The 113,059-nt window shown below is 65.4% G+C and carries 109 protein-coding genes and 8 pseudogenes; 58 read left to right on the forward strand and 59 right to left on the reverse strand.

All coding sequences use genetic code 11. The features are described 5' to 3' along the window. Window positions 1–93 precede the first annotated feature (93 nt). From NG701_RS15495 to NG701_RS15505, 3 genes are all read left to right on the forward strand, one after another. Complete coding sequence (locus tag NG701_RS15495) at window positions 94–867, forward strand: CoA transferase (protein WP_308292608.1); 774 nt, start codon at window positions 94–96, stop codon at window positions 865–867. A gap of 44 nt (window positions 868–911) precedes the next feature. Continuing rightward, window positions 912–1,412 carry a GNAT family N-acetyltransferase gene (locus tag NG701_RS15500; RefSeq protein WP_252568696.1) on the forward strand — a complete coding sequence of 167 codons (501 nt, stop codon included), beginning with the start codon at window positions 912–914 and terminating at the stop codon, window positions 1,410–1,412. A 79-nt stretch (window positions 1,413–1,491) separates the two neighbouring features. Then, window positions 1,492–2,781 (forward strand): alpha/beta fold hydrolase, encoded by a 1,290-nt coding sequence (locus NG701_RS15505; RefSeq protein ID WP_252568697.1) that lies wholly within the window; start codon window positions 1,492–1,494, stop codon window positions 2,779–2,781. On the opposite strand, the gene NG701_RS15510 is transcribed toward NG701_RS15505, so the two are convergent. From NG701_RS15510 to coaE, 4 genes are all read right to left on the reverse strand, one after another. Beyond that, on the reverse strand, window positions 2,767–4,188 hold the full coding sequence (locus NG701_RS15510) for an MFS transporter (protein ID WP_252568698.1): 1,422 nt from the start codon (window positions 4,186–4,188) through the stop codon (window positions 2,767–2,769). The two genes, NG701_RS15505 and NG701_RS15510, sit on opposite strands and share 15 nt — an antisense overlap. A 120-nt stretch (window positions 4,189–4,308) precedes the next feature. Then, a complete protein-coding gene (locus NG701_RS15515; RefSeq protein WP_252568699.1) occupies window positions 4,309–5,337 on the reverse strand; it encodes a TerC family protein in 1,029 nt (342 codons plus the stop codon). A 228-nt stretch (window positions 5,338–5,565) separates the two neighbouring features. Continuing rightward, a complete protein-coding gene (gene uvrB, locus NG701_RS15520) occupies window positions 5,566–7,665 on the reverse strand; it encodes an excinuclease ABC subunit UvrB (protein ID WP_252568700.1) in 2,100 nt (699 codons plus the stop codon). An 80-nt stretch (window positions 7,666–7,745) separates the two neighbouring features. Next, the gene (gene coaE / locus NG701_RS15525) at window positions 7,746–8,960 is read right to left on the reverse strand and encodes a dephospho-CoA kinase (RefSeq protein WP_252568701.1); all 1,215 of its coding nucleotides are present in this window, start codon (window positions 8,958–8,960) and stop codon (window positions 7,746–7,748) included. 94 nt (window positions 8,961–9,054) lie between these two features. Here coaE and NG701_RS15530 point away from each other — a divergent pair, with 94 nt between their 5' ends. Together NG701_RS15530 and NG701_RS15535 are read left to right on the forward strand one after the other, a co-directional pair. Next, on the forward strand, window positions 9,055–9,744 hold the full coding sequence (locus NG701_RS15530) for an IMPACT family protein (protein ID WP_252568702.1): 690 nt from the start codon (window positions 9,055–9,057) through the stop codon (window positions 9,742–9,744). Beyond that, the gene (locus tag NG701_RS15535; protein ID WP_252568703.1) at window positions 9,728–10,252 is read left to right on the forward strand and encodes a GNAT family N-acetyltransferase; all 525 of its coding nucleotides are present in this window, start codon (window positions 9,728–9,730) and stop codon (window positions 10,250–10,252) included. The genes NG701_RS15530 and NG701_RS15535 overlap by 17 nt, the downstream gene beginning before the upstream one ends. 139 nt (window positions 10,253–10,391) lie before the next feature. Here NG701_RS15535 and rpsA read toward each other — a convergent pair whose 3' ends face one another. The 4 genes from rpsA to polA form a co-directional block, all read right to left on the reverse strand. Beyond that, window positions 10,392–11,870 (reverse strand): 30S ribosomal protein S1, encoded by a 1,479-nt coding sequence (rpsA, locus tag NG701_RS15540; RefSeq protein ID WP_056339708.1) that lies wholly within the window; start codon window positions 11,868–11,870, stop codon window positions 10,392–10,394. A 235-nt stretch (window positions 11,871–12,105) separates the two neighbouring features. After that, window positions 12,106–13,395: a GNAT family N-acetyltransferase gene (locus NG701_RS15545; RefSeq protein WP_252569428.1), complete on the reverse strand. Its 1,290-nt coding sequence runs from the start codon at window positions 13,393–13,395 to the stop codon at window positions 12,106–12,108. Between the two features lie 78 nt (window positions 13,396–13,473). After that, window positions 13,474–13,890: a GyrI-like domain-containing protein gene (locus NG701_RS15550; RefSeq protein ID WP_252568704.1), complete on the reverse strand. Its 417-nt coding sequence runs from the start codon at window positions 13,888–13,890 to the stop codon at window positions 13,474–13,476. Between the two features lie 28 nt (window positions 13,891–13,918). Beyond that, the gene (gene polA / locus NG701_RS15555; protein ID WP_252569431.1) at window positions 13,919–16,561 is read right to left on the reverse strand and encodes a DNA polymerase I; all 2,643 of its coding nucleotides are present in this window, start codon (window positions 16,559–16,561) and stop codon (window positions 13,919–13,921) included. A 193-nt stretch (window positions 16,562–16,754) separates the two neighbouring features. Between polA and NG701_RS15560 the strand changes: the two genes are divergently transcribed. Further along, window positions 16,755–17,228: a hotdog fold thioesterase gene (locus NG701_RS15560; protein ID WP_252568705.1), complete on the forward strand. Its 474-nt coding sequence runs from the start codon at window positions 16,755–16,757 to the stop codon at window positions 17,226–17,228. A 22-nt stretch (window positions 17,229–17,250) separates the two neighbouring features. On the opposite strand, the gene NG701_RS15565 is transcribed toward NG701_RS15560, so the two are convergent. From NG701_RS15565 to NG701_RS15590, 6 genes are all read right to left on the reverse strand, one after another. Next, the gene (locus tag NG701_RS15565) at window positions 17,251–17,808 is read right to left on the reverse strand and encodes a dihydrofolate reductase family protein (RefSeq protein ID WP_252568706.1); all 558 of its coding nucleotides are present in this window, start codon (window positions 17,806–17,808) and stop codon (window positions 17,251–17,253) included. A 39-nt stretch (window positions 17,809–17,847) separates the two neighbouring features. After that, the gene (locus tag NG701_RS15570) at window positions 17,848–18,069 is read right to left on the reverse strand and encodes a hypothetical protein (protein ID WP_058932545.1); all 222 of its coding nucleotides are present in this window, start codon (window positions 18,067–18,069) and stop codon (window positions 17,848–17,850) included. Next, window positions 18,066–19,283 carry an inorganic phosphate transporter gene (locus NG701_RS15575; protein ID WP_252568707.1) on the reverse strand — a complete coding sequence of 406 codons (1,218 nt, stop codon included), beginning with the start codon at window positions 19,281–19,283 and terminating at the stop codon, window positions 18,066–18,068. The genes NG701_RS15570 and NG701_RS15575 overlap by 4 nt, the downstream gene beginning before the upstream one ends. Before the next feature lie 152 nt (window positions 19,284–19,435). After that, window positions 19,436–19,945 carry an HAD domain-containing protein gene (locus NG701_RS15580; RefSeq protein ID WP_252568708.1) on the reverse strand — a complete coding sequence of 170 codons (510 nt, stop codon included), beginning with the start codon at window positions 19,943–19,945 and terminating at the stop codon, window positions 19,436–19,438. Between the two features lie 119 nt (window positions 19,946–20,064). Next, window positions 20,065–21,315 (reverse strand): FAD-dependent oxidoreductase, encoded by a 1,251-nt coding sequence (locus NG701_RS15585; RefSeq protein ID WP_252568709.1) that lies wholly within the window; start codon window positions 21,313–21,315, stop codon window positions 20,065–20,067. After that, window positions 21,308–22,606 (reverse strand): MFS transporter, encoded by a 1,299-nt coding sequence (locus NG701_RS15590; RefSeq protein ID WP_252568710.1) that lies wholly within the window; start codon window positions 22,604–22,606, stop codon window positions 21,308–21,310. Before NG701_RS15590 ends, NG701_RS15585 begins: the two co-directional genes overlap by 8 nt. 48 nt (window positions 22,607–22,654) lie before the next feature. Between NG701_RS15590 and NG701_RS15595 the strand changes: the two genes are divergently transcribed. The 4 genes from NG701_RS15595 (at window position 22,655) to NG701_RS15610 (ending at window position 26,287) form a co-directional block, all read left to right on the forward strand. Further along, entirely contained in the window at window positions 22,655–23,452 is a 798-nt protein-coding gene (locus NG701_RS15595) for an IclR family transcriptional regulator (protein WP_252568711.1), read from the forward strand. Window positions 23,453–23,574: 122 nt separating this feature from the next. Next, a complete protein-coding gene (locus NG701_RS15600; protein ID WP_252568712.1) occupies window positions 23,575–24,711 on the forward strand; it encodes a cupin domain-containing protein in 1,137 nt (378 codons plus the stop codon). Then, window positions 24,711–25,535, forward strand: a complete 825-nt coding sequence (locus NG701_RS15605; RefSeq protein ID WP_252568713.1) for a fumarylacetoacetate hydrolase family protein — start codon at window positions 24,711–24,713, stop codon at window positions 25,533–25,535. Before NG701_RS15600 ends, NG701_RS15605 begins: the two co-directional genes overlap by 1 nt. Then, complete coding sequence (locus NG701_RS15610) at window positions 25,535–26,287, forward strand: maleylpyruvate isomerase family mycothiol-dependent enzyme (RefSeq protein ID WP_252568714.1); 753 nt, start codon at window positions 25,535–25,537, stop codon at window positions 26,285–26,287. Before NG701_RS15605 ends, NG701_RS15610 begins: the two co-directional genes overlap by 1 nt. Window positions 26,288–26,400: 113 nt before the next feature. On the opposite strand, the gene NG701_RS15615 is transcribed toward NG701_RS15610, so the two are convergent. From NG701_RS15615 to NG701_RS15625, 3 genes are all read right to left on the reverse strand, one after another. Beyond that, entirely contained in the window at window positions 26,401–26,832 is a 432-nt protein-coding gene (locus NG701_RS15615) for a VOC family protein (RefSeq protein WP_252568715.1), read from the reverse strand. A gap of 111 nt (window positions 26,833–26,943) precedes the next feature. Continuing rightward, on the reverse strand, window positions 26,944–27,663 hold the full coding sequence (locus NG701_RS15620) for a response regulator (RefSeq protein WP_252568716.1): 720 nt from the start codon (window positions 27,661–27,663) through the stop codon (window positions 26,944–26,946). After that, entirely contained in the window at window positions 27,660–29,612 is a 1,953-nt protein-coding gene (locus tag NG701_RS15625) for a DUF4118 domain-containing protein (protein ID WP_252568717.1), read from the reverse strand. Before NG701_RS15625 ends, NG701_RS15620 begins: the two co-directional genes overlap by 4 nt. A 178-nt stretch (window positions 29,613–29,790) precedes the next feature. Between NG701_RS15625 and NG701_RS15630 the strand changes: the two genes are divergently transcribed. After that, window positions 29,791–31,764 (forward strand): APC family permease, encoded by a 1,974-nt coding sequence (locus NG701_RS15630; RefSeq protein ID WP_252568718.1) that lies wholly within the window; start codon window positions 29,791–29,793, stop codon window positions 31,762–31,764. Between the two features lie 20 nt (window positions 31,765–31,784). Here the strand turns inward: NG701_RS15630 and NG701_RS15635 are convergent, their stop codons facing one another. Further along, complete coding sequence (locus NG701_RS15635; RefSeq protein WP_252568719.1) at window positions 31,785–32,540, reverse strand: ZIP family metal transporter; 756 nt, start codon at window positions 32,538–32,540, stop codon at window positions 31,785–31,787. Between the two features lie 142 nt (window positions 32,541–32,682). Between NG701_RS15635 and NG701_RS15640 the strand changes: the two genes are divergently transcribed. Continuing rightward, the gene (locus tag NG701_RS15640) at window positions 32,683–33,303 is read left to right on the forward strand and encodes an L-threonylcarbamoyladenylate synthase (protein WP_252568720.1); all 621 of its coding nucleotides are present in this window, start codon (window positions 32,683–32,685) and stop codon (window positions 33,301–33,303) included. A gap of 17 nt (window positions 33,304–33,320) precedes the next feature. Here NG701_RS15640 and ligD (NG701_RS15645) read toward each other — a convergent pair whose 3' ends face one another. Further along, a complete protein-coding gene (gene ligD, locus NG701_RS15645; RefSeq protein WP_252568721.1) occupies window positions 33,321–34,343 on the reverse strand; it encodes a non-homologous end-joining DNA ligase in 1,023 nt (340 codons plus the stop codon). 79 nt (window positions 34,344–34,422) lie between these two features. On the opposite strand from ligD (NG701_RS15645), the gene NG701_RS15650 reads away from it, so the two are divergent. After that, window positions 34,423–35,100, forward strand: a complete 678-nt coding sequence (locus NG701_RS15650; RefSeq protein WP_252568722.1) for an alpha/beta hydrolase family protein — start codon at window positions 34,423–34,425, stop codon at window positions 35,098–35,100. A gap of 27 nt (window positions 35,101–35,127) precedes the next feature. Here NG701_RS15650 and NG701_RS15655 read toward each other — a convergent pair whose 3' ends face one another. Together NG701_RS15655 and hrpB are read right to left on the reverse strand one after the other, a co-directional pair. Further along, window positions 35,128–35,271 (reverse strand): hypothetical protein, encoded by a 144-nt coding sequence (locus NG701_RS15655; RefSeq protein ID WP_252569485.1) that lies wholly within the window; start codon window positions 35,269–35,271, stop codon window positions 35,128–35,130. A gap of 162 nt (window positions 35,272–35,433) precedes the next feature. Then, complete coding sequence (gene hrpB / locus NG701_RS15660) at window positions 35,434–38,214, reverse strand: ATP-dependent helicase HrpB (protein WP_252568723.1); 2,781 nt, start codon at window positions 38,212–38,214, stop codon at window positions 35,434–35,436. A 94-nt stretch (window positions 38,215–38,308) separates the two neighbouring features. Here hrpB and NG701_RS15665 point away from each other — a divergent pair, with 94 nt between their 5' ends. Then, the gene (locus tag NG701_RS15665) at window positions 38,309–38,569 is read left to right on the forward strand and encodes a hypothetical protein (RefSeq protein ID WP_252568724.1); all 261 of its coding nucleotides are present in this window, start codon (window positions 38,309–38,311) and stop codon (window positions 38,567–38,569) included. 43 nt (window positions 38,570–38,612) lie between these two features. On the opposite strand, the gene NG701_RS15670 is transcribed toward NG701_RS15665, so the two are convergent. From NG701_RS15670 to NG701_RS15680, 3 genes are all read right to left on the reverse strand, one after another. Then, complete coding sequence (locus NG701_RS15670) at window positions 38,613–40,466, reverse strand: gamma-glutamyltransferase family protein (RefSeq protein WP_252568725.1); 1,854 nt, start codon at window positions 40,464–40,466, stop codon at window positions 38,613–38,615. A gap of 103 nt (window positions 40,467–40,569) precedes the next feature. Then, window positions 40,570–41,826: an MFS transporter gene (locus NG701_RS15675; RefSeq protein ID WP_252568726.1), complete on the reverse strand. Its 1,257-nt coding sequence runs from the start codon at window positions 41,824–41,826 to the stop codon at window positions 40,570–40,572. Between the two features lie 10 nt (window positions 41,827–41,836). Further along, window positions 41,837–43,996 (reverse strand): elongation factor G-like protein EF-G2, encoded by a 2,160-nt coding sequence (locus tag NG701_RS15680; RefSeq protein ID WP_252568727.1) that lies wholly within the window; start codon window positions 43,994–43,996, stop codon window positions 41,837–41,839. Between the two features lie 162 nt (window positions 43,997–44,158). Between NG701_RS15680 and NG701_RS15685 the strand changes: the two genes are divergently transcribed. Beyond that, window positions 44,159–44,737, forward strand: coding sequence for a hypothetical protein (locus NG701_RS15685; protein WP_252568728.1), 579 nt, complete (start codon window positions 44,159–44,161; stop codon window positions 44,735–44,737). 150 nt (window positions 44,738–44,887) lie between these two features. Next, window positions 44,888–46,312, forward strand: a pseudogene (locus tag NG701_RS15690) (HNH endonuclease signature motif containing protein). Window positions 46,313–46,509: 197 nt separating this feature from the next. On the opposite strand, the gene NG701_RS15695 reads toward NG701_RS15690, so the two are convergent. Further along, complete coding sequence (locus NG701_RS15695) at window positions 46,510–47,445, reverse strand: 5'-3' exonuclease (RefSeq protein ID WP_252568729.1); 936 nt, start codon at window positions 47,443–47,445, stop codon at window positions 46,510–46,512. Between the two features lie 353 nt (window positions 47,446–47,798). On the opposite strand from NG701_RS15695, the gene NG701_RS15700 reads away from it, so the two are divergent. Together NG701_RS15700 and NG701_RS15705 are read left to right on the forward strand one after the other, a co-directional pair. Beyond that, the gene (locus NG701_RS15700) at window positions 47,799–48,614 is read left to right on the forward strand and encodes an alpha/beta fold hydrolase (protein WP_252568730.1); all 816 of its coding nucleotides are present in this window, start codon (window positions 47,799–47,801) and stop codon (window positions 48,612–48,614) included. Window positions 48,615–48,677: 63 nt separating this feature from the next. Beyond that, window positions 48,678–49,262: a histidine phosphatase family protein gene (locus NG701_RS15705; protein ID WP_104061379.1), complete on the forward strand. Its 585-nt coding sequence runs from the start codon at window positions 48,678–48,680 to the stop codon at window positions 49,260–49,262. 5 nt (window positions 49,263–49,267) lie between these two features. Here the strand turns inward: NG701_RS15705 and NG701_RS15710 are convergent, their stop codons facing one another. Next, the gene (locus NG701_RS15710) at window positions 49,268–49,573 is read right to left on the reverse strand and encodes a putative quinol monooxygenase (RefSeq protein WP_252568731.1); all 306 of its coding nucleotides are present in this window, start codon (window positions 49,571–49,573) and stop codon (window positions 49,268–49,270) included. A gap of 123 nt (window positions 49,574–49,696) precedes the next feature. Between NG701_RS15710 and NG701_RS15715 the strand changes: the two genes are divergently transcribed. The 3 genes from NG701_RS15715 to NG701_RS21415 all read left to right on the forward strand — a co-directional run bounded on the left by NG701_RS15715 (window position 49,697) and on the right by NG701_RS21415 (window position 52,121). Continuing rightward, window positions 49,697–50,266 carry a dihydrofolate reductase family protein gene (locus tag NG701_RS15715; RefSeq protein WP_252568732.1) on the forward strand — a complete coding sequence of 190 codons (570 nt, stop codon included), beginning with the start codon at window positions 49,697–49,699 and terminating at the stop codon, window positions 50,264–50,266. Window positions 50,267–50,556: 290 nt separating this feature from the next. Then, complete coding sequence (rsgA, locus tag NG701_RS15720) at window positions 50,557–51,753, forward strand: ribosome small subunit-dependent GTPase A (protein ID WP_252568733.1); 1,197 nt, start codon at window positions 50,557–50,559, stop codon at window positions 51,751–51,753. 155 nt (window positions 51,754–51,908) lie between these two features. Continuing rightward, entirely contained in the window at window positions 51,909–52,121 is a 213-nt protein-coding gene (locus tag NG701_RS21415; RefSeq protein ID WP_374208700.1) for a hypothetical protein, read from the forward strand. Here the strand turns inward: NG701_RS21415 and NG701_RS15725 are convergent. Beyond that, window positions 52,026–52,976, reverse strand: a pseudogene (locus NG701_RS15725) (ribulokinase); the annotation flags it as partial. The gene NG701_RS21415 and the pseudogene NG701_RS15725 sit on opposite strands and share 96 nt — an antisense overlap. Window positions 52,977–53,165: 189 nt before the next feature. On the opposite strand from NG701_RS15725, the pseudogene NG701_RS21420 reads away from it, so the two are divergent. Beyond that, window positions 53,166–53,672 (forward strand): annotated as a pseudogene (locus tag NG701_RS21420) (fumarylacetoacetate hydrolase family protein); the annotation flags it as partial. Window positions 53,673–53,759: 87 nt separating this feature from the next. Here the strand turns inward: NG701_RS21420 and NG701_RS21425 are convergent. Further along, window positions 53,760–53,906: pseudogene (locus NG701_RS21425) on the reverse strand (hypothetical protein); the annotation flags it as partial. Between NG701_RS21425 and NG701_RS21430 the strand changes: the two are divergent. From NG701_RS21430 to NG701_RS15755, 6 genes and pseudogenes are all read left to right on the forward strand, one after another. Next, a pseudogene (locus tag NG701_RS21430) lies at window positions 53,835–54,695 on the forward strand (fumarylacetoacetate hydrolase family protein); the annotation flags it as partial. The pseudogenes NG701_RS21425 and NG701_RS21430 overlap by 72 nt on opposite strands. Further along, complete coding sequence (locus NG701_RS15735; RefSeq protein WP_252568735.1) at window positions 54,688–55,380, forward strand: GntR family transcriptional regulator; 693 nt, start codon at window positions 54,688–54,690, stop codon at window positions 55,378–55,380. The pseudogene NG701_RS21430 and the gene NG701_RS15735, both read left to right, overlap by 8 nt. Window positions 55,381–55,416: 36 nt before the next feature. Continuing rightward, the gene (hpaE, locus tag NG701_RS15740; protein ID WP_252568736.1) at window positions 55,417–56,931 is read left to right on the forward strand and encodes a 5-carboxymethyl-2-hydroxymuconate semialdehyde dehydrogenase; all 1,515 of its coding nucleotides are present in this window, start codon (window positions 55,417–55,419) and stop codon (window positions 56,929–56,931) included. A gap of 74 nt (window positions 56,932–57,005) precedes the next feature. Further along, on the forward strand, window positions 57,006–58,091 hold the full coding sequence (gene hpaD, locus NG701_RS15745; RefSeq protein ID WP_252568737.1) for a 3,4-dihydroxyphenylacetate 2,3-dioxygenase: 1,086 nt from the start codon (window positions 57,006–57,008) through the stop codon (window positions 58,089–58,091). A 2-nt stretch (window positions 58,092–58,093) separates the two neighbouring features. After that, window positions 58,094–58,879 (forward strand): 2-oxo-hept-4-ene-1,7-dioate hydratase, encoded by a 786-nt coding sequence (hpaH, locus tag NG701_RS15750; RefSeq protein ID WP_252568738.1) that lies wholly within the window; start codon window positions 58,094–58,096, stop codon window positions 58,877–58,879. Beyond that, complete coding sequence (locus NG701_RS15755) at window positions 58,864–59,697, forward strand: HpcH/HpaI aldolase family protein (RefSeq protein ID WP_252568739.1); 834 nt, start codon at window positions 58,864–58,866, stop codon at window positions 59,695–59,697. Before hpaH ends, NG701_RS15755 begins: the two co-directional genes overlap by 16 nt. Window positions 59,698–59,764: 67 nt before the next feature. On the opposite strand, the gene NG701_RS15760 is transcribed toward NG701_RS15755, so the two are convergent. The 6 genes from NG701_RS15760 to NG701_RS15785 form a co-directional block, all read right to left on the reverse strand. Further along, window positions 59,765–60,142 carry a cupin domain-containing protein gene (locus NG701_RS15760; RefSeq protein ID WP_252568740.1) on the reverse strand — a complete coding sequence of 126 codons (378 nt, stop codon included), beginning with the start codon at window positions 60,140–60,142 and terminating at the stop codon, window positions 59,765–59,767. 31 nt (window positions 60,143–60,173) lie between these two features. Then, window positions 60,174–60,722 (reverse strand): SRPBCC family protein, encoded by a 549-nt coding sequence (locus NG701_RS15765; RefSeq protein WP_252568741.1) that lies wholly within the window; start codon window positions 60,720–60,722, stop codon window positions 60,174–60,176. Window positions 60,723–60,808: 86 nt separating this feature from the next. Continuing rightward, complete coding sequence (locus NG701_RS15770) at window positions 60,809–62,458, reverse strand: response regulator transcription factor (protein ID WP_252568742.1); 1,650 nt, start codon at window positions 62,456–62,458, stop codon at window positions 60,809–60,811. Between the two features lie 153 nt (window positions 62,459–62,611). Beyond that, complete coding sequence (locus NG701_RS15775) at window positions 62,612–63,247, reverse strand: dihydrofolate reductase family protein (protein ID WP_252568743.1); 636 nt, start codon at window positions 63,245–63,247, stop codon at window positions 62,612–62,614. A gap of 198 nt (window positions 63,248–63,445) precedes the next feature. Continuing rightward, on the reverse strand, window positions 63,446–64,030 hold the full coding sequence (locus NG701_RS15780) for an adenylate kinase (protein ID WP_252569434.1): 585 nt from the start codon (window positions 64,028–64,030) through the stop codon (window positions 63,446–63,448). Window positions 64,031–64,342: 312 nt separating this feature from the next. Next, window positions 64,343–64,780 (reverse strand): flavin reductase family protein, encoded by a 438-nt coding sequence (locus NG701_RS15785; RefSeq protein WP_374208701.1) that lies wholly within the window; start codon window positions 64,778–64,780, stop codon window positions 64,343–64,345. A gap of 6 nt (window positions 64,781–64,786) precedes the next feature. Between NG701_RS15785 and NG701_RS15790 the strand changes: the two genes are divergently transcribed. Beyond that, a complete protein-coding gene (locus NG701_RS15790) occupies window positions 64,787–65,188 on the forward strand; it encodes a RidA family protein (RefSeq protein ID WP_252568744.1) in 402 nt (133 codons plus the stop codon). Here the strand turns inward: NG701_RS15790 and NG701_RS15795 are convergent. Then, a complete protein-coding gene (locus NG701_RS15795) occupies window positions 65,178–65,408 on the reverse strand; it encodes a hypothetical protein (RefSeq protein ID WP_252568745.1) in 231 nt (76 codons plus the stop codon). The genes NG701_RS15790 and NG701_RS15795 overlap by 11 nt on opposite strands. 50 nt (window positions 65,409–65,458) lie before the next feature. Between NG701_RS15795 and NG701_RS15800 the strand changes: the two are divergent. The 4 genes and pseudogenes from NG701_RS15800 to NG701_RS21435 form a co-directional block, all read left to right on the forward strand. Continuing rightward, window positions 65,459–66,022: pseudogene (locus NG701_RS15800) on the forward strand (DUF4386 domain-containing protein); the annotation flags it as partial. Between the two features lie 106 nt (window positions 66,023–66,128). Then, window positions 66,129–67,373 (forward strand): non-homologous end-joining DNA ligase, encoded by a 1,245-nt coding sequence (ligD, locus tag NG701_RS15805; protein WP_252568747.1) that lies wholly within the window; start codon window positions 66,129–66,131, stop codon window positions 67,371–67,373. Between the two features lie 174 nt (window positions 67,374–67,547). After that, complete coding sequence (locus NG701_RS15810; RefSeq protein ID WP_252568748.1) at window positions 67,548–67,766, forward strand: three-helix bundle dimerization domain-containing protein; 219 nt, start codon at window positions 67,548–67,550, stop codon at window positions 67,764–67,766. A 1,397-nt stretch (window positions 67,767–69,163) separates the two neighbouring features. Beyond that, complete coding sequence (locus NG701_RS21435; protein WP_374208702.1) at window positions 69,164–69,559, forward strand: carboxypeptidase-like regulatory domain-containing protein; 396 nt, start codon at window positions 69,164–69,166, stop codon at window positions 69,557–69,559. A 432-nt stretch (window positions 69,560–69,991) separates the two neighbouring features. On the opposite strand, the pseudogene NG701_RS15815 reads toward NG701_RS21435, so the two are convergent. Next, window positions 69,992–70,537, reverse strand: a pseudogene (locus NG701_RS15815) (transposase); the annotation flags it as partial. Window positions 70,538–70,593: 56 nt separating this feature from the next. Here NG701_RS15815 and NG701_RS15820 point away from each other — a divergent pair. The 4 genes from NG701_RS15820 to NG701_RS15835 all read left to right on the forward strand — a co-directional run bounded on the left by NG701_RS15820 (window position 70,594) and on the right by NG701_RS15835 (window position 73,822). Beyond that, a complete protein-coding gene (locus tag NG701_RS15820; RefSeq protein ID WP_252568749.1) occupies window positions 70,594–71,178 on the forward strand; it encodes a hypothetical protein in 585 nt (194 codons plus the stop codon). A 360-nt stretch (window positions 71,179–71,538) separates the two neighbouring features. Next, entirely contained in the window at window positions 71,539–72,384 is an 846-nt protein-coding gene (locus tag NG701_RS15825) for a metallophosphoesterase family protein (RefSeq protein ID WP_252568750.1), read from the forward strand. 517 nt (window positions 72,385–72,901) lie between these two features. Continuing rightward, complete coding sequence (locus NG701_RS15830) at window positions 72,902–73,528, forward strand: DUF222 domain-containing protein (protein ID WP_252568751.1); 627 nt, start codon at window positions 72,902–72,904, stop codon at window positions 73,526–73,528. A 144-nt stretch (window positions 73,529–73,672) separates the two neighbouring features. Continuing rightward, window positions 73,673–73,822: a hypothetical protein gene (locus NG701_RS15835; RefSeq protein WP_252568752.1), complete on the forward strand. Its 150-nt coding sequence runs from the start codon at window positions 73,673–73,675 to the stop codon at window positions 73,820–73,822. Here NG701_RS15835 and NG701_RS15840 read toward each other — a convergent pair. The 11 genes from NG701_RS15840 to NG701_RS15890 form a co-directional block, all read right to left on the reverse strand. Then, the gene (locus tag NG701_RS15840; protein ID WP_252568753.1) at window positions 73,819–74,499 is read right to left on the reverse strand and encodes an SDR family oxidoreductase; all 681 of its coding nucleotides are present in this window, start codon (window positions 74,497–74,499) and stop codon (window positions 73,819–73,821) included. The two genes, NG701_RS15835 and NG701_RS15840, sit on opposite strands and share 4 nt — an antisense overlap. Further along, window positions 74,499–76,004, reverse strand: a complete 1,506-nt coding sequence (locus NG701_RS15845) for an NAD-dependent succinate-semialdehyde dehydrogenase (RefSeq protein WP_252568754.1) — start codon at window positions 76,002–76,004, stop codon at window positions 74,499–74,501. The genes NG701_RS15840 and NG701_RS15845 overlap by 1 nt, the downstream gene beginning before the upstream one ends. Beyond that, window positions 76,005–77,192 (reverse strand): iron-containing alcohol dehydrogenase family protein, encoded by a 1,188-nt coding sequence (locus NG701_RS15850; RefSeq protein ID WP_252568755.1) that lies wholly within the window; start codon window positions 77,190–77,192, stop codon window positions 76,005–76,007. It abuts the gene before it with no gap. 1 nt (window position 77,193) lies between these two features. Then, window positions 77,194–78,177 carry an NAD(P)-dependent oxidoreductase gene (locus NG701_RS15855; protein WP_252568756.1) on the reverse strand — a complete coding sequence of 328 codons (984 nt, stop codon included), beginning with the start codon at window positions 78,175–78,177 and terminating at the stop codon, window positions 77,194–77,196. A gap of 23 nt (window positions 78,178–78,200) precedes the next feature. Then, window positions 78,201–79,721 (reverse strand): aldehyde dehydrogenase, encoded by a 1,521-nt coding sequence (locus tag NG701_RS15860; protein ID WP_252568757.1) that lies wholly within the window; start codon window positions 79,719–79,721, stop codon window positions 78,201–78,203. A 10-nt stretch (window positions 79,722–79,731) separates the two neighbouring features. After that, window positions 79,732–80,835 (reverse strand): mandelate racemase/muconate lactonizing enzyme family protein, encoded by a 1,104-nt coding sequence (locus NG701_RS15865; RefSeq protein WP_252568758.1) that lies wholly within the window; start codon window positions 80,833–80,835, stop codon window positions 79,732–79,734. A gap of 5 nt (window positions 80,836–80,840) precedes the next feature. Then, entirely contained in the window at window positions 80,841–81,404 is a 564-nt protein-coding gene (gene fae, locus NG701_RS15870) for a formaldehyde-activating enzyme (RefSeq protein WP_252568759.1), read from the reverse strand. A gap of 2 nt (window positions 81,405–81,406) precedes the next feature. Beyond that, window positions 81,407–82,342, reverse strand: coding sequence for a glycine betaine ABC transporter substrate-binding protein (locus tag NG701_RS15875; protein WP_252568760.1), 936 nt, complete (start codon window positions 82,340–82,342; stop codon window positions 81,407–81,409). Between the two features lie 82 nt (window positions 82,343–82,424). Further along, entirely contained in the window at window positions 82,425–83,210 is a 786-nt protein-coding gene (locus tag NG701_RS15880) for an ABC transporter permease (RefSeq protein ID WP_252568761.1), read from the reverse strand. Beyond that, window positions 83,207–84,301 (reverse strand): ABC transporter ATP-binding protein, encoded by a 1,095-nt coding sequence (locus NG701_RS15885; RefSeq protein WP_252568762.1) that lies wholly within the window; start codon window positions 84,299–84,301, stop codon window positions 83,207–83,209. The genes NG701_RS15880 and NG701_RS15885 overlap by 4 nt, the downstream gene beginning before the upstream one ends. Then, a complete protein-coding gene (locus tag NG701_RS15890) occupies window positions 84,294–84,959 on the reverse strand; it encodes an ABC transporter permease (protein WP_252568763.1) in 666 nt (221 codons plus the stop codon). The genes NG701_RS15885 and NG701_RS15890 overlap by 8 nt, the downstream gene beginning before the upstream one ends. Window positions 84,960–85,099: 140 nt before the next feature. Between NG701_RS15890 and NG701_RS15895 the strand changes: the two genes are divergently transcribed. Next, window positions 85,100–86,035, forward strand: a complete 936-nt coding sequence (locus NG701_RS15895) for an IclR family transcriptional regulator (RefSeq protein ID WP_252568764.1) — start codon at window positions 85,100–85,102, stop codon at window positions 86,033–86,035. A 93-nt stretch (window positions 86,036–86,128) separates the two neighbouring features. Here the strand turns inward: NG701_RS15895 and NG701_RS15900 are convergent. Next, window positions 86,129–86,308 (reverse strand): annotated as a pseudogene (locus tag NG701_RS15900) (substrate-binding domain-containing protein); the annotation flags it as partial. A gap of 125 nt (window positions 86,309–86,433) precedes the next feature. Here NG701_RS15900 and NG701_RS15905 point away from each other — a divergent pair. The 14 genes from NG701_RS15905 (at window position 86,434) to NG701_RS15960 (ending at window position 97,287) form a co-directional block, all read left to right on the forward strand. Beyond that, entirely contained in the window at window positions 86,434–86,580 is a 147-nt protein-coding gene (locus NG701_RS15905; protein WP_252568765.1) for a hypothetical protein, read from the forward strand. Between the two features lie 684 nt (window positions 86,581–87,264). Beyond that, the gene (bioB, locus tag NG701_RS15910; RefSeq protein ID WP_252568766.1) at window positions 87,265–88,290 is read left to right on the forward strand and encodes a biotin synthase BioB; all 1,026 of its coding nucleotides are present in this window, start codon (window positions 87,265–87,267) and stop codon (window positions 88,288–88,290) included. Further along, entirely contained in the window at window positions 88,287–88,544 is a 258-nt protein-coding gene (gene bsaP, locus NG701_RS15915) for a biotin synthase auxiliary protein BsaP (protein ID WP_252568767.1), read from the forward strand. The genes bioB and bsaP overlap by 4 nt, the downstream gene beginning before the upstream one ends. Continuing rightward, window positions 88,514–89,902 carry an adenosylmethionine--8-amino-7-oxononanoate transaminase gene (locus NG701_RS15920; RefSeq protein ID WP_252568768.1) on the forward strand — a complete coding sequence of 463 codons (1,389 nt, stop codon included), beginning with the start codon at window positions 88,514–88,516 and terminating at the stop codon, window positions 89,900–89,902. Before bsaP ends, NG701_RS15920 begins: the two co-directional genes overlap by 31 nt. An 8-nt stretch (window positions 89,903–89,910) precedes the next feature. After that, window positions 89,911–91,068: an 8-amino-7-oxononanoate synthase gene (locus NG701_RS15925; protein WP_252569437.1), complete on the forward strand. Its 1,158-nt coding sequence runs from the start codon at window positions 89,911–89,913 to the stop codon at window positions 91,066–91,068. Then, the gene (gene bioD / locus NG701_RS15930) at window positions 91,065–91,742 is read left to right on the forward strand and encodes a dethiobiotin synthase (RefSeq protein WP_252568769.1); all 678 of its coding nucleotides are present in this window, start codon (window positions 91,065–91,067) and stop codon (window positions 91,740–91,742) included. The genes NG701_RS15925 and bioD overlap by 4 nt, the downstream gene beginning before the upstream one ends. After that, window positions 91,739–92,968 carry a cytochrome P450 family protein gene (locus tag NG701_RS15935; protein WP_308292609.1) on the forward strand — a complete coding sequence of 410 codons (1,230 nt, stop codon included), beginning with the start codon at window positions 91,739–91,741 and terminating at the stop codon, window positions 92,966–92,968. Before bioD ends, NG701_RS15935 begins: the two co-directional genes overlap by 4 nt. 302 nt (window positions 92,969–93,270) lie before the next feature. After that, window positions 93,271–93,627 carry a hypothetical protein gene (locus NG701_RS15940; RefSeq protein WP_252568770.1) on the forward strand — a complete coding sequence of 119 codons (357 nt, stop codon included), beginning with the start codon at window positions 93,271–93,273 and terminating at the stop codon, window positions 93,625–93,627. A 191-nt stretch (window positions 93,628–93,818) separates the two neighbouring features. Beyond that, the gene (locus NG701_RS15945; protein ID WP_252568771.1) at window positions 93,819–94,046 is read left to right on the forward strand and encodes a hypothetical protein; all 228 of its coding nucleotides are present in this window, start codon (window positions 93,819–93,821) and stop codon (window positions 94,044–94,046) included. A 183-nt stretch (window positions 94,047–94,229) separates the two neighbouring features. Further along, entirely contained in the window at window positions 94,230–94,661 is a 432-nt protein-coding gene (locus NG701_RS15950) for a DUF309 domain-containing protein (protein ID WP_252569443.1), read from the forward strand. 224 nt (window positions 94,662–94,885) lie between these two features. Beyond that, entirely contained in the window at window positions 94,886–95,128 is a 243-nt protein-coding gene (locus NG701_RS21185) for a DUF1206 domain-containing protein (protein WP_308292610.1), read from the forward strand. Continuing rightward, window positions 95,092–95,541, forward strand: coding sequence for a DUF1206 domain-containing protein (locus tag NG701_RS21190; protein WP_445260474.1), 450 nt, complete (start codon window positions 95,092–95,094; stop codon window positions 95,539–95,541). Before NG701_RS21185 ends, NG701_RS21190 begins: the two co-directional genes overlap by 37 nt. Continuing rightward, the gene (locus NG701_RS21195) at window positions 95,526–95,651 is read left to right on the forward strand and encodes a DUF1206 domain-containing protein (RefSeq protein WP_308292612.1); all 126 of its coding nucleotides are present in this window, start codon (window positions 95,526–95,528) and stop codon (window positions 95,649–95,651) included. Before NG701_RS21190 ends, NG701_RS21195 begins: the two co-directional genes overlap by 16 nt. 397 nt (window positions 95,652–96,048) lie before the next feature. Next, a complete protein-coding gene (locus NG701_RS15960; RefSeq protein ID WP_252568772.1) occupies window positions 96,049–97,287 on the forward strand; it encodes an IS110 family RNA-guided transposase in 1,239 nt (412 codons plus the stop codon). 103 nt (window positions 97,288–97,390) lie between these two features. Here the strand turns inward: NG701_RS15960 and NG701_RS15965 are convergent, their stop codons facing one another. The 4 genes from NG701_RS15965 to NG701_RS15980 form a co-directional block, all read right to left on the reverse strand. Continuing rightward, a complete protein-coding gene (locus NG701_RS15965) occupies window positions 97,391–97,759 on the reverse strand; it encodes a type II toxin-antitoxin system death-on-curing family toxin (RefSeq protein WP_252568773.1) in 369 nt (122 codons plus the stop codon). After that, window positions 97,756–97,962: a ribbon-helix-helix protein, CopG family gene (locus tag NG701_RS15970; RefSeq protein ID WP_252568774.1), complete on the reverse strand. Its 207-nt coding sequence runs from the start codon at window positions 97,960–97,962 to the stop codon at window positions 97,756–97,758. The genes NG701_RS15965 and NG701_RS15970 overlap by 4 nt, the downstream gene beginning before the upstream one ends. Before the next feature lie 671 nt (window positions 97,963–98,633). Beyond that, the gene (locus NG701_RS15975) at window positions 98,634–99,821 is read right to left on the reverse strand and encodes a 4-hydroxybenzoate 3-monooxygenase (RefSeq protein WP_252568775.1); all 1,188 of its coding nucleotides are present in this window, start codon (window positions 99,819–99,821) and stop codon (window positions 98,634–98,636) included. Between the two features lie 114 nt (window positions 99,822–99,935). Further along, on the reverse strand, window positions 99,936–100,676 hold the full coding sequence (locus NG701_RS15980) for an IclR family transcriptional regulator (protein WP_252568776.1): 741 nt from the start codon (window positions 100,674–100,676) through the stop codon (window positions 99,936–99,938). A 535-nt stretch (window positions 100,677–101,211) separates the two neighbouring features. Between NG701_RS15980 and NG701_RS15985 the strand changes: the two genes are divergently transcribed. Beyond that, window positions 101,212–101,502, forward strand: coding sequence for a S24/S26 family peptidase (locus NG701_RS15985; RefSeq protein WP_252568777.1), 291 nt, complete (start codon window positions 101,212–101,214; stop codon window positions 101,500–101,502). A 28-nt stretch (window positions 101,503–101,530) separates the two neighbouring features. Here the strand turns inward: NG701_RS15985 and NG701_RS15990 are convergent, their stop codons facing one another. The 3 genes from NG701_RS15990 to NG701_RS16000 form a co-directional block, all read right to left on the reverse strand. Then, window positions 101,531–102,409, reverse strand: a complete 879-nt coding sequence (locus tag NG701_RS15990; RefSeq protein ID WP_252568778.1) for an amidohydrolase family protein — start codon at window positions 102,407–102,409, stop codon at window positions 101,531–101,533. A 121-nt stretch (window positions 102,410–102,530) separates the two neighbouring features. Beyond that, window positions 102,531–103,340 carry an IclR family transcriptional regulator gene (locus NG701_RS15995; protein ID WP_252568779.1) on the reverse strand — a complete coding sequence of 270 codons (810 nt, stop codon included), beginning with the start codon at window positions 103,338–103,340 and terminating at the stop codon, window positions 102,531–102,533. After that, window positions 103,333–104,133 carry an IclR family transcriptional regulator gene (locus NG701_RS16000; protein ID WP_252568780.1) on the reverse strand — a complete coding sequence of 267 codons (801 nt, stop codon included), beginning with the start codon at window positions 104,131–104,133 and terminating at the stop codon, window positions 103,333–103,335. The genes NG701_RS15995 and NG701_RS16000 overlap by 8 nt, the downstream gene beginning before the upstream one ends. A gap of 145 nt (window positions 104,134–104,278) precedes the next feature. Between NG701_RS16000 and NG701_RS16005 the strand changes: the two genes are divergently transcribed. From NG701_RS16005 to NG701_RS16015, 3 genes are all read left to right on the forward strand, one after another. Next, window positions 104,279–104,899 (forward strand): branched-chain amino acid ABC transporter permease, encoded by a 621-nt coding sequence (locus NG701_RS16005; protein ID WP_252568781.1) that lies wholly within the window; start codon window positions 104,279–104,281, stop codon window positions 104,897–104,899. Between the two features lie 2 nt (window positions 104,900–104,901). Beyond that, window positions 104,902–105,945 carry a branched-chain amino acid ABC transporter permease gene (locus NG701_RS16010; protein ID WP_252568782.1) on the forward strand — a complete coding sequence of 348 codons (1,044 nt, stop codon included), beginning with the start codon at window positions 104,902–104,904 and terminating at the stop codon, window positions 105,943–105,945. Between the two features lie 182 nt (window positions 105,946–106,127). Beyond that, the gene (locus tag NG701_RS16015) at window positions 106,128–106,706 is read left to right on the forward strand and encodes an adenylate kinase (RefSeq protein WP_252568783.1); all 579 of its coding nucleotides are present in this window, start codon (window positions 106,128–106,130) and stop codon (window positions 106,704–106,706) included. A 636-nt stretch (window positions 106,707–107,342) separates the two neighbouring features. On the opposite strand, the gene NG701_RS16020 is transcribed toward NG701_RS16015, so the two are convergent. From NG701_RS16020 to NG701_RS16035, 4 genes are all read right to left on the reverse strand, one after another. After that, window positions 107,343–107,648, reverse strand: a complete 306-nt coding sequence (locus tag NG701_RS16020; RefSeq protein WP_252568784.1) for a helix-turn-helix domain-containing protein — start codon at window positions 107,646–107,648, stop codon at window positions 107,343–107,345. Beyond that, window positions 107,648–108,001, reverse strand: coding sequence for a type II toxin-antitoxin system RelE/ParE family toxin (locus tag NG701_RS16025; RefSeq protein WP_252568785.1), 354 nt, complete (start codon window positions 107,999–108,001; stop codon window positions 107,648–107,650). Before NG701_RS16025 ends, NG701_RS16020 begins: the two co-directional genes overlap by 1 nt. Before the next feature lie 148 nt (window positions 108,002–108,149). Then, window positions 108,150–108,356, reverse strand: coding sequence for a hypothetical protein (locus NG701_RS16030; protein WP_252568786.1), 207 nt, complete (start codon window positions 108,354–108,356; stop codon window positions 108,150–108,152). A gap of 141 nt (window positions 108,357–108,497) precedes the next feature. Next, window positions 108,498–110,924 (reverse strand): DEAD/DEAH box helicase, encoded by a 2,427-nt coding sequence (locus NG701_RS16035; RefSeq protein WP_252568787.1) that lies wholly within the window; start codon window positions 110,922–110,924, stop codon window positions 108,498–108,500. Window positions 110,925–111,174: 250 nt separating this feature from the next. On the opposite strand from NG701_RS16035, the gene NG701_RS16040 reads away from it, so the two are divergent. Next, the gene (locus NG701_RS16040) at window positions 111,175–111,672 is read left to right on the forward strand and encodes a hypothetical protein (protein ID WP_252568788.1); all 498 of its coding nucleotides are present in this window, start codon (window positions 111,175–111,177) and stop codon (window positions 111,670–111,672) included. Next, window positions 111,651–112,373, forward strand: coding sequence for a nucleotidyl transferase AbiEii/AbiGii toxin family protein (locus tag NG701_RS16045; RefSeq protein ID WP_252568789.1), 723 nt, complete (start codon window positions 111,651–111,653; stop codon window positions 112,371–112,373). Before NG701_RS16040 ends, NG701_RS16045 begins: the two co-directional genes overlap by 22 nt. Window positions 112,374–113,059: the final 686 nt, after the last annotated feature.

Raw genomic sequence — 113,059 nt, forward strand, 5'->3', positions numbered from 1 at the left:
CACTCAAGGGGCAGCGAGGCCCGGCACCCCAGCACGCCCTTCGCCCGCACAACGAGCCGAAACCGAATTCAGCTCATCCGCCCAGGCGGATCGGTGGATCAAGGCTTAGCCGGGCTAAAGGTGCTGGACCTGACCCGCGTCATTGCCGGCCCCACGGCCACACGCCTCCTGGGCGCCCTGGGCGCGGACGTCCTGCGCATCGACCCGCCCCAGCTTCCGGAGCTGAGCGATGTGTTCATTGACTCGGGCTTTAACAAGCGCAGTGCCGAGGCGGACCTCCGGGATCCTGCCGCTATGGAAGCGGTCAGGCGCCTCATTGGGTCTGCCGATGTGGTGGTCACGGGTTACCGCGACGGCGGGCTGGACCGTTTCGGACTGGCGCCCGAAGCGCTGTTGCATGCCCGGCCCGACCTCGTCATAGTCGCCCTCAGTGCCTGGGGCAGCGGCGGCCCTTGGAACGGACGGCGCGGTTTCGACAGCCTGGTACAGGCCGCTTGCGGCATTGCCGAACGGTATGGCCGCACGACTGATGACGGGTGGCAGCCGGGGGCGCTTCCAGTGCAGGCACTGGATCATGCCACCGGTTATGGCCTGGCGGCGGCAGCACTTGCCTTGCTGGCCGAACGGCTCCGAAGCGGACGAGGCGGAGCGGCCCGGCTTTCGTTGGCCCGCACCGCTGAAGAATTGTTCCGGCTGCCCGCGGTGGCCGGTCACGGTGGTTCGCTGCCTGACCCGGACTTCCGCGTGATGGACAGCCCCTACGGCCGCCTGCGATATGTTGGGCCGCCCATCATGGCGGACGGCGTGCCCTTGGAATACAGCAACGGGCCCGTCCGCTACGGGACATCGCAGCTTCGCTGGCAATAGGGATCCTGGCAGTAGGGATCACGGCCCGCTAGTAAACTCGGACCATGAGTGCAATCCGCCCCGCCACCCGGCAAGACGTCCCCCCCATTCTGCAGATGATCCACGAACTGGCCATCTACGAGAAGGAACCGGACGCGGTCCGCAACACACCGGAAATGCTGGCTGAGGTCCTGTTCGGCGCGAACCCGCGCGTGTTTGCCACGATGGCTGAGAACAGCGCAGGCGAGGTCCAGGGATTCGCTCTCTGGTTCCTGAACTACTCCACCTGGGAAGGCGTCCACGGCATCTACCTTGAAGACCTCTACGTCAGCCCGCACGCCCGCGGCGAAGGTCACGGCAAGGCGCTCCTGCAGCACCTGGCCGCCACCGCCGTCGAGAGAGGCTACGCCCGGGTTGAGTGGAGCGTCCTGGACTGGAACGAACCGTCCATCAACTTCTACCGCAGCCTCGGCGCCCGTCCCCTGGATGGCTGGTCCACGTTCCGGCTGACCGGCGACGCGCTGGAGAGCTTTGGCACCAGAACGGCAGCTTCCATCCGTGGCTGAGCGGGACGCTTCCTCTCAAACGACGCAAACGCGGACCCCTGTCCCGCATTTTGTTAAGGCCCGGCACGAATTCCGGGGCATGCGCACCGCTGAGCACTACTTCACCGTTCCCTTGGACCACTTCGCTCCAGGGAGCGGCGACGACCCCGAGACCATCACAGTCTTCGCACGTGAGTACGTCTCGTCGGCCCACACCGGGGCTGAAGCCGAACAGCTTCCCTGGCTGCTATTCCTCCAGGGCGGGCCGGGCGGCCGCGGCAACAGGCTGACTTCGCTGAGCGGCTGGAGCAAGGCTGCGGCCCGGGAATTCCGGATCCTGATGCTGGACCAGCGCGGCACCGGGCTTTCGACCCCCGTTGACCGGAACACGCTGCCGGCGCGTGGAACGGCCGTGGCACAGGCTGCGTACCTTGAGCATTTCCGTGCGGATTCCATCGTCGCCGACGCGGAGCTCATCCGTGCGGCGCTCGGCTCCGGCCCCTGGAGCATCTACGGCCAAAGCTACGGCGGATTCTGCGCGCTGACGTACCTGTCCTTTGCCCCGGACGGGCTGAAGGAAGCTCTCATCACGGGCGGACTTGCGCCGCTCGCCGGCCATCCCGACGACGTCTACCGCGCCACGTTCGCGCGGGTTGCGGCCCGCAACACTGAGTACTTCAGCTGGTATCCGGAGGACCGCCGGACAGTGAACGCGATCGCATCGCACCTTCGGCAGTCCGAGGAGTTCCTTCCCGACGGCGGCCGGCTCACGGCGGAACGGTTCCAGATGGTGGGCTCCTTCCTGGGCGGAAACACGCGCGTGGACGGCCTGCACTACCTGCTGGAGGACGCCTTCACCGAGACCCCACAAGGGACCAGGCTCTCCGATGCCTTCCTGGAGCAGGTCCAGGGCATCGTGTCCCGCCTGGCGAACCCGCTGTACGCCCTGCTGCATGAGTCCATCTACGGGCAGGGACAGGCGACCGGCTGGGCTGCCTGGCGAGTACTGGACGAAAATCCGGCATTCCGCCCGGATGCAGAGCCGCTGCTGCTGACCGGCGAGATGGTGTACCCGTGGTACTTCGAGCAGGATGCCGCATTGGCGCCGCTGCAGCAGGTCGCGCAACTGCTGGCCGCCAAGACCGACTGGAAGCCGCTCTATGACCACACGCAACTGGCCGCGAACGGAGTGCCGGTTGCCGCCGCGGTTTACCGGGACGATATTTACGTGGACCGCGATCTGTCCCTGGAAACGGCGGCTGCCGTGCGCGGACTCCAGGCATGGGAGACACCCGACTTCCACCATGACGGCATAGCCGACGACGGCGAGGCCATTTTCGGGCGGCTGCTGGGTATGGTGCGCTCGGTTGCCGGCTCAGCCGGCAGCTGAGCCGGCCGCCGGGCTGCGGCGGCGCGCCACCAGGGCAACGACGGCGGCGGTCAGGACAGCAGCCCCCACCAGTCCGCCTGCCATGTTGAGCCCCAGGTAGCCGGCCCAGCTGAGGATCAGTCCGGAGGTGGCCCCGCCCACCGCACCTGCGGCGCCCATCAGCATGTCCGACACACCTTGGACCACCACACGGGACTCCTGGCTAACGCTCTCCGCCAGCAGCGTGGACCCGGAAATGGTGGCCGCAGACCAGCCCATGCCCAGCAGGACAAGTCCCACGGCCACCGCGACGGTGGACGTCTGGCCAAACCCTGCGACGGCGACGGCAGCGATCAGCGTGGCGAAGCCGATCATGATGGTCTCAGTCCTGCCTGCCTTGTCCGTCAGCCAGCCCATGACCGGCGACAACGCGAACATGCCTGCGATATGCAGGGAGATGGTGAAGCCGATGATCACCAGGACATCGCCGGAGGCGGCGTGGCCGGCATGGGAAGCACCCGGTCCGGCCACGAGTTCCTGCAAATGCAGCGGGGTCATGGACATCACGCCCACCATCACGGCGTGCGCTCCGACGACGGCGGCAAGCGCCAGCCAGGAAGCCCTGGACTGGCGGATTGCCCGCAGCCCGCGGACAAGTGAGCCCCCGCCTGCGTTGCGGGTGGTGGGGCCTTGCTGGTCGGCCGTACGTGGTGGCGTGCCCTGCATTTTCCCGCCAGCTGGCTGGGCGTCGAGATCCAGCGCAGCGGGTTCCTGAGTGGCAAGATCCCGGGCGGCGATTTCCCGCGCGAGCAGGAGCGGGTCCGGCCTGAGGCCAGCGAAAAGCAGCACAATGGCCAGCAGGAGTCCGGCTGCGGAGATCACGAACGGTCCGGCGACGGGCGGCAGGCCGAGTGCCAGGCCCACCACGGTGCCGGGCTGGATCAGGTTGGGTCCGGCCACGGCGCCGACCGTCACAGCCCACACCACGGCGGAAAGCGCCCTGCCGCGGTGTTCAGCATCCGCAAGGTCGACGGCGGCGAAGCGTGCCTGCAGGCTGGCCGCGGTACCCACCCCGATGCCCAACGCCCCCAGCACCAGGAGGACGAACAAGCCGGACACCACCGACAGCACTATCAGAACTGTGCCGGCCAGGGCGGCGGAAAGCCCCGTGACCTGCCCGGCCCGACGGCCCCGCCGGTCCGCCAGCGAAGCAAGGGGCAGCGCTGTCAGCGCGGCCCCCAATGTCATAACCGTGGCCACGGCACCCGCCCACACGCTGGAACCGGAAAGTTCCACGGCCAGGATGGAACCAATCGAAACCGTGGCTCCGGTGCCGATGCCACCGAAAACCTGGGCCGCGCTCAGCAGCACCACGGTGCGCCGTTGCACCTGGCGCACTCCTCTTTCCGTGATCAGTGTGCGGGCCATGGTCCGAGCATAGTCCTGGGCGGCCAGGTCCTACAGGGGCAGATTAAGCCACTGATCCCGGCCGCCGTGCGGCCGGGATCAGTGGAAATGCATGATGCGTCAACAAAACGCGGAGACAGCCTACTCGGCTTCGCTGAGGCTCTTCTTGGCGTCTTCCTCGAGGCGGGGGTCCAGGTGGGCCGTCTTTGCCTTGGAGCTCAGGAGGCTGGCAATCACGGCAACGACGATGGTGCCCACGATGACGGCCAGGGAGACGAATGTCGGAATCTCGGGGGCCCACTCGATGTGGTTGCCGCCGTTGATGAACGGCAGTTCGTTCACGTGCATGGCGTGGAGCACCAGCTTCACACCGATGAACGCCAGGATGAAGGACAGCGCGTGCTTCAGGTAGATCAGGCGGTTCATCAGGCCACCCAGCAGGAAATAGAGCTGGCGCAGGCCCATCAGGGCGAACAGGTTGGCGGTGAAGACAATGAACGGGCTCTGCGTCAGGCCGAAGATCGCGGGAATCGAGTCCACTGCGAACAGGAGGTCGGTCAGGCCGATGGTGATGAACACGATCAGCATGGGTGTGAAGACCTTCTTGCCGTCCACCGTGGTGCGCAGCTTGCCGCCGTCGAACTTCTCCGACATGGGGATGACCTTGCGGATCCGGGCGATGAGCGGGTTTTCCTTGTCCTCTTCGTCCTCGCCTTCGTCCTGGGCCTGCTTCCAGGCGGTCCAGAGCAGGAACGCGCCAAAGATGTAGAACACCCAGCTGAACTGCTCGATCACGATGGCGCCGAGGAGGATGAAGATGCCGCGCAGGATCAGGGCGATGATGATGCCCACCATCAGGACTTCCTGCTGGTACTTACGGGGCACGGAGAATCGGGCCATGATGATGATGAAGACAAACAGGTTGTCGATGCTGAGGCTGTATTCAGTGACCCAGCCGGCCACGAACTGGCCGCCGAATTCGGCGCCGGTAAAGAAGAACATGGCCCCGGCGAACAGCAGGGCCAGGGAGACGTAGAACGCAACCCACAGGCCGGCTTCCTTCATGGAAGGCTCGTGGGGGCGACGGACGACCAGTAGAAGGTCAATGAGGAGGATCAGGCCAAGGACGACAAGTGAGCCGACCTCGAACCACACTGGTAATTCGGGCACAGGTTAGCCTTTCGCAGGGTACAGAGAAATGGTGTAAGTCTCTCCGGCCAGCCTGTGCACTTGGTGCTGACATGGCGGCCCGCTACGCCCGGCCAGGCAACTGTGCCTGGCGTGTTGACGATCGTAGCGCTCGGGATACTCCCCTACGTGACGTTAACTGTACAGTAGGCGTCGCGACATGCGGAAACATGCCCCGACTGCCACGTCCCTTTGGCGCCCGGGGGTGGACTAGGCGTGGCCGGCCGACTGCATCTGGCGGAGCTCCTTCTTAAGGTCACTGACCTCGTCCCGGATCCGCGCGGCCACCTCGAACTGGAGTTCGGCGGCAGCGCCGTGCATCTGTTCGGTCAGTTGTTCGATGAGGCCCACGAGGTCTTCGGCCGGTGCCGCGGCGAGGCCGTCCTTGCGGAGCTGTGCCGAGCCCTTTGCCGCAGACTTGCCACGTTTGGCGCCCTTGGCCAGCCGGTTGTTGTTGAGCAGCTCCTGGGTGTCGGCGTCTTCCTTGGCCAGCTGGTCGGTAATGTCCGCAATCTTCTTCCGCAGCGGCTGCGGATCGATGCCCCGTTCCGTGTTGTAGGCAACCTGGATGGCGCGGCGCCGGTTGGTCTCGTCGATAGCCTTGGCCATGGAGTCGGTGATGCGGTCCGCGTACATGTGGACCTCGCCGGACACGTTGCGGGCAGCACGGCCGATGGTCTGGATCAGCGAAGTCGCCGAGCGCAGGAAGCCTTCCTTGTCCGCGTCCAGGATGCTCACCAGGGAGACCTCGGGCAGGTCCAGGCCTTCGCGAAGCAGGTTGATGCCCACCAGGACGTCGAAGACACCCATCCGGAGTTCCCGGAGCAGTTCAACGCGTCGGAGGGTGTCCACGTCCGAGTGCAGGTATTCGACCTTGATGCCGTGGCCCAGCAGGTAGTCGGTGAGGTCCTCCGCCATTCGCTTGGTCAGGGTGGTGACCAGGACGCGTTCGTTCTTTGCCGTGCGGGTCTTGATCTCGCCGAGGAGGTCATCGATCTGGCCCTTGGTGGGCTTGACCACAACCTCAGGGTCGATCAGTCCGGTGGGCCGGATGATCTGCTGCACAAAACCGTCAGCCTTGCCGAGTTCGTACTTGCCGGGAGTGGCCGACAGGTAGACCGTCTGGCCCACGCGTTGGAGGAATTCGTCCCATTTCAGGGGTCGGTTGTCCATGGCCGACGGCAGGCGGAAGCCGAAGTCCACGAGGTTCCGCTTGCGGGACATGTCGCCCTCGTACATGGCGCCGATCTGCGGCACGGTGACATGGGATTCGTCGATCACCAGCAGGAAGTCGTCCGGGAAGTAGTCGATGAGGCAGTGCGGAGCGGTCCCGCGGGCACGGCCGTCGATGTGCGACGAGTAGTTTTCGATGCCGTTACAGAAGCCCATCTGCTGCATCATTTCGAGGTCGTAGGTGGTGCGCATCCGGAGCCGCTGGGCTTCCACCAGCTTGTTCTGGCCTTCCAGGACGGCCAGGCGTTCGGCGAGTTCGTCCTCGATCCGCTTGATGGCCCGGGCCATCCGCTCGGGCCCGGCCACATAGTGCGAGGCCGGGAAGACGTACATTTCCTCTTCGTCCCGGATCAGCTCGCCAGTCAGCGGATGGAGAGTGTGGATGTTCTCAATCTCGTCTCCGAAGAATTCGATGCGGATGGCGAGTTCCTCGTACATCGGGATGATTTCCACGGTGTCGCCGCGGACCCGGAACGTGCCGCGGTGGAAGTCCATGTCGTTGCGCGCGTATTGCATGGATACGAATTTCCGGAGCAGGTCGTCGCGGTTCATCTGCGCCCCTTTGCGGAGCGTGACCATGCCGGCAATGTACTCTTCCGGCGTGCCCAGGCCGTAGATGCAGGATACCGTGGCCACCACAATAACGTCCCGGCGGGTCAGCAGCGCATTGGTGGCGGAGTGGCGGAGCCGTTCCACTTCCTCGTTGATGGACGAGTCCTTCTCAATGAAGGTGTCCGTCTGCGCTACGTAGGCCTCAGGTTGGTAGTAGTCGTAGTAAGAAACGAAGTACTCCACCGCGTTGTTGGGCAGGAGTTCACGGAATTCGTTGGCGAGTTGGGCGGCCAGGGTCTTGTTCTGCACCATGACCAACGTGGGCCGCTGGACCTGTTCGATGAGCCACGCCGTGGTGGCGCTCTTGCCGGTACCGGTGGCGCCCAGCAGGACAACGTCCTTTTCGCCGTTCCTGATCCGCTCCGTGAGTTCGGTGATGGCGGCAGGCTGGTCGCCGGCCGGCTGGAACTCGCTGATGACTTCAAACGGAGCGACGACTCGGTTGATCTCCTGGGCAAGGCTCATGCATCTAATCTACAACCGGGGACCGACAGTGGAAGCCGGATCAGTTACCGGCGAACATCACCCGAAACGGGCGGACAGGATCAGGACGCGTACGACGGCGGCACCCAGCCCGTGCGCGCGGCCCAACCGTCCATACGCGGCCAGGCGACGTCCGTGAACCACGGCTCCTTCGCCTCCGCATAGGCGTGGGTACCTCTACTGCCGGCAAACTGTTCGGTCAACGCGCGTTTATGGTCTTCATACAAGGCGGCGGCTTCCGGGTCGTTCCTGAGCCAGTCGCGGAAGAGCAGCGCGTAGCGCCAGCCGGACGATCCGGCCGCCCGTACGTGCACGTTGGCGGGGCGTCCGGGGTCCGCGTTGGCGTGGAAGCGTTTTTGCCACTGCGCCGGGTCCGGATCCGTCGGTTTCGGAGCGTCGAAGCCAACCCCCTGCACGGCCGGGAAGCCAGCAGCGGCCAGCAGCGGTGCGATCCGGTCCGCGGCGTTGAGATCGGACACCGTGACCTGGAGGTCGATGACGTCCTTGGCTGCCAGGCCAGGCACGGCTGTGGAGCCGATATGGTCCACAGCCAGGATGTCGTCCGGTGCTGCGGCCGTGATTCGGGCGCCAAGCCGTGCAGCCTGGACCGCCCAATCCTGCTGCGGCACCGACAAGACTGCCATGCCTGCCCTGACCGCCCTGACGCTGCGCCGGAGGTTGCGCGCGAACGGCACCAGTCGTTCGGCCCAGAGCCGGTCCACCTGCGCCGTCACGTCCGCCAGTGATCCGGAGTTGTCCAGCACGACGTCGGCAGCGGCCAGCCGCGCCTCGCGCGAGGCCTGGGCAGCCATGCGTGACCGGGCATCCTCGGCCGTCATGCCGCGGTGTTCGAGCATCCGGGCGATCCTGACGTCATCGGGCGCGTCCACCACAAGGACAAGATGGAAGCCGCTCCCCTGGCCCGTCTCCACGAGCAGTGGAATGTCCTGGACCACAATGGCGCCGCCCGGGGCTGTGGCGATGATCCTGTCCGCGGCGGCCCGGACCAGCGGGTGCACAATGCCGTTCAGCACGGCCAGCTGCGAGGGATTGCCGAACACCACGGAACCCAGCCTGGCCCGATCCAGCCGGCCGCCGCCGTCGAGCATGTCCGCTCCAAAGGCTTCAACCACGCTGGCCAGCCCCGGCGTTCCCGGTTCAACGACGTCCCGAGCCAGCGCATCCGCGTCCACCAGCACCGCGCCGAGCTCCGCCAGGCGTGCGGCGACCACTGACTTCCCTGAGGCGATGCCGCCCGTCAAACCGATCTTCAGCATCCCACCACCCTAATCCCCACCGCCTCCCTGACTTCGCTGCGCTCAGCCAGGGAACCCTGGCGGCGTGGGCCCATGCTCGCACTAGACTTGGGCGGTGCAAGAGCAAGACAGCAGGGCCACCGCCTACACCACGCTCGCGTTGGGGCCGGAGTTCCGGCACGAGATCGAGATCAAACGCTCCAGGTTCATCACGGTGCTGCGCCGCGCGGACAATGAGGACACCGCGCGGGATCTGGTGGCCGCCCTGCGCCGCGAGTTCCACGATGCCCGCCACCACTGCTCGGCGTTCGTCCTTGGGCCGGACCGGGACATCCACCGCTCCAATGACGACGGCGAGCCCTCCGGCACGGCCGGCATCCCCATGCTGGAAGCCATCATCAAGAGGGAAACAGCGCCGGGCCTGACGGACCTCAGCGACGTCAGTGCCGTCGTCGTCCGCTACTTCGGCGGTATCCTGCTGGGTGCCGGCGGTCTGGTGCGTGCGTATTCCGAGTCGGTTTCCGCGGCCCTGGAACGGGCCCCGCTGGTCCGCCGGAGCCGGCTGCGGATCTGCTCAGCATCGGTGCCGCACGCCGCTGCGGGACGGCTGGAGAACGATCTTCGGGCGGCCGGTTTTGTGATGGCTGAAACCAGCTACGTCGCGCAGGACACGATCCTGCGCCTGGCCGTGCCCGACGATGCTGAAGAAATCACTGCCGCCACCGAACGCGTGTTATCGCTCACCGCCGGGAGAACCGTGCTCACGCCGGCCGGAACGGAGTGGCTCGATGTCCCGCTGCCCTGAAGTCCGTCTGGCAGACGTCGACGACCCTATGCTGGAGCGGCTGCTGGAGCTGGCGCAGCTGGATGCGTCCGCGGATGACGTCACACCGCCGCTGGGCAACGGGACGGGCTGGAATGCGGAACGCGTCGACTGGTTCCGCGCCTACCACCGGTCTGCAGCCGCGGGACTGGAGGGACCGGCCGCGGAAAAGAGCTGGGCAGTGCTCTGCGACGGCAGCCCGGCCGGCGCGATCAGGCTCAAGCTGACGGACGAGGAAACGGCGCAACACGAAACAGCTGAGACGGGCATCTGGCTGGGCCGGCGCTACCGCGGCCACGGTGTCGGCGGCGCCGCGTTGCGGCTGGTGCTGGCGGAAGCCCGCCGCGCCGGACTGCACCAGGTCGTGGCCAACACCACGGCAGCCAACATCGGCGCGCAGCGGCTCCTCACCGCCGTAGGCGCGGTCCTGACGCACGACGACGGCGGCGTGGTGAGTGCCGTCGTCGTACTCTCAACTAACTCGCAGTAGACGCACCGAAACCCTCGTTTGGGAGCATTAAGTGCTGGTCAGATGGCCGGCCAACCACGGATGGCGCATTAAGCACAGCGGGCCCCCGCATTTGCAGGGGCCCGCTGTGCTGGCCCGGGAAGCCCCGGGCCGGTGGCAATTAGTTGCCGGTCAGCTTCTCGCGCAAAGCTGCAAGAGCCTCGTCCGAAGCAAGGGTACCGGCCCCGGCGTTGGACTCGGCAGCAGGCTCGGAGGAGTAGCTGGTGGTGCCGGAATCGCTGTCACCGGACGTTGCAGCTGCAGCGTCGTCGGCAGCGTGCTGGGCAACCTGCTTCTTGTGTGCTTCCCAGCGGGTCTGGGCGTCAGCGTACTGCTGCTCCCAGACGGCGCGCTGGTTCTCGTAGCCTTCAAGCCACTCGTTGGACTCCGGGTCGAAGCCCTCCGGGTACTTGTAGTTGCCCTCTTCGTCGTACTCAGCGGACATGCCGTAGAGAGCCGGATCGAATTCGGTGGACTCGGCGTCAACGCCCTCGTTAGCCTGCTTGAGGGAGAGGGAGATACGGCGGCGCTCGAGGTCGATGTCGATGACCTTGACGAACAGCTCGTCACCAACGGAGACAACCTGCTCAGCCAGCTCCACGTGGCGGACTGCCAGTTCGGAGATGTGCACGAGGCCTTCGATGCCGTCTTCGACACGTACGAACGCACCGAACGGAACGAGCTTGGTGACCTTACCCGGAACAACCTGCCCGAGGGCGTGGGTGCGGGCGAAGGTCTGCCACGGATCTTCCTGCGTAGCCTTGAGCGACAGGGAAACACGCTCGCGGTCCAGGTCGACTTCGAGAACCTCGACGGTGACTTCCTGGCCAACTTCGACAACCTCGGACGGGTGGTCGATGTGCTTCCAGGACAGCTCGGAAACGTGAACGAGGCCGTCTACGCCGCCCAGGTCCACGAAGGCACCGAAGTTGACGATGGAGGAAACAACGCCGGGACGGACCTGGCCCTTTTCCAGCTTGTTGAGGAACGTGGAGCGGACCTCGGACTGGGTCTGCTCGAGCCATGCACGGCGGGACAGCACAACGTTGTTGCGGTTCTTGTCCAGCTCGATGATTTTGGCTTCGATCTTCTGACCGATGTACGGAGCGAGGTCGCGCACACGGCGCATCTCGACGAGGGATGCGGGCAGGAAGCCGCGCAGACCGATGTCGAGGATAAGACCACCCTTGACAACCTCGATGACGGTACCGGTGACAACACCGTCTTCTTCCTTGACCTTCTCGATGTCGCCCCAGGCGCGCTCGTACTGAGCCCGCTTCTTGGAGAGGATCAGGCGGCCTTCTTTGTCTTCCTTGGTGAGCACCAGGGCTTCGACGAGATCGCCAACGGAGACAACGTCTCCGGGATCAACATCGTGCTTGATGGACAGCTCGCGGGAGGGGATGACACCTTCGGTCTTGTAACCGATGTCGAGCAGAACTTCATCGCGGTCGACCTTGACGACGGTACCTTCGACGAGGTCTCCGTCGTTGAAGTACTTGATGGTGGCGTCGACTGCTGCGAGGAAGTCCTCAGCGGTACCGATGTCGTTAATGGCGACTACGGGGGTACCGGGCTTCTCGGTGGAGGTGATGGTCATGTAGTAGGGGCTCCGTTGTGGATAGTTAGTCGGTCAGGCAAACCGCCGCGCCCGCGTTATGGAACGCAGGCGCAGGTGTTCGGGCGATCGCAGGGATCTTCCGGGTCATCCTGATTTGTGGATTTTAGAAACGTGCACGTAGTACGCGCCCACTTATTCTAGTCGCAGCGGCCAACAGGGGTCAAAGCGCATGGCAACGACCGGCCCTGGCCAAGCGCGCCTGCAATGCCGGGGCTCAGAAGTGCGTGAGGCAGTGCGTGGCGCGTTCCACCGCGAACATCCCGCGTGCCCGGAGCGCCGCACCCTGGGTGTGTTCACGGATCCGGCCCGCCGCCCTCAGCGTCACAGGGCTGACGGCGCCGAGGTAGATGGATGACAGCGCGGAGACATCCAGCGTCAGGTTAGGATCCTGCGCAGCTTCCAGACGCACGACGGCGGCCTCGCCGCCGCTGACTTCCACGGCAAACGTTCCAGCCGTGAGGCCAAGCGGGTCCTGCACCTCGAGCACCAGCCTGCCGTCAACCGGGTAGTGCCGGGCTTCCAGCGCCTGGCCCACGTCCAGGATGCGGAGCCAGAGCATGTCCCGGCTGTCTGAGGAGTCGATGCAGCGGGGATCGGCCAGTGCCCAGGTGAGCGGGTCATCCAGCGGCGCTTCCTCCCACGTGATGCGTTCAACCAGGTCGATGGCGGCCAGGAACTGCCAGAGCTCCAGGTAGGCCTCGTGAGTAGCCGCCACGAGGTCCACCACGTGCATGGTGTAGGGCTCGGTGTCCCAGCCGAGGAATTTGTAGGAGACGTAGCCGTCCACGGTGCCGTCGGGGCTGTAGTGCAGGGCCACCTTGACGGCAGGGTCTTCTTTGCCCTCGCGGCCCAAGGACCCAGAGGCCAGTTGGCGGTACCAGTCCTGGCGGCCGATCGATCCCGGCGTCAGGCGGTGCACGCGGTCGAAGACTTCCGGCGCCAGGTCCAGCAGCACACGGGGGTCCGCGATGTCCACGGTACCGACGGCATGGTGGTTGAGCCGGAACCGGGCGGTGGTGTCCACTTTCACGGTCCGTTCGAAGCTGGCCACACCGTAGCCAAAGCGCCCATAGATGGAGCCTTCTGACGCAGTCAGGGCTGCCATTGCCAGGCCATCGTCCTTCGCCATGGCCAGGTCCTCGGACATCATCCGGCGCAGCAGGCCGCGCCGCCGATGTGAGGTCCGGACCGTCACGGCTGTGACCAGTTGCGTCTCCAGCAGCCGGCCGAAGCCGATGTTGAGTGTTTTGCGCAGGGTGCCGAAGGTTGCCACCGGTACCTCTGCGGGGAGCGACCCAGGCGCGACTTCCCGCGTCTGGTAGGCGCCGGTGAAGATCCGCCGGTCAGCTGCGTAGGTCTCCAAGGACTTGGCAACATGCTCCGGTGTCCGCGTGGATTCGTGGAAGCCAAAGGCCACCGCCTTCACCCATGATTCGGCGTCGGGATAACCCGCCTCGCCCTTGGATGCCGCTGGGAAGCGCCGGATTTCATAGTCATCACTCAGTTCAGCCACACCGGCGAGCCTAACCAATGAATCCGGGGCCTGGCCAGCAGCAACACGCCCGCGTCGGCGGGAAATGGCTCAGAGCCGCCGCACGGGTTGGCGGAGGATGGTTTTGAGCTTTTCCGGTGCCACCCAGCGGGCGTCGCTGAGGTAGATCTCTTGGTGCAGGCCGGCAAATCCGAGGCCGTTGGCCGGCATGTATTCATTGTGCAGGCGGCGCAGCGTGGGGGCCTCGTCGTCAGGATCGGATGCTGTCCACAGGCCCTCCAGCGGCCCGACGACGTAGTCCCGGCCCGCGTGCTTGCTGGCGAACTTGACGGCGTAGGACACCGAATACAGAGCCTCGAGGGCGGCGGTGTAGGCGGGGGCCGTCCCTGGATTACCTTGCCCGTCCAGCATCAGGTAGTTCAGTGGAGGGACTGAGACCACCTCGAAGTCCCGGGCCCGGGGCGCGTACAGATCCTTGAACTGTTTCTTGACCTCGTACTTGTCCATCGCGCCCCGCCCCTCCGTTCCCAGCAGCCTAATGGCCGGCGTCGTACCAGCTGGGGCCCACGCCGATCTGGACATCCAGCGGGACGCTGAGGTCCGCGGCGGAGCCCATCTGCTCGGTGACGAGCTTCTCCACCGCTTCCCGCTCGCCGGCGGCGACTTCAAGGACCAGTTCGTCATGGACCTGCAGGAGCATGCGCGACTTGAGGCCCTGCGCCGCCAGTTCAGCGTGTACGCCCAGCATGGCGCGTTTGATGATGTCTGCGGCCGATCCCTGGATGGGTGAGTTCAGTGCGATGCGCTCCGCGTTTTCGCGCAGCTGCCGGTCCGTGCTGGTGAGATCCGGCAGGTACCGGCGGCGCCCCTCGATGGTGGCCGTGTAGCCGTCCACCCGGGCCTGGTCCACCACGCCGCGGAGGTAGTCGCGGACGGCGCCGAACCTGTCAAAGTAGTCCTTCATCAGCGTGCGGGCCTCGTCCACGGAAATTTCCAGCTGCTTGGACAGGCCGAACGAGGTCAGGCCATAGGCGAGGCCGTAGGACATGGCCTTGACCTTGGAGCGCATGGCGCTGGTGACTTCTTCGGTGGGCACGTGGAAGATGTTCGAGCCCACAAACCGGTGGAGGTCCTCACCGTCCTGGTAGGCCTGGATCAGGCCCGCGTCGCCCGAAAGGTGCGCCATGATCCGCATTTCGATCTGTGAGTAGTCCGCGGACAGCAGGCACTCATAGCCGTCACTGACCACAAAAATGCCGCGGACACGCCGGCCTTCCTCGCTACGGATGGGGATGTTCTGCAGGTTGGGGTTGTTGGAGGAGATGCGGCCCGTCGCTGCCACGTTCTGCGCATAGGTGGTGTGGATCCGGCCGTCTTCGGTCACGGACTTCTTGAGCGACTCCAGCATCTGGCGCAGCTTCGAGGACTCCCGGTGCGCCATCAGCTGGACCAGGAATTCGTGCCCGGTCTTTTCGAGCAGGTTCTTCAGCGAGGCGGCATCGGTGGTGTAGCCAGACTTGATCTTCTTGGTTTTCGGCAGCTGGAGTTCGTCAAAGAGCACTGCCTGCAGCTGTTTGGGCGAGCCGAGATTGACCTCGTGGCCGATCGCAGCGAAGGCAAGTTCCTGGGCGTTGTCGATCACCTTGGCCAGATCGGCGATCTGCTCGTCCATGCGCGGCAGGTCGATGGCGATGCCCGCGGTTTCCATGTCGGCCAGCACGCGGCTGACGGGCAGCTCAAGGGTGGTCAGCAGGTCCCCGGCCTTGCGTTCGGTGAGTTCTGATTCGAAGTGCCGGCTCAGGGCCTGGACCACGGCCGCCACTTGGACCAGAGCACCGGCAGCGGCGGCGTCGTCGCCGTCGAACGCCAGCTCCAGCTGGCCCGCCTTGGAGGTCTCCGCCGAGACACTGACGTTGAGGTGGTGCTGGGCCAACTCAGCGAGTTCATAGGTGCGGCGGTCCGGCTGGATGAGGTATCCGGAAATTGACGTGTCATCCACCACGCCTTCCAGTCCCAGGCCACGGCTGGAGAGAGCCTTCAGCGCAGCCTTGTAGCCATGCATGACCTTCGGGCTGTTTTCATCGCGCAGCCAGTCCGCGAGGACGTTTTCGGCCGCGGCATCCTGCGCGGCGAGGTCGATATAGACGGCGGCATCGTCACGGACGATGGCCAGTGCGGCGGCGTCTTCGCCGATCCGCCCGGGCACCAGGTCGACGGCGACTGCCGACGTCTTGCCAGCGCCCGCCGCCAGGAAGGCACCCAGCTCGGCTGCCCCGGCGGGAGTCACGAAGTCCGGAGCGGCGATGCTTTCGCGCTCCGCAGATTCCACTTCTTCGCTGCCGTACAGGGCAAAGAGCCGGGTACGGATGGTCTTGAATTCAAGTTCGTCGAACAAAGACTCCAGCGCGGCTTCGTCCGGCCGCGGTTCCGCGAGATCGTCCAGGGTGAGGGGAAGTTCGAGATCCGTGTGGAGCCTGTTCAGGCGTCGGTTGCGTTTGACGTCCTCCACGTTTTCCCTGAGGGCATCGCCAACCTTGCCGCCGATCGCATCCAGGTGCTCGAGGACGCCCTCAAGACCGCCGTAGAGGTTGATCCACTTTGCCGCGGTTTTCGGGCCCACGCCCGGAACGCCCGGAAGATTGTCCGCTGTCTCCCCCACCAACGCGGCAAGATCCGAATACTGCGCGGGCGTCACAAAATACTTCTCCTGGATGGCTGCCGCGTCCATCCGGGGAATGTCGCTGACACCCTTCCGCGGGTATAGCACAAAGACGTTGTCCGTGATCAGCTGGAAGGCGTCACGGTCGCCCGAGACGAGCAGCACCTCAAAACCCGCCTCTTCCCCCATGGCGGCGAGGGTTGCCAGGATGTCATCGGCCTCATAGCCGGGCAGCTTGATGGTCTTGATACCCCAGGCGCCCATGACCTTGTCGATAAGGTCGATCTGGCCGCTCATCTCACGGGGTGTTTCGTTGCGTCCACCCTTGTACTCGCTGTACTCCGCTTTGCGGTGCGTGGTGTCATCCGAGACGTCGAAAGCGACACAAATGTGGGTGGGCTTCTGTTCCTTGATCAGGTTGATGAGCATGGACGTGAAGCCGTGGATGGCGTTGGTGTGCTGTCCGTTGGCGGTGGAGAACTTGTCCGCCGGCAAGGCGAAAAACGCGCGGAACGCCATCGAGTGGCCGTCCAGCACCAGAAGCCGCGGCTGGCCGGTGATGGGAACCACCGGGGCTTCCGTGGCGGAAACCTGGCCTCCGACCGGCGGGACGTTGATGTCCTGCAAGGCAGCATCAGCGTCAAGCACTGCAGTCTCGGACGGGAAGGGGGCCGGTTTGGTAGTTTCACTCACAGGTGTCAGCCTAGTTCCCATGATGGACAATTTCACGCCCGGGCCCTTCACTGAGGAATTGGTCACAGCAGGCATCCCGGCGCACCTCCACGACTGGCTCGGCCGCCTGGGCGTCGGTGCCCTGGTGGTGAAGATGGGGATCCACTTCCTGGAGATGAGCCCGGAACGAACGGTGGCCACCATGCCGGTGGAAGGGAACACCCAGGTGGCGGGCATCCTGCACGGCGGCGCCCATGTGGTGCTGGCCGAAACCCTGGGATCCTTCGCCGCCGGGATGCACGCCGGCGCCGGCAGGCATGCCCTCGGCATCGAAGTGAGCGCCACACACCACCGTGCAATCGCCGCGGGCACCGTGACAGGTACGTGCACCGCGATCCATCTGGGCCGGACACTGACAACGCACGAAATCGTGATTACCGACGAAAAAGGCCGCCGCCTCTCCACCGCACGCATCACCAACATGCTGCGGGACAACGAGCCCACGGAGGCCTAAGCGCCTCAGGCGGTTCAGCTCCCTAGCGGGCCGGATCCGGGGATGTGAGGGTGTAGCGCAACTCCACGATCCCCCGCCCCATGGTGCGGGACGCCGTCAACTCAAGTGGCGTCGTCGGGCCTTCCAATGGGAGCAGCCGCTTCCCCTCGCCCAGGACCACGGGGATGACCGACAGGATGATTTCGTCCAGCAGTCCGGCATCGGCGAATTGCGCTGCGAGGTTGCCGCCGCCCACCACCCAGACGTTCTTCTCACCGGCGTGGTCCTTGAAGTCCTGAATGAACTCCTGGACGGGACCGCGGACGAACGTGATGTCAGTGCCGGCCGGAGCAACGTGCTCGTGCCGGGTGAACACATAACAGGGCGTGGAAGGGTATGGCCAGTTGCCGGGTTCGTGCTCCATCAGCCAGGAGAACGTCTCGCCGCCCATCACGATGCAGCCGACGCCGGCCATGAAGGTTTCGTAGCTTTCCTTCCCGCCCTCGAAGCCATCGAACTCGAGAAGCCAGGCGAGGTCATCCTTGGTGGTCGCGATGAACCCGTCGATGGAGGCCGCGACAAAATACTGGATCCTTGACATGGAACCAGAGTAGCGCTGCGGTGTGGACGGGCTGAAGGGCTACTTGCTGAAGTACGGAATGATCAGGTAAAGCCCGAACAGGACAGCCACGCCGCAGAGGCCAAAGCAGGTGTAGGCGAAGTAGCGCTTGGTGCGGGGTGAGGCCTGCCGGGCGTCACCGGCGATGGCCGTCAGCCGCACGCCCAATGAATACAGGACCACAACGGTCACCGCGGACACCAGGGTAGCGCCGGCCACTGTCAAGAGTTCCAACCACTTCATCGCTGAACATCCTTGTGCTGGTTCGCCTTGGCGCGCGCCCGGGCGAATGCTTTCTTCTTGGCAAAGCGGACGGCCTGGCCCGCTTCTTCGACTTCCACTGCATTGTGGTGGCCCACCGCCGACTTGCGGGAGTAGGCGAACATAAACAGCACCGCGGCGGTGCCGGCGACGGCGGCAATCACCACACCCACCACGCCGGTCTTCACCAGCAGCGCGGTCAGCGCGCCCACAACGCCGGCGGCTGGAAGTGTGAACAGCCAGCCCAAGGCGATCTTGCCCACCATGTTCCAGCGCACCGTCGTGCCCTTACGGCCCATGCCGGACCCGATGACGGAGCCGGACGCCACCTGGGTAGTGGAAAGGGCGAAGCCCAGGTGGGAGGAGGCGAGGATGGCAGAGGCGGTGCTGGTCTCGGCTGCGAATCCCTGGGCAGGCTTGACCTCTGTGAGCCCGGAACCCATGGTCCGGATGATGCGCCAGCCACCTGCGTAGGTGCCGACGGCGATGGCCAGGGCGCATGCCGCTATGACCCAGAACTGCGGGCCCGACCCCGGGGACTGGGTACCAGCCGAAATCAGCACCAGGGTGATGATGCCCATGGTCTTCTGTGCATCGTTGGTTCCGTGGGCCAGCGCCACGAGGCTGGACGTGAAGATCTGGCCGGTGCGGAACCCGCCCCGCTTCTGTGTCAGCTTGCTGCCGGTTTCAGGATCGTGCCGCGACGTCAGGGCATACGCGAGCCGCGTGCAAAGGTACGCCACCAGGCCGGCAATCAGCGGGGCGAAGATGGCGGGCAGGATGACCTTCTGGAGCAGCGTTTCCAGATTCACGGAATTGAATCCGATACCTGCGATTGCTGCGCCGATCAGCCCGCCGAAGAGCGCATGCGATGAGCTGGACGGCAGGCCTTTGAGCCACGTGATCATGTTCCAGAGAATGGCACCCATGAGGCCGGCGAAAATGATGTCCGGGGTGATCTGGACACCGTCCGAGCCTTCCCGGATGATGCCGCCGGAGACTGTTTTGGCCACTTCCGTAGAGAGGAAGGCACCTACCAGGTTCAGGATTGCCGCGAGAGTCACCGCGGTCTTCGGTTTGATGGCACCGGTGGCGATGGGCGTAGCCATCGCATTGGCGGTGTCATGGAATCCATTTGTGAAGTCGAAAAATAGTGCCAGTCCGATGACCAGCGCCACCATAAAGGTGATATCCACCTGTTGCCCAATCTGCAGAGTCGACGTTCAGCAGTTCCATTACCCGCCGTGCCCTGCAACGTATTATTCACCTGTAGTTCATGTGAAATGACCTGTGGTGTTAACAGAACCTGCGTGAAACCCTATCGATCGTATGCGTCCATGGCATCAGGTCAAAACAGCTGCTCCGTGACAAACCCTCCGACGGCGGCCAGCTCGGCTGGAGAGATTCCCCGGCGTGGATCGGGCGACACCGTGAGGATGCGTGGGCCCAGAAATCCGGCCCACGCCAGTGCTTGCTGTTCATAGCGGAGCTGGTCGTCAATCCAAACGATGCCATCCGGGGTGTTGGCCGCCAGGTCCTCCTGGAGGGCGGCAAGCTTCCACCAGCCCTCCCCCGTTCCGGCACCATCCGCGGTCAGGCAGGGCCAGTGGCCGCCTGCAAGTCCGATGGCAGGGCATAAGTATTCCGCGGCCATGTCCTCCCAGCTGGTGAGCCACACGCACCGGACTCCCGGCAGCCGGGAAAGCCGGTTCAGCCCGTCAACCAGCTGGCCCGCATATGCCACCTCAAGCACGCCGGCGTTCGCAAGTATCCAGCCGGAACCCCATGGCGTCTTGCCCGTCGCTCCGAACGGGCAAACGACGCCGTCGACGTCCAGGTACAGGGTGACGTTCCGCACTGCCGCTCCGGTCAGGCCGGCAGGCCCGGAACGGCCCTTAAATGATCGAGGGGCTGCACGCATCAATGGTCGCACTGCGCCCAGCCCCTCCTCAAGGACTCGCCGATAAGGAGTGTGTCCTAGGCAGAGAACGCCTTGGCCGGGGCGGCTTCAGGGCGGGCGGGGCTTCCGTGCTGGTCGTGGCCGTAGAGCCAGTCGTTGTACTGGAAGTTGTTGTCCGTCCGGCTCTTGAACAGCAGATTCCGGAGCGTGCGGGCCAGGCCGGAGACGTGCCACGACTCGCCCCAGACACGGGCATTCCGCTGGACCCGGGCCGTGCGGCCGGCACGGATTGTGTTGAATTCCTTGATGGCACCATCCCAGGCTGCGGGGTTGACGCCGTCCGCGGTGAAGACGGTGCCGTTGGTGACGTCCTGCAGCACGGCCGCGTCTTCGAGGGCCTGGCAGGCGCCCTGGGCCAGGTACTGGAGCATGGGGTGCGCGGCGTCACCCATAAGGACCATCCGGCCGGCCACCCAGTTTTCGATCGGGTCACGGTCGTACATGGGCCAGCGCATGGCGGTGCCAAGATTCTTCAGTGCATCCTGCACTGCCGGAATGCAGTCCTTGTAAGCCGCTTCGAGTTCATCCACACCGCCATACTGCTCTTCGCCGCGTTCGAAGGAGGGGGACTTGAACACCGCGACGGTGTTCAGCAGCTCACCCTTGCGCAGCGGGTACTGCACCAGGTGGCAGTCCGGTCCAAGGTAGACGATGACGTCTTCAAGGTCGGCTTTGGGCGTGTTTTCGGTGATCGGCACGGTACCGCGGTACGCCACGTAGGCCGAGGAAACCGGCTCGTCGTTGGCAACGAGGGGGCGCAGGGTGGACTTGAGTCCATCGGCGCCGATGATGGCGTCCGCCTCATAGTCAACGCCGGCGGCGGTGTGCGCAATGCCGCGGCCGTTCACGGTTTCCACACTCTCCACCATGACGTCGTTGACGAGTTTGACGCCCGCCGCCTCACAGCCGTCGAGCAGGACCCGGTGCAGGTCGCTGCGGTGGATCACGACGTAGGGAGCGCCATAGCGTTCCTCGAATTCGCCGCCGAGCGTCTGCCTGGTGAGCTCCTCGCCGGTCACTGCGTCGCGGAACACGAGGTGCTTGGGGCGGACGCCGATTTCGAGGGCCTTCTCCAGCAGGCCCCAACGCTTCAGTACGCGTGAGGCGTTGGGGGCCATCTGCAGGCCCGCGCCCACTTCGCCGAACTCAGGAGCACGCTCCACGAGGGTCACCTCGGCGCCGTTCTCCCGCAGCGCGAGGGCCCCGGCCAGGCCGGCCATTCCACCGCCGATAACGAGGACTTCGGTGGACGATTTCAGGTCAGACATTGCTGTCTCCTTCAGAGATCTTGGTAGTGGAATTGATCTTGGCGGAAATGGCTGCCAGCAGGACGGCTGCCACGGCTGCCGCACCGGCGAAAGCCAGGAAGTTGGAGTTGACGCCGAGCCCGGCAGCCAGCAGCAGCCCGCCCACCTGCGGTGCCGCGACGGCGCCTATGCGGCCGACGCCGAGGGCCCAGCCAAGGGCCGTTCCGCGCAGGTGCGCAGGGTAGTGGCTGGCCACTGCAGCAATGATGAGGCACTGCGTGCCGTGGGTTCCCACGCCGGCCAGGACCAGCATGAGGTAGACGACGGCGACGGGCGGGCCGGTAACCAGCACAAGCAGCGCGGCGGCAGCGACGCCGGCGGCAGCGATCGCCGTCGGGATCGGGCCGAACCGGGTCCCGGCCCAGGCGGTGATGACGGATCCCGCTACGGCACCCACGTTCAGGGCGAGGGCGAAAGTCAATGCTGAGCCGAGGTTGTAACCGGCCAGCTGCATCAGGTTGGGCAGCCACGTGCCGAGGCCGTACCAGGCGAACAGGGTCACCAGGGTGGCGAATGCGTAGAGCAGGCTCATGCCGAGGAACGGCGCCCGGAGCAGTGACCCGAAACCGGCGGGTTCCCGGGTTACTGCAGCGTCGGAGGACGCGGACGGTGCCAGGGTTTCAGGGAGGTAGCGGAGTCCCAGCGGAATGACCACGATCACGGCCAACACGGCGACCAGGAACATCGCCGGCCAGCCGAAGGCGGGAATCAGCGGGATCCCTACCAGCGCGGCGATGGAGCCGCCGATCGGTACGCCAGACATCATGAGCGTGGCCACCGTTGGACGCCACTTTGTGGGGACCAGTTCTGCCACGAGCGCGTTGGCTGAGGGGACGAGGCCACCCAGGCCGATGCCCGCCAACAGGCGGAGGGCACCGAAGACGACGGCGTTGGGGGAAAACGCGCACAGGATGGTGAAGACGGAGAAAAGAATGGCGCAGCCGATGATGGTCCGGCGGCGACCCCACGTGTCCGACATCCGACCCGCGAAGATGGCGCCTATCATCATGCCAACGAACGCCATCGAGCCGACGGTCCCAGCTGTGGCCTTCGTCAGCCCCCAGCCTGTGTCGTTGATAAGGGACGACTGCACCGTGCCGTAAACAATGAGGTCGTAGCCGTCAAAGACCACCAGGAGCCAGCAGACCAGCACAGCCATGGCGGACTGCTTCGAGAACCGCGATGCGCCAGAGGAGAAAAGGCCGGCGCCGCCTGTGATGCCCGGCGCCGCGGCAGTAGGTGTGTGATTCATCCCACCACTGTCAGCCACCTCACACGGCCTCGCCTATATAATTCTGCCATGCAGAACATACCGGTCCAGCGAAAACCTACCTACCCCATCGAGGCGGTGGACAACGCCCTGCTGTTGCTGCAGCTCCTGCGCGACGGGGGCAGCCTGAGGCTCAAGGATGCCGCCAACGAACTGGGCGTGGCTCCTTCCACCGCCCATCGGCTCCTGGCCATGCTGGTATACCGGGGCTTCGCGGTCCAGGACGAGTCCCGCCGTTATGTTCCCGGGCCGGCCATGGGTGCAGGCCCCGCCCGCGTGAGTTGGTCGCGCCTGCTGCGGGAAGTGGCCAGGCCGCATATGGAGATGTTGTGTTCGCGGGTCAACGAAACGGTCAACCTGATGATCCGCGTGGGCACGAAGGTCAGGTTCCTGGACACCGTCGAGAGCACCAGCGCCCTGCGCGTTGGCGACCGCCAAGGAACAGTCCTGCCGGCCCACAAGGCCTCGGGCGGCAAGGCGATGCTGGCGGAACTTGAACCCGCCATGGTTGACCAGTTGTTCCGCAGCAGCAACGCGGAGATCGGCGGCGACAATATCGCCGACGCCGAGTACCCGGCCTTCTTGCGGGAACTTCAAACCATCCGCGGCAACGGATTCGCCGCCAACTTCGAAGGCACCGAGGAAGGCATCAGCGCCCTGGGGCTGGCCCTGCACAACCGCGCCGGCGACGTCGTCGGGGCATTGAGCGTAGCCACCCCGGTTGCAAGGTTCCGGCGACTCTTTGACGCAGGACTGGTGGGCGTCATGCTGGAGACCCGGCGCCAGCTCGAAATCGACATTGCCGCCAACCCTTTCAACAGGGACTGATCCAACAGACCAGGCCCTTGCCCGGTAATTCTGCTAGGCAGAATATGTTGGAGGTCACATACTCCGCTCCCTAGAGTCGTTCGTACGCCCAAACGCTCATCGCACCATCAAGGAGGCCCTCCATGTCCGTCAGCGCCGAGAATCTTACGCATGCTTCTGTTGCCGCCGGCCAGGTTGTTCCGGAGCCGTCGCCGGAGGAGGCTGCGCAGCTTGCGGAGTTGTACCGGGATTTCGATAAGGAGAACCTGATTCCGTTGTGGACGGAGATCGGGGATCTGATGCCGATGGTTCCGTCGCCGAAGGCGGTGCCGCATGTGTGGCGCTGGAGCGACCTGTACCCGCTGGCCGCACGTGCCGGTGACCTGGTCCCGGTCGGGCGGGGCGGGGAACGCCGCGCGATCGCGTTGTCGAACCCGGGCCTTGCCGGGACCCCGTACGCGACCCCGACGTTGTGGGCTGCGATCCAGTACCTGGGCGCCCGCGAGACTGCCCCGGAGCACCGCCACTCCCAAAACGCGTTCCGGTTCGTGGTCGAGGGCGAAGGCGTGTGGACGGTGGTGAACGGGGATCCGGTGGCGATGCGCCGCGGTGATTTCCTACTGACACCGGGCTGGAACTTCCACGGCCACCACAACGACACCGACTCCCCGATGGCCTGGATCGATGGGCTGGATATCCCGTTTGTGCATTACGCGGACGCCGGGTTCTTCGAGTTCGGCACCGAACGCGTCACCGACGAAGCGACCCCGGAGATTTCCCGGTCCGAGCGGCTCTGGGCCCACCCCGGCCTCCGCCCGCTCTCGGGTCTCCAGGACACGGTCAACTCCCCCATCGCGGCGTACCGGTGGGAACACACCGACGCCGCCCTGGCAGAACAGCTACTCCTGGAGGACGAGGGCCATCCGGCCACCGTGTCCCAGGGCCACGCCGCGGTCCGGTACTCGAACCCGACCACCGGCGGGGACGTGATGCCCACCATCCGGGCCGAGTTCCACCGCCTCCGGGCCGGCGCCGCCACCGAGCCCTTGCGCGAAGTCGGGTCCAGTGTCTGGCAGGTCTTCGAAGGCTCCGGCACCGCGGTCCTGAACGGCGAGGCCAAGTCTCTGGCCAAGGGCGACCTGTTCGTCGTCCCGTCCTGGACCGAATGGTCCCTGACCGCCGACGAGGCTGCAGAGTTTGATCTGTTCCGCTTCAGCGACGCCCCCATCTTTGAACGCCTGAACTTCAACCGCACCTACACCGAAGGACGCACCAAGTAATGAGACTCCTCACCCTCCGCACTTCTGAAGGCACGACGGCGGTGCGCCAGGACGGCGACACCCTCACCGAGATCGACGGATTCACCGACGTCGGGACCCTCCTGAAGGACCCCTCCTGGGAGGCCATCGCCAAAGCCGCCAACGGCGCCACCCACCCCCTGGAGGGCGCGGACCTCGCCCCGGTGGTTCCCGCCCCCGGCAAGATCATCTGCGTGGGCCACAACTACCGCAACCACATCAAGGAAATGGGCCGGGAAGTCCCCGAATACCCCACCCTGTTCGCCAAGTACGCCGAATCCCTGATCGGGCCAAATGATGACCTGGCCCTCCCGCAGGAATCCGACACCGTGGACTGGGAAGCCGAACTCGCCGTCGTCATCGGCAAGACCGGCCGCCGCATCGCCGAGGCCGACGCCAAGGACCACATCGCCGGGTACGCCGTGCTCAACGACGTGTCCATGCGCGACTACCAGTTCCGCACCATCCAGTGGCTCCAGGGCAAAACGTGGGAGAAGTCCACCCCGTTCGGACCCGCCCTGGTCACGCAGGACGAATTCACCGCCGGCCCGCTGATGACCAGCGCCGTGGACGGGGAAATCCAGCAGCAGACCCCCACCAGCGACCTGGTGTTCACGCCCGAATTCCTGGTCTCCTACATCTCCGCGATCATCACCCTGAACCCGGGCGATGTGATCGCCACCGGCACCCCGGGCGGGGTGGGCCACGCGCAGGAACCCAAGCGGTACCTGCAGGAAGGCCAACTCCTGGTCACCACCATCGAGGGCCTGGGCCAGCTGAAGAACCGCGTGGTCAAGGAATCCTGATGGTCGCACGCCACGACCAAACCACCGACCCGCGCCTGCAGGAACAACTCCTGCAGGCGCGGCGGGGCACCGCCTTTTTCGCCCGTAAGCTCAACGAGTTGGCAGACGCGGAACTGGACGGCGGCTCGCTGCTGCCGGGATGGACCCGCCGGCACTTGGTGGCACATGTCGGATACAACGCCCGCGCCATCGCACGGCTCATCGAATGGGCCGCAACAGGGGTGGAAACACCGATGTATCCCTCCCCGGAGGCCCGCAACCACGAAATCAGCTTCGGGGCCACGCTCTCCCCGATCGCGCTGCGGCACCTCTTTGACCACTCCGCAGTGCACCTGAACGTCGAATGGCGCGACCTGCCCGCCGATGCCTGGCACCACAAAGTTAAGACCGCCCAAGGGCGGATCGTTCCGGCTGAGGAAACGGTGTGGATGCGCACCCGCGAAGTCTGGATGCACGCCGTGGACCTGGACAACGGTGCCACCTTTAGTGACATCCCGGCACCCGTTCTGGAAAGACTGCTCGAGGACATCACCGGTGCCTGGAAAACCCGGGGCACTGATGCCGGGCTGCTCGTCAAAGTCACGGGCACGGAGCTAACGTTCGGCGACACCAGCGCCGCCAACCCGACGGTCATCTCCGGGCCCCTGCCCGCCGTCGTCGAATGGGCCACCGGACGCGGCACCCACGCCGTCACCGCAACACGAAACGGGGCACCACTGGACGAAACGCCCACAGCCCCCAAATGGATCTGAGCCTGTGACCTTCGGGCAGCCGAAAAGCACTGCAAATAGTCAGGATAACGGAACAGCGGCGGGATAACCCGCCGCTGTTCCGTCGTTCTATGTCCAGTTTTAATGAGTGGAGCCTATGTCGCGGGAGCGGCCTGGGGGTTGTTGACGTTGACGAGCCAGGCAGTACCGAACCGGTCGGTGCACATGCCGAAGATGTCGCCCCAGGGCGCCGGTTCGAGCGGAACGGTGACAGTGCCGCCGTCGGCGGACAGCTTGTCCCAGTAGCCGCGCAGTTCAGCCTCGTCGTCGCCGCTGAGCGAAACCGAAATGGAGCTGCCGGTCGCGAGGTCCATGCCGTTCGGCGTGTCAGCCCCCATAAGGACCAGGCCGTTGCTGGCCGTCAGCATGCCGTGCATGATCTTGTCGGCTTCCGCCGGATCTTCGCTGGCGTGGAACTCCCCGAAAGTGCTGAGGGCCAGGTCGCCGCCGAAGACGGACTGGTAGAAGGTCATGGCCTCCCGGGCGTTCTTGCGGAAGCCAAGGTAGGGGTTGAGCGTCGTTGGCATGGCCAGTTCTCCTTGTGGTGCGGAACTGAAACGGATTCGGAACAGTCAACATCCTGCCGCACTTCCAGCCGGGTTCATAGGGTTCACGGCACCCTGATTTCCCCGCAGGATTCAGGGTATAAAACGGTACCCCACACCAGGTTCGGTGAGCAGGTGGCGGGGCTTTGCGGGATCGGCCTCCAGCTTCCGCCGCAGCTGGGCCATGTACACGCGCAGGTAGTTGGCTTCCGTCTCGTAGGCCGGTCCCCAGACGTCCAGCAGCAGCTGCTGCTGGGTCACCAACCGCGAAGGGTTCCGGACCAGCAGTTCCAGGATGTTCCATTCGGTCGGCGTCAGCCGGACAACGTCCCCGTCCCTCGTGACCTGCCGCTTGGCCAAGTCCACGGTGAAGGAGGATGCGGCCACCGTGGGTGCCGACGCCGGATCCGGAACGCGGCGCAGGAGCGCACGCAGGCGGGCCAACAGCTCGTCCAGTCCGAACGGCTTGGTGATGTAATCGTCCGCACCGGCGTCCAGGGCGTCGACTTTGTCCGACGAGCCGTGGCGTGCGGACAGCACCAGCACCGGCAGGGTGCTCCACCGGCGGAGTTCCCGCAGGACTTCCGCTCCGTCCAGGTCCGGCAGTCCGAGGTCCAGGATCATCACGTCCGGCGGACGGTGGGAAGCGGCAAGCAAGGCGGTGCCGCCGTCGGCCGCTGACTCCACGGCGTAACCGTGGGCCTGGAGCGTGATCCGGAGTGCCTTCAGCAGGTGGGGATCGTCGTCGACAACCAGCACACTGGTCCGGCGGCTTCCTTGAATGCCGGAAGAACCAGCCTGGTCCGAATTCACGTGGCCTCCTGACGCGGCTGGCCGGCCGCGTGGCGCGCGCCCGGCGAGCCGGTGGAAAGGGCCAGCCTGATCACCATTGTCAGGCCGCCGCCGGGAGTTTCCTGTCCAGTCAGCGTGCCGCCCATGGCCCTGACGAACCCGTCGGCGACGGCCAGGCCCAGTCCCACTCCGGTGGCCTGGGGCCGGTCGTGGAGCCGCTGGAACGGCTGGAACATCTCAAGCACCTTCCCGGCGGGTACACCGGCGCCGTGATCGATGATCCGCAGTTCGCCGGACGGATAGCCATCCAGCGTGGCTGCCCCCATGCCGTCGGAAGTGCCGGTGATGGTGATCCCCGAACCCGGCGCGTATTTGACGGCGTTTTCCACAATGTTCGCGATCACGCGGTCCAGCAGCACCGGATCGGCTTCCACTGTGGGCATGTTGGCGGGCAGCTCCACCCGGACTGTACCGCCCGGGAGCCCGCGCAGGGCCGGGGCAACGACCTCGCTCCACCGCACGGGTCCCAGCAGCGGCCGGACGGAATCGGCGGTGATCCTTGACATGTCCAAGAGGTTTCCCACCAACTGGTCCAGCCGGTCCGTGCATTCGTCAATGGTTTCGAGCAGCTCCCGTTCTTCCGCGGGCGTATAGGTGACGGACCGCTGCAGCAAGCCACCGGCGGCGAGCTTGATCCCCGCCAGGGGCGTCCGCAGGTCGTGGGACACCGCCCGCAGGATCGCCGTGCGCATGGAGTTCCCTTCGGCCAGCCGCAGCACCTCGCGCCGGCTGACGGCCAGCTGGCGGCGTTCCAGGTGGGCTTTCACGTGGACCGCAAACGCACCCAGCAACCGGCTTTCCACTGCCGGCACCTCCCGGCCGAACAGCACCAGCCGGGTGTCGGCGTCGACCGGTTCCGCGGTGCTGCCCGGCAGTCCGGTGACGCCATGCTCCCACCCGGCGGTATCCCCCGCGCCGGCCACGAGCGACCAGATCCTGCCGTCCGCGCCGCGCACTCCGGAGGGTCCCGACGTCGGACCGGAACCTTGCGTTGTGCCCTCCCGGCTGCTGTATACACCGGCACCGGTGGCACCAAAAACGTCCAGGGCCTCCGCCAGGATCCCGTCCAGGGTGTCCTCCGAACGGGAGGCGCCCAGGGCGAGGTCGCCCAGCGTCGCCGCCTCCGCCTGCGCGCGGGCAGCCTCCTTGGACCGGCGGGCAGACCCGTCCACCACCCCGGCGACTGCCACTGACACCCCCACAAAAACGGCCAGGGACAGGAGGTCCTGGGGATCACTGATCGCCAGGTCCCCCAGGGGCGGCGTGGAAAAGTAGTTCACCAGCACGCTGCTCCACAGCGCGCCGACCACGGCAGGCCACAACCCGCCCACCAGCGCCACGGCAACGGCGCCGGCAAGCTGGATCAGGACGGCGGTGGCAACGCTGTGGTCGAAGGCTGCCAGCAGCAGCTGCAGCAGGGCGGGCAGGGCTGCTGCGAGCGCAAAGCCAATGGCAACCCTGGTGCGGCCCAGGTCAGGCCGCCGGCGTGGTGCGTTCCGCTGGGGCGGGAAGCGGGGAACTACCTGGACATCAACGTCGCCCGCACCGCGGACCACCCGGGCTTCCACGGTGCCGCCGGTGAACAACCCTGCCAGCACACCAGCAAGGGGTCCGCGGCGGGACTGCCCCACAACAATATGGGTGGCACTGGACTTGCGGGCGTAATCCAGCAGGGCCCGGGCCGGATCCGTCGCGGAGACGGTGTGGTAGGTCCCGCCCAGGTCATTGACCAGCCGCCGCTGTGCCTCCAAAACCTGGGGAGACTCGCCCGCGGTACCCCCCGTAGCGCGGACGTGGACGGCCACCAGCTCGCCGCCGTCGGTCCTTTCGAGAATCCTGGCGGCGCGCCGGATGAGCAGTTCTGCGTCATCGCTGCCGTTGAGGCCAATGACTATCCGTTCCCGTGCCATGCCGCCATTCTCCCACCCGGATCCCCACGTCCTGTGCGGGCCTTTCCCGGGGTTGGTGGCTTTGGTCATAAGGACGTTAAGGATGCGTCAAGATCCGCCCGAATCCGGCTCCAAGGCGAGTGGGCAGTACTAGATTCGGCTGTGCCCGCGGTGCTGTGCCGCAGACTGAAAGGCTTGCGTGACCACCATGAGCAGACCCCCTGCCGATCCCTCGGCACTCCGTGCGACGCGGAAGGCGGCCCTCGGCAGTTGGCTGCTGCATGGATTGGAGGATGCCAAGGGCACCCATCAGGGGCCGGGCGGGCTCGCGGACGAACAAAAGAAGCACCACTGGTGGCAGGTGATGTGCCTCACCGGCGTGGACTACTTCTCCACGCTGGGCTACCAGCCGGCCATCGCGGCGCTCGCGGCCGGTGCCATCTCCACCTTGGCAACGCTTGTCCTGGTGGCCGTGACTCTGTTCGGCGCTCTCCCCGTCTACCGCCGGGTTGCCGGCGAGAGCCACCGCGGCGAAGGGTCCATTGCCATGCTGGAACGGCTGCTTCCCAAGTGGCGGGGCAAGCTCCTGGTGCTGGTGCTGCTGGGTTTCGCGGCCACCGACTTCATGATCACCGTGACGCTGTCCGCCGCCGACGCCACGGCACACCTGATCGAGAATCCATTTGCACCGGAGGCACTGCACGGCCAGGAGGTGGCCGTAACGCTGGTCCTGCTTGCCATGCTCGCTGCCGTCTTCCTGCGCGGGTTCAAGGAGGCCATCGGCGTCGCCGTTGTGCTGGTGGTCCTGTACCTGGGGCTCAACGTGGTGGTCATCGCGAGGTCGCTGGCGGAGGCAGCAGCCCATCCGGTGGCTGTCGGTGACTGGTGGCAGACTCTTAACACATCCCACGGGAATCCGCTGATGGCGGTGGCCATCGCCCTGCTGGTCTTCCCCAAGCTGGCGCTGGGGCTGTCCGGCTTTGAAACCGGTGTGGCGGTGATGCCGCAGGTCCGCGGCGGCGCGGGCGATACCCAGGAGAACCCGGCCGGGCGGATCCAGGGGACCCGGCGGATGCTGACCACCGCCGCCCTGATCATGAGTTCCTTCCTCGTGACCAGCAGCTTCACCACGGTTGTCCTGATCCCCGAGGCTGAGTTCCTGCCGGGCGGGGAAGCCAACGGCAGGGCGCTGGCTTTCCTGGCGCACGAATACCTCGGGCCGGGCTTCGGCACGGTGTATGACGTGAGCACCATCGCCATCCTGTGGTTCGCCGGTGCGTCCGCTATGGCCGGCCTGCTGAACTTTGTCCCCCGGTACCTGCCGCGGTACGGCATGGCCCCTGCGTGGGCTAAAGCAGTCCGGCCGCTCGTGCTTGTCTTCACGCTGATCGGGTTCCTGATCACCTGGCTGTTTGAGGCCGACGTCGATGCCCAGGGCGGGGCGTACGCCACCGGCGTCCTGGTGCTGATGACCTCGGCGGCAGTAGCCGTGACGCTCTCGGCCCGCCGGCTTCAGCAGCGTAAGCGCACCATCGGCTTTGGCATCATCACGGTGCTGTTTGTCTGCACGACGGTCACCAATATCTTTGAACGTCCCGAAGGTATCCGGATTGCCGGCTTCTTCATCCTGGGGATCATCAGCATCTCGCTGCTCTCGAGGGTGCTGCGATCCTTCGAACTGCACGCCACGCACGTCCGGCTGGACACCCAGGCCCTGGAGTTCATGGCGGAGAATCTGACCGGGCCCATCGGGATCATCGCCCATGAACCGCTTCGCCAGTCGGCGGACGCTTACCGGCAGAAGCTGGCGTCCGCCACCGAAGCAAGCCACTTCCCCTCTGATTACCGGCCCCTGTTCCTGGAAGTGACAGTGGATGACTCCTCCGACTTTGAGTCGGCCCTGGAAGTACGCGGCGTGGTGCGGCACGGGTTCGCCGTCCTGGAAGTGCACGGACCGGGCGTCCCCAACACCATCGCCTCGGTGCTCCTGCACATCCGCGATGTGACCGGGCTGATGCCGCACGTCTACTTCCGCTGGACCGAAGGAAATCCTGCCTTGAATCTCCTGAAGTTCCTGGTGCTGGGCGAAGGCGAGATCGCCCCCGTGACTCGCGAGATCCTCCGCGAAGCCGAACCGGATGTCACCAAGCGGCCGTGGGTGCACGTGGGCTGACCGTTGACGACGGCGGGAGATCACCCTCCGAGCTGGTGGACTGTGAAGGCCGTCAGGAACCCGACGGATGCGGTCAGTCCGGTGAGGTTGTGGTGCTCTTCGAACGCCTCGGGGATCATGGTGTCGGCGAGCATCGCCAGGATCCCGCCCGCCGCGATCGCGGTAATGAAGGCGATGACGGCGTCCGGAGCGTTCTCCAGCGCCACGTACCCGAGCAGTGAGGCGAACCCGCACATGACGGCTATGCCTCCCCACACCCCAAAGATGTAGCCGGTACTGCGGCCTGCCTTTTTCATCCCGGCAGTTCCGGAAAGACCCTCGGGAACATTGGAAATGAAGACAGCCACAAGCATGGCCGGACTGACCGATCCCGCGGTGACGAGTCCGACGCCGAGCACTATCGACTCCGGGATCCCGTCGAGAAGGGCGCCGAAGGCGATGGCCGTGCCGCTGCCCGGGCTGTCCTGCTCCGACGGTTGCTGGCCGCCCGAGCGTTTGCGGTGCTTAGCGCCGGCACGTGACAGGAGCATGTTCGCTCCGACGTAGACCACGGAGCCGGCCAGGAATCCGGTCACGGTGGGCCACAGGCCGCCTCCCTCAACCGCCTCACTGACGAGCTCGAACGCCAGCGCCGAAATCAGCACGCCCGCCCCAAAGGACATGATCGAGGAGACTAGTTTGGACGGAATGGCCCATTTCCACGACGCGGCGGCCCCCAGCACCAGGGCGGCACCGGCCAAGGTTCCCCACATCAACGCCTGAAGCCACACCGGCATGCTGCCACCTTTCGTTCGCCCCGCACAGGACTCACGCTGCTTACTTAACCCATAGGCCCTGAACCTATCCTCTCTCGGCGTTGCACGCACGGCGCCGTGCCTGTCTACTGGCCAGGGCGCCAATTGTCGTAGGCTCAGGAGCATGGCCAGATACTTTGATGTTCATCCCCAGGATCCCCAGCCCCGCGCGATCATGCAGGCCGTGAAGATCGTGCTCGACGGTGGGCTGATCGCCTACCCCACGGACTCCTGCTACGCCCTCGGGGCCCAGCTGGGCAACAAGGATGCGCTGGACCGGATCCGGAATATCCGCAAGCTCGACGACAAGCACCACTTCACGCTGGTGTGCAAGGACTTCGCCCAGCTGGGCCAGTTCGTGAACATCGGCAACGACGTCTTCCGCGCCATCAAAGCCGTCACGCCCGGCAGCTACACGTTTATCCTGCCTGCCACCAAGGAAGTGCCGCGCCGGCTGCTGCACCCGAAGAAAAAGACCGTGGGCGTGCGGATCCCGGACAACCGGGTGGTCCAGGCGCTGCTGGCCGAGCTTGGCGAACCGCTGCTCTCCAGCACCCTGCTGCTCCCGGACGAAGAAGACCCGCTGACGCAGGGCTGGGAAATCAAGGAACGGCTCGAGCACGAGGTGGACGCGGTCATCGATTCCGGCGACTGCGGGGCAGAGCCCACCACGGTGATCGACTATTCCAGCGGAGTGGCGGAAGTGGTGCGTCGCGGCACCGGTGACCCGTCCCGGTTCGAGTAGCCCGGGCGCGAACGGACTCAGTCCTGTTTGCGGGCCCGGCTCGGCTGCACCCGCGGGGGCTCACCAGGCATTTTCGGGTAGTCCGGCGGGAACGGCAGTTCGCCGAGCCCGGCCTTGAGGTCCCGCTCCCACCACTCCAACAGCACGTCAATGGTGCCCGGATGCGCCTTCATGTCTGCCCATGGATCACCCGCGGTCCTGAGCCGGTCGGGGACCGTCAGGATGGTGAAGTCCTTGGGATCCGCGCTGCCCAGTTCGTCCCAGCTGATGGGGCAGGAGACCGGCGCATGGGCCAGCGCGCGGGGGCTGTACGCGCCGGCGATGGTTCGGTCCCGGTTCGCCTGGTTGAAGTCCAGGAACACCTTCACGCCGCGTTCCTCCTTCCACCAGGCCGTGGTGACCTTGTCCGGCATCCGCCGCTCCAGCTCGCGGGCCGCGGCGATCACCGCGTGGCGCACGTCCAGGAATTCGTGGCTGGGCTCGATGGGAGCGTAGACGTGCAGGCCGCGGTTCCCCGATGTCTTGATGAACGTGTCCAGCCCGGCCTCCGCCAGCACCTCCTTCAGCGCCAGGGCGGCCGGGACGGCGTCGTCGAAGTCTGTGCCCGGCTGCGGGTCAAGGTCGATGCGCAGCTGGTCCGGGTTATCGGTGTTTGCTGTGTGTGACGGCCACGGGTGGAACACCACCGTATTCATCTGCACCGCCCATACGGCCGCGGCGGGTTCGTCCAGGACCAGCATGGGGTGCGAGCGTGCGCTCGGAAACGTCACATTCACTGAGCGGATGAAGTCAGGTGTTCCCTTGGGCGGGTTTTTGGAGAAGAACTGGTCCCCCTCGACGTTTTCGGAGAACCTCTGCAGTGCCACCGGCCGGTCACCGTTCGCGGCGATGAACGCCTCCCCCACATCCACCATGTAGCGTGCGAGGTCCAGCTTGGTCAGGCCGAGTTCCGGCCAGAGCACCCTGCTGGGGCTGGAAACGCGCATCTCGCGCTCGCCGTGCGGCCCCGGGACAGTGAGGGTGGTCTGTTCGCTCGCCATGGGGACAACCTACCCTGCGCCGCGCGTGGCGTCAGCACGTCGGCGCCCAGGGCTGCCGGTGATCCGGCATCATGGACCTATGGCCGTAGCTGAATCCCCTGTCACCTTTCCCGTCGGCGACGTTGAGGTCTCCGGCGTTTATGCCCGCCCGGACAGCCCCTTCGCCACGCTGGTGCTGGCGCATGGGGCCGGGGCGGGTATGGAGCACCCGTTCATGAGCGGTTTCACCCGTGGACTGAACGACGACGGCGTTGCCACCTTGCGCTTTAACTTCCCCTACCGCGAGGCCGGCAGGAAATTCCCGGACCGGCCGCCGGCAGCCATCGCCGCCTGGCGCGCCGTCATGGACGAAGCCGCGCGCCAGGCCCAAGCCCACGGTGATACCGGACCGGTGTGGGCTGCCGGCAAATCGTTCGGCGGCCGGATGGCTTCCATGGCCGTTGCCGACGGAATGGACACTGCCGGACTCGTCTACCTCGGCTACCCCCTCCACCCGCCCGGCAAGCCGGAAAAGCTCCGCGACGAGCACCTCTACGGGCTCACGCTCCCCATGCTGTTCCTGCAGGGCACCCGCGACACCTTCGCGACGCCGGATCTGCTGGAGGGTGTGGTCTCCCGGATCGGCCCGTCAGCTGTCCTTGACTGGATCGACGGCGGCGACCATTCCTTCGCCGTCGCAGGCAAGAAGCGCGACGCCGCAGAGATCGGAGCGTCGCTGGCGCCGAAGGTGGCCGAGTTCATGCGGAGCCGCGGCTGACCCATCCGGCCAGCCGTAACGGCCCGGCTACGCAGCGTCCTCGTGCCACCAGCCTTCCCAGGCGGTGGAGGTCAGCCGGCCGGTGGGGAAATCGGTCTTCCCGATCCCGCCGTTGTGCGGGCGGCTGCCCTCTCCGCGGCCGGCGTCAAAGAGGAAGTTCAGGCTACTCAAAAGCAACATTATTGTGTCCCTTCGTGTGGTGGTCTGGACCACGTTGTCCAAGTAGGAACGAGCCTAACTGCACGATGTTTCAGCGCGTCGACGCAACGTTTCGGCGACGTATCGGACATCTCACCTGTGCAACCAGCAAAAGAAGCCCCCGCCGGGCCGGTACTACATGCGGGCTTTGGTCCGTGCAGTCGGCTGTGCTGTCCAGGGATCCTCCGGCCAGGGATGCCTGGGGTAGCGGCCACGCATCTCGGACCGCACTTGTGCATAGGGCCCGGACCAGAACGACGCCAGGTCATCCGTCACGGCGAGGGGCCGCCTCGCGGGTGACAGCAGGTGGAAGAGGACAGGAACCCTGCCGTCCACCAGCCGTGGGGTCTCAGCCCAGCCAAAGCACTCCTGCAGCTTGACAGCAACAACCGGCCGGCCGCCGTCGTCCGCGCGTGGCTGCCGAGGCGCTTCCTGCCCGGCTCCTGCCTGGTCCGTCGCGGCACCATCTGACCCGGCACCGCCTGACGCCGCTTTGTCCGAAACCTCGGGGTAGTCGATCCGCACCATTGATCCGCTCGGTACTTTCAGTGCCTCCGGTGCCAGCTCCGCCAGGCGGACCGCCTCCGGCCAGGGCAGCAGCCGCCGCAAAGGGTCGGTGAGGTCGATGCTGTTGGTGGCGGCGCCGCCGGCCAGCGCTTCGAGCTCGGGTCCCAGCCAGGAGTCCAGCCGGGCCAGCAGAGCCGGTTCGGAAACGTCGGGCCACGGCTCGCCCAGTTCGCGGCGCAGCAGGGCGAGGCGGCAGCGCAACGCGTCAGCCGCCGTCGACCATCCGATGGTTCCCAGCCCCTCCTTGGCGAGGGCGCGGGCCACAGCGGCGCGGCCGTCCTCGGCAGAGGGGCGGACGGGGGTGGAGGACAGGCTGATGGCACCCAGCCGGCGTTCCCGCCTGGCCTTCACCCGGCCCTGGCCGAACTGCGCTTCCACCGTGTCGGTCAGGAGGTGACCGGCGGCCGCCTCGGCGGTGTCTGCGCTCAGCGGCGCGGCGGAGCGGATCACCGCGCCGGTGCCGGCAGCGTCCCGGCCGGCGGCGCGTGAAACTTCCGCCACGGCCAGCCACTCATGCCCGGTAAGCGGACTGCCCGCCGGCAATCCCGCACGAGTGCCGGACGACAGCAAGTACCGTGCCGGACCATCGCCCGGGACGCGCCGGCCCACGCGGTCCGGGAACGCCAGCGCGACGACGACGCCCACCGCCTCCGCAGCAGTCACCGGCTCGGTGCTGACGAGGGAGGCGATGGCGGACGGGCCGACAGCGGCGCCCTCCTTCCGCGCGATGGTCTCCAGCCTGCGGACGTCCTCCGCCCAGCGCCTGGCGGCGGGATCCTTTCCGGTGCGCAGGACGGTCAGGAGCCGCGTGAGGTCGGCCCCCGGGGCCCGCTGGTCCCCGGCTACGAGTGCCACCGCTTCCGCTGCGGCGCGGTGACCTACGGCCGCTGCGCCGTCGAGCAGTGCGCGGGCCAGCCGCGGATCGGCCGGGACCCTTGCCAGCGTCCGCCCCAGCGCAGTGGCGTGTCCGTCCCGCCCCACGGCTCCTAGTTCGCGCAGGACTTCAACAGCCTCGCCCATGGCTGCCGCGGGAGGCGCATCCGAAAGCGCAAGCCCGGCGCCGCCCGGTGATCCCCAGCAGGCCAGGACCAGGGCCGCACCGGTCAGGTCCGCGACAACGATCTCGGGCGTCACATGCGCCGGCGCGGCACCATAAGTTCTCTGGTCGTAGCAGCGCACCACACGGCCCGGGCCCTGCCGCGCGGCGCGGCCTGCCCGCTGTTCGGCTGAGGCCCGGGAGCAGGAAACAGTGACCAGCCCGGACATGCCGCGGCTGGCATCGCGGCGGGGTTCGCGGGTCAGCCCGGAATCGATCACCAGCCGCACGCCGGGGACGGTCAGGGAAGATTCGGCCAGGTCCGTGGACACGATGATCCGTGCCGGGCCGCCAGGCCGACGCCCGGAAACTGCCTGGTCCTGCTCGGCTGGGCTGACCTGGCCGTGGAGCTCCAGCACGTCGGTTCCCGGGGCCGTCCGGCCGCGGAGGCGGGCAGCCACATAGGAGACCTCCCAGGCTCCCGGGACAAACACCAGCGCGTCGGTGCCCGCGTCCTGTGCCACAGCGGCGGTGTGGGCTTGCGCGGCTGTATCGGCCACGTGGTCCAGGAATCCGCGCGTGACCCCACGGTCGTCCAGCCGTGGCACGGCGGCGGGTACCCACTCCACTGCCAAGGGGTACAGCGCTGAGGGGCAGTCGACGACGGGAGCCGGCCCGCCGCCGTCGTCCGCTGTCCCTGCGTTCCCGGCTGCGCCCCCGATCAGGGCGGCGAAGCGGGGCGCGTCCAGCGTGGCGGACATGGCCACCACGGTGAGGTCGCCGCGCAGCTGCCGCACTTCGGTGAGCATCCCCAGTAGCAGATCGGTCTCGAGGCCGCGCTCGTGGACCTCGTCCAGGATGACCGCGCCGGTGCTCTCGAGACCGGGGTCATCAAGCAGGCGCCGCAGCAGGATGCCTGGCGTGACAAACTCCACCAGGGTGGCGGGCCCGGCCTGGCGTTCACCGCGGACGGTGTACCCCACGCGGTCTCCGATCCGGCTGCTGTCCAGGGCGGCCAGTCGCCGGGCGGCTGCGCGGGCGGCAACCCGCCTGGGCTGGGTGACCACCACGCGCCGGGCCTCCGTGGTGCGTCCCGTCAGGTTGGCGAGCAGCGGCGGGACAAGCGTCGTTTTACCGGTGCCGGGCGGTGCCTGCACCACTGCCGTACCCGCCGCACCGCCAGCGAGCAGCACAGAGGCCAACTCCCCGAGCGATGCGGCAAAGGCCAGACCCGTGCCGATGGCCGCCAGATCAAAGGTAGCGGCGCCAGGGGTGCCGGCAGGGACGGCGGCGGAGTTGGTTGGCGATGTCACCCCTCCATTGTCGCCGCAATCCCCCACCGCAGTCAGCGCAGGTGCAGTGGGATAGGTCAGACTGGAGGTCGTCGACCATGAAAGCAGGACTCCCTTGATCAACCTCCAGCAGGACTCCGAAGGTTTCATCCGCATGAAGAGGCACTTTCCCGCCACTGCCACAGTGACTGTCACGTTCAGCGACGGCTCCCAGGAGGAATTCTCCGGCCGTCGGCTCAACGAGCTCTACGACGACGCCCTGGCGGTGTTCCGCGCCCAGAACCAGCTTGATGCCAAGGGTTTTTCCCGTGGCCCGCAGAAAAAGGTGCAGACCAGCATCGAGTTTGTGCCCGTACGGCCCCGGATGGGGCAGTAACCCGGCCCACCCCGGCCATCCGGCTCACCCGCGGCACCCCGTCTCACCGCGACGGTTTGACCACCATCGCGGAACCGCCACCGCGCCGCAGGGGCTCGGCAACTGCGGTCATGCTTTTGCCGGGTCCAAACTCGATGGCTGTCGCGGCGCCGATCTCTGCAGCCGACGTGAAGGCGTCACCTGCGGGTACCAGTTTGTGTTTGTATGGCGCCAGAGCGTCTCCATAGGCCTTGATGAAGTCCGGCTCGGCCGTGACATTGGCGGTGTTGCGCTGGGACGCACGCGGGGCCGCGAGCGAGTCCAAAATGCTCATACCCAGGTCCACCCTGTTGAGGATGGTCTGCAGCACCGTAGTGATAATGGTCGATCCGCCGGGCGAACCGAGCGCCAGGAACGGCTTCTCGTCCTTAAGGATGATGGTGGGCGACATCGAGGACCGTGGGCGCTTGCCCGGCTCGATCCGGTTCGGGTCCTCCGGATTGGTCGACGTATAAGAGAAGTCGGTGAGCTCGTTGTTGAGCAGGAACCCGCGGCCGGGAACCACGATGCCGGAACCGCCGGTCTGCTCGATGGTGAGGGTGTACTCCACGACGTTCCCCCACTTGTCAGCGACCGTGAGGTTGGTGGTTGAGATGTTTTCGGTGTCCTTCTCGTCTGCGGCTGCCGCAGGTGCAACCGGGCACACGCCGTTGTAGTCTGACACGTCCCCGGCCTGTACCGGCTTGATTGCCGCCGTCGCGGGATCGATTTCGCACGCCCGCTCCTTGCCAAACACCGGGTCAGTGAGGGCTTCGGTGGGGACGTCGATAAATGCCGGGTCCCCGAGGTACTTACCGCGGTCTGCGAAGGCGAGCGCGCTGGCCTCGAGGTAGTGGTGCAACGCAGCTGGTTTTGCCGTGGGCGACAAGTCAAACGGTTCCAGGATGTTCAGCGCTTCGCCCACGGTGGTCCCGCCACTGCTGGAGGGCGCCATGCCGTAGACGTCATAACCGCGGTACTCCACATGTGTGGGTTCCTGGTCCAGTGTCCGGTATGCGGCGAGATCCGCCGTCGTCAGGTAGCCCGGAAGGGCTGGAATGCTGGTGGGCGGGACAGTCACAGGAGGCACCCAGGCGGGGTCTTTCGGCGGGTCCTTGACAGTTGCCGCGATCTCCGTCGCGAGCTGTCCGCCGTAGAAGGCATCCGTTCCCTCCTTCGCGAGGAGCCGGTACGTCTTGGCGAGGTCCTTGCTGTGGAAAATACTGCCGACGGCGGGAGCGTCGCCGCCGGGCAGGAAGAGACTCGCTGTGGCGGGGAAGGCCGAGAACCGGACTTTGTTGTCGAGTGTCTGCTGGCGGAAAGTTTCGTCAACCACGAAGCCGCGGTTGGCCACCTTGATGGCAGGCTCGAGGGCCTCGTCAAGGTCCAGCGTGCCCCAGCGCTCCAGCGCCCGTTCCCACGTCGCCGGTGTTCCGGGGACGCCCACGGAGACGCCGCTCGAGACGAGCTCTGCGAACGGGTATACGACACCGGTGGCCGGATTCACGAACGCAGTGGTCGGCATCGTTGCCGGAGCCGTTTCCCGGCCATCGATGGTTCCCACTTTGCCAGTCTCCGCGTCGTAGAACACGAAGTATCCGCCTCCGCCGACGCCGGCGCTGTACGGCTCGGTCACACCCAGGGTCGCGGCCGCGGCCACGGCGGCATCCGCCGCATTGCCGCCGTCGCGCAGGACCTCGATAGCCGCAGCGGACGCCTCCGGGTCAACGGTGCTCACCGCTCCGCCGTAGCCGGTCGCCATCGCCTCCTTCTTGATTTCCCGGGGATCAGCAAACGCGGGACCGGTCACCGCCCCACCCGTCACGCTCAAGGCCAGAACAGCCGTTACAGCAGCTAATTGACGTCGCACACTAGGCATGATCTCTCCCAAGTCGGGGTGTTGCGCAGGGTGGGTTTGCGCCACGATACTCCGCCCTGTTGGGACTCTCAAGGCTCAACCTTTTTGTGCCGAGGCCATGGCTTCAGGCCGGCGTGCCGGCTTCGGTGGTTGCTGTGTCGGCCGGCGAGCGCCGCCGCCGGCTCGCCAGCAGGAACGGCACGGCGAACAGCTCGATCACACCGCTGATGGCCAGCGACAACGGATAGCCGTATAGGTCCGCGGCCCGGCCCATCAGCGGCTGCACCACAATTCCGCCGCTGGATCCCATGAGGGAATCGAAACTGAGCACCGTTGCCCGCTGCTTTGAGGCGATCATGTCGTTCAGATAGGCCTGCCGCACCGGGGTGCCCGCCGCGGAGACCAGAGCCCAGAGCACCAGCAGCAGCAGGGCCACCCAAAACACGCGTGTGATGCCGAGCGCCACCAGGATCAGCGCGCCCATGCTGCTGCTCACCACCAGCACAGTGGTGCGTCTGCGGACCCGGCGCCGGACAGTTGGTGCCAACCAGCCGCCCAGGATCTGCGCTCCCGCCATAACGGCCGCCGCGAGTCCGGCGACGGAGTAGGCCCGCGGGTCCCCGAAGAGCTCCAGCAGGTACGGTTGCAGCGCGTAGAACACATAGAACCCGATGCCGGCACTGAACGGGGCGGAAAGCATTACGTACCGTACGGGCGGGTTCTTGAGGCCACTCTCAATGGAGGCCGTCAGCACTGCCCGGGTCGCTTTGAGCGGATGCGGGGAGCGTTCCGGAGTGAATCCAACATCACGCATCAGCAAGAAGGCCACACTGAACATCGCCACGAGCACTCCGACGCGCACCAGGAACGGCACGCCCAGGTCAGTAACCTGGGCGATCACGCCGCCGGCCGCCGAACCCACCAGCATCGCGAAGCCCGACACCATCTGTCCCCGTCCGAAGACGGTCTCCAGGTCCCCGTAATAACCCGAAAAATGCAGCGCATCGACGAGCCACGCCTCCACTGCCCCGGAGAAGAACGTGAAGCCCAGGCCCAACAGGACCGACACCACCGCCCAGGCCCAGAACGGCGCGGATATCTGCCAGAGCAGATAGTACAGGTAGGTGGAGACAGCCAGGGTGACGGTGCCGAGCAGGAATGAAACGCGGCGCCCCCAACTGTCCGCGATGACCCCGGTGGGTACTTCGAATAGGACCATGCCGGCTGTGAAGAAGGCGTTGGCCGCGAATGCTTCAAGGTTGCTCAGCCCGGCGTCCAACAGGAAGAGCGTATTGATTCCCCAGATGAAGGAGGCCGCAAGGGTATTGCCCAGCGTCAGGGTGAGGTAGATGCGTTGGATCCTCCGCGCGGCAGCGTTCATAGGCTGGCTTTCATGAGCTGCTGGGCACCGGGTCATGCCGGAGGTACCGGCGCCGGAACCGCCCGGTCCCGGCAGTCAGCGCCCGCAGCTCCACGGCGTACTTCAGTAGTTCTTGGTCAGGGACTTCAGCGCTGATTTCGGTCAGTTCACTACCGGACGTGGCCGTGCCGGTTAGCCTGCCGCGGCGTGCCGAGAGGTCACTCATCACGGCCCCCACGTGCGCCTCGGACACTGTGATGCTGACCGCGGAAACCGGCTCGAGCAGCTGGATGCGACCGGCTGCGGCAGCCTCCCGGAGCGCCAGGGCCCCCGCCGCCTGGAAGGCGGCGTCGGAAGAGTCAACGCTGTGGGCCTTGCCGCCCACCAGCGTGACGCGGAGGTCCACTACGGGGAACCCGGCAGCCAGGCCTTTCTGCATCTGCGCGCGCACCCCTTTCTCCACGGAGGAGATGAACGTTCCGGGGATCACCCCGCCCACCGTTTTGTCGACGAATTCGAACCCGCCGCCACGGTCCAGCGGCTCCACGTCGATGTCGCAGACGGCATACTGCCCGTGGCCGCCGGACTGTTTGACGTGCCGGCCGTGTCCCGTTGCCGGGGCGGCGAACGTTTCCCGCAGTGGCGTCGCTACGTCAATGGTGTGCAGCTTCACGCCCTGGTCGCGCAGCCTGTCCAGCACCACCTCGGCATGGGCCTCCCCCATGCACCAGAGGATCAGCTGGTGTGTTTCCGCGTTCCGCTCAACACGCAGCGTGGGATCGCCGGCTGCCACCTTCGCCAGACTCCGGGCCAGCGCGTCCTCGTCACTGCGCGAGTCCGCCTCGACGGCCACCGGCATCAGCGGCTCCGGCATCTCCCAGGTAGCCAGCAGGAGCGGCTGGTCCTTCGCCGAAATGGTGTCCCCCGTTTCGGCGCTTCCGAGTTTCGCCACCGCGCAGATGTCACCGGCCACGCAGTGCGCGACAGGACGCAGGTTGGGGCCCAGCGGAGAATACAGGTGGGTGACGCGCTCGTCGGTGTCATGGTCCTGATGGCCGCGGTCCGCGAGCCCGTGCCCGCCGACGTGCACGGGAGTATCAGCACGCAAAGTACCTGAAAATACACGCGTCAGGCAGACCCTCCCCAGGAACGGATCAATGGTGGTGCGGACCACCTCAGCCGCCAGCGGCCCGTCCGGGTCACAGGCCAGGGCCGCCGCTGGAGCGCCCGCCAGATCAGTCACCTCCGGGAGGCCGCCCTCCGCCGGCGACGGGAAGCCCCGGGTCAGGACTTCCAACAGTTCCGCCGTGCCGAGTCCGGTGACAGCCGAGGCTGGCACCACCGGGAAAAAGGAACCGCGGGCGACGGCGGTTTCCAGGTCCGCGATGAGGCCATCGGTATCGATGTCCTCACCACCCAGATAGCGGTCCATCAGGTTCTCGTCCTCGCTCTCGGCGATGATCCCTTCGATGAGCCGGCCCCGGGCGGCTTCCGACGCCGCGCGCTCACCGGCGTCAACGTCCCGGGAACCTGCGGCCGCCTCCCCGGCGGAGTAGTCAGAGACTGTGCCCGTCAGTAGTCCCAGCAGCCCGCTGGTTTCGCCGCCGGACCGGACCGGGACGTACAACGGCAGCACCGCGTCGCCGAACGCCTGCTGGCAGGCGGCCAGGACGCCGTCGTAATCTGCCCGGGGGTGGTCCACGCGGGTGATGACCACAGCCCGCGGCATCCCGAGGCCTTCGCATTCGCCCCAGAGCGCCGTAGTGGTGGCGTCGATGCCGTCAACGGCGGAGACAACAAAGAGGGCGGCGTCCGCAGCCCGGAGCCCCGCCCGAAGTTCGCCGATAAAGTCCGGATATCCCGGAGTATCCAGCAGGTTCACCTTGATCCCGTCGACGAGCAGCGGAACCAGGGACAGCGTGACCGACCGTTGCTGCCGCACTGCCGAAGGGTCGGAATCGCTGACGGTGGTGCCCTCCGCGATGGAGCCTTTGCGTGAAATCATGCCGTGGGCGGCCAGCATTGCTTCGATCAGCAGGGTCTTCCCGGCGCCCGAATGCCCCACGAGCGCCACGTTGCGCACTTGTTCCGGATCTGTTGCCGCGATGCCGTGCGGAGCATCAGCCCGGCGCACCTCCGGCCCTCCCCGCCCCGGTGTCCGTGCTGCGTCCTTTGCGGCTTTCACTGACATGGGAACCTCCTGGCGTCTTTGCCATGCACCGGGCCGAATCGTGTTCTCTGATTCGACACCCTGGCGGGCGCAAGGGCAAGAGCACGCGCCGGGACGAGGTGGCCGCAGCGGAGGATAATGGCAGCCAGAGCCCACGAGTCCGTGCCACTGTGAGGGGGTCCCATGCAGCCGGTTCCGCGCATCACAGTGGAGGTTCCCGTCCTCACGGTTGGTGCGGGCCCGTCCGACTACGAGGCGCTGGCCAGCTATGTCAATGCCCTGCGCAGGCCGCAGGGGCTGCACCTGACGCTGCTGCATATCGGCATCCTGGCGGATTTTGCGCAGGACGTCGCGGACTGGACCAAGGGGATCACCTCGGCCGGTGAAGCCGTCCGGCGCACGACGGGCTGGTTGCGGGGCCTGCCCGTTCTGGACGGGTTTGCGGGCACCTCGGAACAAGTGATCGTGCTGGGTGGCGGCGGCATCTCCGGACTCGAAGTGGACGTGCCCGATCGCGTGCGCGACTACCAGGTGTCCCTGGTGCAGGGCCTGCATGATCTCCTGGACCGGCTCCTCGTGGACAATGTGGACGATTTCATCCTCAGCTCACCGGCGCTGGGCTACCGGTACCCGCACTGGGTGCCCCATGTCGCCGTCGGCCGTCCCCAGTCGCGGGATCACCGGCCGCGGACGATTGCCCCGGTGACCCTCGTCTTTGGCCCGTCGCGGATAAGGAACGGACGGTTCCTCACGGCTGACTGAGCAGCCAACGCGTCAGAGCGCGGCACCGTTCCGGGCCGCACGCTGTGCGAACTGACACTTGCGGCCCCGCGCGAAAAACTTTCCCAAAGTATTTCTCGTCACTGGCTAGAGGGGACCTTAAATGTCAGTGGCTCGCAAGATGATGTGAGTATGAAGGGGACAACCGCAGTGGAGGCGTTCAAGGCCATCAAGGCTTCTGTCGCTGCGCTTGCTCTGGTGATCCCTGGCGCAGATCCTACGGGTCAAGGGGAACCGGATCCGCTGCGGCATCAGTCTGACGGCTGGCTGGACACGCTCGCGGAGGCTACCCGGCTGCAAGCTGCCACGGCTGCCCTGGTAGTCCACGCCGCCGCCGGGTTCGCTGACACTACGCGGGCGGTGGCCTCCCCGAATGCGCAGCCACAGGGCCTCATCGCGCAGGACATGGCCGTGGTCTCCGAGGTCGCGTGCGTCCTGACGGTCAGCGAACGGACGGCCGGTGCGCTTCTGTCCGAGGCCCACGAACTGACAACCACCCTCCCGCTGACGCTGGCCGCCCTGCAGGACGGGAGCATTTCGTGGCAGCACGCCCGGGCCATGGTCGACGAAACCGCGAACTTGGACCCCGCCAGGGAACTCGTGCCGTCCCGGTTCCGGCACAAAGCCCGGACCTGGCGCGAACGCCACCACCCAGACAGCATCGAAAAACGCCACACCAAAAGCGCCCTGGACCGCCGGCTGGAGTTCGCCCCGGACCGGGACGGCATGGCCTGGCTGAGCGCGTACCTCCCGCGGACCAGGCGGCCGGGATCTGGGACCGCACCACCACCGCGGCCCGCGCCCTCCAAGGACCCCATGAGGACCGGAACCTGAGCCAAATCCGCCGACGTGGCCGCCAAGTGGCTCCTTGGCGGCACTGCGGAGCACGTGCCGTCACCGTCGGCGCAGGTGCTCGTGACCGTGCCGGTGTTCGCCCTCATGGGCCTCACCGACGAACCCGCAATGCTCGATGGGTACGGCCCCATCCCGGCGTCGATGGCCAGCCGTCTGATGGCCGAAAGTTCCTCGTCGTTCCACCGTGTCTTGACTGATCCCCGCGACGGGGCGCCGCTGGAGATCGGACGGACCAGCTACCGCATCCCCGTCAGCATGCGGCAATGGCTCCGTCTGCGGGACGGGAAATGCCCGTTCCCCGGCTGCAGCAACCAGTCTCTGGACAATGAGGCCGACCACCTCCTCGCCCGGGCCGACGGCGGCACCACCGGCATCATTAACCTCGGGCAGCCATGCCCCAAGCACCACAGGCTGAAACACGCCAGCGGCTGGACACCCACTGGGGCGACCACCGACAAGCCACCCGGCTGGATTTCACCGACAGGCCGTCAGTACGCCAGCGAACAACAGGACTGGGAACCACACGATTGGCCACCCGAAATCCTGAACCAACTATGCCACCGGGAAGTTGGTCCTGCCCTGCCTGAAGACTCCCTGCCTGGCGAACCGCTTGAAGGTCTGCGCCCGGTAGATCCCATGCCGGAGTGCGTCTGGCTGCAGTGGCCGCTCGACGATCCTGACCCCGGACGAGCTCTCACCTGACCTGTTCCCACCTGACGAGCTGGAACCATGTCTCGGCGTGTCCATGCCTGAAGATCCCCTTCCGGCTTGGATCCGGCAACAGACACCAGTCGACGAGCCATGACCGGAGTGGGGCGTCCCTCAGCTGGTCTAGTTCCTCCGGGACTCGGCTGCCCGTGCAGACCGGACGACCCAGTCGGCATATGCTGCATTGACCGTTATTGCTGGTCAAGCGCGACGAGCAGCCGTTTGACCGAGCCTCCAAGGTTCCATTCGACGGCGAGACGCTCCAGTTCGGCGCGCGATTCGCCGTTTACGGGGTGCAGCTGTGCTCCCGCTTCCTCGAGGGTGGGAAGCTTGAGGTCGCGCACAATTTTCACTACGGTTGGCGCGACTGCCAGGTAGTCCGCGGCCGCGGCGAGCTTTGACCGCACGGACGCGGATACCCCGCCTCCCGCGTCGGCGGCTGCAGCGAGCAGGTTCTCCAGTGTGCCGTACTCGCCCAGGAGCGACGCGGCGGTCTTCTCGCCGATGCCGGCAACGCCTGGCAGCCCGTCGGAGGCGTCGCCGCGAAGGGTCGCGTAATCGGCATACTGTTCGGGCAGCACGCGGTACTTCCCGACGACGACGGCGTCCGTCACGACTTCGAGGTTCCTCATGCCCCGCGCGGTGTAGATCACCCGGACCTGACGGTCATCGTTGACGGTCTGGAAAAGATCACGGTCGCCGGTGACCACATCCACGGGGAGGTCTGCGTGGCTGGCATAGGTCCCGACGACGTCATCGGCCTCGTGTTCCGCGGCCCCCACGATGGCGATGCCGGCGAGTTCGAGCACGCGGCGGATCATCGGAAGCTGCGCCTCGAGCCCGTCCGGGACGACCTCGACGTCGGGGGCATTTAGCACAAGTTCGGCAACCCGGTGCGACTTGTAGGTCGGGATGAGGTCCACGCGCCACTGCGGACGCCAGTCGTCGTCCCAGCAGGCAATCAGATGCGTGGCCCCGTAATCCGTGGTGAGGCGGGCGATCATGTCCAGGAGGCCGCGAACCGCGTTCACTGGCGTTCTGTCAGCGCGGCGGATCGTGTCCGGCAAGCCATAAAAAGCACGAAAGTACAGGGTCGCAGTATCAAGCAGCATCAGGCGGTGTGGCATACCTGATCCTGACACGGAAGCAGCTGCCGGGCTACGAGCATTTACCAGCGACAGAACGCTCCCATGGGGTTAGGATGCCTCTATCGGTTCAAGCAGCGGACCAAACTTCTGTGTTTGTGAGGTTTCCCCTTGGCCGAAGATGCACCCGTAAAGACCGCACCCCGCGTGCCCTTGAAACAGGCTTCTGGCCGGCACGCCCCGCTACGTCATCACGACGACGACCGGAACGGCCCCGCCGCAGCGGCTGACCCGAAAGCTGCTCCCAACGCCTATGGCTTCGACCCGGAGCAGTGGCCCGGCCCGTGAGCCCGGGTGGTGTCCTGCGATGAGCGCGCGAACTCCAGGCTGACGACATGCCCCACCTCAGCGTCAACGGTGTTGATCTCTACTACGAAGAGAGCGGCCAAGGGACACCAATACTGGGCGTGCACGGAACACCCAGTTCGGCAGTGATGTGGGCGGACGCCGCAACCGAACTCGCCCGGCATGGCCGCTGCATCATCTATGACCGCCGGGGTTTCCACCGCAGTGCCCCGCCGCGGCCGTTCGCGACCTTGGACCTGGTGGATCATGTCGATGACGCAGCGGCAGTCCTGGCGGCGCTCCGTGCCGGGCCGGCAATCGTGATCGGCCGCAGCACAGGAGGCCTGATCGCCGTCGAACTTGCCCGCCGTTTCCCGGACAAAGTCAAAGCCCTGGTCCTCCTGGAAGCGGCGTTGTTCACCATCGCTCCGGATGCGGACGCCTGGGCCCGCGGCCTGCGCCGCCATGTGCTCGAGAGCACGAACGGTCAGCCCGGGCTTGCCGCCGAGATTGTAATCCGGGAAGCCCTTGGGGACGCGACATGGGAGTCGTTTCCTCCCGGGCTCAAACAGATGTTTGCCGGCACGAGCCACGCTGTCCTGGCCGAAATCAACGGCCACGGCCTGGATCTCAGCGACGATGCATTGGAACTGAACGAGGAGCAACTCGCCGGGATCCGCCGGCCCGCCCTGATCGTCTCCGCCGAGGACTCCCCCGAGGCCTGCCGGTCCGTGAACGCAAGGTTGTCGGGTGCGTTGCCCTATACCCATACGGTTCTGGTCCCGGGCGGGCATCTCATTGATCCCGCCCATCCGGCTGTCCTGGACTTCATCGACCGCAACGCCGGACCGGACCCTTGGGCCTAGAAAGGTTGCCTTGATCCTCGCGGCCGCCCGGACCGGGCCCGCCGTCAGGGCAGAATAGACAGCATGACCCTTACGACCTTCGCACTGATCCGCCATGGCCAGACAGACTGGAATGCGCAGCGTCGGCTCCAGGGAGCCACCGACATTCCGCTGAACGACGTCGGCCGCGGCCAGGCGCGCGACGCCGTCGATGTCCTGTCAGACTACGAGTGGGATGCGATCGTGTCCTCGCCCCTTAGCCGTGCCGCGGAAACCGCCAGCGTGATTGCGGACGGGCTGGGGCTGAGCGTTACGCGGCACATTCCGGCGCTCGCCGAACGCAGCTTCGGACCGGCAGAGGGGTTGCAGGCCGGCCCCGAGCTGGAGGCCCTGCGCATACCCGGTGGTTACCGCGGCGCCGAAAGCGAGGAAGACGCGGCTGCGCGCGGGTTGGGTGCACTGGAAGCACTGGCCGAAGAATTCCCCGCCCGCCGCGTCCTTGTGGTCGCCCACGGCACACTCCTCCGGGTGAGCCTTAACCGCGCCATCGGCCGCACACTGCACAGGATCGACAACGCGGTGCTGAACCTGGCCCACTATCATGCCACCGAGGGCTGGCACCTCGAATACTTCAACGGTGAGCGCGTAGTGGCTGCAGCCCAGGGCTGATAAGCCTAGGCGTCCGCCGTCACCTCGAACGTTTGGATGGTCCTGCGCTCCAGCCGCGGAATGATCTGTGCAGCCCCGATCCGCTCGATGTGTTCATATTCGCGGTGGGCGGCAAAACCCGCGGCATCCGTGTAGCGCTCCAGGATCACGATCTGCGCGGGGTCCTCCACGCCTTGGAAGAACTCGTAGGAAATGTTGGCCTCCTCCGTACGCGTGGCTGCGGCCATCTCGCCCAGCAGGCCCAGGACCGTTTCCGTTTCTTCCGGTTTCACCTGGTAGCGGACTACCACCTGGAAGTACGTCTCTGACATATCGGCATTCCTCGCTCTGGAAGTATGGGCTGCTCCACTCTATTGCTTGCCGCACGGACCGATGAGCCGCCACCACAAGGGCGTAAGCCAGAGTTGCCGGCCGGCACTGCGGTGGTCTTGACCGTGACATCGGCGCTGGATAGCGTCGCGACCATGGGCACTATCTTTGGCGGCATGGCGGTCAGCCTCGATGGCTACATCCGTTCAGAGGGCGGGGACCTGTCATGGCTGAACGATGCCATGGCCAAGAATGAGGATTACGGATTCGAGGCAACTGAGCGCAGAACCGGAGCCTATGTCATGGGTGCCAATACCTACCGGGAAATGGCGGCAATGGGCGGCCGGGGCTCCGCGGTTCCCACGTATGTTCTCTCCCACGATGAAACTCTGGCCACGGGAAGGAAGACGCACCTGTACTCCGGCGATTTGCGCGATCTTGTCGCCCGGATAAAGTCCGCCATCCCTGAGGAGAAGGACATTTGCGTGTTCGGCGGCGGTCAGCTCATCACTGAATTCATCGAGTTGGGTCTGCTGGACGAACTGGGCGTCGCCGTCGTGCCGGTCATCCTCGGCGGCGGAGTTCCCTTCTTCGGCAGGATCAGCGAATGGAAAAAGCTTGCGCTCCGGGAGTGCCGCTCCTTTCCGTCCGGCATCGTGCTGCTGGACTATCAACTGACCGGCCCCACCGGCTAACGGGAACCGGCACGGCCGAACCAAGCGGAAACATCCCCATTTCAATGTAACCCCGGGCGGCTAAACTTAGAGCCGAGCGTCCGTGAGAGCATCCGGACATCTGGAGAGAAACGGAGGTGTTTTTGATGACTGCTATAGCCGCGCGCCCAGAGCGCCCCGCACACATCAAACCAATCACCACCGTCTCCAGCATCCGCACGGCGTAAGCGCGCAACACACCAACGGGCAGGCCTAATGGCCGCAGGGCTGCGCTGATTCCGGAGTCTGGAGACCTCTCCCAAGGACTCACATTGAACAATTCCTCAGGCACACGCCTGGACAGCTACTCCCCATCAACCTTCGATTCAGCCCCCGGCCCCGAAGTGCCCACAAGGTACGGCTACTCCCCCGCCATGGCGGCGTATTTTGACGCGCACCAACCCGTACACCGACACCATACCCGCCACCCAGCGAACCAACACAGCGAGCGCGGACGGGTGGTGCGCGTGGACCGCAACCTCGTCCTCACAGCCGTCGGCCGCGAACTTCTCCACCTGCCGTACCCGCTCGACGTCGGCGTTCCGGTCACCGGCGACTGGGTCTGGATCGGGCCCAACCGCGCGGGTGGCCGCCAGATCACGGGGATCCTCCCGCGCCGGTCTGAGCTCAGCCGGAAGCGCGCCTTTGAAGATTCCTCGGAGGCGCAGGTCCTGGCCGCGAACATGGATGTGGTGGGTGTGGTGGTCCCAGTGGACCGGCCGCTCACGCACAACCGCCTGGAACGCACGCTCGTGGCAGCCTGGGATTCCGGCGCGGTTCCGTTGGTGATCATCACCAAATCCGATCTTGCGGACATAGCGGACGACGTCGTCGGGAAGGTCATCCTGCAGGCGGCGGGCGTGGACGTGGTCACCACGTCAGCAGAGAACGGCGACGGGATCGATGCGCTGCTGGCGCACTTGCCGCCGCACGGCACGCTGGTCCTCCTCGGCCCCTCGGGCGCCGGCAAGTCCACGCTCATCAACGCCTTGGCGGGCCGCGAGGTCCAGCACACCGGCGAGGTCCGCTCCGGCGACTTCAAAGGCAAGCACACCACCACGTCGCGCGAACTCGTGCCGTTGCCGAACGGAGCCGTCCTCATGGACACTCCGGGCGTCCGGGGATTCGGCCTGTTCGACGCCGATGACGGCATGGTGGAGATGTTCGGGGACGTGGAGGAACTGGCCAGCCGCTGCCGGTTCGCTGACTGCGCCCACCAGCAGGAGCCCGGCTGCGCCGTGCAGGCGGCTTTGGCGGACGGGACACTCGATGAGCGCCGCTGGATGAGCTACGGCAAACTTCAGCGCGAACTCGCCGCCCTGGCCCGCCGCACCGATGCCGCCGCCCGCCGGGCCTACCAGCGCGAGTGGCACCAGAAGGTGGTGGTGGCAGGGAAATCGCAACGTTCGGCTGAACGTGACAGCTCCGAGCGGCGGGAGGAGCAACGGTCCAAACGTAAGCGGCGCTGATCAGCACGTTCGCACTCGCGACTGCTCCCCCGTCGCGGTGGTGGCCCCCACTTGACGCTCAGGGTTGTTGACCCTGATCACGCACTTCAGGATCCGACGGCGGCGGCGGGCTGGCCGGCGGAAGGGGGCCATCCGGCGGGGCCGGGGGCGCTGTTGTGCTGCAGGTAGCGGGCCAGCCACAGGGCGTGGTTGCCGGCGCCGAAGGTCAGGACGGCGTCGTCGGCCATTTCCTGCTTGTGGATTTCCATCACGATGCCCAGGTCCACGCCGGTCCCCCCGTCGGGCTGGCGGGCTTCGTAGCCCCACAGGCCGTCCACGATCCCGCCGTCCACTACGCCGCACCTGCCCGGCACTTCACGAAGCTCTGAACCGTTCATGACGTGGCAGGTGGACGTACCCATGATGGCCACCAGCTGCCCCGGCTCCACCGCTTTTGCGGCCGGGGCGGTGACGTGCGCGTCCACGTTGCCCACGGCGACGGCGATGCCCTCCGGCAGGCCGGTCCATTCGGCGGCTTCTGCGGTCAGGTAGCCTGCGGCGTCGCCGAGCCGGCCAATGGTGTGCTCGAGTTTGGTGCTGACGAAGTCCTTGAACCGCGGGTTCAGGACGGCGAGGAAGTCCTCGGAGGGATAGCGGCTGTCCTGGTAGATGCCTTTGTAGCCGGCGGTGCAGGCGTTCCGCCCGTACCGGCCGCAGAGCTGCCAGACGATCCAGTCGGCGGCCTCCACCCAGTGGTCCATCGCCGCGTACACTTCCGGGTCCTCCTCCAGCAGCTGCAGGCCCTTGGCGAACTCCCACTCGGAGGAAATGAGTCCGCCGTACCGGGGCAGCCAGGCTTCGCCACGGTCCGCGGCCAGCTCGTTGATCCGGTCCGCCTGCGGCTGAGCAGCGTGGTGGCGCCACAGCTTCACATAGGCGTGCGGGCGGTTGGCAAAGCCGAAAAGTTCGTTGACCGGCGTGCCGTCAGCCTTGACCGGCACCATGGTGCAGGCCGTGAAGTCCGTGGCAATTCCGACGACGGCTGCCGGGTTGATCCCGGCATCTGTGATCGCCGCGGGGACGGCGTAGCGGGGGACGTCGCGGTAGTCATCGGGCACCTGAAGCGCCCATTCCCCGGGAAGCCGGGCGGCGCCGTCGCCCGCAGCGCCCGCTACATCCGCCGGCAGGACATCCGTGACCACCGCGTGCAGATAGTCGAAGACACCGCTGCCCAGTTCCTTGCCGATGCCGAAAGCGGCGCCGTCAGCACTGCCGGGAGTGCGCTCCGGCACAGCCTGTGCAACGAACATGCCCATTGACGCCGCGAGGGATATCTGCAATATTTCTTCGTATACGATTTCGTACTCGATGAGGAGCAGCACTTGGATCAGGTCACCGACCACACCCTGGCCGCGGCCCGCAAGGTCATCGCGGTGCACATCAACTACCCCAGCCGCGCAGCCCAGCGTGGCCGCACGCCGGAGCAGCCATCCTACTTCCTGAAGCCGTCGTCCTCCCTGGCGTTCGGCTCGGCCGAAGCCCCTTCCGTCGTGGAGCGGCCGGCCGGCTGCGAACTCCTCGGCTTTGAGGGCGAAATCGCCCTGATCATCGGCAAGCCCGCCCGCCGCGTCGGGATCGAGGATGCTTGGAGCCACGTCGAATGGGTGACCGCCGGCAACGACCTCGGCGTCTACGATCTCCGCTACGCGGACAAGGGCTCCAACCTCCGGTCCAAGGGCGGCGACGGCTTCACCCCGATCGGCCCCGGTTTGATCCGCGCAGACGCCGTGGACCCCGCCAAACTGCGCATCCGCACCTGGCACAACAGCGACCTCGTCCAGGACGACACCACCGCGGATCTGCTTTTCCCGTTCGCCCGCCTGATTGCAGACCTGTCCCAGCTGCTCACCCTCGAGGCGGGCGACATCATCCTGACCGGCACCCCGGCCGGCGCCTCCGTGGCCAAGCCCGGCGACGTCGTCGAGGTGGAAGTCAGCACCGTGGAAGTCAGCACCGTGGAAGTCAGCACCGTTGAAGTCAGCACCGTTGAAGTCAGCACCGTTGAAGCGAGCGGATCCGCCAGTCTGTCCACGGGGCGTCTGGTCACCCGGGTGGTGGAAGGTGCGACGGCGTTCGCTGACTTTGGTGCGCAGCCCAAGGCTGATGACGTGCAGCGGGAGGAGGCGTACGGTTCGCGGGCAGCGGCGGGTTTGGCGCCCTTGGAGGGTGGCCCGGTGGCGGGCGCCGCCGTCGGGCAGGTCCTGACTGCGGAGCTGAAAGCGAAGCTGGAAAGCGTCTGCACCGCCACGCTCTCCTCCCAGCTGCGCAAGCGCGGACTGAACAACGTCAGCATCGACGGCCTGACCTCCACCCGCCCGGAAAAGCGGATCGTCGGCCTGGCCCGGACGCTGCGGTATGTGCCCAACCGTGAGGACCTGTTCAAGTCCCATGGCGGCGGGTTCAACGCGCAGAAGAAGGCCATCGACTCCGTCAACGAGGGTGAAATCCTGGTCATGGAAGCCCGCGGGGAGAAGGGCACCGGCACCATCGGCGACATCCTGGCCCTGCGCGCCCAGGTCCGGGGTGCTGCGGCGATCATCACCGACGGCGGCGTCCGGGACTTCTCCGCGGTGGCCGCGATGGATATGCCTACTTACTACTCCAATCCGCACCCCGCCGTGCTGGGGCGCCGGCACATCCCGTGGGACACGGACATCACCATCGCGTGCGGCGGCACCACCGTGCAGCCAGGGGACATCATCGTGGCGGACTCGGACGGCATCCTGGTGATCCCGCCGGCACTCGCGGAAGACCTCGCGGAAGACTCCATCGTCCAGGAGCGTGAGGAAACGTTCATCGCGGAAATGGTGGCGCAAGGCCACAGCGTGGACGGCCTCTACCCGCTGAACGCCCAGTGGCGCGCCAAGTACGAGGAATGGGAAGCCGGCACAGCACATGACTGACACGGCCACCGCCGCAAGTCGCCAGGCCGGAATCGGGCCAGCGGCCAGCAAGTCCGAACAGGCCTACGCGGCAGTCAAGGCCAGGATCGTGGACGGGACCTACTCCCCCGGCTACCGGCTGGTCCTGGCCGCCATCGCCAAGGATCTGGGCGTCAGCGTGGTACCGGTCCGGGAAGCGATCCGCCGCCTCGAGGCCGAAGGGCTGGTGACGTTCGAGCGGAACGTCGGCGCAACAGTCTCCGGGATTGACCCCACCGAGTACCTCTACACGATGCAGACCCTGAGCATCGTCGAAGGCGCGGCCACGGCATTGTCCGCGCCGCTGATCGACTCCGTGGCGATCGCCCGCGCCCGGGCCGTGAACGAGGACATGCGGGAATGCCTCCAGCACTTCGACCCCGTCCGCTTCACCCAGCTGAACCAGGACTTCCACAGCATCCTCTTTGAACACTGCCCCAACCCACACATCCTGGACCTGGTCCACCGGGGCTGGAACCGGCTCGCCTCGCTGCGGTCTTCGACGTTCCGGTTCGTTCCCGGCCGTGCCCACGAATCGGTGGACGAGCACGAAGCGCTGCTGCGCCTCATCGAGGCCAGCGCCGGCGCGGAAGAGATTGAGAAGTCCGCCCGCCAGCACCGCTCCGCCACCCTGGATGCCTACCTCGCCCAGGCCAAGAACATCTGACCCGATACCGGCCCCACCCGCAGTAAGGAACCAGCAATGACGTTCACCGCCGAACAGACCACGAAGCATTACGTGCCGCAGGACCTCCCCACCCACATCCAGCACTACATCAACGGTCAGTTCGTTGACTCCGTGGGCGGCAAGACCTTTGATGTCCTGGATCCTGTCTCCAACCAGAATTACGCCACCGCTGCGGCTGGCCAGACGGAAGACATTGATCTCGCCGTCGCCGCCGCCCGCGAGGCCTTCATCAGCGGCCCGTGGCCAAGGATGAAGCCACGCGAACGTGCCCGCATCCTCAACAGGATTGCCGACGCCGTCGAGGCCCAGGAAGACCGGCTCGCCGAACTGGAAACCTTCGATACCGGCCTGCCCATCACCCAGGCCAAGGGCCAGGCACTTCGCGCGGCCGAGAACTTCCGGTTCTTCGCGGACCTGATCGTGGCCCAGTTCGACGACGCCATGAAGGTCCCCGGTTCGCAGATCAACTACGTGAACCGCAAGCCGATCGGCGTCGCCGGCCTCATCACCCCGTGGAATACCCCCTTCATGCTGGAGTCATGGAAGCTCGCCCCGGCCCTGGCCACCGGCAATACTGTGGTCCTGAAGCCAGCCGAGTTCACGCCCCTGTCCGCGTCACTGTGGGCGCAGATCTTCAAGGATGCTGGCCTGCCGGACGGTGTCTTCAACCTGGTCAACGGCCTCGGTGAGGAAGCCGGCGACGCCCTGGTCAAGCACCCGGATGTCCCGCTGATCTCGTTCACGGGCGAGACCACCACGGGCCAGACCATCTTCCGCAACGCCGCCACCAACCTCAAGGGCCTGTCCATGGAACTCGGCGGGAAGTCGCCGTGCGTGGTGTTCGCCGACGCCGACCTCGACGCCGCGATCGATTCCGCCCTGTTCGGGGTCTTCTCCCTCAACGGCGAACGCTGCACCGCTGGCTCCCGGATCCTCGTTGAACGCGCCATCTACGACGAGTTCTGCGAAAAGTACGCCGCCCGGGCGAAAAAGATCGTGGTCGGGGACCCGCACGATCCCAAGACCGAAGTGGGTGCCCTGGTCCACCCGGAGCACTACGCGAAGGTGGCCGCCTACGTGGAGATCGGCAAGTCCGAGGGTCGGCTGCTGGCCGGCGGCGGCCGCCCGGAGCACCTCCCGGAGGGCAACTACATCGCACCCACCGTGTTCGCCGACGTCGCCCCTGACGCCCGGATCTTCCAGGAGGAGATCTTCGGTCCCGTCGTCGCCATCACCCCGTTCGAAAACGACGACGAAGCCCTCGCCTTGGCGAACAACACCCGCTACGGGCTCGCTGCCTACATCTGGACGCAGAACCTGGCCCGCGCCCACAACTTCTCCCAGAACGTCGAGGCCGGCATGGTCTGGCTAAACAGCCACAATGTCCGCGACCTCCGCACCCCGTTCGGCGGAGTGAAAGCCTCCGGCCTGGGCCACGAAGGCGGCTACCGCTCCATCGACTTCTACACCGACCAGCAGGCCGTGCACATCACCCTCGGCACGGTTCATACTCCGAAATTCGGCGCCTAGGCGGCGCTGCTGCTCAAGCGGCCGGCCGCCGTCGTCAATCAACAACAGACCCCTTTCAAAGAAGAGAGAACCCGATGACAGACTTCGTCCCTACCCCCTCCGTCCCGGCTCCGGACATCGTCCGCTGCGCCTACATGGAGATCGTGGTCACCGACATCCCCAGGTCCCGCGCGTTCTACGTGGACGTCCTGGGACTGCACGTGACCGAGGAAGATGAAAACACCATCTACCTGCGGTCCCTGGAGGAGTTCATCCACCACAACCTGGTGCTCCGCAAGGGACCCGTCGCCGCCGTCGCCGCCTTTGCCTATCGGGTGAAGTCCCCCGCTGAAGTGGACGCCGCAGAGGCCTATTACAGGGAACTGGGCTGCCGCACCGAACGCCGCAAGAAGGGCTTCACCAAGGGCGTAGGTGATTCCGTCCGCGTGGAGGACCCGCTGGGCTTCCCTTACGAGTTCTTCTACGATGTGGAGCACGTGGAGCGCCTCACCCAGCGCTACGACCTCTACTCCGCCGGCGAACTGGTCCGCCTGGACCATTTCAACCAGGTCACCCCCGACGTGCCCCGCGGCCGCAAGTACCTGGAGGACCTCGGCTTCCGCGTCTCGGAGGACATCCAGGACTCCGACGGCGTCACCTACGCCGTCTGGATGCACCGCAAGCAGACCGTGCACGACACCGCCCTGACCGGAGGCAACGGCCCGCGCATGCACCACATCGCATTCGCCACACACGAAAAGCACAACATCATCCAGATCTGCGACAAGATGGGCGCCCTACGCATCAGCGACCGGATCGAACGCGGCCCCGGCCGGCACGGCGTCTCCAACGCGTTCTACCTCTACATCCTCGACCCCGACGGCCACCGGATCGAGATCTACACCCAGGACTACTACACCGGCGACCCCGACAACCCCGTCGTCACCTGGGACGTCCACGACAACCAGCGCCGCGACTGGTGGGGCAACCCCGTGGTCCCGTCCTGGTACACCGAGGCCTCCCTGGTCCTGGACCTCGACGGTAAGCCGCAGCCCGTCGTCGTGCGTGAGGAAAAGAGCGAAATGGCGGTCACCGTGGGCGCCGACGGCTTTTCCTACACCCGCAAAGACGGGGCTCCCGATGGGGACCGGACGGGCTTCAAGCTCGGGGCGCAGCTGTAGCCATGCTGGACGCGAAGACGATTGAGGCCATCGCCGACGAACTCCTGGCGGCCGCCCGGACCCGCACCCCGGTCCCCCGTCTCACGGCCCGCTACCCGGAGATGACGGTGGAGGACTCCTATGCCGTGCAGCAGCTGTGGCGGCGCCGCAACGAGGACGCCGGCCGCACGCTGGTGGGCCGCAAGATCGGCCTCACCTCCAAGGCCATGCAGGCCGCCACCGGCATCACCGAGCCGGACTACGGCGCCATCTTCGATGACATGGTGCTCGGAACCGGCTGCTCGGTGGAGTGGGACCAGTACACCCATCCGCGGGTGGAGGTTGAGCTGGCGTTTGTGCTGAAGAAGGACCTGGCCGGACCCGGCTGCACCATCTTCGACGTCCTGGACGCCACGGACTACGTGGTGCCGGCCCTGGAAATCCTGGACTCCCGGATCGAGATGGAGGGCCGGACCATCGTGGACACCATCGCAGACAATGCCGCGATGGGCGCCATGGTGATCGGCGGCAACCCGGTGAAGCCCGACGCCGTGGACCTCCGCTGGGTCTCGGCAATCCTCTACAGGAACCAGACCGTGGAGGAAACCGGTGTGGCCGCCGGCGTCCTGGACCACCCAGCCAACGGCGTGCATTGGCTCGCCAACAAGATCGCCGCCCACGGCGACGGGATGAAGGCCGGGGACATCATCCTCGCTGGCTCCTTCACCCGCCCGCTGTGGGTGTACAAAGGGGACACCGTCCACGCCGACTACGGACCATTGGGGGCCATCACATGCCGCTTCGAGTAGAACCCGGAAATCCTGACTACGCGAACACGTTCCGCGACGCCCTCGCCGCGGCTGACCGCCCCCTGGCCGGAATGTGGGTCTGCTCCGGCAGCCCGCTGATCGCCGAACTCTGCGCCGGATCCGGCCTAGACTGGATCCTCATCGACGCCGAACACAGCCCCAACGGTCTCGAATCCATCCTGGCCCAACTCCAGGCGGTCAACGGCTACCCGGTCCAGGTCCTGGTCCGGCCGCCGGTCAACGACACCGTGCTGACTAAGCAGTACCTGGACCTGGGAGTGCAGAACCTACTGGTTCCCATGGTGAACTCGGTGCTGGAAGCGGAAGCTGCGGTGGCGGCCACCCGCTACCCGCCGCACGGCGTCCGCGGCGTGGGGTCCGCCCTGGCCCGCGCCTCCCGCTGGAACCGTGTCCCGGACTATCTGGCCCGGGCGTCGGACACCGTCAGCGTGACTGTGCAGATCGAATCGACGGCGGCCGTTGAGGCCGTGGACGACATCCTGAAGGTGGACGGCGTGGACGCCATCTTCCTGGGCCCCTCAGACCTTGCCGCCTCCATGGGCGTGCTGGGACAGCAGGAACACCCCAAGGTACGCGCCGCCGTCGAACACTGCCTCGCCGCCGCAAAAGCAGCCGGGAAACCCGCCGGCGTGAACGCCTTCGACGAAACCACAGCCCGCGCCTACATGGACGCCGGAGCATCATTCGTGCTCGTCGGCGCCGACGTCGCCGTACTGGCCCGCGGCTCCGAGGCACTCGCCGCCGCATATGTCCCATCTCCGGGGGTTGAGCCCGCCCAAACCCCCGCCAGCTACTGAACATAACCGGCACTCCTGCGGCGCGGCCTGCGTTCGCCGCCATCAGGAGTGCCGCCCGTTGCGGGACTCAGCTTGCGTCGGACTGCAGGTTCTGCGCAACTACCGCGAGGGTGCGGGCGAGTTCGTCGGTCGGGCTGAATTCCACCAGCTCCGTCCCGGGATCAAGCTCATCGGTGTGGCCGGGGGCCGTGTAGTAAGCCTCGCCGGCCTCCACGATCTCGTCTCCTGCGGGCGTGTGCATGATAAGCCGGCCCCGTACGACGTATCCCCAATGGTGGCTTTGGCACAGGTCATCCGGCAAGCCCTGATAGAACGGGGTGAAGTCGCCTCCGTCTTCGAACTTTTCGAAAGCGATTGTATAGCCGTCGGCCTCCCGGTATCGGCCCTCATAGCCGGTCATGCGCTCCACGCGAGCGGTCTCGTCATCTTTCGATAGCTTTGCCATCGTCCTGTTCCTTCCTTGTCCGTCGCGCGGGTCACGCCCGCGCCGTGGTTTCCGCCGCAGCGATGAGCCGCCGCAGACCTGCCCTGCTTGCCCGCGCCCACTCACGCGCGGCAAGTGACCGCAGGACGGGAATGCCAAACATTGCCAACAGTCCGGGCAGCGCGGTCGCGCGGACCAGCCGGCAGGTGTAGGTGACGTCGCTCTGGTTTCCGTCCGGCCGAATTTCGTAGCGGTGCACCAGGAGCCAGTCCGCCGGTGTCCCGTTCTTCTTGGACTCCAGTGCGGACTCCGTGACCCGCTCGAACCTTGAGGGTCGAACGGCTTCTGTGATCACTGAGGAGTCCCGCATCCGGCATATGGCGTCCTCGGCCGTGGAGGTGAACTCAGTCCCAGCCGCGGCCTGCCCTGGCGGGGCTTCCATGGACAACAGAGTTGTCGCCTCAGCGCCACCCCAGCCGGGATGGCCGGGCAAGTCAGCGAGGACGTCGAAAACCGCACGCGCCGGGGCGGTGCTGTGTTCGCGGACCGTCACGTTAACCTCGCGCCTCAGGACGTTGGCTGCTGTTCGTTGCTGCCTCATTCCGCACCTCCTGGCATGTCTTGCGGACACTCCAAGCATGCGTTGCGGTCGATAGGAAAGGATGGGGGGAATCCCCCATTGTGGTCCTATCCCATGAGGGAGCTGCGCAGGGCCAATGCCGCGGCTTCGCCACGGCTGCGCAGCTGCAGCTTGGCCAGGATGCTGCTCACATGGTGCTCGGCCGTCTTGGCGCTGATGAAAAGGCGGTCCGCGATTTCGGCGTTCGTCATGGCCTCGGCAAGCAGCGCCAGTACTTCGCGTTCCCGCCGCGACAGCAGGCCGAGTGCCTTTGGCCCCGTGCGGGCGGGGCCGCCCAGGGCGCGGAGGAGCGCAGCGGCTTTGTCGGCCAGGCCGCTGGCGCCCGCTTCGTCGAACGCCGCCAAGGCCACACCGGCCTCGTGCACGGCCACCTCACGATCCGAATCACGCAAGGCTTCAGCCAGTGCGAGTCGCGCCTTGGCGGCCTCCAGCGGCATGTTCAGCTCGCCGAAAATCGTGATCGCTGCGTCGAGCCGCGCCTGCGCGGATGCGGCATTGCCGACGGCGGCCGCGACGCGACCACCCGTAAGATGCGACGATGCAATTGCCCGAGGCCAGCGTGTGGCGGCGGCGACGTCGTCCAGGCGCCCTGCCGTTGCCAGGGCCTGGCCCGGGACGCCTTGTTCCAGCTCGACCTCGGCAAGCAGTGCGAGCAGCGGAACGATGAGCAGCCCCTCTCCGACCTGATGGATCCGCCGGTGCAGCAGCGCCGCGGCCACAGCTGTGTCACCAGCCGCCAGGCGGACCGCAGCCGACGCCCGCAGCGCATCGGGGCGGTCTTCGAAGCCCGAGAGCAGCCGGCTGGCTTCCTCCACGCGGCCCTGCAGCAGCCGCAGTTCCGCCAGCTTTGCTGCCGGGTGCACGCATCGGGCACGGTGACCCCCCTGTTCCAGCTCGCGGAGTGTCTTGCTCAGCCAGCCCTCGGCACCAGCGATGTCGCCCGAGGCGAGGAAGATCTCCGCGCAGCATGTGCCACAAAATTCCAGTAGTGCCGGGTGCCCGGTACTTTCCATAAAGCGAAGCAGGATCTTGTTCCACTGGCCCAGGCGCGAGGTGTCGCAGGCCTCTTCGCTTGCTCGTGTAACCATGCAGCAGATGTCCCCGAAAACTACCTTGTCGCGAAGTTCGCCGGCAGTTACCACCACCATTGCCTCATCGACCAGCGTCATTCCCTCCGGTACGTCGCCAGCGGCGATGGTCCCCAGGCCCAGGAGCGCCAGGGCCGTCGCCTCAAGATCCGGATCACCGCCGCTGCGCGCAACTGTCAGCGCGGTCCGGGCGTCGTCTCGAGCCGTTACCGGATCAGCGCGCAGCAGCCCGCGCGTCACGGCCAGCCAGCCGCCATCAACCCCGTCGGGGAGGCCGGATGCGAGGCCCTCTGCCCGGGCAAGCCAACCACGGCTGACCGGATCGTTCCCCAACGCCTCCGCATATTCACGCGCCAACCATAGTGCAGAGCGGAACGCCCTTGCATCCTGCCCGAGCCGGCGAAAGCCTGCGTAGGCCGCTGTACGCTCCGCAATCGCCTGGTCCACGTCCCGAAGCCACCACCTGGCGGTGGCAAGGCCATCGTGGGCCGCTGGGTGGTCCTGGATCGCCAGCACGAAGTCAAACGCGTCCGCCGCCGCTGCCCAGTCGGTAGAAGCTAAGAGTCGGTCACCTTCGGCAAGGCATTCGGACACCGCGGCATCGGCCATGTATCCATTCTGCTCTCCTCGTTGCCACCCTCACAGCCCGCGTGGCAGATTCCGAGGGGCCGGTGTAAACCACCCCACACGCCGGCCACCTACGCTGACGCGCGGTTCGCAAAGGGCAGGGACGACCCCTGCACTCGTGTGCCGCCGTCGTCCTCAGGCCGGGCCAGTTCCGGGCGGACCGCTGAGCACCGTGGGGATGTATTCGAGCAACTGGAGCCGACCGTCGAAGGTCCTGCTGTTCGCCATCTCGAGCGAGATGTCCGGATAGCCTTCGTAGATCCACTCTCTACCGGTGCTGCCCGTGATCACCGGGAAGACAACCAGCCGGAACCTGTCCACAACGCCGGCGGTCAGCAGCGACCGGGCGAGGCTGAGGCTACCCAAGGTGCTCAAGGTCCCGGTCCTGGTCTGTTTCATCTCCCTCACGGCCAAGACCGCGTCCCCGGTGACCAGCTCCGAGTTCGGCCAGGTCAGGGGCGCTTGCAGGGTGGAGGAGAAAACGACCTTAGGCACGGCGGCGAGGCCGGTCAGGCTGGCCCCCTCATTCTCGGAGAATCCCGAGCCGTCGGCCGCGGCCTCTTCTGACATGCCGGACATCAGCCGGTATGTATTCGCCCCGAGTAGGAAGGTGTAGTCCTTCTCCCCCTCCTGCCCGAGCCACGCCAGGTATTCCGGCCCCTCCAGGCCCCACCAGCCTGACCATCCCTCGGCCGATGCATACCCGTCCAGGGAAATGATCAGGTCGACCATCAGGTCCGCTGATGTCGCCTCTGCAGTTGCCTCGCCCATGGCCGACTCCTCAATGGATCGACGTCGGCACCGAGTTGTACAGGTGTGGCATCGGCGCCAGTGCGGGCAATGCTAGCCCTGCAGCGATCAGACGTTCAAGGGGACTCAGGTCCAAACGGTCCGGAAAGTACGATCTGGAGTTGCGCACGGGAGAACGACGGCGGGAGGGACCACCGTCGTTCGCCCGCCGTTGCGCCCTTACCGTCCGCGGACGGGCGCGCTCAGCAGGTCGCCTATGCTGCCCAGGACACTTTCCGTGACGTACTCAATCCCGCCCATCCCGTCCAACTCGGTGAGGATCCCGCGGCCGGCATACTTGGCCACCACGGCCTCCGTTTGCTGGTGGTACAGGTCCAGCCGGTGACGGATGACGCTCTCGTTGTCGTCGCTCCGGCCCGTTTCCCTGGCCCGGCCCAGGAGGCGCGAGACGAGTTCCTCGTCGTCCGCGGTCAACTGCAGGACCACGTCGAGTTTCTGTTCGCCCGCAGCGAGGATTCCGTCGAGGTAGCCCACCTGCGCCACCGTGCGAGGGTAGCCGTCCAGCAGAAATCCCTCTTTGGCATCGTCCTGGCGGATCCGGTTCCGCACCATCTCATTCGTGACGCTGTCCGGCACGAAGTCTCCGTTATCCATATACTTCCGGGCCTCTACACCCAGCGGCGTCCCGCCTTTTACGTTGGCGCGGAAGATATCGCCGGTGGAGATCGCCACAATGCCAAGGCGCTCCGAAATCCGTTCCGCCTGTGTCCCCTTGCCCGAGCCGGGCGGACCCATAATCAGCATTCTCGTCATTCAATACTCCTTGCTGCCTATGTGGACGTCTTCGTCCTGGCCCGATGCTACTGTTCCGGAGGTTGCGGCCGGGCTGCATCGGCGCCTGACAGCAGAGTACGACGGCGGGGGATCTCCGCCGTCGTACTCTCGGTCTATGTGCTGTTACCGGTAGTGCTGGTGCAGTGAGCGGCGGCGCGCGGCCGGCTTCTTGTGCGAGGTGGCCATGGTCGGCTTCGTGGTGAATATCCGCACCCGGCCAGGTGTCAGCCCCGCGCTGAAGCGGGCGCCGGCCCCGCCTTCGGGAGCTCTATCTGCCCGCCGTCATGCGACGCTCTCCCGCGCTCCGGACCGGAACGGAACACCTTCGAAGTACGCGCCCTTAAAGAACAGAAGGGGCTCTGCGCCGTCCCGGGCACCGAGGGCGCGCACCGCCCCCACCACAATGGTGTGGTCGCCGCCGTCGTATTCCTCATGCAGCTCGCAGTCCACCCAGGCGAGGGCCTGGTCCAGCACCGGGTTCCCCAGCGGCGACGCGGAATACTCCACGCCAGCAAACTTCTCGGCACCGGAACGGGCAAACTGCGCGGCAAGGTGCTGGTGCCCGGCAGGCAGGATGTTCACGGTGAAGCGACCGGCCTGCCGCAGTAGGGGCCACGTCCTGCTTCGCCATGTTTCGACTGTCGCCCGCAGTAGCGCCTGATGATCAGGGCCTCCATGAATCGGACAGACCTCCCCCCTGCCGACGGTCGGTGAGACCATACAGGCATGGCACCCATCCAGCGCATCCGCCCCCAGGGGCTCATCTCGAGCCCGGCCTTCAGCCACGTCGCCATCGTGCCGCCCGGCGCGACCACCATCTACGTCGGCGGCCAGAACGCCGTCGACGTCAACGGCTCGCTCGTCGGCGAGGGCGACGTGGCCGTGCAGTCTGCCCGCGCCCTCGAGAACGCGAGGACCGCGCTCGCCGCAGCCGGCGCTACCCTCGGCGACGTTGTGCGGTGGACAGTGCTCTTCGTCGATGGAGTGGACCTCGCGGCGGCCTACGGGGCGATAGCATCGGAACTCGCCTCCGATGAACCGGCCCTCGTGACCGGAGCGCGTGTCGCGGCGTTGGGCGTGCCCGGCGCACTGGTCGAGATCAGCGCGGTCGCCGCCGTTATGCGGTGAAGGAGATCCCGGCGAGCAGCTGGCCAAGCATCAGTTCATAGTGCTCCACGCTGCCGTAGCGGCTCATCGGCCCCGCCAGTGAGTCGGTGAGCGGGAAGGCCTGCGCCACGCCCGGGTCCACGAGGTCCTCGGCCAGCGCCTCCCCCGCGCCGCCGGTCCGGGCCACCACAAACGACGCCCAGCCGTAGTTAAGGCCGATGATGCCGCTGAACGTTGCCACTGCCGCGTCGCCGCTGATCCCGCCGCGCTCCAGGATCCGCAGCGCCCACTCAGCGTTTCCGCGACGGCGGGTCAGGCCTTGTGCTGCTGTGGTGGTCGTTGGCGATGACGGCGGTGCTGCTGGCGCCGGCGGCAGTCCTGCTGACTGGCGCGCTGTCCGGAGCGGATTCAACCCTGCTGGCGCTGGGGCCGGCGGCGGGCGTGCTGGCCGCCGTCGTACAGTTCCTCGGACTCATCCGCTGGCCGTTCCTGGTGCCCTATCTTGCCCGATCGGCCACCGCTCCTGATGCCTCCGCAGCCCGCAAGGAAGCGGTGGACGTCGTCTTCCAGTCCTTCAACCGCTATCTGGGCGTGGCTGTGGGCGAACATCTGGGCTACCTGTTCAGCGGCGCGTGGAGCGTGCTGGCCGGCGTGGCCATGATCCAGAGCACCGCCGTTCCGGCCTGGCTCGGGATTGTGGGGATCGTCGCCGGCGCAGTGCTGGCACTGTGCTCGCTGGAATTCGTGGGATCGTTCGAACCGCATGGCTGGAAGCTGGCCGCGACGCTGACGCCGGTGACCTACGTTGTGTGGTCGCTCTGGCTGGTGGCGGTCGGCGTGGTCCTGCTGCTCTGAACTTCGCTCACCAAGGACGAGGCTCCTCCTCCGGCCATTCCTCGTGATGCAGCCGTTCCCCTCAGCAGGTCTGGCTGGGACATCCGATCGTTGCTAGCGTGGCGGCATGAGCCCGTCGAAGACCCCGGCCGAGATCCTCAACGTTGCCGGCACTGAGGTGCGGATTTCGAGTCCGGACAAGGTGGTGTTCCCCGAGCCCGGGCTGACGAAGCTCGATCTGGTTCGCTACTACCTCGCCGTCGCGGATGGAGCGCTGCGCGGCGCCGGCGGCCGGCCAATGGTGCTCAAGCGCTTCCCGAAGGGCATCGACGCTGAACCGTTCTTTCAGAAGCGCGTGCCCGAAAACCACCCCGACTTCATCGACACAACAACGCTGCGCTACGCGTCGGGGACATCAGCCGAGGAGGCCGTCATCCGGGATGCTGCGGGCTTGGCGTGGGTGGTGAATCTTGGTTGCCTGGACCTCAACCCGCATCCCGTGCGGGCCGAGGACCTCGAGCACCCGGACGAGCTCCGGGTCGACCTCGATCCGATGCCGGGCGTTGGCTGGTCCCAGATCGTCGACGTCGCCTACGTCGCGCAGGAGGTGCTCGACGACGTGGGGCTGGTGGGGTGGCCGAAGACGAGCGGGTCGCGCGGACTTCACATCCTGGTGCGAATCGCGCCGCAGCGGTCGTACCGCGACGTGCGGCTCGCAGCGGAGAGCCTCGCCCGCGAGGTCGAAAACCGCGCTCCGGGCCTCGCCACCGCGCGGTGGTGGAAGGAGGAGCGCGGTGAGAGTGTGTTCGTCGACTTCAACCAGAACGCCAAGGACCGCACCGTGGCATCGGCGTACTCGATCAGACCCGTGCCCGACGCCCGGGTCTCAACTCCGCTCACATGGGACGAGGTCCGCTCCACCCGGCCGGAACAATTCACGGTGCGCTCGGTGCCCGAGCGCTTCGCCGACGTGGGTGACCCCCACGCAGGCATCGATGACGCGGTGGGCACCCTCGACGGACTCCTGGCACTGGCGGCCGAGCTCGGCCCCGCCGAGAAGCCGCCGCGCGGCGGCGACGGCTCCGGCCGCCGGCAGTCGCTGATGCCTCTCATCGAGGTGGCCCGCACCAAGACCAAGCCGGAGTCGCTCGCGGCGCTCGATGTGTGGAAGGCCCGGCACGCGGGTCTCGTCCCGGCCCTGCACCCCGCCGATGTGCTCGTCGACGGAATGCGCGGATCAAGCTCGCTCTGGTACCGGGTGCGGGTGAACCTGCAGCACGTCCCTGAACCGGAGCGTCCGCCACAGGAGGAGCTCATCGCCGACTACGACCCATGGGCAGGCAAGGAATGGCCCGGGCGCCCGGGATCCTGACACCCCAACGGAAACCGGAAGAGCGCACGTCGTGCTGGTCTCTAGTTGGATCTTGCCAAGGCCCTCACAATTGCGCTGAAGAACATCCAGCCCCCGCAGACCGGGGCGCCAGCGCTTCCCAGCATCCCACCAAATGTGATAGACGCCACAAGTCTTCGGCATCAAACTAGTTGGATGGAAGATACGGAGAAGCACGACACCATCGCCAAAGTCACCGACCTGCTCGCCGCACGCTATCCCGACGCGCCCCGGCCGCTGGTCGTCCGGGTCGTCACAGAGGAATACGAAACACTGGATGCCGGCCGGATCCGGACCTACATCCCAACCCTTGTCGAACACGGCGCCAGGAACAAACTCCACCGCGAGTTCTCCCATCGGAACAAGGAAACCTGACGTCCCGCCGAACCGCCTCCTCAGCTGGTCAGGGACGCGCCATCTCATTCGGTGTCCACACGACAATTTCGCCGCTTCAAATTGCGGTTCTCTCGGTTATCGGGGCGATCGTTATTTTCCGACTTGGGAAAGCGTCCCCCAGCCGAGACGACAAACACCGTGCGGCCATCTGAGATCAACTCTCGGCGTGTCCTGTAGAGGGTTCCGCGATTGGAGACGCCGCCAATCACCGCTGAGGTAGCCGCAGATACCGTGGCTTCGCGATGCGGTTCAGCACTCCAGCGGTTGGATCATCTCTTCCAGAATTTCGAATTCGCAGGCTTCAGTCAGAGCAAGGGCTTGCACCGTCTCATTGGGTGACAGCCTATGGCGCAGAGCATCGACGCGGCGCCGCTACGTCCAAGTTATTTCGTGAAGAACTGCAGCGTGGGCGTAGGTGTAGAAATTGGATACAGCCCGGTCATCGCGATCTAGAAGATCACTCATCGGGCATAAGACGATCGTTCGCTCACTTGCCCCATTGGCGACATTGCCGAGGCTGGCTCACATTGAGCTTTTTGGAGTACGCCCCGAAAGCGGCAGCCTCCAAGTCCTGGAATCTTCTCGGTCATTGCACACCGTCCGCGTGAGTAAGTACAGCAGGGCCGAGAGAAATCGCTTTTACAGCGTGACGCAATTTCCTGACACCTTTGCCCCCACCGGACGTGCCGGGCTGGGTCTGAGTTCGGGGGCGACATGATCATGCGCTAAGCAGTGGCCAAGCAGCGCACTGGTCCGATCTGGCAGATTCAGCCGTCTTCCGGCGGTGCACCCGGCCCTGCTGAGGAACCGAACCCTGTATGGCCACTGGCCGGTTTCGTATTCAAGAATGCGTAGTTCCCTAAGCTGCGTGAGTCGATTTAACACCCTGACTGCGATGCTTCCGGACCGCAGGACAGTCCCATCAGGTGGGGCGTAAGAACATCATTGAAACACCCATGGATGCGAACTCCTGGCCCTACGCGCGGCGGTTGGTGACGGCGTCGCTCCCTTCCTTACTAGCGCGGATGAATCGCTTCGCGGAACTAACGGTCGTAGATGTCCCGGGCGCCGGTGTCAAGCCCCGGTGCCGACGTCGTACATCGCTCCCGCCGCAGCGTTTGCCCTAGCCTGCGCCGCGGAACGGCACCGGGGATGACCGTGGTGACGGTCCCATGGGAAGGACACGGCGGATGTCGTCAACTGAGGCGAGCGGGTTGTACGAGCCTGCGGGAAGCGACACCGGCCCAGCTACGGTGGGTGGATACTCGGTGTCGTGCATCAATTGTTGAGCCGCCTGTCGGCCACGTTGTCCGGTCCAGGCAAACGGACCGCCGCCGTAAGCCAGCGGCGGGCAAGGATCGTGATGTTGTGCTGGAATGTTGGTGAGTGAAGTGAAGTGTTCCGTCTGCGCCTTATTGGCCGCACTCCTGTGGTTGTGCGGGTGCAACAGTCCAAGCGGTCCGGTCACGGGGCATTCCGGGGTTGTTACCGGGTTCGTCCTGACCGCCCCGGTCTGTCCCGTCGAACGTGTTGGTCAGGAGTGTCCACCGCGCCCCGTATCAGGGGCCGCGGTTGTGGCCTTGGACGGGGATGCCGTCCGGGGCTCAACACAAACCGATAGCACCGGTGCCTTCCATCTGACGCTACCTGACGGTCGTTATGTGATCAGAGCGACCAACGTCGGCGGTTACGCTTCGACGGCTGCCGAGCTTGTGGTCATCTCGGACAGGCCCGTTCACATCACGCTGGTTGTTGACAGCGGGATTCGCTAAGCCTGATCCGCGCAGGGCTGGCAGATGTCGCCGTCACTCGATGCCAGAAGCGATCACATGCACGCTCGTTGCTGTGGCGGCGTGGTGAGCGTAGGCCTGCGGAGCCTGCTAACAGAGCCCACGAGTGGGTTGTCTAGTCTGTGACGCCTACTGCTCGGTAAAGGGGCGGATCAGTCTTCGGGCGTGAGGGTGGCGGCCGCGTCAAGGCATCATCCACGACGATTGCGCCCATCAAGTTTGTGAGACGGCTTGATTGATTTTCTTCTTACGCTGCTAACTGGTTGATCTTGTTTTGGTATTCGGCGAGGGCGCGTGCCGGGGGCAGGCCCCATTTGTTGGCATGGGGGCCTGCGCCGGTTGTACCAGGATTCGATGAATTCCATCACCGCGGTCCTGGCCGCCATGTGATTGGGAAAATCGTGGTGGTGGATGCTGCCGCGCCAATTCGGGAGAGCACTCGGTTTTTCCGCGGCCAGATCAGCGTGGATGCGCCGGTACCCGTAAGTGCCCTCGGACTCCTCGAAGTAGTGCTGGATCCGCGCTGTGAGGGCCTCGCGGCGGGCCAACGTGGCCGATTGCGGACGGGTGGCCCAGTGATAGAAACCGGGCGTCGGGACGGCCAAGCAGCGGCACATTTTCACCACCGAATTCAGATCGGCGGGCTCGGCTTTTTGGGAATCGATAAATTCATACTTGCTCACTACCGCTGCTCCCGCGCGAAGTAAGCGCTGGCTTTTTCAAGAAGGCAGTCTCCGCCCGCAGGTCTTGAACTCCGCGCTCGAGCTCCTTCAGCCGGGCCCGTTCCGTCACCGTCAGATCCGCCTCCGTGCCACCGTTGGCCTCGCGGTACTTGATCAGCCAGTTGCGGAGCGTCTCGGGGCCGACACCGTACGAGGTGGCCACATCCTTGATCGGCCTGGACGTGTTGATCACCTCACGGCACAGCTCGTCCTTGAACTCCTGGGTAAATCGTCTACGTGATGCGGGAAGACGTCAGGGACGTCCTTCCCCCTTCCAATAATCCCCGCGTTTCTATGGGGCAAGGACTACGCTGCCTGTTCCGCATCCTCAAGGGCCACCGCGTCATATATTTCAACCCGATCAGCACGATACGAACCGGCACCCATGAAACCCACCACCCGATGCCTCTGGCCTCCGCCCAGCTCCGCGACGCGATCAACTCAGCAAACCCGGCACGGGCAGCACTCACAGCGATCGTGGCCTTTCACGGACTGAAATCCGGCCAACTGCGTAAGGTGCAACTGACCGACATCCACCGGGCGCCTCCATCTGGACCAGCGCACCATCCCACTGGCCAAACCGGTCCGGACCGGCTCGCCGTCTGGCTGGCCTACCGTAAACAATGCTGGCCGTCGACGAGGAACCCCCACGTCTTCACTAGCAGGCGCGCGGCCCTGGACAGAGCCCCTGTCGGTGTCCAGCGGATCACCACCTCGATGGGGATGACCGTTCAACAAGCCCGCGAGGACCGGATCCTGCACGAACTGCATGCCGGTGGCGGCGACCTCCGCCGTATCTGCGACATGTTCGGCCTGCTCATCTCCGGAGCGAACCGCTACTCTACCGTCCTGGCTCAACCAGGCCTCAATAGCGGCTAACGCCACACACCTAATGTGCTGGCGCGCCCATCACGACCTCCCGACCTCAGAACATGTGGTTCGATACCAGCTACACGCGCATCTTCTATGAGTCAACGCGGGCCCTTGACAGCCAGTCCAGGCCTAAGGAATATCAAAGGTGCCGGTGCGCCTGGCTGTCTCTCGGGAGCCGACCTGCGGTCCGGCTTCTCGAAGGGATATCGGATGCAGTCAGCACTCCCTCGTCTCAGATCCTTCCGGAGGGTCGCCACAACCGCCGCAGCCCTTCTGGCGGTCTCTGTCGCGGGTTGCACCAGCGCTCCGGAGCCGCGCGAGTCCAGGTCCCCTGCGGGTGATGTTCGGATCGCTGCTGTCGGTGACATGAACGGCGTCAAGACCTCTGAGCCTGATAGCCCGTCCGGTCGGAACGCTGCGGCGATCACCCGGCTCGTGCAGAACAACGAGATTGACGCGTTCCTAGGGCTCGGGGACTTCCAGTACGACACCGCGTACTGCGATGACTACGTGAACTACTGGACGCCACTGTGGGGAGGCACGATGCCCAAGTTGTACTGGGTGTCCGCCCCCAACCACGACTGGCAACCCGGCCGCAACGAAGACCTCGACAACTTCATGAATGGCCAATGCCCGGGGTCTCCGGAAAAGGCTGCGATCAACCAGCAGCGTGGGTTAATCGGGAACGGGGAACCGTACTCAAAGGACTTCGGGAACTGGCACTTCGCGTTCCTGTCGTCCGCGCACTGGCGGTACAACCCCACGCGGGCTCGGGCGTTGACGAGGTGGCTGGACAAGGACCTCGCTACTGCTAAGGCGGCGGGTAAGCACCTGGCAGTCGTGTACCACGAACCGTACTTCACGTCGAACACGAACGAACATGAGCGGGCCTTTGACCACAAGCCGTGGATCGACGTGATGTGGAAGCACCGGGTCCGTCTGACCCTGTCAGCATCACAACACAACTACGAAAGGTCATGTCCGGTGAACAACGCTGACCAGTGCGTCAGTGACGGGATGACAGCATTCCAGGTTTCCACGGGAGGCATCGGTCTCCGCCCCTTCACTAGCAGTCCGCCGTACATCGTGAAGCGGTTCAGCGACACCCACGGGTTCCTTCGGATGACACTACGAGACGACGGGTCTTTCGACTGGAACTTCGTTCCAACAGCGGGGACGAGCACGGACGCGGGTACGCGTTCCGCACCGTAGTAAAAGCCACCGCCAAGCCCTCCCAGGCCCAGGGGCACCATGAAAGTTGGGAGACCGCATGCGCATCGAGGAGCCGTGCTAAGCGACCGTGCGGCCCCATCCTGATAGGCGTAGTTACCACAGTGTGGGCAGGCAACATCCTCGCGGACATGTTGCAACTGAACGACTACCAACCGTCTGAGGCGGTGAATGGAATTTTTATGGCCCGTTTGCCGCTGCCCTGCTGCGGGAGCCGCGGGCTTCGTAGCGTTCCCATTTCCACGCCTGCAGATCACCCTGCGTCCGACGGCGGTGCTGCCGCCGGCTTTTCTGCCATCCGCAGGCCTGTCAGCGACGGGGCATACCGCCTTCAAGGGCGGGGTGGCGAGGACCTGCTGCAGTGCCTGGCTCTGGGTGAAGCCGCGGTTGAGGGCATGCCTGATGAGCTGGCGTTGGCCGGGTTCGGTGATGCTGCGGATTTCTCGGACATCGTGGAGGGGCTCCCCCGCCGGGTCGACTACCTGCAGCTGCGGATGCTGTGGACAGGACCCGCACCGCGGCAATCAACGCGGCCGGACCAGCCAGCAAGGCCGCCGACTGGACCGGCCTGGGGCACCGAAGCCACTCTCCTGCCCGGCGACAATGCCTCGGCAACCGGGACCGACTCCGGGGCGGGTTCCGTTCCGGGGGCACCACCTGCGGCTTCAGCAGCCCTGGATGCCGCCAACACCACGGCGCCGGCGACGATTCAGGGGGCGGTGCCGGTTCTGGGCCGGTGGAAGACGGGTGCCGGAACATCGCCGAGTTCCTGCGCGTCAGGCTGTGGATCAGCGCCGGGGAAGCCCGCAGCCGCCTGGCCCTGGCCGCCGCCGTACTCCTCGGCACCGACATCACCGGCCAGCCCACACCCCCGGCCTGGGAACACACCGCCACCGACCTGGCCGCCGGAACCATCGCCTCCCGCGCCGGAACCATCATCACTACCGCCCTGGAAAAAGCCCGGCCCATCGCCGAACCCGCCATCCTGCACAAAATGGAAGCCAAGCTCATCCGCACCGCGATCGAGAACGACCACGACCACGACCACGACCACGACATACTGGCCCTGCCCGGGCCTGCATGGATCAACCAACCCAAGGAAAACACCGAACAGTCAGCCGCCTAACTCCCGTTGGTACCGTTCAGCTTGAAAAATTCCGCCGCGACGCCGGCAACAACTCCTTCAGGTCTTACCTGCTCCACCCAGACGACGAGACGGCTTGGTATCCCCTGGCGTTCCTGGGGGGGGGTCAGAACTTTGATGTTTGTCTTGAGTTTTAGGCAGCGTTTGGAAGGCCGGCTCATCGTTGTCCTGTCCAACAACGAGAGCTGCGCCGTCACCCGCTCCGCCACCGCCGGGTCTCGTGAGTCCGTGGTCTGCTGGGGCGACGAAACGCAGATCCCACTGATGATCGACTAAAAGGCCTGACCCGTGGCCCGGATCGCCACTTCTGAGACGTCGACGCCGGCGGGCTGGGACAAAGCCCAAAGAAACGCCCCGGCCACGGATTCAGGTGCGATAGCGGCGTCGGTCGCTTCCTTCCACAACGGCGTGTCCACGTGGCCCGGAGCGATGTGCAGTACCCGGACTCCGGTGCCCACGAGCTGTTGGCGGAGCGATTCAGCGTAGCCGGTGACAGCCCACTTGGTGGCGGTGTACAGATTGCCCGGATACACCTTGCGGCCGGCCGTGCTGCCTATCAGCACGAAGTGGCCGCGGTTGATGGTGAGCTCCGGCAGCGCAGCCTTCGCCAGGACTGCCGGGCCGTAGACGTTGGTGAGCACCATGTCCCGCCAGCGCTCCGGGTCCCCGTCAGCCAAGTCGCCGGGAACCGAGAACCCGGCATTGGCAACCGCCACGTCCAGCCCTCCCATGGCGTCGACCGCGGCAGCGACCGCGCCGCGGGTCTGCTCCCAGTCCCCTGCGTCGGCTGCAACGCCATTCACGTTCCCCAGCGCCGAACACGACTCAACAAACTCCGCCAGTCGCCGGGCGTCGCGCCCGGTGGTAAACACGGAGTGTCCGGCGCGGAGGGACTCGCGGACCAGGGCGGCACCGATCCCGCTGGTGCCGCCCGTGACAAGTATGCGAAGCATCAGTAAGGGTCCGCGATGCCGATGTAGCGGGTCTCGAGGTACTCCTCGATGCCCTCCGTGCCGCCTTCGCGGCCCAGGCCGGACTGCTTGACGCCGCCGAACGGGGCCGCCGGGTTGGACACGATGCCGGTGTTCAGGCCGAACATCCCCACGTCCACCTTTTCGGAGAGCCGCAGCCCGCGGTTGAGGTCGCGGGTGTAGGCGTAGGCCACCAGGCCGAACTCCGTGTCGTTGGCAAGGGCGATCGCCTCGGCTTCGGTCCGGAAGCTGACCACCGGCGCCACGGGACCGAAGACCTCCTCTTGCAGGATGCGCGCAGTGGCGGGCACATTGCTCAGGACCGTGGGCGGGTAGAAGTACCCGTCACCGTCCGACGGCGCTCCGCCGGTGAGTGCCGCGGCTCCCCCGGCGACCGCGTCCCGGACCAGTTCGTCCACCTTCGCCCGGCTCTTGGCATCGATCAGCGGCCCGATGTTGGTGCCTTCCGCCGAGCCGCGGCCCAACTTCAGGGACGCCATCCGTTCCGCGAGGCGCTGGCTGAACTCGCCGAGCAGCGATTCGTGCACGATGAAGCGATTGGCAGCGGTACAGGCCTCGCCCATGTTCCGCAGCTTGGCCAGCATGGCGCCGTCCAGGGCGGCATCCAGGTCGGCGTCCTCGAACACCAGGAAGGGCGCGTTCCCGCCAAGTTCCATGGAGGTCCGCAGCACCTGGTGGGCGGAGTCGGCGATGAGTTGACGGCCCACGACGGTGGACCCGGTGAAGGAGAGCTTGCGGAGGCGGCTGTCCCGGACCAGGGGTCCCGTTACCTCGCCCGGACGCGTGGTTGGGATCACGTTCAGGACGCCGGCAGGCAGGCCGGATTCCCGGAAGACTTCGGTGAGCAGGAGCGCCGTCAGCGGGGTCAGGTTGGCGGGCTTGAGCACCATGGTGCAGCCGGCCGCGATGGCCGGGGCGATCTTGCGGGTGGCCATGGCCAGCGGGAAGTTCCACGGCGTAATGAACAGGCACGGGCCCACGGGGCGCTTGGTGACCAGCAACCGGGACTTGCCGTCCGGTGCCGTGGAGTAGCGGCCGGAGATGCGGACGGCTTCCTCGGAGAACCAGCGCAGGAACTCGGCACCGTAGGCGACTTCGCCGCGGGATTCGGCCAGCGGCTTGCCCATTTCCAAGGTCATGGCGAGGGCGAAATCCTCGGCCCGGGCGGTGACCAGTTCGAAGGCGCGGCGCAGGATCTCGCCGCGTTCGCGCGGCGGCGTCGATGCCCAGCTGTCCTGGACCCGCGCGGCGGCGGCAAGCGCACGGTCGCCATCGGCCGGGGAGGCGTCGGCGATCCAAGCCAGGGTGGCACCAGTGGAGGGATCCTCGACGGCGGAGGTGCCGCCGTCAGACGCGTCCGTCCACTCGCCGTCGATGAAAAGCTGCGTCGGCAGTGTCGCGAGGAACTCCCGCTCCTTGTTGGTGACGGACGTTTCGGCCAGGGCGGGGGCAAGGGTGTTTTCCACTTAGAGCGCTTTCTCGAGGATGGTGCGGATTTCGACGGCGGTGGGCGGCACCGGGGTGTTGTTGATGACGGAATCGGCCAGGGTGTCTTCCACGAGCGAGTCCAGGTCGGCTTCGGTCACGCCGAAATCGGCCAGCCGCGCGGTCATGCCCACTTCGCGGGCCAAGCCGGCGACGGCGGTCACGGTCGCCTCCGCGTTGGTCTCCACCGTGGCTGCTGTGTCCCCCACGCCCAGTGCGAAGGCGAGGCGGGCGGTACGGTCCAGGCGGTTGCGCAGGTTAAGCCGCAGCACGTCCTCGATCACCTGGCAGAGGGCCAGGCCGTGCGGGATGTTGAAGCGGCCGCCCAGCGGGTGGGCGATGGCGTGCACCAGGCCCAACCCAGTGTGCGAGAACCCAACCCCGGCGATGTGGGAGGCCAGGAGCAGCTGGGACCGCGCCTCGATGTCCGTTCCGTCGGCGACGGCGCGGGGCAGGAACTCGGCCACCATGGACACCACCTGCAGGGCGATGCCGTCCGAATACGGGTTCTGCCGGATGGACAAGTAGGACTCGATGGCGTGCGTGAGGGCGTCCATGCCCGTAGCCGCGGTGGCTTTCGGCGGCAGGCCCAGGGTCAGTTCCGGGTCGAGCACGGCGGCCTTGGGGAGGGCGGATTCGTGGCCGACGTAGAACTTGCGGTGGGCGTCGACGTCGGTGACCACGCCGAAGGCGTTGACTTCGGCTCCGGTGCCGGCCGTCGTCGGGACCGCCACGATGGGCAGCGCCGGGTTCGCGAAGTGGTTGCTGTAGTCCAGGCCGGCGCCCCGGGCGGGGTTTACAGCGCCTAGGGAGATTCCCTTGGCGGCGTCCATGGAGGAGCCGCCGCCCACCGGCACCAGGACGTCCACTCCGGAGGACGCGGCAAGGTCGGAACCGGCGTCCACGCACGTGGTCGTGGGGTTGGGGGTGACACCGTCGAACACGGTGACGGCCAGCCCAGCGGCCTCAAGGGAGGCGCGGACCGCCGTCACAACGCCGGTGGTCGCGAGGAACGGATCCGTGACGATCAGTGCCGACTTGCCGCCGAGCGAGGCCACGATCCCGCCCACCTCGGCCACCCGGCCGCGGCCGAAGTACGCGGTGGGTTTGGGGTCCAAGGTCAGTTCGGTGGAGGCGAGCTCCGCGTGGATCTGCATCCGGGTGTGCATGTCAGGCTCCTTCTGCCGGGGTGGCGGCTGCGGTCCGCAGTTGCACGCCGATGGCGTCTTCGTAAAGTTTCACGGGGGTCATTTCGCCGGCCTTGTCGCCGTAAAGGGCCTTGGCCCGGCGGTAGAGCTGTTCCACCAGGGAGGACAGTTCCACGGGGACGCCCACTGAGCGGGCCAGGTCCACGGAGAGTCCCAGGTCCTTGCAGGCGAGGGCGATCGCGAAGCCTTCGTCGTAGTCGCCGTGGTTGAGGATGGACAGGACGTCGTTCTCGACGAAGTTGGAGTTGGCCGGGCTGGCGATGAGGGCCTGGCGCAGGACTTCGAGGTCCACGCCTGCCTTGACGCCGGTGCTCAGGACCTCGGCGGTGGCCACGAGGTGGGAGAACCACAGCTGGTTGATCATGAGTTTCACGGCGTAGCCGGCGCCGTGGCCGCCCACATGCAGGATCCGTTCGGGGTCGCCCATTGCCTCGAAGACGGGGCGGAGGCGTTCGACGTCGGTGCTATCGCCGCCGACGAAGATCTGCAGCATGCCGTTCGCGGCGCCCACTGACATGCCGCTGACGGGGGCATCCAGGACGCGGATGCCGCGGGCGGCGCCGGCCTCGCGGAAGCGGTTAGCCACGTCGGGGACGGAAGTGGACATGTCCACCCAGGTGCCGCCGTCGGGCAGTCCATCCAGGATGCCGCCGGGCGTCATGGCCACCGTTTCGACTTGCTTGGGTGTGGGGAGCATGGTGATGACGACGTCGGAGCCGGCGGCGACGGCCGCGGCGCTGTCCGCCCACTCGGCGCCGTTGGCGAGGAGTTCCGCGGCGGATTCCTTGCGGACGTCGTTGACGATCAGCTGGAAGCCGGCGGCCTGGAGGTTCCGGGTCATGCCGGAGCCCATGTTGCCCAGGCCAATGAAACCGATGCGGGCGGTTCCGGGCAGCAGGGGCTGGGTTCGGGCGCCGGCGGAGGGTTGGTGGGTTGTTGCAGTCATATCAGGTCTCGTTTTCCGGGGAGTCAGGCGTCGTCCAGGGCTGTATCGCCGAGGTTGATCCAGGTGGTTTTGAGGGCGGAGTAGGCATCCAGGGCGTGCAACGAGCGGTCCCTGCCGAAGCCGGATTCCTTGAAGCCGCCGAAGGGGGTGATGATGTCAGCAACATCGAAGGTGTTCACCCAGACGGTCCCGGCGCGCAGTTCGCGCGCCGCCGTGTGAGCCTTGGTGATGTCTTGGGTCCAGATGCTCGCGGCCAGGCCGTATTTGGTGTCGTTCGCCATCCGGATGCCCTCCGCGGCGCCACGGAAAGTGCTGACGGCCAGGACCGGGCCGAAGATTTCTTCCTGCCCGATGCGCCCGGCGTTGTTGACCCTGTCCAGGACCGTGGGCTCGAGGTAGTAGCCGCTTTCGACGCCGACCGGCCGGACCCGGGTGCCGCCGCTAGCAACGCTGATGCCCTCGGAATCGGCGATTTTGTAGTAGCCCAGAATGGTTTCCAGCTGCTTGTCGTCGATGATTGCACCGATCTGCGTGGCGGGGTCCAGCGGGTCGCCCAGCTGCAGGGAGCGGCCCACCTTGATGACCTCTTCCAGCAGCTCGTCGTGCACCCGTTCGTCCACCAGCAGGCGGGAGCCGCCGTGGCAGGTCTGGCCGGCGTTGTAGAAAATGCCCCAGGCGACTGCGGACGCGCACGCGGCGATGTCGCCGACGTCGTGCAGCACTACTTGGGGTGACTTGCCGCCCAGCTCAAGGGCCACCTGCTTGCCGTTGGATTCGGAGGCGTAGCGCTGGAAGTAGCGGCCCACCTCCGGGGATCCGGTGAAGGTGATCTTGTCCACCAGCGGATGGCGGCCCAGCGCGGCGCCGGCCACCTCGCCCAGTCCGGGGATGACGTTGAAGACGCCGTCCGGCACCCCGGCCTCACTGGCGAGTTCGGCCAGGCGGAGGGCGCTGAGGCTGGTCTGCTCCGACGGTTTGAGGACCACCGAGTTGCCTGCCGCGAGGGCGGGGGCCACCTTCCAGGCGGAGATGATCAGCGGATAGTTCCAGGGCACGACGGCGCCGATCACGCCGAGCGGTTCGCGCGAGATGATCGCCAGGGCGTTGCGCGGGGTGGGTGCGACGTCGTCGTACACCTTGTCCAGGGCTTCGGCGTACCAGCGGAAGGTACGGGCGCAGCTGGGGACGTCGACGCCGAGGGCGTCGCTGATCGGGTGGCCGCTGTCGGTGGATTCGAGCAGCGCGAGTTCCTCGAGGTTTTCGAGGATCAGGTCGGCGAGCCGGGTGAGGACCTGCTGGCGGTGGCGCCGGTCGGTCCGCGACCATACCCCGGATTCGAAAGCCCGGTGGGCCGCCTGCACGGAGTCGTCGACGTCCTGCTCCGCGGCGGCCGCCACGTGGGCGGTCACGGAACCGTCCCGGGGGGACACTGTGGGGAAGGTCCCGGCGTCGCGGGCGTTCCGGAAGCTGCCGTTGATGAAGATTCCCGTGGCCGGGCGCTGGGCGGCTGCCCGTGCGATCCAGTCGTTCTTTGTTGCTGTCATTTCCTGTTCCTTAGACCGAGTATTTCTTGACGGCGTCGTAGTCGATGACGGCGCCCAGGCCTGGCAGGTCCGGGACCCGCAGCGAGCCGTCACTGTCGATGTTCAGCGGCTCCATGAAGAAGTCGCGGCGTTCCGGGGTCCAGCCTGGCGGGTCGTAGGGGAACTCCAGGTACGGGCCGGCGTCGACGCCGGCAGCGACGTGGAGGTTGGCCAACAAACCGAGGCCGTTGCTCCAGGTGTGCGGGGTGAAGAAACGGTGCTTGAGGTTGGCAGTTTCGGCCACCTGGCGTGCCCGGTACATGCCGACGGCGAGGGCGACGTCCGGCTGGTAGATGTCGTAGGCGTCGGCTTCAATCAGGGTCATCATCTCGGCCATGCTGCGGACCATTTCGCCGCCGGACACCTGGATGCCTGTCTGTTCGCGGATGCGCTGCGCGCCCCTAATGTCGGCCTGCGGGAGGGGTTCTTCCAGCCAGCGGACATCAAGTTCGGCCAGTTGGGCGGCGAGCTTGTGCACTTTGGAAAGTTCCAGGGCAGGTTCGATGTCACCGCTCATGCGCCACATCTGGTTCAGGTCAACCATGAGGTCGAAGTCACTGCCTACCGCTTCGCGGGCGGCCCGGACGGATTCAACGCCTTCCTGCAGGTGGTCCCGGGAGATGCGGATCTTCATGGCCTTGAAGCCGCGGGCCTTGGCCGCCAACGCGGACTCGGCACGTGCGGCCGGGGCCTTCAGCTCGCCGGAGGAGGCGTACGCAACCAGCCGGTCGCGGGCGCCGCCAAACAGGGTGGCGACGGGCAGCCCGGCCACCTTGCCGATGATGTCCCAGAGCGCTGCCTCGAGCGGCCAGTAGCGGCCGCCGTGGAAGTTGATGGTCTCGATCCGGCGGACCTGTTTGAGGATGGCCAGCGGATCGGTGCCGATGAACAGGTGCTCGTAGGCTTCGAAGCCGTCCATGGTGTCGCCGGAGCCCACACCGGTGATGCCTTCGTCGGTGTCCACCTCCACCAGTGTGGCCGGGAAGGACGTCCGGGGTACCGGATCCCAGGCCGCGTTGAAGGGCGGGTCCAGGGGCAGAACCATGCGGGTCAGCCGGATTGCGGTGATCTTCATTGTTGTCAGCCTCGCGGAGTAAAGAAAGGGTTGGACGGGGAGTTGCGTGCTTCGATCACGGCTGCCGTGGAGGGCAGCTGCCGGGCACCGTTTTCCAGGGCCGTGCGGGCGGATTCGCGGTTGTTGCGGTAGACGGCCTCTTCGTCGTCCGCGGCGGGGTTGACCCAGACGGCGGCGATCACCACGTGGGAATCGGCCTGCGCCTCGGTGACGGTTCCGCTGGCCAGGGCGTCCGCGACGCCCGCTGCGATGCCGGCCTGTGCCGCGCCCCAGATCAGGTGGCCGTGCCGGTCATTGGCGGGGGCTGCCTTGGTGACGAACAGGGTCAGCGGCTTGACCGGAAGGGAGGGCCGCAGCACGGTGACGAACGGTACGTGGCCCGCGCTGGGCGTTGCCAGGGCCGTGGCCCAGGCGGTACCCGCCGGTCCGTTCCGGTTGCCGAGGACGGTGTTCACGTGGGCGGCGTTGACGCCATCGCCGATGAAGGATTCGCCGATCTGGACTGCCTGCTGGGCCGAGGGCGGCTGAACTGAGGTCTGCTGCTGTGAAGTCTGCGTTTCAGTGGTCATCCCTAGATCAGTCCCTCAGCGGTGAGCCATTCCTTGGCGATGTCCTCGGGATCGTCACCATCGACGTCGGCCTTGGCGTTGAGCTGCTGCATGACCTCGGTGGTGAGCTTCGGGGAGACCTTGGCCATAACATCAGCGATGGCCGGGTACTGGGTGAGCATGTCCGCCTTGATGGTCAGCGCGCCCTGGTAGATGGGGAAGAAGTGCTTGTCGTCCTCCATGACCTGGAGCTTCAGGGCTGAGATGCGGCCGTCCGTTTCAAAGACCTCGCCGAAGTTGCAGTCCTGGCCCTTCTGGGTTGCGGTGTAGATCACGCCGGTGTCCAGCATGGCCACCTTGGCTTCCGGGCTCAGGCCGTATTCCTTCTGCAGGCCCGGCCAGCCGTCGTCGCGGGTGGAGAACTCGCTCTCCATGCAGAAGGTCTGCTCGCTGGCGGGCAGCTTGGCGACGTCGGACATGGACTTCACGCCCAGCTCCTTGGCCTTTTCCTCACGGATGGCGAAGGCGTACGTGTTGTTCAGGGGTGCCGGGTCCAGCCACGCGATGCCCTTCTTGGCGTCAGCGTCCTTGACGGCGTCGAACATTGCCTTTTTGTCCTTCAGCGGCGTGGTCTGCTTGTTGTAGGTGATCCAGGACGTGCCGGTGTATTCCCAGTAGCCGGCGAACTGCCCGGTTTCGAACGCGGTGCGGACGTTGGCCGAGCCCACCACGCTGGTGTTGGTGGTGGTTTCGGCGCCGTGTGCATTGAGCAGCTGGCTGGTGATGTGGGACAGGATGAACTGCTCGGAGAAGTCCTTGGCGCCGATCACGCCGGTCAGTCCCTCAAGCTCCTTGCCCTTGCCGTCGCCGGAGGCCGAGGTTGCCCCGCCGCCACAGGCGGTCAGGCTCAGGGCGGCAGCGACGCCGGTGGCCAGGAGGGCGAGTAGTGGTTTCTTCATGATGGGTCCTTTTATTCAGGTGGGCTGGAGGCTTTGTATTGCAGGCGGGTGTTGGAGTGCGGCGGGTACTAAGGGCGGTGTTTCAGAGGCCTTTGGGTTTGAGGAGGTCTTCGGCCAGCCCGGCAAGCCAGTCGATGGTGAGGGCGATGCAAGAGACCACCACGGCGCCGGTGATGAGGACCGGCCAGCGCTGGAGTTTGAGGCCGTTGACGATCATGTCCCCCAGGCCGCCGGCGTTGATGAAGGTGGCTACGGTGGCCACGCCCACGCAGAACACCAGGGCGGTCCGGAGCCCGGCCACGATCACCGGGATGGCCAGCGGCAGCTCGATCCGGGTGAGGACCTGCAGCGGGCGCATGCCCATCCCCCGGGCTGCTTCGGTGAGGCTTGAGTCCACCTGTTCCAGGCCCACCAGGGTATTCCGCAGGACGGGCAGGATGGAGTAGGCCACCAGGCCCACCAGCGCCACCTCGAAACCGAGTTTCCAGACGATGGCCAGCAGGATCACCAGGCCGATGGCCGGGGTCGACTGGCCCACGTTGGCGATGCCGAAAACAATGGCGTGCACGGCCTTGGAGTGGATCCGGCTGAGGGCGATGCCGGCAGGGATGGCGATGGCCGCCACGATCGCGGATGCCACCACCGTCAGCCTCAGGTGTTCGAAGGTCCGGTCCTGGAGGTAGGCCCAGTTCAGGGTCCGCAGTTCGATGGAGTCCAGCTCGAGCGAGGAAACCCACAGGAACAATGCGAGCAGGGCCAGGACAATGACGATCGGCGTGCCGAAGCGCTTGAAGGAGAAGTACTTCCCGCGTCGGTTGGATGCTGTTCCGAAGGCGGTGGCGAGGTCCCGCGTGGCCTGGGCTGTCATGGCCGGGCTCCACTGGTGAAGACGCCGCCGGTGAGGGCGCCGCCGTCGGCTGATCCGCCGTCGGGCGCTCCACCTGCAAGGGATCCACCTGCGAGCGCGGCAGGGATCTCGGCGCCCAGGACGGCGGAGATCTTCTCGATGTCGATGGACCCCACCACCCGGCCCTGCTCGTTGACCACGGCCACCGGGGTTCCGCCGGAGAGGACCAGGGAGTCCAGCGCGTCACGGAGGGAATCGTTGACGCTGACTTCGATGGCTCCGCGGATTGCGACGTTGGGGCCGAGGCTTGCCTGGTGCACCGGGATGAGGCCCAGGCGTTTGAGGGCGGCGCCGTGGCCCACGAACTGGGAGACGTAATCGTTGGCCGGGTTGGCCAGGATGTTCGCCGGAGTGTCGAACTGCTCGATCTGGGAGCGTTCGGACAGCACCGCAATCCGGTCTCCCAGCCGGACTGCCTCATCGAAATCGTGCGTCACAAAGACGATGGTCTTGCTCAGCTTTTCCTGCAGCCGGAGGAATTCGGTCTGCAGTTTTTCGCGGGTGATGGGGTCCGTGGCACCGAATGGCTCGTCCATCAGCATGACGGGAGGATCAGCGGCGAGGGCCCGGGCCACACCGACGCGCTGCTGCTGACCGCCGGAGAGCTGCCGCGGGTAGCGGTGTGCGTACGTTTTGGGGTCGAGTTCGACGACGGAGAGCAGCTCTTCGACGCGGGCCTGGGTCTTGTTCCTGTCCCAGCCGAGCAGCCTGGGGACCACGGAGATGTTCTCGGCGATGGTCATATGCGGGAAGAGCCCGATCTGCTGGATCACGTAACCGATCCGCCGGCGGAGTTCGTTCGGGTTCAGGGACAGGATGTCCTCGCCGTCAATGGTGATGGACCCGGAGGTGGGTTCGATGATGCGGTTGATCATCTTCATGGTGGTGGTCTTGCCGCAGCCGGACGGTCCCACGAACATGATCAGTTCGCCTGGGGCGATGTCCATGGAGAAGGAGTCCACGGCGGGACCTGCCTGGCCCGGGTAGGTCTTGGTGACGTCTTTCAGGACGATCCGGGCGCCGGCGGCCGGACGGGAGATTGATTCAGACACGAAGTCCCCTTGAGGTAGTGAGGCGGCGGATGAGCACGAACGCTCCATCCAGCAGGAGGGCAAGGACGATCACGCCGACGGTGCCGACGATCGCGAAGTTGAGGGCGTTTTTGGAGCCGAGGCTGGACAGGCCCTTGAAGATCATTTCGCCCAGGCCGGGGCCGCCCACGTAGGCCGCGATGGCGGCGATGCCCATGGAAAGCTGCCCGGAGACACGCACCCCGGTGAGGACCACGGGCCAGGCCATGGGCAGCTGGACACGGAAGAGGGTTTTGACCCTTCCCATCCCCATGCCGAGGGCGGATTCGGAGACGGCGGGCGGTACTTCGCGCAGGCCCACCACGGTGTTGCGGATGATGGGGAGCAGCGCGTAGAAGGCGAGTCCCACCACGGTGGGGGTCCAGCCAAGCCCGAGTACCGGGATGAGCAGCGCCAGTAGGGCCATGGACGGGATGGTCAGGCCCACGCCGGCGCCGGCGATTGCCACCGAGCGGCTGATGGGCTTGTCCCACACAAGCACTCCGATGCCTACGCCGACTACCGTGGCGATCAGCAGGGACACCAAAACCACCACAAGGTGCTCGCTGGCGGATTCGGCGATGTCTGCCGATCTGTTCGTGAGGAACAAACCGAAGTCCGAGAAGAACGAGTCGTTCAACGTGATCCTCCTTTTCACTTCGTCGGGTCAAGGATCGCGACTCACATCGACGTGAGCCATGCCACAACCGTAGGGCCATCGTTCCCTTTTGCGCAATGTCAGTTGTTGATATGTCAACCCAGCCTTGTTATGGTCATCCTGTGATTGACTCATCGAACAGCGCGAACGGCGCCCCTGGAATAATCGCCCGCCCCGCGCGCCGCAACTCATCCGGACTAAGGCGCGACCTGCAACTGCTGGAAATCTTGGGCTCCCCCGAGGCCGTCGCCGCCTCAGGCCTTGGCGTCAGCAAGGTCGCCGAAATTGCCGGCCGCGACAAAGCCCAGGTTTCCCGCACCCTGGCCACGCTCGCCGAAGCCGGGCTGGTCAGCAGGGACCCGGAAAGCCTGCTGTACACCTTGGGCTACGGACTCTACGCGCTGGCAGCCAGGACCGCGGAGGCACGGATGGTCAGCGTGTCGGCACCCTACCTCAAGCGGGTTTCCGCTGCCACGCACGAGACAACGCACCTGTGCGTTCTGCGCGGCGGCACGGTTCTGACACTGAAAAGCGAAATGTCCAACCACACATACCGGGCACTCGGCTGGGAAGGAGTCAGCGTTGACGCCTGGGGCACTTCCGCGGGCAGGGTTCTGGTCAGCGACTGGGATGTGTTGGCTCTGAAAGATTGGTACGACACCCATGCGGCCAAGGTTGCGGCCCAGGGGGATTCCGGGCAGCCGGACCTTTCGCCCCTGGCGCTTGAATCGGGGCAAGGCCAACCGGGCAGCCAACGGCAATCGAAAATCCAGACCTTCGACGATCTCCGCTCCGAAGTCGGCCTCATCCGGCAACGCGGCTACGCCGTCGTGGACGAGGAGTTTGAGCTGGGGGTTGTCGGTGTCTCAGCACCGGTGTACGACTTCAAGCAGCGAATAGTCGCCGCGTTCAACGTCAGCGCCCCCAAACAGCGTTTCGGCCGTCATCTCGAGCAGGCAGGAGCCCTCGCCGCCAAAGTCGCCATGGAATTTTCTGCGACGCTGGGTGCGCCCGTGGAAACTAACACAGCACCTCACGTACGGCCGATGAAGACATAGATCGGCCACGGCGGCCGGGCCGTGAAGACGTGCCTGGTGGCCTCTCTGCCACCCATCGGGCGCGAGGTGCAGAAAGGGTCCCGCCAGTGGCGAGTCGTCATGGCCAACAACTGAGAGGTCTTCGGGCACTCTGATGCCGTTCCGGGCAGCTCCGGCTATGACGTCTGCGGCAGTTGCGTCGTTGTATGCAATCACACCTGTGACGCCCGCCTCCTTCCAGGCAGCTGCGGCAGAACGTCCTGAATCGTCGCGATAGTCGACTTGCCGGACCATGGAAGGGGGATTCCAGCTAAAATGCAGGTTTGTTCACTCGGCAGAGCGTGGACAATGTCCACACCCTGTTTGCGCCACAGGCACCCAAAATCCCCTACCGTGGAACCAGGTGTTTGGAAATCTGGGTGGCACAATCCTTCAGGCCTATGCTGCCGGAGGCCACGCCCACGACCAGATTGAAGCCTTCGTCGGTACTGAAGGACGAGTTCTTCGCCGTCCTCGCTCGTGTGGGCAGCGTCAGCGTGGCCGCCCGGGAGCTCGGTCTGGCGTGATCGCAGTGCGCGAGCTGGGCCCGTCACGCCGGAATCGGGTCCATCCACCAGGCGTGGGGAAACGCGCCGAATTCCTGCGTTTACGCGAAGCGGGGGCTGGCCGCATGAAAGCCGCTGCCGCCGCCGGTGCGAGCCGCAAAAGCGGTTACCTGTGGGAGAACGAGCGGGATGTAGCCAGGGGCCGCGCCGTTGGCTCCAGAGCCCCGGAAGTACCGTATAGACAGGAAATGATTACTGCTTAAGTGCTGACTAATTAGTCCGCGTCGCGGCACCTGAGGCAAGTTGACGACGATCCCGTCGCATTCCTTCTCGGGTCGGTAGTTACAGCATCACGGCACATGATGGCTCCTGCCAACACGACTTTTACCGGCCAATGGACGACCCCATCGACCAACCGACGCGGCTGGGGTGGCCTTGCGGCCTCCACCATCTAGAGCCACAGACAACCAACTTCTGCCGTTCGGCTGAGCGATCATGCCTCCCCACGGAACCGCAACGTTACAAGGCTCGCAATGGTGAACCGGGACGTTCGGACACCGATCGGAAGCGCCACTTGGGGCAGCGACTGGTCCGTCCAATTTCAGCTTCATCACTTTGTCGAAACCCAACAAAATCTCGCCAACAACCGGGAACTACCGTCGGTACGGAAGAAATATCCGCAGCTAAGCACCCCAAGGACTATCAATGACGATGCAGCCAGACCTCCAGGCCAAACCCGGCACCATCCTCGAAACCGCCCAGGCACAGGTCCTGGAGCAGGGCATCGGCCTCTCCGAAAGCCAACTGGTGGAAATCCTTAGGCTGCCGGACCGGGATCTGCCCGCCGCCCTCCAGCTGGCCCACGAAGTCCGGCTGAAGCACTGCGGCGAGGACGTCGAAGTGGAAGGCATCATCTCCATCAAAACCGGCGGCTGCCCCGAGGACTGCCACTTCTGCAGCCAGTCAGGCCTCTTCGACTCCCCCGTCCGCGGCGTGTGGCTCGACATCCCCGAACTGGTCAAAGCCGCCAAGGAAACCGCCGCCACCGGCGCCACCGAGTTCTGCATCGTCGCCGCCGTCCGCGGACCCGACATCAAACTGATGAACCAGATCAAGTTCGCGATCGACCGCATCAACGAAGAGGTGGACATCAACATCGCCTGCTCCCTGGGCATGCTCACCCAGCGGCAAGTTGACCAGCTCGCCAGCTGGGGCGTCCACCGTTACAACCACAACCTCGAAACCGCCCGCAGCTACTTCCCCGAAGTCGTCACCACCCACAGTTACGAGGAGCGCATGGAGACCTGCAACATGGTCAAAGCCGCCGGCATGGAACTGTGCTGCGGCGCCCTGATCGGCATGGGCGAATCCCTGGAACAACGCGCCGAACTCGCCGCCCAGCTCGCAGCCCTCGAACCCCACGAAGTCCCCCTGAACTTCCTCAACCCCCGCCCCGGAACACCGCTGGAAAACCAGGGCATCATGGACGGCAAGGACGCCCTCCGCGCCATCGCCGCGTTCCGGCTGGCCATGCCCCGCACCGTGCTCCGCTACGCCGGCGGCCGCGAACTGACGCTCGGCGACCTCGGCACCCGCGAAGGCCTCATGGGCGGCATCAACGCCGTCATCGTCGGCAACTACCTCACCACCCTGGGCCGTCCGGCCAACGCGGACCTGAACCTGCTGGTGGAACTCAACATGCCCATCAAGGAACTCCAGAAGACGCTATGAACCGGGTTCCGATCCCCAACCCCTCAACCGCCGTCGACGCAGCAGGCACAACCACGGCTGAGTTCTGCGGGCACTGCGGCGAGCCGTCCGACGGCGGCACCGGTCCGACGTCGGACGCTCACCGCCGCTGCGGCGCGCTCCTCGCAATGGAGCCGCCGCGGTATTGCGCTGCCTGCCGGCGCCGCCTGAAAGTCCAGGTGACCCCGTTGGGCTGGTCGGCGGAATGCTCCCGCCACGGGGTGCTGGTCCCGTGACGGAGGGTTCGGCGCAGAGAGGTTTGATCCAGCGGGACCGCGCGCGGTTGTGGCATCCTTACGCGCCCGCGTCCCCGGACCTTCCGCTGTGGGAGGTCGAGGCAGCCGACGGCGTGCGGCTGCGGCTTCGGGGCGAGGACGGCACACGCCACGACGTGGTGGATGCGATGTCCTCGTGGTGGTCGGTCATCCACGGCTACCGCAACCCCGTGCTGGACGCCGCGGCGCGGCGGCAGCTGGAGAGGTTCAGCCATGTGATGTTTGGCGGCCTCACCCACGCCCCCGCGGTGGAACTTGCCGAGCGGCTGGTGGACATGGCCCCTTCCGCGCCCGGACGGCCGGGCCTGGAGCGGGTGTTCCTTGCGGACTCGGGTTCGGTTGCCGTGGAGGTTGCGCTCAAGCTGGCGGTGCAGTTCCAGACCGCATCGGGGCACCCGCAGAGGCAGCGGTTCCTGAGCATCCGCGGCGGATACCACGGCGATACGTTCGCGGCGATGGGGGTCTGTGATCCCGTGGACGGGATGCACTCCGCCTTCCCGGGTCTGCTGGCCGGCAACGTGTTTGCGCCCCGTCCCCCGGCGGCTGCTTCCGCCACACCGGAAGCCGTACGGGCGTGGGCGTACGAGTTCGGGGAGATCGCGGCCGCGCATTCAGGGGAGCTCGCCGCGATCATCGTCGAACCGCTCCTCCAGGGTGCCGGCGGCATGCACGCCTACCCTGCCGAATGCCTGACAGTGATCCGCGAGATCGCGGACCGGCACGGGTTCCTGCTCATCCTGGATGAGATCGCCACCGGCTTTGGGCGCACCGGCGAGCTGTTCGCGGCCGATCATGCCGTCGTCGTGCCGGACATCATGTGCGTGGGCAAGGCCCTGACCGGCGGGTACCTGACCCTCGCCGCCATGCTCTGCACCAGTGAGATTGCGGCGACCGTTTCCAACGGCAAGGCCGGGGCGCTCCTGCACGGCCCCACTTTCATGGGCAACCCGCTCGCATGTGCGGTGGCCAACGCCAGCCTTGGCATCCTCGGCGACGGCGGCTGGCGGGCCGACGTGGACCGGATCGGCGCCGGACTCGAATCCGGGCTCGCCCCCGCCTGGGACCTTGAGGCGGTCCGGGATGTCCGCACCATCGGCGCCGTCGGAGTCATTGAGCTGCACGACGACGTCGACGTCACCGCGGTCACTTCCGCAGCGATCCGCCACGGGGTCTGGGTCCGGCCGTTCCGGAACCTCGTCTACACAATGCCCCCGTACGTCAGCACCGCGGCGGACATTGAGCAGATCACCGCAGGCATGACGGCGGCCGTCGCCGAAGTGCACGGGCGCGTCCCGGCACGGTCCGGAGGCCCGGCATGAGCAGCTCGATGACCCAGTGGCTCGAGCGGCAGGCCGCAGTCCGGGACCGCAGGGGCCTGGTCCGCCGCCCGCTCCCCCGCGACGCGGACGAACAGTTCATCGACCTGGCCAGCAACGACTACCTGGGCCTGTCGGCCGATCCGCGGCTTACCGAGGCCGCTGCGGCGGCCGCATCGCTGTGGGGCGCGGGCGCCACGTCCTCGCGCCTGGTGGCCGGAACCACCCGGCTGCACCTGGACCTCGAGCAGGAACTGGCCACGCTGGCCGGGATGGAAACGGCGCTGGTGTTCTCCTCCGGATACCTGGCAAACATCGGTGTGATCACGGTGCTCGGCGGCCCCGGGACGCTGATCGTCACGGACGAACACTGCCACGCCTCGATGATCGACGGTTTCCGGCTCAGCCGCTCCCGCACGGAACCGTTCACCCACAACAGCGTGGAGGACGCCGGCCGGCTGCTTGCCGACCGGCCGGAGCCGCGGGCACTGATCGCCGTCGAATCCCTCTACAGCGTCCTGGGCGATGAAGCCCCGCTCGCTGGCCTGCTGGCCTTGGCCGAGGAACATGATGCCGTGCTGCTCATCGATGAGGCCCACAGCCTCGGGGTCACCGGCACCGGCAACTTTCAGGGCCGCGGCTCGGTGGCCGGGACCTCCCTTGCCGGGCATCCGAGTGTGATCGTGACCGCGACGCTGTCCAAGGCCCTGGGCAGCCAGGGCGGAGCAGTCCTGGGATCCGCCCTGCTGCGGGAACACCTCGTCAACCGGGCCCGGAGCTTCATCTTCGACACCGGCCTGGCGCCCGCCTCCGCCGCCGCAGCCCTCGCCGGGGTGCGGATCATCCGGGATGAGCCTTGGCGGGCCAGATCCGTCCGAAGCAACGCTACTGCGCTGGCCGGCGAGCTCGCCCCGGCCCTTTCAGCCCGCGGCGCCGCCGTCGAGCAGACAGCAGGGGCCGTCCAGTCCATCGCCATGCCCTCCGCCGAATCAGCCCTGGCAGCTGCCCAGGCCGCGCGCACGGCCGGAGTCCGGATCGGCTGCTTCCGCCCGCCGTCCGTTCCGGACGGAATTTCACGGCTGCGGCTCACCGCCCGCGCCACCCTTAGCCCTGCGGAAATCGAAGACAGCTGCGCAGTGCTGCGCGGCATTTTGGAGGAACTTCCATGAACCTGCCCGGCATCATCCTGATCACCGGAACAGACACCGGCGTCGGAAAAACCATCACGACGGCGGCCCTCGCCGCCGTCCTCCACGGAACGGGACGCAGCGTCGCGGTCTACAAACCGTGCCAGTCAGGCGCCGCGGCCGGCGATTCCGACGCCGCCGAAATTGTCCGGCTCGCCGGCGCCGTGACGGCAGCAACCGGAGTCGTCCTGCAGGAGCCACTGGCGCCCGTCGCCGCTGCCGCCGTCGACGGAACGCCGCTGCCCAGTGTGGCTGCCCACGCCGAGAAAATCGGCGAGCTCGCCGCGTCCCACGACCACATCCTGGTGGAGGGTGCAGGCGGCCTCCTGGTGGAGCTGGCTTCCGACGGCGGCACTCTAGCGGACCTCGGATCACTCCTGGCAGCGGCTTTCGTGCTCGTCGCCAAGCCTGCACTCGGGACCCTGAACCACACCGCCCTGACCCTCGAAGCGCTGGCTGCGCGGGAACTTCATGTCCTCGGGGTGGTGCTCGGAAGCTGGCCTCGCAACCCTGATTTCTTACACGACAGCAACCGCCAGGTGCTCGCGTCGCTCCGAGTACCGTTCCTCGGTGCCCTCCCCGAGCAAGCCTCAGAACTATCCCCGGCGGATTTCCGTGCCGGCGCAGCTGCCTGGCTGAACGGTCTGCCCGCGTGAACCCGGCTTTGACGGCCACCGGACCCGCGGAGCGGTTTGTGCCGGGAGAACCGGGACAGACCGAGGCCACCGGACAGGCTGCCGGCGCCAGCCAGGCGCGTTGCCCGTATCTCGTGGTGCGGGACCCGGACGCCGTCCGAGACGTCCTGCACCGGCCTGCCGACTTCAGCCCCGCGAACGCCCTCGTCGCCGTGACGCCCCTGGAAGGTCCCGCCCTGCGCGTGCTGCAGCGCGTCCACTTTGCGTTGCCACCCGTGCTGGCCAGCAACGACACGGACACACACGCCGGGATCCGCAAGGTCGTGGCGGGCTTCTTCACACCCGCCACTGTCGCCGCCATGGAGCCGCGGATCCGCGAACTGGCCCGGGAAGCGGCCTGGAACGCCGCGAACCAGCTCGACGCTACCGGCCAGGCAGACCTGGTGCGGACGGTCGCGGCGTTTCCCCCGGCAGTCGTCATGCTCGAACTCCTCGGGCTGCCCGTTCGGGATCTTACGGACCTCAAGCGTTGGGGCCTTGACTCCATGGAGCTGTTCTGGGGCTGGCCCGACGAGGACCGGCAACTTGAACTGGCCCACAGCGCCGCCGATTCCTACGTCTGGCTGCGCAAGCTCGTGGCGGAATCCAAAAAGGCCCCAGGACGCAACCTGTTCAAATCCCTGGCCGAGCACGGCCTGTCCACGCCTGAAATCTGCTCGCTCGGCTACTTCCTGCTGATCGCCGGACAGGAAACAACCACCCAGCTGATCAGCACCACCCTGTTCCGCCTCCTGGAGGGGTCCGCGCCCGTGGGCTGGAACGACGCGGCGTCTGAAGCAGGTTCCAGGACCATGGTCCGGCACGTGCTTGCCACCGAATCATCCGTCCCCACCTGGCGCCGCGTGGCAGCCCACGACACGAGCATCGACGGCGGCCTGATCCCTGCCGGCACCGAAATTCTCCTCGAGCTGAGCGGCAACCACATCACGTCACCGGCCGCACTCGTGAGCCAGTCCATGCCTTCGGAGGCGGTCCGGCGCGGTCAATCCACCGGCTATGGCCTTGTTTTTGGCTCCGGCATCCACCGCTGCCTCGGCGCCAAGCTCGCCGAACTGGAGGCCGCCATAGTTGTCGAGGAGACCGCCACTGCCCTGCCGGAAGTACATCTGCAGGAGTACCAGCCCGACTGGATCAGACTCCTGTCTTTCCAAGCACCCCGGACTGTCACCGTGGCGAACAGTCCATAGACGAAGCCGAGAAGAAGTCAGCCGCCATCTGCGAGTACTGCGGCAGGTGACTGTGCACATCATTCGTAAATGGATGCGACTCTTCAAGGTGGCTCTCTGACAATCCCTCGGAGTTCACCGTGCGCATTGAACGGAGCCCGCTTGGCAGGGGGTACGGCGGCGAGAGTTGGCTATAAGTGAACGATCCGGCCCAAGCCCTCGTCGTTATGGCTGGAGCCGGTCGTTGGCGCCAGGTGCGAGTCCGACGCCGAAGAAGTCTGTCCCTGCCGCATCGGAAAACCATCCAGTGGAGATCGAGGTGTTTGCCCTGGAAGGGCGATAACGCCGGGATCGCTGGTGCTGGCTGGTTCGTCGATCTGAGGGTGCGGTACGACGGCGGCCTGGCTGCAGCAGGCTTCACCGGTCTGCAGCTCACCGGGCCCGCCACGCATACGAACATGGCGCCCTTTCCCGGGTCGTTCTCCACCGGTCAGGATGATCGCCTGCCCGGCCTCGTTGTCCTCGCCTCCACTACCACCAGCACCATCAAGGGCTTCTCCGGGCGCGGCACGAATCTGGCCAACCTGTTCAACCTCACTGGAGTAACCGACCGCTCGAAAAGGGGCGCTGAAATTTGGGATTCCTGGCGCGGGTCGTCAAACACCCGGCAGACTGCCTGACTCACTCGGCAGGGCCACCGCCTTCGCTCACTCTGAGGTGTACTACTGACCCCAAATGCGCAAACCGGGAATATGGGTCCGTCGGACGCATTTGGAGCCACACTCCTCAGGCAGCGGCCTCAACCGTAGCGTAGCTGCGTACGTCCTGTCGTCGCGCGGCTTGATTCTTGTTGGGTTCAAACGATTAGGGCATGCAGATCGACGGCGAAGAACGCGACGAGCGGCCAGAGAAGTATGGCAGCCAGACCTTCCAAAATATTGCCCGGGATGTTCCAGGCCACGAGGTAGCCGTGAGTTCCAGCAACAAGCAGTCCGATGACCAGATAGATCACCCCGACAAGACCTATTCCGCGTCCGCCCAATCTGCGTCTGCCAAATCCGCGCATCATCGCTTCTCTCCCAATGTGGGGTTGAGCTAAAGTATATTCCGCGCAGTCGGCTTTGTGTATGGACCGTGGCGACACCACGCGTCGGGTGCATGAACCCTCCGACGAGCCCCCGCAGAGGACCTTAGTGCGGTGACGGATGTTCGAACGGCCGGGTCTTAGCATTGGACGTATGAAGCTTGATAAGGTCCAGGGACGCCCATGGCGGAAACTGCAATGAGTGGTGACAGGGATCGGGACGCTTCAAGGCGCCCGCGACAGGCCCGGCCACGTGACGCTCTTGGGCGGCCGCTGCCGTACGGAAGCGCTGGCGTCGAACCGGTCTCGGAGGAGCCGCTGCCGCCGGCGCAGACTTTGGTATCGGCCCGGAGTCTGGTGGAAGCTGGCCGGCCCTTCGCCGCCCATGAGGTACTCGAGGCCCGATGGAAAGCTGGGCCCGCCGAAGAACGCAACCTTTGGCAAGGACTCGCCCAAATCTGCGTCGGGCTCACCCACGCCGCCCGGGGTAACAGCGTTGGCGCGCTCCGGCTTTTAGAGCGCGGCGCGGCCCGACTCGCGGAGTACGGTTCCGGCGAGGGGCCGACCTACGGGCTCGATTTGTCCGCCGTTGTGAATTGCGCACGCGATCGCATACGCACCGGCCCCTGACCCGGCCGCGGGCCAGTTCGTGTTCGCCGGCTCAGACCGGGCCTGTTTGAGCGTGGGCTCCCGTGAGAAAATAGCGTGTTGCACACCAACGTATTTGCGCGCGCTGGCACTGAGGATCGGAAAATGAAGAAAGAGCTGAAGGACGCCGCGGACGCGGTCGAGGAAGCATCGAACTCCAGGGTTCTCGTGATCGCCGCCAGGGCAGGTTTTGCCGTCAGCGGCGGTTGGACGTTCTGACCGGGTCCGTCGCTATCCAGCTGGCCTCCGGCAAGGCCGGACAAGCAGACCAAGGCGGGGCCGTCGCCCAGCTCGCCGGCCAGCCCGCGGGGCTGCTGCTGCTGTGGACCGGATTCGCTGCCTGTGTGGCGCTGGCGCTCTGGCAAACCGTAACGCCGTGTTCGCCTACGGTCAGCTGGAAGCCAAGAAGAAGGTGGGGAAGAAACTTTCCGCCTCAGGCAAGGCGGTAGTCTACGCCGTCATCGCGCTGACGTTCGCTGCCTCGGCAAGCGGATACAGCAAGAACAGCGGACAATCCACCAGCGATTTCACGGTCTCAATCATGAAAGCACCCGGGGGTGCATTCCTGCTGATCGCCATCGGGGCCGCCGTCGCCGTCATCGGCATTGTCTTTGTGGTCCTCGGATGCAAAGCATCGTTCAGGAAGGATCTGCGGCTGCCGTCCTCGGGCACCGGCCGGTCCGTTGTGACGGGGCTGGGCGTGGTCGGCTACGTAGCAGAGGGCATCGCACTGTTTCTGGTGGGATTGCTGGTCATCATTGCCACAGTTAGCGCCCACCCTCAGGAGTCCACCGNCTGCTGGTCATCATTGCCACAGTTAACGCCCACCCTCAGGAGTCCACCGGCTTGGACGGCGGATTGAAGGCCCTGCGCGAGCAGCCCTACGGAGTTTATATGCTGACCGCCGTCGGCGCCGGTCTGATCTGCTATGGCCTCTACCTGATGGTGAAGGCCAAAGTCGCGCGGATGTAAGCCGCCCGCCGACGCGGCCGGCTCCTGCTCCTGCTCCACTGACCTGGGGGAACGGCCGGCCCGCCCAGGAGCCGCCAGGAGCGCGTCAGTCATCTCATGACCTGACCGGTACAGAATCACATGACGGCTCAGGAACCACGCAACCGGCATGCCCACGAAACCGTCGACTAGCCTGTATGTCCTTGCCGGACGCCCGTTCCGGGCTGAAAATGGTGCCGTGGCCGCCTGCCGACGCCGTACTTCTATGGTTCTTTGAGGCCGTCGACTAGCCGGGCGTTGGGGGTCACGCTGTGGGCCCTTCATTGTTTCTTTGCCGAGAACGCGGATTAGATTCCGATTTTTCCGGTGATCCCCACAGGTGGCCGCGTCGATCATCGACAGGTTCGCACGTGAGGAGATGAACAGGATCATGTTGGCCGAGTCCCAGGATGAGGAACAGATCATCGCCAGGGTCGCCGCGATCGACATTGGCAAGGCTGAACTCGTCTGTTGTGTCCGGGTCCCCGCGGAAGGGAACTCGAAGAAACGGTTGCAGGAGGTGTCCACGCATTCGACGATGAGCCGGTCGCTGGCGGAGCTAGCCAACCATCTGGTGGACCTGCGGATCGAGCGGGTGGTGATGGAGGCGACCTCCGATTACTGGAAACCCGTGTTCTACCTTCTCGAGGCGCACGGGCTCGAACCGTGGCTGGTCAACGCCCGGGACGTGAAGCACCTGCCGGGGCGGCCCAAGACCGACGTTCTCGACTCCGTGTGGCTGTGCAAAGTCGCCGAACGCCAGATGCTCCGGCCCAGTTTCGTCCCACCCGCCCCGATCCGCCGGCTCCGGGACCTGACCCGCTACCGGATTGATCTGGTCGGGACCCGGACGGCGGAGAAGAACCGGGTCGAGAAACTCCTCGAGGACGCGTGCATCAAGCTCTCCGTTGTCGCCTCAGACATGTTCGGGGTGTCCGGCCGGCAGATGATGGCCGCGCTCATCGCCGGCGAACGCAACCCGAAAGTCCTCGCGCAGCTGGCACGGTCAAGCATGCGCAGAAAGATCCGCGAACTCGAAGAGGCGTTCAATGGCCTCTTCGATGACCACCACGCCTTCCTGCTGGCCCGGATGCTGGCCAGGATCGAGGCGCAACTTGCCCCTTTCGCCGCGGCGGCGGAACGCCTGGATGAGATCCCGGGCATCGGCCCCGTCGCCGCCGCGATCATCCTGGCCGAAATCGGGGTCGACATGTCCCGGTTCCCGACCGCGGGACACCTATGTTCCTGGGCGAAATTCTCCCCGGGCATCAACTCCTCCGCCGGGAAGACCAAGGGAAACGGCTCGACCGGGCACGGCAACCGCTATCTCGCCCGGATCCTAGGCGAAGCCGCCGTCGGTGCCGGCAGAACGGATACCTTCCTCGGCGAACGCCACCGGCGCCTGGCCAAACGGCGGGGCAAGAAACGCGCCATCGTCGCCATCGGACGCTCCATCCTGGTCATCATCTGGCACCTCCTGCAGGACCCGGAAGCGCGGTTCCATGACCTTGGCGCCGACCACTTCAGCAGCCGCACCAACCCGGACGCCAGGAAGCACAACCACGTCCGCCAACTCGAAGCCCTCGGCTACACCGTCACCCTCACACCAGCAGCCTGACGCCCCACCTTCATACCCACAACCAACCCGTCAGACCACGACGGGCCCACCAGTGCGAGCCCGCCGCCACCAGGGTCACCTCATTTTCGGATTAGACTACATATCAGCGCCTGACGAGATGCGTGGCAATCAGCCCGGCGCTGACTTCAAGTGAGACATCGCCGGCGGCCACACCCAGCACGAGATCAAATGCCGCATCAGTGGCGAAGTCGTGCCGGTAGCCGTTGATCCAGAGCATCAGCACCATCAGCGTCCATGCCGTGCGTTTGTTGCCGTCGATTAGAGGATGGAACCGGGCCACCGAATCCAGGAGGGCAGCTGCCTTCATGGGCAACTGCGGATAGGCCTCCGCCCCCAAGACAGTTGTTGCCGGCCGGGCTAAAGCCGAGGCAAGTAGCCCAATGTCGCGGATATGGAACCCGTACCGGTCAACGACCTGCAGTGCATCCTCAATCTCGAGGTACGCGGTCACGCATCCTCAAGGCGGGTCAGGAGCTCCGCGTCATGGCTCATGACGAAATCCAGCCCCTCGCCGATGTCCCGACGGCGCCGGTGGCGCTGCAGCACAAGCTCGGCACCCTGAAGCAGCAACGCAGACTTGGAGGTATGTTCCTCGGCAGCCAGTAGGTCCAATCGCCGGTCCAGCTCTTCGGGAACACGCAGATTCATAGCCATACATTTATGGTACCAAACCAGTACCGACGCCTCAGGGTATCCAACTAGTGGGAGAACACCTCTGCTGCGTACCGGCAGGTGACGAAGGGTCCATTATCGGCGTTCAAAGTACGGGAGTAGCAGTGGATGCGAGAACTCCCGTTTCGCGAAGAACCTGACGTTTCCGCAGGTCAGAAGCGCTAACTAAATTATTTGCGATTTCGGCGCGTCACGTGGATCTGGCCCGCAGCGACTGAAATTAGAGCCTTCCTACATTACTGCATGTTTCCACGCATTGGGGGTTGCATGAATGGTGGTGTTCCGGGATTCCTTCCACGATGCTCAGGGATCCGGGCGTCGGCCTGTTCTGGGCCGTCGAACGGACGTTCGCGGCCATCTGGATGGCTGGCGCGTGCAAATGCTTGCCCCGCCGGACTCACACTGCGGCGAGAGCGGCGTGTAGCCGCGGTTTGCTCTTGCGGGATTTATCTTGCGGCCATGGGCTCGGCCGATAAACACGCAGATTTTCAATGGCCTCTGTGATGCGTCGGGCCCGCGAGCTCGCCGAGCTCGCGGGCGTCACCTTCCCCTATGGCTTACCCAGCCGGATCCTCACCTGAGGACATCCAAGCCCATCTTGAAAGCACGCTCGGGAGTCATCGCTCTCCTGTTCCTCCACATCAGGCGCACGTCTATCCGACTGCAGGCCAGCCTGTGTATGACTCCGCCAGGTAGGCCTTGCCGTGCCGTGAGGAGACCACGGAGTGCAGCTCGCCGAGTTGGCGGGCGCGATCGAAGTCGTCGGCGCCGGGGACGGTGTGCAGCATGGACGTCATCCAGTAGGAAAAGTGCTGGGCCTTCCATACCCGGTCCAGAGCGCGGTCGCTGTAGGAGTCGAGCAGCGCGGTGGAACCGTTGGAGTAGAAGGAGTCGAGGCCTTCGAAGAGAATCTTGACGTCGTGAATGGCGAGGTTGAGGCCCTTGGCGCCGGTGGGCGGGACGGTGTGGGCGGCGTCGCCGGCCAGGAAGAGGTTGCCGTGGCGCATGGGCGTGTGGACGAAGCTGCGGAAGGGCAGGACCATCTTTTCCAGGACCGGGCCTTCCTTGAGCTCGAAGCCGTTGCCGTTGACGCGCTTGCGGAATTCGGACCAGATCCGCTCGTCATCCCAGTCAGCCACGTTTTCCTTGGGGTCGCACTGGAAGTACATCCGCTGGACGGTCTCGGTGCGCTGGCTGATCAGGGCGAAGCCGTGCTCGGAGTTGGCGTAAATCAACTCATCCGCGCTGCGCGGGGCCTCGGTGAGGATACCGAACCAGGCGAACGGGTACTCGTGGAAATACTGGGTCCGCGCGGCCTCCGGCACCTGGCGGCGGCAGTGGCTGCGGGAACCGTCGGCGCCCACGAGGAAGTCGGCCTGGATCTCGAACTCCATGCCGTCAGCGTCGGTGAACCAGACCTTCGGCTTGCCTTCGAGGTCGTGAACGGTGGTGTCCGTGACGCTGTAGCGGACGTCGCCACCGTCGGCCTCCCGCCGTGCGGCGAGGTCTGCGAACACGTCGGTCTGGGGGTAGAGCCAGACGGACTCGCCCACGAGGTCCTTGAAGTCGATGCGGTGGCTTTCGCCGTTGAAACGCAGCTCGATGCCGTCGTGGCGGTCGCCTTCGCGCAGCACACGGTCCGAAACGCCGGAGTCCACCAGCATGTTCACGGTCCCGTGCTCCAGGATGCCTGCCCGGACGGTTTCCTGGATTTCCTTGCGGGTGCGGATTTCCACCACGACCGATTCGATGCCCTGCTTGGCCAGCAGGTGGGAGAGCATGAGGCCGGCAGGGCCTGCGCCCATGATGGCCACCTGGGTGGTGATGGTTGTGCGTGCCATGGTATTCCTCGCTTCGTTACGGATCCCGGCGTTTCGGACCGGGATGAGTCTGGAATCAGTGTGGCGTGCGCTGCGTGATTGGCGTTACCTATCTTCTGTTGAACGGAAGTAAGATTAATCGCCGAGTTGGCGGCCTATCCCCCGCGCCGCTGTCTGCAGCGCCGGAACCAGGGCCTGGAAACGCATTTCCGCCAGCGGAACTACGACGCCGAGCGCCGCCACCGTCCGCCGCTTGCCGTCCAAGACCGGAACGGCAATGCCCCAGGTATCCGGGTCGACGACGCCAGCGAGCTGCGCGTAGCCCTGCTGGGCGGCTTCGGCCAGCAAATGGCGGACGCCGTCGGTAGTCAACCTACCGGCCGGGTCCGCGAATTGCTCGAGGTACTCCGCCTGCACCTCACGGCTCTGGTGCGACATTAACGCCAGTCCGGCAGAGGAAATATGTACGGGCATTCGCCCTGCAATCCGTGCCCGGTTAGCGACGGATCCACGCCGCGAAAGCCGCTCCACAAAGAGCGCTTCCCAGCCATCCAGCACGGCCAGATTCACGTTCTGATTCAGGACCTGCTGGATATCCTCCATGAAGGGCATCGCCGCCTGGCGCAGTGCCAACGTGGGCGAATTCCTGTTGACAAGTTCCCATAGCCGCAGCCCGAGCCGCACATTCCCACCGACGCCAAGTTCCAACAGGCCGTGCTCGGAAAGTTGCCGGACCAGCCGGTGGGCCGAAGACAACGGAAGGCCTGACCTTGCAGCGAGGTCGGACAACGGTAGCGACGTCACGCCCTCAGGAAAGGCCGCAATCACCCGAACCACGCGGTCCACCACGGAATCACCTGATGCAGAATTTGCCACGGCTGAATCCTTCGCGTCGTCGGTTGAAGTTCCATTCAATGGTACGGCTTTGGATGGACCCGTGGCGCCGCTAAGGCGGCTACGCCGACCTGGAATTGACCCCGGAGGACACAACGCGGGTGACGGCGCCGCTGCGACGCCCACGGCGGCACCCATCACTGATTGCACGATTCTGGACCCCCGCGGATATGGAGGCACTTGGGACCCGGGAATCTGACTGATCCTGACGGCCTATCGGTGGCTCTAAGGCTTTTCCGAAGGTCTGACTCCTTTTCACGAGGCTTACTCCCGCCTCATGAATACCCGCCCCTGCCAGTTCAAAAACCCGGGAAACGCGGGAACGAAGCGCCTATGGGTTTATTGCGTCAAGCTGGCGAGGGCTCGTGCGCTGCGTAACCTCTTACCTTGCACCTTCGAGCGACTGGGCGCTTACTTGTGGGAGAGGCCATGCCACTGGACCTCCCGGGGACCAGCCAGCGCGGGCCCCTTTCGCAGGGTAGTGGCAAGAAGGGCTCTCTCACGCCACTATCGGAGGATGATTATGTTTGCTCGAGTCAGCACCTACCGGCCCGGTCCGGGCAGCTCCGGCGCACCTTCAGACGAGACGGTTAAGCGGGTGCTTGGACTTCCGGGATGCTTGGGAATCTATTACTTGCTTGGAAAGGACAACAAGTCACTTTCGATCACTCTGTGGGGTGATGAAGAAGCCCTGGCGGGGAGTAAGCAGCAGGCGGACAAAATCCGTGCGGAGACGAGCGCCGAGCAACATATGCAGATCCTTGGTGTGGAGGAATTCGAAGTGCTCACACAACAACTCGCTGATTAGGCTGGGTTGGGCCGATAGTCTTTTTTGGCTAGAGTCCGAGCAGGCGAACTGCGTTGGCTTTGAGTATTTTGTGCCTGACTTCGTCGTGCAGATCGAGCAGCGCAAAGTCTTTCATCCACCGGTCTGGTGTGATCAGAGGAAAATCTGAGCCGAACAGCACCTTGTCCTGCAGGAGTGAATTTGCCTGCCGTACCAGACTTGCCGGAAAGTACTTCGGCGACCAGCCCGAGAGATCTATCCAAACATTCTGTTTGTGAGTCGCTACAGCCAGAGCTTCTTCCTGCCAGGGGACGGAGGGGTGGGCCATGATGATTTGGAGGTCGGGGAAGTCGGCGGCCACGGAATCGAGCAGGATGGGGTTTGATAGCCCTAGTTTGATGCCGAACCCACCGGGGAGTCCGGATCCGATGCCTGTTTGGCCTGTGTGAAAAATGACCGGCAATTTGAGCGTTTGAAGGGCTTCGTATAGGGGGTAGAACTCGGTATTGCTAGGGTCAAAGTTCTGGACGCTTGGGTGGAACTTGAATCCACGCACGCCGTAGTCCTCCGCTAGCCGGACGGCGCGGTTGATGGCCTCGGGTCCGTGGTTCGGATCCACGGACCCGAATGGGATCAGGACGTCATTGTTTTCGGCTGCGCCGCGGGCTATTTCCTCGCTGCTGTTTGGTGGATGGCCGAGATGACTGGAAGCATCCACGGTGAAGACGACGGCCGCCATTTTGCGTTCCCGGTACATGTCGGCAATTTCGTTCAGAGCGGGCCGGGGACCACTGGTCTTGAAGTATTTGCTGGCTGCTTTCACCAGTGTTGACGGCAGTGCGTTATGGCCGTGGTCATCCACTTCGATGTGGACGTGCATGTCGATGGCCACGAGCGATTCGACGTCGAGCCGGTATTCATAAGGCATGGGTTTTCCTCCTTCAGTGCGGGGCAGTGACAGAGCGCCTGCTGCAGCTCTGTCCGGGAGCGGTTCGGAACGGTCAGGGGCTGTTCTTGCGCGTTCACAGGCCGGCGTCGGGCCGGTGCCGTCAGCGCTGCCCTCCCGGGACCGGGGCGCTTATGCTCGGATACGCGGTTCCGGCTGCGTCTTCAAGGCGTCGGGCCAATCCGTCCGCGGCGCGAAGCAGGGACGGTGCGTACTGGTCCAAGTCCGTCCTGAGGCCGTAGCTGACAATGCCGATGGCCGCTTGGACGGCGCCATCCACCATGACGGGGGCGGCAATGGAAGTGGATCCGAGCAGATATTCCTGGTGGCTCTGGGCATAGCCGCTCTGTCGGATTTGCGCCAGCTGTCGCGACAGAGACCTTCGGTCGGTGATGGTTTCCGGGGTGTACTGGGTTAAGGGCATGGCGAGGATTACGTCGGCGAAGGCCTCCGGGCTGAAGGCGAGCAAGACTTTGCCGACGCCTGTGGCGTGGAGCGGTATGCGGGCACCGATGCGGCTCTGAAGGGGAACGGATACCTCGGAGGTGAGTTTTTCGATGTAGATGGCATTCGTTCCGTCGCATACGGCCAGCTGCACGGTTTCGCGGCAGTCGTATTGGAGGTTGAGGAGGAAGGGCATGGCTGTCTCACGCAGCCGTCCGTGGATGGGTGTCAGCAGGCCCATCTCCCACAGCCGCACCCCGAGGCCGTAGCGGCCCGCATTGTCCCGGTCGAGGAAACGTCCGTCTTCGAGTTCGCCGGCAAGTCGGTACACGGTTGCCACAGGAAGCCCGGCTCTACGGGCGAGCTGGCTGAGCGTAAGCAGTGGATTTTCGACGTCGAAAGCGGCAAGTACGGCCAGCGCCCTCGCGGTGACGGACTTCGCCGAGCTTTTGTATGGCTCATTACTCATCGCCACTCTCCCTTCTGGTGGCTGCTAAAGGGTCCGCGTCAGTCCGATGCGCGGGTGCGAGGATGGCAGCAAGGCTGCGGGCGGCTCCCCTCATCTCGGGGATCATCGTCTCGATGGAAACCCCTGGCCGCCCAGCGACTGAGGCCGTCGGCGGTGTACTCAGGGACAAAGCCATAGGCGGCCGGCCTTCAGCCCAGATCGGGACGGCATATTCGACGTGCCCTGCGGCGTCAGATCGTCGCGCCCAACCACGTTCTGTGGCAGCGGTGATGCTCTCCTCCAACCGGGCGAACGTGGCGCGAGTCAGCGGCAAGGCGCTGCTGGCTGCGGGGGTCATCCCTCCCATGAGGACATATCCGGCGGCCGAGTCGACGAGTGGCAGGGTCATTCCAGGCCCGCTGCCCGGCGCGCTGGCACCATTGGCCAAAACCTCTTCCACGCAGAGCGCCTGCTCTCCGTTGCAAACGAACACGCGGACCATCATCCCCGATTTTGTCGCAAGACGAAGCAAAAGAGGGCGGGTTCCCATTCCGATGACGTCGTGTGTGGGTGCGAGGATTCCTAGTTCCCAGATTTTGGGGCCGATGGCGTAGCGCCCTGCAGGATCCCGTTGGACTGCCGCGATGGCTTCGAGATGATTAAGGAGCCGGAAGGTCGTTGCCACCGGCAGCCCGCTCCGTCGGGAAATCTGCGACAGGGTCATCTGACGATGCGCCATATCGAAGGACATGAGTACCGCGAAAGCCCGTTCCGTGACTGATTTTCCAGGCGAAGCGGCATCAGTACCTGCCATGGTCCTCCTCCATCCCTGTCGTTCGGCTATAGATCAAACTCTAACCCCTGTTTCATTTGGTGAAAAGCAAAGGTTGAATAACCCTGGTCAGTAAGGATTTCGACTCTCATTTCAGATTTCTTTTCGCTCAGTGAAAAGAAGATTGGTGATTGGGGTCACACCTGATCACTCGCTGTCCACGCTCCTAGTCACCTTTGGCCTCTCGATCATCATCCAGAACGGCCTGCTGGAGGCGTTTTCCGCCGACACGCGCTCCATTGACATGGGTGCGTTGAACACCGGATCGTTCAGGCTGAACGACTCGATATCGGTGTCATACATCGGCCTGTTGGCCCTGCTGCTCGCAGTGGGCGTCATAGTCAGCATCCAACTGTTCCTGAAGAGGAGCAGAACCGGGCGCATGATGCGGGCTGTCTCAGATGATGCCGAAGCAGCGTCGCTCGTCGGCGCCAACTCCCGACACCTCTACGCCGTCGCAACGGCTCTGGCCTTCGGCACCGTAGCCCTGGCCGGCATCATGTCCGGTGCACGGTCCTCGTTCGAACCCTCCATTGGGCCCGCCCAACTGATCCTCGCCTTCGAAGCCGTAGTTATCGGAGGTCTCGGGTCGCTGTGGGGAACCCTTCTCGGCGGCACCGTGCTGGGACTGGCACAAGCGTTTGCCGCCCACATCGATCCCTCCAGCACGCTGCTGGCCGGCCACCTGGTGTTCCTGGCCGTCCTGGCTTTCAGGCCCCAGGGCCTGATTCCACAGAGAGCCGTATAACCATGAAACCCCTCTCCCCCTCATTCCCGGCCATCGTCGTCCGGTCCGGACGTGACCACAAAACTTGGGCGGTTCTCCTCGCAGCCGCCGTCGTTACCCTGGTTGCCATGCCATACGTGGCCCACACAGGCACGACCAGTTCGTTCGTGATGTTCTTCGTGTTGCTGATCATGGCCAGCATGTGGAATCTCCTCGCCGGCTTCGGAGGCATGGTCTCGATCGGCCAGCAGGCCTACGTTGGCATCGGCGCCTACTCGGTGCTGGCATTCGCGAATATGGGCGTCCAGCCCTTTCTGGCCCTGCCACTCGCTGCACTGACCTGCGCGGTGTTCGCAATTCCAACTTCTTGGCTCGCGTTCCGGCTACGCGGCGACTACTTCGCTGTCGGCACCTGGGTGATCGCCGAGGTTTACCGGCTGATCGTCATCCGTTTCGCTGACCTGGGAGGCGCCAGCGGCAAGTCCTTGCCGGGGCTCAGGGGACTCGATCCGGTATTTCGGGGCGCCCTGGTCTACTGGGTGGCACTGGCCCTTGCGGTGTTGACCATCCTGGGCTACCTGCTGCTGCGCGGCCGTACCGGCCTGGCCCTGACAGCTGTCCGCGACGACGACGAAACAGCCGCCAAGGCCAACGGAGTGGATGTCACACGCTCCAAACGCCTCGTCTACTTGGTGTCCGCAGCAGGATGCGGCGCAGCCGGCGGACTACTGATCATCGACGCTCTAAGCGTCCAACCCGAAGCGATCTTCAGCGTCCAATGGTCCGCTTACATGATCTTCATCGTCATTGTGGGCGGAATCGGCTATCTGGAAGGGCCGCTGATCGGGGCGATCGTTTTCTTCGTGCTGCAACAACTGCTCGCCGGCTACGGCTCCTGGTACCTGATCATTCTCGGCCTTATCGGCGCCGCGGCCGCCATCTGGTTGCCTCACGGCATCTGGGGGAAAATCACCGAGAAGACAGGCGTTCAGCTCTTCCCCGTCACCTACCGGCTCAAACTAAGTGAACCGACGGTTCGGCCACCAGCAGAGTCCGTGCGGAAATAAACGCAGCTGATACGGCCGAACGGCAGGAACCTAACCCAGCCGGGGGCATCCGGACGAAATCCGCCTTCGTGGCGACCATACTCTGCGGCATCTACTCCCGATGGCGCTCGTCCCCGACATCCCACAGCGGCCGTGAATCCGATACGCAGCCCCAGCAAACATCACTACGAAAGGCTATTGCGATGACCAGAATATTGATTATCGGACCACCGGGTTCCGGCAAGGGTACGCAGGCGGAACGCATTTCGGAGCGCCTGGGCGTCGCTGCGATCTCCACCGGCGACATCTTCCGCGCAAACGTCAAGGGTGAGACGCCACTCTGCGTCGAAACCAAGAAGTACATGGACGCGGGCGACTTCGTTCCGGACAGGGCGACCAACAAGATGGTCCGTGACCGCCTCAGCGAAAGCGATGTCGAGGACGGCTTCCTGCTCGACGGCTACCCGCGCACTACGGCCCAAGTCGACTACCTGGACGAAATCCTGGCCGACGGAAATCAGAGGCTCGATGTCGTCGTGCAGCTGACCGCCGACGACGAGGAACTCGTGGCGCGCCTCCTGGGCCGTGCCAAGGAAACCGGCCGCAGCGACGACAACGAAGCCGTCATCCGCCACCGCCTCGACCTCTACCACGAGCAGACGGAAGCCGTGGTGGCCACATACGCCGTGCGCGGCATCCTGACCCGAGTTGACGGCATCGGCATCGTTGATGAGGTCACCGAGCGTGTCATTCTGGCAGGCCAGAGTTTCTGTCTTCCTTGACTGGCAGGCGGCGATGGCTCTAGACCGAGCGGGGTCCGTGCCTCGACTACAGCAGGTCCGCCCCGGGCAGCGGCAGAAATCACCATTGGCAACAGCCCTGAGCGAGTCATAAGGAGTCTTCCAGAACTCGCCACGCCACAATTTTCCGCGGGCTGAGTCATTCGGTCATGCAGTCACCTTGAAACTCCCCCATGAACAGTCGTGACATCAGAAATGGGTACATCCAAGGCAAAACCGCCCGCACGGAACCGACCGGTCATGCAGTTCCTGGCGCTTCCTGCCATGAACAAGTAACAAGCAACACCACTCGCAAGCAAGATAGCAGCACCCGGCCACAGCACCGGCCAAAAAAAGGCCCCCCGACGGGGCCCACAAGTGAACAATTTGTGCACACTCAGAGGTCCACAAGCCTCTGAACAGGGAAAACACGTGCCCGAGGTGGGACTCGAACTGCCTTCGCGCCCCTGCAAACACTGGACTCCCGCGGAAACATGCGGAATCCGGCCCAGTCCGCAACCAGTACGGCCCGATCCGAAGCCCAGGGTGTGCACATTGTGCACACCCCTTTTTCCCATCTTTTAGACCGCGCTGTACGGGCAAGACGGCTGCCGTCGCGGATCGCTCCGAGTCGCTTCGTCAGGCGATCTGGATTCGTTCGTCGCCTAGCTCTACCTCGACACGAAGCCGGCCGCCGAGCGCCTCGACGTATTTCCGCAAAGTATCGACCTGGGCACGATCAATGTCACCGTGCTCGATGCGGGACACCCTGTTCTGGCTGACATGCAGGCGCCCAGCTAGCTCGACCTGCGTCAGGTCAGAGGCCTCGCGGAGCTCCCGAAGCCGGTAGGCCCGGACCTCATCGACCATGCGCTTCTTGTGGGCGTTCACAGCTGCCCGGTCAACCGGACGCTTGGCCAGTAGTTCCTCCATGGACTTCGCCACTATGCCCCTCCTTTCAGAATCCTCAGATGATCATCGAACAGGTCATCAGCAACCGGAATGTTCTTCTTGTACCACTTGCTCCAGTTGCCCGTCTTGTCCCCTGCGACAAGCAAGATCGCCCGCCGCTCCGGATCAAAGGCAAACAGGATTCGCAGTTCCGACCGCCCGCTCGATCCCGGCCGCAACTCCTTCATGTTCTTATGCCGTGAACGAACCACTGTGTCGACCAAGGGACGACCAAGTTGAGGTCCGCGCTCGGCGAGAAGCTCTAATGCACCAACAATCTGCTCATACGAGTCTTGGTCAAGACCCAACAGCCACGGCTCAACTAGGCCCACGTCAACATTCCACATCGAGTCCATCATACAACTCAGGTGTTCTACAACTCAAGTGCTATATTGCGGGCCGCCACTTGTTGGACGTGCAGGAGGGACGAGCCGTCACACCCATGAGGGTTGTGGCCAGGCAAGGCGATGATGTCGTCGTATTCGAGGAGAGAACTCAGGCATCCTCAAGGCGCTTCAGCAGATCGGCGTCGTGGCGCATAACGAAGTCCAGGCCCGCGCTGATTTCTTGCTTGTGCCGGTGACGCTGGACGTCCGAACCGGCAACTTGACCAAGACGCGCCGACTTGGAGGTGTGCGCCTTGGCAGTAGGCTCACCCGGACGGCGGTCACCGTCTTCTGAAACACGCAGGTTCATGTCCATGTTCGATGATACTAAGAAAGCGGTATCAGTTAGTTCATTGGCGTGAGACGTATCCGGCTGCCCGAAGGTGACCTCTCGAGAATACGGTTCCGAAGTGTTGTGGCAACGCAGACACCGCCGCCTACGGTCCTGGGGACGATGTCATCTGCTTTTGAGCTTGCGCGGATCAGGGAACCCGAGCGAGACATAGCCTGGAGCCCGCTTGTTCAGGGATGCGGCCAGTACGGGTGTTGATTCGTCGTAGTAGTCGTGAACTGTCGCCACAGTTTTCCCCGGGTACGGCCGGATTACCCGGCCGACGTACTGGACCAATCTGCCTTTGAAGGACACAGGCGCTGCAAGGAACAGGGTATCCAGTTTGGGGCAGTCAAAGCCTTCTCCAATGTATGAGCCGGTGCCCAAGACCAACAGAGGCTGCCCATCATCGGTGGTGGCAAGAAGGTCGACGGCGGCCTGTCGTTCCTTGGCTTTCATCGCTCCAGTGAAAGCCACTGGCTTCAGACCAGCCGCCTCGAACCGGGACCTCAGGGACTCAAGATGGGCTTTCCACGTAGTCAGTACTAGGATTCGGGAGTTCTGTTCGTAAGCTTCAATGACGTCGTCGTAAATTTGCTGTAGGCGTTCCTCATTGGCGATCAAGTCCTTGTAGATGGCAGAGATCCCGCCCGGTTCGCTGGGGTCTGCGGCGCCGTCGTACGCGTATGAGGTCCGGTGCAGTTCCAAAGTCAGCGTCGGTTCGGCAATCTCGTGTGCGTGCGTTGGCAGCTGCTGCGGAACAGCTGGGGAAATCGTGTGTGAGATTTGGCCGAGCTGGTGGTAGATCAGCGAGTCCAACTTGTCCCGCCGGTACGGTGTGGCCGTCAGTCCCAGCCAGTACCGGGCCTGGATCTGGTTCATGACGTGGGTGAACGCCGCCGCCGGGACGTGGTGACATTCGTCCACGATGACAAAACCATAGCCGGCGGTCAGCTCGGCAACATTTTCCCGCCGTGCCAGCGTGGGCAAAAGCGCGACATCGACCCGACCCGTCGTCTTGGCACGGCCACCTCCGATTTGGCCGCACTTCTCGTCCAAGAACTCACCGATACGGCTCCGCCATTGCTCCGCCAAGGCTTTGCGATCAACCAGAATGAGCGTTGAGACGCCACGAAGTGCCATCGCAGCACACGCCATAACGGTCTTTCCGGTACCGGGCGGGGCCACCAGGACTCCGTGCTCGGCGGCAGTGGCGGCGTCCACGGCATCTTGTTGTTCCGCGCGCAGGCGGGCCGAGCACTCGAAGCTGTGGGCAATGCCGTCCGACCGTTGATCATCGATGCGCAGCGAGCTGCCACTCGATTCGACCAGTTGCTTCAAGAAGGGCAACAACCCACGCGGCAGGATGAGGTCGCCGTCAAGCGTTTCGTCGTAGTTGCGCAGGTATCGGGGAATATTCCAGGTGGATCGCCTCTGGCGTTGGCGTTCATAGAACTCAGGGTTCGGCATGGAAGCGGCATGCTTGACGGCTGAGATCATGGCTGGTCCAAGGTCTGCTGCCTTGATAGTAAGGCGTGATGCGAATGCGACTCGGACGATCAGAGCGGGGCGTGGAACGATCTTGGACGATAGCGGCAGTTCGAGCCGGCGAACCTCTTGTCCCAACTTGACGGCAGGCAGCCTTCGGACATGGGCATGAACTTCCCGCTCCGAAAGCCGATCCAGGCTGGACAGGTACGCCCATTGGTCTTCATATGGTTCGAGGGTCGTAGTGTCGAGGAACAACGTAGTGCCGTGCTGGCGGCGCTTGCCGTTCAGCGGCGCAGCAATCAGGTTACCCATGCCTTTGCCCGAATGAACGTCCTGGGCAGGAAAAAGCCTGTCATAGCTGGCCAGACTCATGCTGCCACGCAATGCCATCGCCTCGTGGATGAGACCGGTGCCAAGCTGGCGTGCTGCGGACGCCGGTATGGCTGCGCTGAAGAAGATCCACACATGGGCGCCACGTCCTGATTGGGATACTTCCAACGCTGCAGGAATTCCCCGAAAGCGAGCAGCCTTAACGTACGCCAACGCATCCAGCATTGCGGCGCCTCCGTCAAAGTCCGCCGCCACCCACCAACAGGTGTCCTGTTCAGTCAAGGGATAGAGGCCAATGTGCTGCACTCCGCGCAAATGATCCGCAACAACGAACGGAGTGAGCGGCAGGAAATTGGCGCCCGCGATGTTCGCGCCCTTGCGCCAACCACCGGCGACCGCAGGAACCCAGCCGGAGCGACCGTCCCGCGAGTTTTCCCACCGGACTGCGTAGACGTCCCTACGCGCCCTGAACAAGTCCTGGAACAGACGGACTTTCGCTTCCGGAGACGATTCCATGGTCACCGGACCATGGTGCAACACCGCAGGAATTACAGCCTGGGCCAGGTGTGCTGCCTTTGATTCCACTTCCGTGAGTTCCAAGAGTTTCCGCAGCCTGGCATTATCGAGGCGCAATTCGTCGAGCTCACGTCTCAGAGCCCAATCTGCCGCGTCGGAAAGGCCCGGCAATGCAGTTTGACCACCAGCTTTTGGTAACGCCGAATGGATCGCCAACTGCGCACGTCCCCAACCCGCGGCAAGTCATGTAGCCGCGGCGCCAACCTGCCATCCGGCCGGATACGGCCGATGCACGACCCGATCCGAAGCCCAGGGGTGTCCACACTGTGCACAGCCGGCTTGGCGTCTCTTGGCAACTCCGAAAAAGCCGCCTCGTCCGGTGTTATGACACTGCCGTTTCGGGGTGTCATGACACCACGTAGACTTGGCTGTGAAGGTCAAACCCTCTGATAGTCAGGAGCGCGCCATGTCGGCAGGGACGCCACGGCACACCATCCGCGTCAGTGATGACCTGTGGAACGAAGCCCACCGCAAAGCAGCTTGGGAAGGTACGTCCGTGTCCGAACTCATCCGCACCCGGCTCCGCGACTATGTCTTGACCCCGGTGGAGCACCGCCACACCATCGCGGACTCCCTCGGGTACGTGGTCCCGGACGCTTTCGAAGACCTTCAAGGCCCCGCCACCGGGTCCGTGGAACTCCCGCTCCACCTGGACTGGGGACCAGAAAGAACCTACAACGTGGACGATGACGGCAGCTGCTCAGTTTTGTACCAACTCACCCTTCAAAATTCTGGCTCCATCGAGGAAATCTGCCGCATCATCCAAGCGGAACGGCTGACCGCCCTCTGGCCGACAATGATCCTGCCCGCACGGTGCAGGCAGCTCTGGGAAACATCCTTCCCCGAACTCCCCGCCTACCACGAAGCGAAAGAGCACCCCTCGTGGACCACTCTCAGCGCGTAGCAGCAAAGCTCGCCCTATCTGTCCTGGCAGCTGATGGCTTCATCCTCGCCGGCGGCCAAGCCCTGATTGAACACGGCATCACCCAGCGCCCCTCGGAGGACATCGACCTCTTCGCACTGCACCGCCGCCACACACCGGTAAGCTTCGCCGCATCGGTACAGAAGATGACAGACGCGCTCCAAGACTCCGGATACACGGTCGAGATCACCCGACAGTACGACGAGTTCGCCAGCGTCACCGTAGGACATGACGAGGAAGCCGTCGTCATCGATCTTGGCCTGGACTGGTGGGAGAACTCTCCCGCCATCATCGATATCGGACCGATACTCTCCCTGAAGGACTCGGTAGCATCCAAGCTGCTCGCCGTCTACGGCCGGGGGTACGCCCGCGACTACCTCGACGCCTACTCCATCATCTCTAGCCGACGCTTCACGCGCCAGGAGCTCATCAGGCTCTGCCAACGTCGAGACCCGAGCCTGGACCTGCCAATGTTCGCGGCATCCATCGCCAGGCACCGGGCCCTCCCAACAACAGAATTCACCAAATACGGCCTGCCGGCCCGTGAACTCCCCACGCTCAGTTCCACGCTCCTAAGCTTCGCCGAGACGATTCACAAAGTCACCCAAAACCCCAGCGCAGCCCATAACGCCGCCGGCCTCTCCGGGCCGGGAAACGCAGGACCCGGCCCGGAACTGCTCTAGCCATGGCCGATTCCTGCTGCCAGCGCGCAGATGAACCCGGGTGATTCTTTAGACTGATCCATGCCTGACCTTTCAGGTTTGACGACGCACCCGGAGGGTGGCTGACCGGCGACTCCGTCTTCGGAGTCAAGGACTCCCTGATAAAACGCTTCGAACCCAGCCCGCCGGCACCCCCGCGCCGGACGGCCGCGATCTGGGCGACCAAGGGTGTGCACATTGTGCACATCCTGATAGGGCTCAGCAGCCACGCGCGGACACTGTCCACAACCACTTTGGACGGACATTCGGCCCCAAGCCCTCCCCTCGCGCCGACAGAAAGACGCGAACCGAAGAAGAAAAATCCTCAAGAAAATTGCCTCAAGTCATGTCCTCACCACAACGCCGGGACATGAGTAGGTGAAGGCCAACTGCGGCCACTAAGAAGTTAGAAAGGAAACCCAATCACCCCAGATCCCCAGCAGGCAGAGGGCCCACTCGCCAAGGCCCTGAACCCGCCACCAACACAACTTCACAGGCCACCGCGGCGCCAGGCACAGCCCGCGGCCAGAGTCAGAGGGACCCGCGGAGGGTCATTGTGCACACGTTAAGGCAAAACCCCCTCTGACGAGGGAAAACACGTGCCCGAGGTGGGACTCGAACCGGGTTCCGGCCCTTGAATTTCCGCCTCTCCCCCGAAATCCTCCACA

This window comes from Pseudarthrobacter cellobiosi (genome assembly GCF_023913815.1).
Lineage (GTDB): Bacteria > Actinomycetota > Actinomycetes > Actinomycetales > Micrococcaceae > Arthrobacter > Arthrobacter cellobiosi.

Coding starts and splice junctions, on each gene's coding strand:
- NG701_RS15500 (WP_252568696.1), top strand. CDS start 912: ATGAGTGCAATCCGCCCCGCCACCCGGCAAGACGTCCCCCCCATTCTG.
- NG701_RS15505 (WP_252568697.1), top strand. CDS start 1,492: ATGCGCACCGCTGAGCACTACTTCACCGTTCCCTTGGACCACTTCGCT.
- NG701_RS15510 (WP_252568698.1), bottom strand. CDS start 4,188: ATGGCCCGCACACTGATCACGGAAAGAGGAGTGCGCCAGGTGCAACGG.
- uvrB (WP_252568700.1), bottom strand. CDS start 7,665: ATGAGCCTTGCCCAGGAGATCAACCGAGTCGTCGCTCCGTTTGAAGTC.
- coaE (WP_252568701.1), bottom strand. CDS start 8,960: ATGCTGAAGATCGGTTTGACGGGCGGCATCGCCTCAGGGAAGTCAGTG.
- NG701_RS15535 (WP_252568703.1), top strand. CDS start 9,728: ATGTCCCGCTGCCCTGAAGTCCGTCTGGCAGACGTCGACGACCCTATG.
- rpsA (WP_056339708.1), bottom strand. CDS start 11,870: ATGACCATCACCTCCACCGAGAAGCCCGGTACCCCCGTAGTCGCCATT.
- NG701_RS15550 (WP_252568704.1), bottom strand. CDS start 13,890: ATGGACAAGTACGAGGTCAAGAAACAGTTCAAGGATCTGTACGCGCCC.
- polA (WP_252569431.1), bottom strand. CDS start 16,561: ATGGCGTTCCGCGCGTTTTTCGCCTTGCCGGCGGACAAGTTCTCCACC.
- NG701_RS15560 (WP_252568705.1), top strand. CDS start 16,755: ATGATGGACAATTTCACGCCCGGGCCCTTCACTGAGGAATTGGTCACA.
- NG701_RS15565 (WP_252568706.1), bottom strand. CDS start 17,808: ATGTCAAGGATCCAGTATTTTGTCGCGGCCTCCATCGACGGGTTCATC.
- NG701_RS15570 (WP_058932545.1), bottom strand. CDS start 18,069: ATGAAGTGGTTGGAACTCTTGACAGTGGCCGGCGCTACCCTGGTGTCC.
- NG701_RS15585 (WP_252568709.1), bottom strand. CDS start 21,315: ATGTCTGACCTGAAATCGTCCACCGAAGTCCTCGTTATCGGCGGTGGA.
- NG701_RS15590 (WP_252568710.1), bottom strand. CDS start 22,606: ATGAATCACACACCTACTGCCGCGGCGCCGGGCATCACAGGCGGCGCC.
- NG701_RS15595 (WP_252568711.1), top strand. CDS start 22,655: ATGCAGAACATACCGGTCCAGCGAAAACCTACCTACCCCATCGAGGCG.
- NG701_RS15600 (WP_252568712.1), top strand. CDS start 23,575: ATGTCCGTCAGCGCCGAGAATCTTACGCATGCTTCTGTTGCCGCCGGC.
- NG701_RS15605 (WP_252568713.1), top strand. CDS start 24,711: ATGAGACTCCTCACCCTCCGCACTTCTGAAGGCACGACGGCGGTGCGC.
- NG701_RS15610 (WP_252568714.1), top strand. CDS start 25,535: ATGGTCGCACGCCACGACCAAACCACCGACCCGCGCCTGCAGGAACAA.
- NG701_RS15615 (WP_252568715.1), bottom strand. CDS start 26,832: ATGCCAACGACGCTCAACCCCTACCTTGGCTTCCGCAAGAACGCCCGG.
- NG701_RS15625 (WP_252568717.1), bottom strand. CDS start 29,612: ATGGCACGGGAACGGATAGTCATTGGCCTCAACGGCAGCGATGACGCA.
- NG701_RS15635 (WP_252568719.1), bottom strand. CDS start 32,540: ATGCCGGTGTGGCTTCAGGCGTTGATGTGGGGAACCTTGGCCGGTGCC.
- NG701_RS15640 (WP_252568720.1), top strand. CDS start 32,683: ATGGCCAGATACTTTGATGTTCATCCCCAGGATCCCCAGCCCCGCGCG.
- ligD (WP_252568721.1), bottom strand. CDS start 34,343: ATGGCGAGCGAACAGACCACCCTCACTGTCCCGGGGCCGCACGGCGAG.
- NG701_RS15650 (WP_252568722.1), top strand. CDS start 34,423: ATGGCCGTAGCTGAATCCCCTGTCACCTTTCCCGTCGGCGACGTTGAG.
- NG701_RS15670 (WP_252568725.1), bottom strand. CDS start 40,466: ATGCCTAGTGTGCGACGTCAATTAGCTGCTGTAACGGCTGTTCTGGCC.
- NG701_RS15675 (WP_252568726.1), bottom strand. CDS start 41,826: ATGAACGCTGCCGCGCGGAGGATCCAACGCATCTACCTCACCCTGACG.
- NG701_RS15680 (WP_252568727.1), bottom strand. CDS start 43,996: ATGTCAGTGAAAGCCGCAAAGGACGCAGCACGGACACCGGGGCGGGGA.
- NG701_RS15685 (WP_252568728.1), top strand. CDS start 44,159: ATGCAGCCGGTTCCGCGCATCACAGTGGAGGTTCCCGTCCTCACGGTT.
- NG701_RS15695 (WP_252568729.1), bottom strand. CDS start 47,445: ATGCCACACCGCCTGATGCTGCTTGATACTGCGACCCTGTACTTTCGT.
- NG701_RS15700 (WP_252568730.1), top strand. CDS start 47,799: ATGCCCCACCTCAGCGTCAACGGTGTTGATCTCTACTACGAAGAGAGC.
- NG701_RS15705 (WP_104061379.1), top strand. CDS start 48,678: ATGACCCTTACGACCTTCGCACTGATCCGCCATGGCCAGACAGACTGG.
- NG701_RS15710 (WP_252568731.1), bottom strand. CDS start 49,573: ATGTCAGAGACGTACTTCCAGGTGGTAGTCCGCTACCAGGTGAAACCG.
- NG701_RS15735 (WP_252568735.1), top strand. CDS start 54,688: ATGACTGACACGGCCACCGCCGCAAGTCGCCAGGCCGGAATCGGGCCA.
- hpaE (WP_252568736.1), top strand. CDS start 55,417: ATGACGTTCACCGCCGAACAGACCACGAAGCATTACGTGCCGCAGGAC.
- hpaD (WP_252568737.1), top strand. CDS start 57,006: ATGACAGACTTCGTCCCTACCCCCTCCGTCCCGGCTCCGGACATCGTC.
- hpaH (WP_252568738.1), top strand. CDS start 58,094: ATGCTGGACGCGAAGACGATTGAGGCCATCGCCGACGAACTCCTGGCG.
- NG701_RS15755 (WP_252568739.1), top strand. CDS start 58,864: ATGCCGCTTCGAGTAGAACCCGGAAATCCTGACTACGCGAACACGTTC.
- NG701_RS15760 (WP_252568740.1), bottom strand. CDS start 60,142: ATGGCAAAGCTATCGAAAGATGACGAGACCGCTCGCGTGGAGCGCATG.
- NG701_RS15765 (WP_252568741.1), bottom strand. CDS start 60,722: ATGAGGCAGCAACGAACAGCAGCCAACGTCCTGAGGCGCGAGGTTAAC.
- NG701_RS15770 (WP_252568742.1), bottom strand. CDS start 62,458: ATGGCCGATGCCGCGGTGTCCGAATGCCTTGCCGAAGGTGACCGACTC.
- NG701_RS15775 (WP_252568743.1), bottom strand. CDS start 63,247: ATGGGCGAGGCAACTGCAGAGGCGACATCAGCGGACCTGATGGTCGAC.
- NG701_RS15780 (WP_252569434.1), bottom strand. CDS start 64,030: ATGCTGATTATGGGTCCGCCCGGCTCGGGCAAGGGGACACAGGCGGAA.
- NG701_RS15785 (WP_374208701.1), bottom strand. CDS start 64,780: ATGGTCTCACCGACCGTCGGCAGGGGGGAGGTCTGTCCGATTCATGGA.
- NG701_RS15790 (WP_252568744.1), top strand. CDS start 64,787: ATGGCACCCATCCAGCGCATCCGCCCCCAGGGGCTCATCTCGAGCCCG.
- ligD (WP_252568747.1), top strand. CDS start 66,129: ATGAGCCCGTCGAAGACCCCGGCCGAGATCCTCAACGTTGCCGGCACT.
- NG701_RS15810 (WP_252568748.1), top strand. CDS start 67,548: ATGGAAGATACGGAGAAGCACGACACCATCGCCAAAGTCACCGACCTG.
- NG701_RS21435 (WP_374208702.1), top strand. CDS start 69,164: ATGTTGGTGAGTGAAGTGAAGTGTTCCGTCTGCGCCTTATTGGCCGCA.
- NG701_RS15820 (WP_252568749.1), top strand. CDS start 70,594: ATGGGGCAAGGACTACGCTGCCTGTTCCGCATCCTCAAGGGCCACCGC.
- NG701_RS15825 (WP_252568750.1), top strand. CDS start 71,539: ATGAACGGCGTCAAGACCTCTGAGCCTGATAGCCCGTCCGGTCGGAAC.
- NG701_RS15840 (WP_252568753.1), bottom strand. CDS start 74,499: ATGCTTCGCATACTTGTCACGGGCGGCACCAGCGGGATCGGTGCCGCC.
- NG701_RS15850 (WP_252568755.1), bottom strand. CDS start 77,192: ATGCACACCCGGATGCAGATCCACGCGGAGCTCGCCTCCACCGAACTG.
- NG701_RS15855 (WP_252568756.1), bottom strand. CDS start 78,177: ATGACTGCAACAACCCACCAACCCTCCGCCGGCGCCCGAACCCAGCCC.
- NG701_RS15860 (WP_252568757.1), bottom strand. CDS start 79,721: ATGACAGCAACAAAGAACGACTGGATCGCACGGGCAGCCGCCCAGCGC.
- NG701_RS15865 (WP_252568758.1), bottom strand. CDS start 80,835: ATGAAGATCACCGCAATCCGGCTGACCCGCATGGTTCTGCCCCTGGAC.
- fae (WP_252568759.1), bottom strand. CDS start 81,404: ATGACCACTGAAACGCAGACTTCACAGCAGCAGACCTCAGTTCAGCCG.
- NG701_RS15875 (WP_252568760.1), bottom strand. CDS start 82,342: ATGAAGAAACCACTACTCGCCCTCCTGGCCACCGGCGTCGCTGCCGCC.
- NG701_RS15880 (WP_252568761.1), bottom strand. CDS start 83,210: ATGACAGCCCAGGCCACGCGGGACCTCGCCACCGCCTTCGGAACAGCA.
- bioB (WP_252568766.1), top strand. CDS start 87,265: ATGACGATGCAGCCAGACCTCCAGGCCAAACCCGGCACCATCCTCGAA.
- bsaP (WP_252568767.1), top strand. CDS start 88,287: ATGAACCGGGTTCCGATCCCCAACCCCTCAACCGCCGTCGACGCAGCA.
- NG701_RS15920 (WP_252568768.1), top strand. CDS start 88,514: ATGCTCCCGCCACGGGGTGCTGGTCCCGTGACGGAGGGTTCGGCGCAG.
- NG701_RS15925 (WP_252569437.1), top strand. CDS start 89,911: ATGACCCAGTGGCTCGAGCGGCAGGCCGCAGTCCGGGACCGCAGGGGC.
- bioD (WP_252568769.1), top strand. CDS start 91,065: ATGAACCTGCCCGGCATCATCCTGATCACCGGAACAGACACCGGCGTC.
- NG701_RS15945 (WP_252568771.1), top strand. CDS start 93,819: ATGCAGATCGACGGCGAAGAACGCGACGAGCGGCCAGAGAAGTATGGC.
- NG701_RS15950 (WP_252569443.1), top strand. CDS start 94,230: ATGAGTGGTGACAGGGATCGGGACGCTTCAAGGCGCCCGCGACAGGCC.
- NG701_RS15960 (WP_252568772.1), top strand. CDS start 96,049: ATGAACAGGATCATGTTGGCCGAGTCCCAGGATGAGGAACAGATCATC.
- NG701_RS15970 (WP_252568774.1), bottom strand. CDS start 97,962: ATGGCTATGAATCTGCGTGTTCCCGAAGAGCTGGACCGGCGATTGGAC.
- NG701_RS15975 (WP_252568775.1), bottom strand. CDS start 99,821: ATGGCACGCACAACCATCACCACCCAGGTGGCCATCATGGGCGCAGGC.
- NG701_RS15985 (WP_252568777.1), top strand. CDS start 101,212: ATGATTATGTTTGCTCGAGTCAGCACCTACCGGCCCGGTCCGGGCAGC.
- NG701_RS15990 (WP_252568778.1), bottom strand. CDS start 102,409: ATGCCTTATGAATACCGGCTCGACGTCGAATCGCTCGTGGCCATCGAC.
- NG701_RS15995 (WP_252568779.1), bottom strand. CDS start 103,340: ATGAGTAATGAGCCATACAAAAGCTCGGCGAAGTCCGTCACCGCGAGG.
- NG701_RS16000 (WP_252568780.1), bottom strand. CDS start 104,133: ATGGCAGGTACTGATGCCGCTTCGCCTGGAAAATCAGTCACGGAACGG.
- NG701_RS16010 (WP_252568782.1), top strand. CDS start 104,902: ATGAAACCCCTCTCCCCCTCATTCCCGGCCATCGTCGTCCGGTCCGGA.
- NG701_RS16015 (WP_252568783.1), top strand. CDS start 106,128: ATGACCAGAATATTGATTATCGGACCACCGGGTTCCGGCAAGGGTACG.
- NG701_RS16025 (WP_252568785.1), bottom strand. CDS start 108,001: ATGTGGAATGTTGACGTGGGCCTAGTTGAGCCGTGGCTGTTGGGTCTT.
- NG701_RS16030 (WP_252568786.1), bottom strand. CDS start 108,356: ATGGACATGAACCTGCGTGTTTCAGAAGACGGTGACCGCCGTCCGGGT.
- NG701_RS16040 (WP_252568788.1), top strand. CDS start 111,175: ATGTCGGCAGGGACGCCACGGCACACCATCCGCGTCAGTGATGACCTG.